Here is a 115,343-nt window from a genome sequence, read left to right as displayed (position 1 = left end):
TGACATCTGCATCCTGTATGTTCTTGATGCTTTTAAGGATGCGTTGCATCTTATCGCTAAGTTGCTTGTATTCTTTGGTGATGTGTCTTTCTTTTCCCTTATTGAAGCGTAGGGCGTATTCTTCCATATACTTGTCAAAATTATCAAGATAAATGTTTGCCAGTATAGGACTGATATTACCGCCTTGTGGAGTTCCCTTGTTTGTATTATGAAACTTCCAGTCTTCAATATATCCCGCATTCAACAACTTGCGGATAAGCCTTAGAAATCTATCATCGGCAATCCGTTTCCGCAAAGTTGCAATCAATACATTGTGGTCTATGTTGTCGAAGAATCCTTTAATGTCTCCTTCCACAAACCATTTTGTACCTGTAAATGTCTTTTGGATATGGGTCAATGCGGTATGGCAGCTTCTGTTTGGTCTGAATCCATGTGAGGTGTTTGCAAACACCTCTTCATAGACGGCTTCAAGAATCATGCGCACCACCTCCTGTACAAGTTTGTCCTCAAAGGAAGGAATTCCAAGCGGTCTTTTCTTACCGTTTTTCTTGGGTATGTATATCCTTTTTGCCGGATTAGGCTTGTAAGACTCATCTCTCAAAGATGCAATGACTTTGTTTATTCTTTGAAGACTCATCCGATTGATGGTTTTCCCATCCGTACCGGGTGTCATATTGCCTGGTTTGGCGTAAATACGCTGGTAAGCAACATGAAACATCTCCTCATTGAATAAGATACGGTACAGCCTTTCGAACTTGTAATCCGAAACTTTACCATGCTTGTTTAAAGCTTTTAATACTTGCTCAGGACTTCTCATAATGTCTCACACATTTTCCATTATTTGTATTAAGTTATCTAACTGCTTCCCTTCGCCATGTACAAGGCTTTCCCTTGCTCGGACTACTACGGAAGCTCCGTTCCCATGTCAGATATTCAGGGTCCTATGCCCATAGCCTTACGGCATTCTGATTTAGGGAATCCCCATTTGCTTTCACAATAACTGTTTGGCTCGGCAGACTGTCGGATGCGACTTACGTTCCTATTCCACTTATTGTGGTTGCTCTGAAGCCAGCTCCTGCTCCATTGTAATTTCGGTTTACATGGGGTGCTTCAGCCCGACGTGAATCAAATACCTTTCGTCGGGGCTGGTACGTGTGCAGCAGAACTATCGTTCAACCAATCAGGCTTCATCCTTGTGTCTGTCTTTTCCTCTCGCCATGCAGTCGCAGCTTGGTATTTAGCTGACTAATGACTTTACCGACATGCTTTTGTCACCTTTGGATTTCTCCTCCAGCTAAGTCGTTGAGGATAGGTCTGTTGAACTCTAACCTAATCTCTTGCCATAGAGATATTTATTGTGTAGCCTATATGGGCGCATCGAAGTCGTACCACTGGTTGCGTTCGGTGTTCACTTTGAAGGAAGCCTCCGTTTCTTCCCTCAAGGGAGATTTGTACCAGAGGTTGATACCCTGCTGTTTGACGGGTGAATAACCCAGGCTGTGCAGGTAGTCAGCCAGATTGATTTGTTTTGCAGTCTCGATGTTCATAAGGAAATCGTTTTTAGTGAGTACGTTGATTATTTCTCTTTTTGCCCGCAACTCTTAAATGTATGCGGTCTGTATCATCGCTTAGCTTTATTCCTATTATATACACCCCCGGAATAAAGTGAAGCGGTTGTTTCTCTTTTTGCCCGTAACTTCTTCCGTGAAGTTCGGTCTGTATATAATCACTTCACGATATTCTCGTATATATAGGATACGGAAATAAAGTGAAGTGATTAGACGGTTCAGTTTAATAGTGGAAGTCTGGCTTGAAGGAATACTTCCTGCCGTTTTCCTGCACTACCATCCGCTTGTTGCGCAGCATGGTGATAAGGGTAACAGCTTTCTGGTGGTTCAGTTTGATACCTACCGTGGGATAGACTTTGATTAAAGCCTCTTCCAGTTCCTTGTAGCCGTATTCCTCTTTCAACCCGAATACCGCTTCCAGTGCAATGCGGTGTTGCTGCTCGCTAATATCCTTGTGGGGGTCAAACTTTTCCTCCACAGGTCTTCCCGGCTTCCTTGCTTCCAGCTTGTAACCTTCCGCAAGTTCGGGCAGGGCTCGGTCGTTGATGCGGAATGCAAAAGGCTCGAAGTCCATCGCCCGGATGTGCATGGCGGAAACATGGCTGATGTCGCTGTTCCCCTTGTCCTTTTCCACCAGCAGGACTGTTTCCGCCTTGTTGTTCAGTTCCGTACCGATATGCCCTCTTGCGTTCTCATCCCCCTTGTTCTGATGCAGTATCGTATGGATATGGATCTGCCTGTCGTCCGTCCACTGCATCAGCTTGGATATGATGCGGGTGGATTCACCGGGGCTGTTGATGTCGTACACCATATCCCGGATGCCGTCTATGATGACCAGCCCAATATCCGGTGAGTGGTAGATAGCCTGTTCTACAATGCTGATGCGCTGTTCCGGGGTGTATTTTCTCAAAGCGAGAAACTCCAGATAACCGCTGTCCCTGTCGTCGGGCAATCCTGCCATCCGCAGGATCCGCTTCATCACTTTCAGGCAGTGGTAGGGGCTTTGCTCCGTATCTATATAAAGCACTTTCCGCTTTTCCTCGGGCAGTTCAGCTGCATATCGTAACACAGTACCGTTCTTCAATGCAGCAGCTACGATAGCCGATACATTGAAGGTCTTCTTGCTCTTGGCTTTGCCGATGGATGTACTGAAATTGCCCAGCGTCCCGATGACAGAGCCGTGTACTTTCAGAATTTCGGGGGCTTTTTCGTAACATCTTGACAGACTTAGCCGGGATTCCTGCCAGAGGATAACGGCTTGTTCGGGTGATATTTCTTTTATATAGTCCATAATCACCTCCTTTATCTGCGTCCTCCGGTTTTCTTGCCAGCCAGTTCCAGCGCCAGTTCCGCATCCACGATAATCTTGCGTCCAATCTGGGTAATGGCTTTGTCTATCTTTCCGCTTTTCTTGATGCGGTTGGCTGTGGGCAGGCTGCACCCGAAAAGCTTGGCTATGCCGAGTATGCCGTACACGTACTTTCTTTCCGTGTCGGTGGTCGGCTGTGTTTGCGCTTCTGCCTGTACCGAAGCGTGTCTGCTTAGAAAAAGGAACTCTTCGCCTGTCATCTGCCAGACGGGTTTCACTAACAGTTCTTTGAGGTTGTTCATCGTCCGTATGATTAGTTGTTTGACAATAGCCCTGCGCACAGGCTGTTTTTTCTGTTCTCGAACGATGCAAAATTAGGTAGGGTTTTGAGTGGTAAGTATGTGGATGATAGATACGGATTGTTCTGTTATATCGCTGAATATCAAGAAATAAAAATACCACTCAAAAATTATTTTGAGTGGTATAAGTGGTCATGTCGTAAAATATATTGGAATATCACGGGTTATCGGAATATTCCGCCCATTTCTTTGACGAACTTTTGATTGGGAATGCTGGGTAAATCGGAGACGGGTTCCCTGTACTTGGACTTGTAATAGTTTTCATCAATATTTAGGTGTTTCAGGATGGCTTCCTTCCATTTGTCCTTATCCTGCCCCGGCAACTGCTCCCTCATCAGGGAAATCAGATAGCATACCCGTATCTTTTCCCTTGGCTTTATTTTCAATACGCATTGGCAGGGATGCAGATTCATGCAGGCATAGAAATCCGGTGCGGTAATGTCTTCAAACTGTTCCCCTGCACAAACTTCATGAATGAGGGAAATCAGTTTCATGCTGAAATATTCAGGCAATCCGGCTGTTGTAGCCGTAGCCGATGCGGTTGCCGTTTCAGTTTCCGGCTGGCTGTCTGTACGGCTCTGCCTGTTTGCTTCGTTCGGTTGGCTTTCTTCGTCCGGTACATATTTGGTCAGGATGCCCATGAAGTGTACGCTAAGCAGGTAGATGTCATCGCAACGGTTTTTCATGTATTGCCGGGCCTCTTTCCAGAGAAGGGTTTGCTGCTCATAAAGATGGTCCAGCTGGGCTTTCCCCTTTTCATATTCAGCCTTGCAACGCTCATATTCTCTTTCCGCCAGCTTTTCTTCTTCGGGTGTATGCTCTCGGTAGCCGATGGAATCATAGCGGTTGTTGGCTTCGTTCATCGGTTTGCGCAGCCTGTTCACCACTTCCATCTCTTCCTTGATGGCTTCTTTGTAGCTGTCTGCGTATTGGTTGCATACACGCATAATCACCTCATCATGGGGAAGGCGGTAAGCTTCATAAAGCCGTGTGTATTCTCTGACTTCCTTTTTCAGGCTTTTCAGCAGCAGGGCACATGGTTCTGGCGGTGTATGAAGCACCAGTTCAAGGATAGCTCGCTCAAAAGCCTTTATATCGCTCCATTCCGAGTAGAAATCAACGATGAATTTCTGCTTTTCAAAAGAGAAAGTATGGCTTACAATCCAGTCTTTGCAGATTCTGTTCAGTTCTCCGTATTGAGGAATGAGGGTTATTATCGTTTTCTGCATGGCATACTCTTATTATTGGGGGTCTTTGTCAAGGAAAGAAGCCAGTTCTTCTTCCACTTCTTCTACGCTGGGCAACGCTGATTTCAATTTCTCGGGAATTGCCTTGCTCAATTGGTAATCGCTGATGCCGATGGGCTGGTCATAGCCGGAAAGGGCATACTGGGCAACCACTTCGTCCTTCCCTCTGCACAACAAAAGACCGATGGTCTTGTTGTCGTGTTCCCCTCTCAACTTATCATCCACCACGTTGATGTAAAAGTTGAGTTGTCCGGCATATTCCGGCTTGAAAGGAGTGGCTTTCAATTCTATGACAATATATGCGTGCAACGGAATGGAATATAAAATCAGGTCGGCAAAGAAATCGCTGTTTCCTACTTGGAAGTGCTTCTGCCGGGCAACGAAGGCAAAACCGTTGCCCATTTCCAACAGGTAGCGGGTAACGTGTTTCACCAGCTGTTCTTCAATATCCCTTTCGTCTGCTTTTTCTTTGGCTCCTGCCAAATCAAAGATGTACGGGTCTTTGAGCAGGTAATTGGCAAGGTCGCTTTGTGGAGCCGGAAGTGTGGTCGTGAAATTGTTAACCTTGTTGTTGCTGATTTGTCGGCTATACAAATCACTGTCAATCTGTAATTTCAATACATTACTGCTCCATCCCATTTCCACAGACTGCTTCATGTACCAGTAGCTTAGACCCAATGGAAGTGAACTGTTAAGCATAATCACATGGCTTGCCCAATTAGTTCTTGCAACAGGTGATGTCATGAATACGCTTTCTATATCCTTAATTTCCATTTGGTAAATATCAGATACAGTTTTGGTAACATTGTGGATTTGTGCAAGAGGTTCTTGCGTGATTATCATTTCTTTGTTATCAGCAGATTGAATTTGCGCAAGAGGCTCTTGCGTAAATTGAAAATCGTTTAAGAAGTGTACTTCATCCTCAATTTTCTTCACGTTTGGTGCTATCAGTCTTGCATCTGTTTCTATGAAACTTTGCAACGCTCTTAAAGGATATGCTTTTGCAAACTGACACATATAGGTAAGGTTACGTTCCGAATAGCCTTTCTTCTCAGGGTAATGCAGTCGGATAGCCTTTGCCAACTGCTTGATGATTTTGCTTCCCCATCCGTGTAGCTGCTGGTGATAAAGGATGTAATTGCCTACCTTCCAGTAATGGAACAGCATTTGTGCATTGGCTGCAACAATCAGCCTTACTTGTGCCTGTTCTATTTCCGAACCGACCGCTTGAATGAATGCATCAAAATTCGTTTTTTCTATGTTGGATTCCTTGTTGCTCATAATGTGATGATAATTTCTACAAATATAGTCATTGGTAACTATCTATGAAACTGTTTGATACTTTTATAGTTGATTAAACTTGTTCATGGCGTTCGCCTTAATATCATCCGCTATGTCAATGTAGGGTTTCATAGCCTTGTAGTCGCTGTGCCCCGTCCATTTCATGACCACCTGTGCCGGGATTCCGAGAGCCAGCGCATTGCAGATGAATGTCCTTCTTCCTGCATGGGTACTGAGCAAAGCGTATTTGGGTGTGACTTCATCAATACGTTCATTTCCCTTGTAGTAGGTTTCGCGTACAGGCTCGTTGATTTCTGCCAGTTCGCCCAGCTCTTTCAGGTAATCGTTCATCTTCTGGTTGCTGATGACGGGTAGAGCCATGTAATTCTCGAAATGGATGTCCTTGTATTTGTCCAGTATGGCTTTACTGTATTTGTTCAGTTCAATCGTCAGGCTGTCGGCAGTCTTGACTGTGGTTATTTCGATGTGGTCGGATTTCACATCGCTTCTTTTCAGATTGCGAACATCCGAATACCGCAAACTCGTAAAGCAGCAGAACAGGAAAACGTCACGCACACGTTCCAGGTATTGCTTATCCTTGGGTATCTGGTAGTCTTTCAGCTTGTTCAGTTCATCCCAAGTCAGGAAGATTACTTTTTTCGAGGTGGTTTTCAGTTTCGGTTTGAATGTATCGTATGCAATGTTCTGATGATGTCCTTTCTTGAAACTCCAGCGCAGGAACCATTTGAGGAATCCCATTTGCTTGCCGATGGTGCTGTTTCTCATATCCTTAGTGTCACGCAGGAAGTTGACGTATTCGTTCAATCCAAACTCGTTGAAATAGTTAAACGTTGCATCCTCCTTGAACTCTTTGAGGTGGTTCCTCACTGCTGCAAATTTTTCATAGGTGGATGCCGTCCAGTTATTCTGGTTACCGCACTCTTTTACAAACTCATCGAACACCTCCCAAAAGCTGACAGGGGCTTCTTCCGGCTGTTCTTCGCTGGTGTCTTTCATTCTCATGTTGAAAGCTTCCTTCAACTGTTGGGTCGTTGGCATAACCTCCTGCACCTCAAATTCCTTGAAAATATTCTGGATTTCGGCATAGTATTTCAGCAAGTCCGTATTGATTTCGGCTGCACTCTGCTTTAGCTTGTTGGTACATCCGTTCTTTACCCGCTGCTTGTCTGCATCCCATTTGGCTACGTCAATCCGGTAGCCCGTTGTAAACTCGATGTGTTGGCTGGCAAAGATGACACGCATACGGATGGGTACGTTCTCTACGATTGGCACACCGTTCTTTTTCCGGCTCTCCAATGCAAAAATGATGTTACGCTTGATATTCATAATTGGGTGCGTTTGAAATTCTACACCCAAATATACACCCAATTATTGAGATAGCAAAAGACATTTAGAAACATTTAGTTTTACTCTATATTGTAATTTGCACTTGATTATCAGTTGTTTGCGGTTTTATGAGATTCTGTGAAAGTATAAGTTCGAGAGCCTGTCTCTCCGCTGAATTAACCGGAAAAAACGGACAGTAAACACACAAGTCCCACAAATCCAATGATTTGTGGGACTTTTTTTATCCCCTTGTGCCTGCCTTAAAGTATTTATCTATTAAAAACTTAATCCTACGAAGCAGGTCAGAAAACAACATAAAAAAGGCCATCTATCCCAGACAGCCAATCTTTTGTTAACCTTAAATCTAATACTATGAAAAACACATTACAAATGTACATGTTTTCCGCTAACCTCCAAACCGGCAGCGGTTAATATTATATTATATAACAACCCTTAATGCTCATTAAGGCTTTATCAGCGAAAACGCAACGTGCATTTGCTCCCAACGCATCATCCGTTTGCCCGGTGTGCATTATGCATCCGGCACAGATGGATGATGCGTTTTGCAAATCCGTCACATCAACAGTCAATTCTAAAATAACCATTACAATGAAAGCAACCCCAAACAAAGGAATGAAACTCTCCGCTGAAGATGTCAGAGCCTGCCTTCAGCACCGCTTGCACCGTAGCTTGAACTATATACCTCATGCTGCGCTCCCGCTACATCTTTCAGAGCCGCTTGAAAAGCGTGGAACGCTGCCGTCTCACGCCAGCCAAGGTGCTGGGCTACTTCAAGGAGGAAGGGGAGGAGTTGGGGGTAGGAAGTAAATTGGTTAGTTCGGATGGAAAAATTCGTATATAATGCATAAGCCGCATCCGTCGAATATAATGAAAGGAGATGTGATGAACAATTACTAACTTATATTCGTGAGAATAGACTGATTGAGAAATATTAATAAAGTAAAGAACAAAAGATAACAAAATAGTATAGGACAGTTAAAGTACAAAGGACATTTCGGTAGCGTGGAATACGGTGAAGAAGACAATTGCTTGTTTGGCAAAGTTCTTGGTCTTAAAAAGGATTGTATTACCTATAAAGGTGAAATCATTAGTGAATTGAAAAGTAACTTTGAGGGTGCTATCCTTCATGGCATGGCAGCCGCCAACGTCTCTCCCATTCTAACTTTGCAACATGTTTTATTAATAAAAATATGCAAAATAGAGAATGTATTTCTAATACATTCTGATTATTTTAGTATATTATTATATAGGGTGGTGGAGGATGAGGTGAGTCCCTCTTCCGCCATCTTATTTATTTCATTAATTTTTAGCCGATTCTAACTGTTTATTTGTATCCCCTTGGCTGGTCCCTTACCTTTGTCATGTTATCGAATTAAGAATAGACAAAGATGGAAAAAGAAATGAGCCCCATGACAACGGAGATACTGAAGAAAGGTTATCTCCTCTTCCCCATTCCCCGCCGGTATACACGGTTTGGTGTTTCTTTGTGGGATATGCCAGACCCGGATAATGGGAATGTAGACACGCATTGGACGTATGGCGGTTATGAGTATGTGAGTAATCAAAACTTCCATCCAACCGCCTGCGATGCTCCATTCGCTGGAAAAGGAAATGTGCCCGGTTGTGCGGCCAATCGTGCGTCATCGTTGCAGGTAGCGGATTTTTTGTTCTTTATTTGCAGAAAGGTTATGCGGAAGTATTCCTGCAGGGCTCGGATAGTAGTGAATCCCGTTGTGTTTTAAAGTGTTATTATTTGTAGACAGTTAATGTCTTTTGTTGTCAGATTCATTGATTTTTATTCTCTTTTCGTATATTTGCGCCCATTAATTAAAGATTGTCACACGACTATTCTGAAAAAAGTGTGATATTCTGATAGCATATTTATAATAGGGTTATTCCTGATTTTACACTAAACTGGATAGGATTAATGGAGAATTTGAATGCAGTGATTACGGGAGTTGGAGGATATGTTCCGGACTATGTCTTGACTAATGATGAAATATCTAAAATGGTGGATACCAATGATGAATGGATTATGGGGCGCATTGGTATAAAGGAAAGACGCATTTTGCATGAGGAGGGGCTTGGAACTTCATATATGGCTCGTAAGGCTGTGAAACAACTGATGCAGCGCACAAAGACCAGCCCGAATGACATTGACTTGGTTATCGTAGCTACTACCACTCCCGATTATCACTTTCCTTCTACCGCGTCCATCTTATGTGACAAATTGGGCCTGAACAATGCTTTTGCTTTTGACATGCAGGCTGTTTGCAGTGGATTTCTGTATGCAATGGAGGCGGGGGCGAATTTCATACGTTCCGGAAAATATAAGAAGGTTGTCATAGTAGGAGCTGATAAGATGTCATCGGTGATTGATTATACAGACCGCGCTACCTGTCCTATTTTTGGTGACGGTGCTGCTGCTTTCATGCTGGAACCCACCCGGGAGGATATGGGAGTAATGGATGCCGTATTGAGAACAGACGGGAAAGGTCTGCCTTTTTTACATATCAAAGCGGGAGGCTCCGTATGTGCTCCATCTTACTATACACTGGACAATCGGATGCATTATATTTATCAGGAAGGACGTACAGTCTTTAAATATGCTGTGGCCAATATGGCGGATGCTTGTGAGGCGGTCATGGAGAGGAATCACTTGACGAAGGAGGACATTGACTGGGTGATTCCCCATCAGGCAAACATGCGTATAATTACTGCTGTTTCGCAACGCTTGGGAGTATCTCCCGAAAAGGTAATGGTCAATATAGAACGGTATGGAAATACAAGTGCCGGCACGCTTCCATTGTGCGTATGGGATTTCGAGGATAAGCTGAAAAAGGGGGATAAACTGGTTTTTACAGCATTCGGAGCAGGATTTGCTTGGGGGGCTATTTACGTGAAGTGGGGATACGACGGAAAAGGTTGAGGCTCTCTGATAAGATTTAGGTTGTTTGTTTTTTTTCTGATACAACTTTTAGTATCTTTGCGAAACAGCAGTTTTTTATTGTGACAGAAAATTGCATGTGTTTTGTTAACCATATAGAAAACTAAAAACAATCAGCGTATTATGAACCAGGAATTATCCATGAGCCCCAATCTATTGGTGGCTGCCCTTCAAAAACCGGCTTCCGAGTTTACGAAAGCAGACATTGTTTCCTATATAAAGGAGAACGACATTCGTATGGTGAACTTCATGTATCCTGCGGCAGACGGGAGACTGAAGACACTGAACTTTGTCATCAATAATGAAGCATACCTTGATGCCATACTTACATGTGGTGAACGCGTAGACGGTTCCAGCTTGTTTCCGTTTATAGAGGCCGGTAGCAGTGATTTGTATGTAGTGCCGCGTTTTCGGACTGCTTTTATAGACCCTTTTTCTGAATTGCCCACACTGTCAATGCTCTGTTCTTATTTCAATAAGGATGGTGAACCGCTGGAAAGTTCTCCGGAATATACCCTGCGTAAGGCATGTCAGGCATTCACTACGGTTACGGGGATGGAATTTCAGGCTATGGGAGAATTGGAATATTATGTCATTTCTGAAAATGACGGATTGTTCCCGGCTACCGACCAGCGTGGTTATCACGAATCGGCCCCTTATGCCAAGTTCAATGATTTCCGTACGGAATGTATGTCATATATTGCGCAGGCAGGCGGACAGATAAAGTATGGGCATTCTGAAGTCGGTAATTTTACGCTGGACGATAAGATTTATGAGCAGAATGAAATAGAATTCCTGCCGGTGCGTGCCGAGGAGGCTGCTGACCAACTGGTGATAGCAAAATGGGTTATTCGTAATCTGGCTAGCCAGTATGGATATAACATTACTTTTGCACCGAAAATCACGGCAGGAAAAGCCGGTTCCGGATTGCATATACATATGCGTGTCATGAAGGACGGGCAGAACCAGATGCTGAAAGATGGGGCACTCTCTGAAACAGCCCGTAAGGCCATTGCGGGCATGATGAAGCTGGCTTCTTCCATTACGGCTTTCGGTAATACAAATCCTACTTCCTATTTTCGTCTGGTTCCTCATCAGGAAGCACCGACCAACATTTGCTGGGGCGACCGCAACCGTTCGGTATTGGTACGCGTTCCGTTGGGCTGGTCGGCAAAAACGGATATGTGCATGTTGGCAAATCCGTTGGAGACCCCAAGTCATTATGATACTACACAGAAACAGACGGTGGAAATGCGTTCGCCTGACGGTTCGGCCGATTTGTATCAATTGATTGCCGGACTTGCTGTAGCTTGCCGTTATGGATTTGAGATAGACGATGCTTTAGGAATTGCAGAAAAAACATATGTCAATGTAAATATCCACAAGAAAGAAAATGAAGATAAGTTGAAACAACTGGAACAGCTTCCTGATAGTTGTGCCGCTTCTGCCGATTGCTTGGAAAGACAGCGTGCTGTCTTTGAACAATACCATGTGTTCAGTCCTGCAATGGTTGATGGGGTTATCTCTAAACTGCGTTCTTACGAGGATAGAACCTTGCGTGCAGAGATACAAGACAGTCCGGAGGAGATGCTGAAACTGGTCGAGAAGTATTTCCACTGCGGATAGGAGAAGAAATGAGGGCATAACTCACCGCAGGTTACACAGATTGCTATAGAATTTCTGATAATCAGGAACTTTTATCTGTGTTAATCTGCGGTGATTGTGTATTTTGACACCTCTCCATTATTCCTTTGGCTTTGAATACTGGTTCTGCTTTTTGTATTTCCGATTCGAAGCCGAACCAATAACCATTTTGGGTATTGTCGTCAATGGGTAGAAAACATAAGCGGAGGCTTTCTTTGTAGTTTCCATAGATGACTTCCCAATATTCCGGTGGCATCTGGCGCTTGGTCTTGACTTTCTCTGCTGGTTTTTTCTTTAATGACATGCCAGCCTCTATCCAGGCAATGGTGACCATGATTTTATAGGCCGGATAATGCATACTGCAGAATTCATAGAGTACGAGACCTCGCTTTTCCAGGCTCATGGGCTGGTCTATAAGATTTTTATCGATTAAAAATTCCAGAAAGCGACGTAGGAAGTCGTTGTCATCCAGAATCAGCTTGCGGGTGATGGCTTGCCAAGCAGTTGTGTTATAGAATCCATCCAGAAGACGTGACAGTTGCCGGGCTGTTTGAAGCTCGTTGACGCTGATTTCATTTGTTTGAAGCACTTCATAAGGAGGGAGAGGAGAATATCGGATGCCCAGTTCTTCCGCTCTTCTTCTCATTTCTGTGCCGGGAAGTAACTTCAGGGATTCAAGCTGTATCTCGCCGGCATTGTATCCGGCAAGTGTACGCACATCTTCAAATATTTCGGATAGGCGGTATAGAGGCAAGCCGGCAATGAGGTCGGCGTGTGTTTCCATATTGGGTAGGGAACATAGGAAACGAAGTCCTTGCAGTGAATCCTCCAGACTTCCCATCCGACGGCTTTTCTGGAGGACCGGTTCGCGCAGGCTTTGAATACCGGCCTCGAGATGGAGCAATCCTTGAGGTAGCTTTTTCAATTCATTTTTCAGCTCTTCGGATAATAGTGCAGGGTGTATTTCTAAGTGAAAGCATATGTCCGGGTTGAATTCCAGGAAAAGTTGCAGTAATTCTTTAGCACGGCGCGGATTATAATTAAAGGTCCGGTCGAGGACGCGTACGTTTTTTATTCCATGGCTGTGGATAATTTGAAGGCGTTCACGGATACTTTCAATGGACAGTGTGCGCACCGGTTTTTCTTCACCGCTGACGCAGAATGCGCATGTGTTGAAACAGCCTCGGGTAGTCTCCAGTTGTACGAATGGTTTGCTCCAGTTGAAAAAACAGCTGTTTTCCGGTGGTACGAGCCGTGAAAAGTTAAGTACACGGGCTATGCCGTTGTCTATATATTGCTTTTGAGGATTCATATAGCAGAGTCCCGGAATACTGTTCCATTTTTCCGGCTGGTTCCAGCAAGACAGCCATTGGGGGAATGCTTCTTCTCCCTCTCCCCTGAATACGCAGTCGATGAAAGGGTTTTTATGCAGAAAGTCTTCATTGTTTCCTAAGAATTCAGGTCCGCCCAAGATGAAGCAGCTATTGGGAAGCAATGCTTTTAATCTCGCCGTGATGTGCAACAGTTGTTCGTGGTTGAACAACCATGTTGTTGCGGCAATGATGTCGGGTTGGTGCCGGTATATTTCGTCGACAATCATTCCTACGTTTTCATTGATGGTGGCAGATACGATTTCCCATTTTACGGAATTGTTTTTTGCTATTTGTGCGTGCAGTGCAGGGAGTGCCAACGAAGAGTGTGCATACGAGCTATTGAGGTCTATCCAAAGAATTTTCATGTTTAATTGAGTTTCATCTTTGCAAAGATAACTGATTTTGCTTTTCGTATAAACAAAAAGGGTTATATTTGCATGACGGAAATCGAAAATAGTAGAGTGTTGGTATAGAATGTTTTTTGAAAGATGAAATATTTCTTTTGTATTCTTATTTCTATAAGGTGATAACGGATTATCTTATCACTGGCTTGATAAAGTAAGGAAGGAAGTGCTATTAAGTGTGATTGATACAGAATGCAAAATATCGGAATAAGTTTCCAGCTATTTTGAACATTTTGAGAAAGTAAACTCTTTTGTACAAGAACTGGTTTAGGTAATTGATTCCTTCCTATGATGTAGGGATACTCTGTGAGGAGTATCCCTACAATTTTTTACATTGATTCCACGTTGCCTCCCTTTGAGGGGAATTGTTTGGACAATAACAAAAAAGAGGAATATTCTTTCGAATTTCCTCTTCTTTGCGGGTGGCAGATGGGACTCGAACCCACGACATTCAGAACCACAATCTGACGCTCTAACCAACTGAACTACAGCCACCATGTTAGTGCATTTCTTAAATGCGGTGCAAAGATAGGGATAATCTTTAATATTGCAAAGAATGAGACGAAATTTTTTGAGATTTCTGCATTATTTTTTCTTCTCGTAGATATCTATATTGTGCTGCTGGAGCAGCTTTCGAGAGCTTTTGACGAAGATTTCCAGGTGTTTACGAGCTTCCGGAGTTAAATGTTCTGTAGGAAAACTGGCAGGATAAAGAATGTAATTTTTTTCTTTAGTAAGTCCCGGCCGGCCGGTCCAGACCAGATTATATCCACAATAGGAAACACGACAGTATGGAAAAGGCAGAGGATTGGAGTCTGGTAGGGGCGTCTGATTCTGACCGCTGTAAGAGGGACGGATGGGTTGGGGGAGAGGATGTTTCTCCAACTGCAAAGTGAAGATAAGGCCGCCGTCAGTGTTGGCCTTGCTCATATTGGAAATGAAGTTTCCCAAGGAATAGACTATGATGTGCTGTTCGGTACCGTTGGTACGTAGTTCCATCGGTTGAATGACGTGAGGGTGTGAACCGATAATATGTGTTACACCTTGTTGGAGCAACCAGTTGGCCAGCTCGCGTTGCTCACGATTGGGAAGGGACTGATATTCCTTTCCCCAATGCATGCAGGCAATAATGGCATCCGGTTGGCGTGCCTTGGCACTTTGGATATCTTGCAGGATGGTATTCTTATCAATATAGTTTACGATATTGGGAGAGGTAGCCTTGATACCATTGGTGCCGTAAGTATAGTTGAGCAGAGCAATGCGAAAGCCGTTTCTGTTGATGAACAGGGGATAGCGTTGCCTGCGCTCCGACAGATTCTTGTAGGTGCCTGCGTAACGAATACCGGAGGAGTCGAGCAATTGTATGGTACGCTCCATCCCCTTTTTCCCACGGTCCAGACAGTGGTTGTTGGCTGTCAGTAAAATATCGAATCCGGCGTCCTTTATGGCTTGAAGATATTCATCGGGGGCGCTGAACATAGGATAGCCCCGATAGGGCTTGCCCCCCAATGTGACTTCCAGATTTCCTATGGCGAGGTCTGCCTGGGATATTTGCTCTTTTATGAGGGAGAAGCAGGAGGAGTAGTCATATTTTCCTTCAGATACATGTGCTGCGTCTATTTGTGCCTGGTGCTGCATCAGGTCACCGACAAATAATAGCGTAATCCTTTCCTGAGAGGAAAGGGTTACGCTATACAGTAAGACAGTCATGAAGACGACGAGCGTTTTCATTACGTTGTTATTGGTAGATTGCTTTCTTGCCGGCAAGCAATGTATTCTTCATAAGGGAAACGATGGTCATCGGACCTACGCCTCCCGGTACGGGGGTAATGAATGAACATTTAGGAGCTACTTCATCGAATTTCACATCACCGGTCAACTTGAACCCGGATTTCTTGGAGGCATCGGGCACACGGGTAGTACCTACATCAATAACGACAGCACCTTCCTTGACCATTTCCGCCTTAACAAAGTTCGGTTGTCCCAACGCAGCAATGATGATGTCCGCTTCCTGGCATTCCTTTACCAGGTCTTTGCTGCGGCTGTGGCATACGGTTACTGTGGCGTCGCCGGGATAAGCTTTCTGCATCATCAGGGCAGCCATGGGTTTGCCGACAATGTTACTGCGTCCCAATACCACGCATTTCTTGCCTGAAGTTTCTATCTGATAGCGCTTCAGCAGTTCAAGGATACCGTTGGGGGTAGCGGATACATAGCAGGGAAGACCAATGGACATCCGTCCCACATTGATGGGATGGAAACCGTCCACATCCTTACGGTAGTCGATGGTTTCAATCACCTTTTGCTCAGAGATATGTTTGGGCAAGGGAAGCTGTACAATGAAACCGTCCACATCTGCATCCTCGTTCAATTCGCGTACTTTGGCAAGCAGTTCCTCTTCGGTAACGTCTGCCTCGTAACGGATAAGGGAGGACTTGAATCCGCAAACTTCGCATGCTTTTACTTTGGCGGCAACGTAGGTTTCGCTACCTCCATCGTGTCCTACAAGAATGGCGACCAGATGCGGGCGTTTACCCCCACGAGCCACTATCTCGGCTACTTCTGCTGCAATCTCTTGCTTTACTTGCTCTGAAATTGCTTTTCCATCAATCAGTGTCATAGGCTATTATCTTATCTTTTTAATTTCGGCATCATCTTGCCCATCTTGCTGCCAGTGACCATCTTCATCATCTTGCGGGTCTGGTCAAACTGTTTCAGCAGGCGGTTTACTTCCTGAATATTCGTACCGCTACCTTTGGCAATGCGCTGGCGGCGTGAACCGTTCAGAATGGCCGGATTACTGCGTTCTTCCGGAGTCATGGAGTAAATAATGGCTTCAATGCTCTTGAAGGCATTGTCGTCAATGTCTATATCCTTGATGGCTTTGCCTACGCCCGGTATCATGGAGGCAAGTTCCTTCAAGTTACCCATTTTCTTGATTTGTGCAATCTGGCTCAGGAAGTCGTTGAAGTCGAACTGGTTCTTGGCAATCTTCTTTTGCAGGCGTTTGGCTTCTTCCTCGTCATATTGTTCCTGTGCACGTTCCACCAAAGATACGATGTCACCCATACCGAGGATACGGTCGGCCATACGTGAGGGATGGAATTGGTCTATGGCATCCAGCTTTTCACCGGTACCTACAAACTTGATGGGCTTGTTTACCACCGAACGGATAGAAAGGGCGGCACCACCGCGGGTATCACCATCCAGTTTGGTCAATACTACACCATTGAAGTCGAGCCGTTCGTTGAATTCTTTAGCGGTGTTCACTGCATCCTGACCGGTCATTGAATCCACTACGAACAGAATTTCGTCCGGATTGATGGCCTTCTTGATGGCGGCAATCTCGTTCATCATCTCCTCATCCACTGCCAAACGACCGGCTGTATCGACAATTACAAGGTCGTAGCCTTTGGCTTTGGCTTCTTGGATGGCATTTTGGGCAATGGCTACCGGATTCTTGCTGTCCGGTTCCGAGTACATAGGTACGCCAATCTGTTCAGCCAGTACGCGTAACTGCTCGATGGCAGCAGGACGGTATACGTCACAAGCCACCAATAACGGCTTTTTGTTCTTCTTGCTCTTCAGCATGCGGGCCAGCTTTCCGGAGAAAGTTGTCTTACCGGAGCCTTGCAAACCGGACATTAGGATAATGGCAGGCTTGGAGTCGAGGTTTATTTCAGAAGTCTCGCCGCCCATGAGCTGGGTCAGTTCATCGTGCACGATTTTTACCATCAGCTGGCTGGGCTTAACGGCTGTCAGCACGTTTTGTCCCAAGGCTTTTTCCTTAACGGTATCGGTGAAGTTTTTGGCTACCTTATAGTTCACATCGGCATCCAAAAGTGCCTTACGTACGTCTTTCAGGGTTTCCGCAACATTGATTTCGGTGATTTTGCCCTCACCTTTCAAAATTTTAAACGACCTTTCAAGTCTCTCGCTTAAATTATCGAACATAGTATCTAATTACAATTACTAAATTACAAATTACTCTTATTGAGGCGCAAAAGTACAAAAAATCCCTTTAACTGCCTTCTTTTGAAGCAGAATATTATTGAAGACTTGCAGTGGATGGGCGAAAAGAATGGAAGTGCCGGTCAGGGCACTGATAATTATCTATATTATTCTGTTTTTTGAGGGCTTTTTACTTATTTTCTATGTATGAAAAAACGGATATACAAAAGCTTCCACCTACGTTTATGGACGTAAATGGAAGCTTTTGTACAATATCTGTATGCAGTTATTGTTAACTGTTCATGCTCATCAGGAATTCGTCGTTGTCTTTGGTCTTCTCCAGACGGTCTTTTACGAAGTCCATGGCTTCTATCGGATTCATGTCGGCAAGGTACTTGCGGAGAATCCACATGCGGTCCAGTGTCTGCTTGTCTTGCAGCAGGTCGTCGCGGCGGGTGCTGGAGGCAACGATGTTGACAGCCGGGAAGATACGCTTGTTGGACAAGTTGCGGTCGAGCTGCAACTCCATATTACCCGTACCCTTGAATTCTTCGAAGATAACCTCGTCCATCTTCGAGCCGGTGTCAATCAAGGCAGTGGCAAGGATGGTCAGTGAACCACCGCCCTCGATGTTACGTGCTGCACCGAAGAAGCGTTTGGGCTTATGCAATGCGTTGGCATCCACACCACCGGAAAGCACTTTGCCGGAAGCCGGGGATACGGTGTTGTAGGCACGTGCCAGGCGGGTGATGGAGTCGAGGAAGATGACAACATCGTGTCCGCATTCCACCATGCGTTTTGCTTTTTCAAGGACGATGCCGGCAATCTTCACGTGGCGTTCTGCCGGTTCGTCGAAGGTAGAGGCGATTACTTCCGCATTGACGGTGCGAGCCATGTCGGTAACTTCCTCCGGGCGTTCGTCGATGAGCAGCATAATCATGTAGACTTCCGGATGATTGGCGGCAATGGCGTTGGCTATGTCTTTCATCAAGATGGTCTTACCGGTTTTGGGCTGTGCCACAATCAAGGCACGCTGGCCTTTACCGATGGGGGCAAACAAGTCTACGACACGGGCAGACATGGAGTCGGAGTATCCGCCTTTGCAAAGTTTGAACTTCTCGTCCGGGAAGAGGGGGGTGAGGTGCTCGAACGGTACGCGGTCGCGTACGAAAGCCGGGTCACGTCCGTTTATTTTGGATACTTTTACCAGCGGGAAGTACTTTTCGCCTTCTTTCGGGGGACGGATTACGCCTTCTACCACATCACCGGTTTTCAGGCCGAACAATTTGATTTGTGATTGTGATACGTAAATATCGTCCGGTGAGGACAAATAGTTGTAATCGGAGGAACGGAGGAAGCCGTAGCCATCCTGCATGATTTCCAGTACACCGGTTCCGGTGAGGATGTCGTCGAATTCGTACGCCTTCTCGCGTTCTATTACAGGTTTGCGTTCCGGAGCGGCGGGATAGTTCTCTCCGTTGTTATACGGTTGTGCAGGGCGCTGCTGTACGGGGCGCTGCTGGTTATAGCCACCGGTACGGTTATTATTGTTGTTATTATTATATGGGTTGTTGTTGTCACGGGGACGGAGGCGTGGGCGTTGTGGCTGTTGCGGTTGCAGTTCGGCAGGGGCAACGGCAGGAGTGGGAGTTGCGGGAGTTTCTGCTTTGGTCGCTTCGAATTTACCGATAAGTTCGGAAGGCAACTCTATCTTTTCTGTGGGGAGGTCTTCAATGGGGATGAAGTCATCTGCCGCCTCGGCCAGAATAGGGCTTTCGTCCGGTACGATATTCTTCACGGCTTTTTTAGCTTCCACTTTTTTAGCTTCCGCTTGAGGTTCTGTTTTCGGAGCTTTAGCCTCGAAGTTCAGTTCCGGTTCGGCAACCTTCGGGGTTTCTGTTGCTTGGGGTGCGGCAGCCTCTTCCTTTACCTTGCGGGGACGTCCCGGTTTGCGTTTTTGGGGGGCGGCTTCTTTGGCTGGCGCCAGCGTTGCAGCTTCTATGGTCGGTTCTTGGGGTGCTTCCACAGTTTTGGGTTGTTCTTTCGCAGCCGGTATTTCCTCAGTTTTGGCTTTGGTGAGGTCTCCGTTTTTATTGGCTGAGAACACTTTGTCGGCACCTTCCTTTTTTACGGTCTTTACAGTGACGCGCGAGCGTTTTTGTTTTTCCCCTTTGCGCTCTTCCTTCAGCTTGTCGGCGGCAACTTTCTTGGTAGCGCCTGCGATAGCTTGTTCGTCAAGTATCTTGTAAACAAGTTCTTCTTTTTTGAGTGAGTCTGTTTTTTTTATACCCAGTTCTTGGGCAATAGTTTGTAGTTCCGACAAATTTTTGTCGTTCAGTTGAATGATGTTATACATACAGTATATATGTGAATGGTTTAAAATTTACTTTTATTGAAAGGCATAAGTGCACAATTGCAGTTGTTGTAGGAAGCAACTTGGGCAAGTTTACCTTGTGATATATGATTTATATGGGATATTTATTATTGAACCGGAAATCTGATAAACAATTCTCGCCACAGCAAGAAGTCGCAGAATGTTTCAACGGTGCAAAGGTAATAAATATTTTTGGTTTCATAAACAAATCATCTTTTTTTTAAATTTAAAACTTTATCTTTGCTGTATTAACAACAACATGAAGGATTGGTTTATGAATATAGATGAAGTGCAGTTGATAACTTTTTCACCTACTTGTACCTCTAAACAAGTGGGAGAGGCAATTGTTCACGGAACGGGAATTTCGTCTGTCTCCAAAGTGGACCTCACCTTGGAAGCGGCGGGTAAAAGGGAGGTGCCTTCCCATGCTTTGGCGGTCATCACGGTGCCCGTATATGGCGGTCATGTGGCTCCTTTGGCATTGGAGCGAATGAAGGAGCTTCGTGCTGACGGTGCACCTGCCGTGGTTGTGGTGGTTTACGGCAACCGGGCCTATGAGAAGGCTTTGGTGGAATTGGATGCTTTTGTCACGAAGTTGGGTTTCAAGGTAATTGCAGGCGCTACGTTTGTAGGCGAGCACTCTTATAGCAGTGAGAAATACCCGGTAGCGGCCGGACGTCCGGATGCGGACGATTTGGAGTATGCAAAGCTTTTTGGTGAAAAGATACGTGCTAAAATTGCGGCAGCCGAAGATATGGAGAAACTGTATGGAGTGGATGTGGCCCGTATCCAGCGCCCGCGCCAGCCTTTCTTCCCGTTGCTACGCTTTTTGCGCAGAGTCGTCAAGTTGCGTAAGAGTGGGGTGCCTATGCCCCGCACTCCGGAAGTGGATGCGGAACGTTGTACGCATTGCGGATATTGCGTGAAGCATTGTCCTGCAGGAGCCATTATAAAAGGAGACGAGTGTAACACGGTTGCAGAGAAATGCATCAAGTGTTGTGCTTGTGTGAAAGGCTGTCCGCAGAAGGCGCGCACGTATGACACGCCGTTTGCCGTATTGCTTTCCGATTGCTTCAAGAAACAGAAGGAGGACAGAATCATTCTGTGATGGCTACTGGCCGGTGGTTGATACAACCAGCACTTTCCGGGTTTTTTCGTCTATTCTGAAACGGTTGTCCGCCCGTTCTCCCACCAGCCAGATGATGTCATCTCCGCAGCAAAGTACCCATTGCCGTTCTTTGCGCAGAAGGGAGAACTTGCGGTCGGTCAGGTAGTCGCTTACCTTCTTCCGTCCTTTCATGCCGAAGGGCACGAAACTGTCTCCCTGCTTGCAAAGGCGCAGCGAGAGGGGATGCTTGAGTTTGTCGGCATCAAAGCAGGCGGTGGCTTTGTCGCGTGGAATAATGAAATCCGGTGTATAGGGATGCTCTTTTATTTCCAGTAGCGGCTTTACGGCTTCTTGTACGGGTTCTATCAACAACGAGCCGCGGTCTTTGATAACACGCCAGCCGGGGGTAGTAAAGACTTTGCCGGGCTGTCCGTCCAATGTCCGGCAGATGTCCCTTACTTGTGCGGCGTTGAATCCAAGCGGATGCAAGATCTCAAATAAGACCGTTTCCGATGCCGCTTCTTGCTTCAGGGCGTTGATACTTATGCCTTCCGATGTCTTGACCCGCAGTTTGGCTTCTTCTATACCTATATTATATATAGAGGCCGCATCGTCCAGATGCTCTGCCGTTTTGAGGATGCTTTCCTTGACGGAGGGGTTTATCTCCTGCATCATGGGAAGCAGGTTCAAGCGTATTTTGTTGCGGGTATATTCGTCCTGCAGATTGGTGCTGTCTGTCACGTAGGCTTGCCCGATACTTTCCAGATAATCGGTGATTTCCTTTCTGTCCAGGCAGAGCAAGGGACGGACTATATGTCCGTTTCGGGGGCGTATGCCCCGCAATCCGTTGATGCCGGTACCGCGAATCAGATTGAGCAGCAATGTCTCCACACTGTCATCCTGATGGTGGGCGACGGCAATGACGGTTGCACTGCATGCTTCCCTTGTTTTTTCAAACCACGCGTAGCGCAATTCCCTTGCAGCCATTTCGATGGAGATATGCCGTTCCTTTGCTTCCCGCTCTGTGTTGAAATGGACGGTGTGCAGCGTCACCCGGTGCTCCAGGCAGAGCTGGCGTACAAAGTGCTCGTCGCGGTCGGATTCCGCTCCGCGCAGGTGGAAGTTGCAATGGGCGGCTTCGCATGTGTATCCCAGGCTGAGGAGCAGGCGCAGTAACGCCACGGAGTCCGCCCCGCCACTCAGTGCCACAAGTATCTTGTCGTCCGGCGAGAAGAGTTTGTGGCGCTCGATGTATTGTACTACCTTCTGCATATTCAACTTATTCGACTATAGAGTAGTGCAAAGATAGTGCAAACGATTTTTATTGCCACATCTGCAAGTATCTATTTTCAGAATCTTTATCGGCTAAGGTCGTATTTGCTAAAAGCTAATCTTACCACAGCTGTGTTTTATGCATACCACATCTTTGTTCTTTTCTTACCACAACTGTGGTAAGAAAAGAACAAAGATGTGGTGAAGTTACGATTTAGTATCTCTGGAAATAGTGTTCTGCCTTTTGGGCATTATTGTTCAGTATCTTTTGGGGGAATTAAATGATGGTTCAATCTTTTCTCTTTCGCTTATCACGGCTCTTTCATTTATAGGAGTTAAGGGGGGGAACACCTTTAAAGGAAAGAACCGTGTCTGCTTATTTAAAAACATTCTAAATTATTTGTGCCTTGCGGACATAAGTATTATCTTTGCCCCCAAAATAGAAAAGAAAGGCAGAAAGACTATGCGTTTGTCCGAATTGAATACCGGTGAAAAAGGTGTAATCGTAAAAGTGCTGGGACACGGTGGTTTCCGCAAACGGATTGTGGAAATGGGATTTATTAAAGGTAAAACAGTGGAGGTCTTGCTGAATGCTCCGTTACGTGACCCTATCAAATACAAAGTAATGGGATATGAGATTTCTCTTCGTCGGCAGGAGGCTGAGATGATAGAGATTATCAGTGAGCAGGAAGCCAAGGAGCAGGCTGTGCAGCCCGATTTCCACGAGGGGCTGGGCGAAAACATGCATCTGGGCGAAGATGAGCTGAAGCAACTGGCCCTCGGCAAACGCCGCACTATAAATGTGGCTTTGGTGGGAAATCCCAACTGTGGTAAAACTTCTCTTTTCAACATCGCTTCCGGCTCGCACGAGCATGTGGGCAATTACAGTGGCGTTACGGTAGATGCCAAGGAGGGGTATTTTGACTTCCAGGGCTATCACTTCCGTATTGTCGACCTTCCCGGAACCTATTCCCTCTCGGCCTACTCCCCTGAAGAAATCTATGTTCGTCGGCACATCATCAATGAAACGCCGGATATCATTATCAATGTTGTGGACTCTTCCAATCTGGAACGCAATCTTTATCTCACCACCCAGCTGATTGACATGAACGTGCGCATGGTGATTGCACTGAACATGTACGATGAGCTGGAAGCCAGTGGAAATACGCTGGATTATGTAAAGCTCAGCCAGTTGTTCGGAGTCCCGATGTTGCCTACGGTCAGCCGTAGCGGGAAGGGCATCGAACAGCTGTTTCATGTGATTATCAATATTTACGAAGGGTGCGATTTCCTCGACCATAAAGGAAGGATACGCAGCGAGATATTGAATGACCTTCGCAGCTGGCATCAGGAGTATGTTCCCGACCATGATTTCGGCAGCCATAAAGAAGAGGTGGAACAGCCGCGCGGCTTTTTCCGCCATATCCACATCAATCACGGTCCAGAGTTGGAGCGTAGCATTGAGGAGGTGAAGCGCGTCATCAGCGTCAATGAGAACATCCGTCACAAATATTCCACGCGTTTCCTTGCCATCAAGCTGCTGGAGAACGACGGAGACTTGAAAAAGATTGTGGAGGAGCTGCCCAACGGAAAGGAAATTCTTGCCGTCTGCGACCGGGAAGAGGCACGGATTGCCGAGGTGATGAACGAGGAGAGCGAGCAGGCCATCACCGACGCCAAGTATGGTTTTATAGCCGGTGCCCTGCGCGAGACCTATGTGGACAATCATCAGGATACGTCGCGGACCACTCAAATCATAGACTCAATCGTTACCCACCGCGTATGGGGCTATCCCATTTTCTTCCTTTTCCTTTATCTGATGTTCGAAGGCACCTTTGTGCTGGGCGACTATCCTATGCAGGGGATTGAGTGGCTGGTAGGCGAATTGGGCGACCTGATACGCAACAACATGTCCGAAGGACCGTTGAAGGACCTTCTGGTGGATGGCATTGTCGGTGGTGTGGGAGGTGTCATTGTATTCCTGCCGAATATTCTGTTGCTCTATTTCTTCATCTCCTTGATGGAGGACTCGGGCTATATGGCGCGTGCCGCTTTCATTATGGATAAGATTATGCATAAAATGGGGCTGCATGGAAAGTCCTTCATTCCGCTGATTATGGGCTTTGGCTGCAATGTTCCCGCTATCATGGCTTCGCGCACCATCGAGAACCGCAAGAGTCGTCTGGTGACGATGCTCATCAACCCGCTGATGTCGTGCAGCGCCCGTCTGCCCATCTATTTATTGCTGGTAGGCGCCTTCTTCCCGAACAATGCGAGCTTTGTGCTGTTGGTAATCTATGCCATCGGTATTCTGTTGGCAGTGCTCATGGCACGCATTTTCTGCCGCTTCCTGGTGAAAGGGGACGATACACCGTTCGTCATGGAGCTGCCGCCTTATCGTATGCCGACGTCCAAGGCCATCTTCCGCCATACGTGGGAGAAGGGAGCGCAGTATCTCCGCAAGATGGGAGGTATCATTATGGTGGCATCCATCGTTATCTGGGCATTGGGATATTATCCCAACCACGATGAATATGAAAGTGTGACGGAACAGCAGGAAAATTCCTACATCGGTCGGATTGGTAAAGCCATGGAACCGGTCATCGAACCGTTAGGATTCGACTGGAAACTGGGTATTGGCATCCTTTCCGGCGTGGGCGCCAAGGAACTGGTGGTAAGCACGCTCGGAGTGCTTTATGCCGACGATGCCGAGGTAGATGCCGTAAGCTTGAGCGAACGCATTCCAATAACGCCCCTGGTGGCTTTCGGCTACATGGTGTTTGTGCTGATTTATTTTCCGTGCATCGCCACGTTGGCAGCCATTAAAGGGGAGTCGGGCAGTTGGAAGTGGGCCGTGTTTGCGGGGCTTTATACTACTGCGCTGGCCTGGCTGATGTCTTTTGCAATTTATCAGATAGGAGGTCTGTTTTTATGATGAATAGTTGGCAGGAGTGGGTAGTAGCCTTATTGTTGTTGCTCTGCGCTGTGCGGATTGGCATGAGTATTTATTCTTTTTTTCATCGGGTCAAAGAAAATGGTAATCCGTGTGATAGCTGTGCAAGTGGCTGTGAACTAAAGAATTTGTATGATAAGAAGCGTGCGGAGTGCAGTGGAGTGACGAAAAAAAAGAAGAAAAGTTGTTGCGGATAGTTGGTAGTTTCAAAAAAAGTGCTACCTTTGCATCCGCAAACAAGAAATAAAGAGTTCTTGTAAGAACCGGTACCTTGGATGAGTGGCTTAGTCAGCGGTCTGCAAAACCGTGTACGGCAGTTCGAATCTGCCAGGTACCTCGAAGAATAAAACTCCGAAACTGCTTTTTAAAAGTGTTTCGGAGTTTTTTGTTATAGGGAATTGTTTGCCCATTCTATAAAATATCATTCGCTGAATAGTTACAGCTTACTTATTAAAGATTGAATAAAATGAAAAAAGTAGGATTTCTGATTTTCTGTCTGTTTGCTATGTGCAGCATGGCAGGCAAGGCACAGGATGTAGTGGCGGACAGTACCGGCTACATCGTTAAGGTAGGGGAGATGGCTCCTGATTTTACAGTGAAGCTGACGGATGGGAAAAGCATTACCCTTTCGGAACTTCGTGGGAAGGTGGTCATGTTGCAGTTTACCGCAAGCTGGTGTGGAGTGTGCCGTAAGGAGATGCCTTTCATTGAGAAGGATATTTGGCTGAAGCATAAGTCGAATCCGGATTTTATGCTGATTGGCATTGACCGTGACGAGCCGTTGGAGAAAGTGATTGCTTTTGGTAAGTCAACCGGAGTGACCTATCCTTTGGGTCTGGACCCGGGAGCGGATATATTTGCGAAGTATGCGCTCCGCAAGGCAGGCATCACACGCAATGTCCTAATTGATAAGGAAGGGCGTATTGTGAAGCTGACACGTTTGTATAACCCTGAAGAATTTGCTTCTCTGGTGAAGGAGATTGACGGGATGCTTTCTGAATAGCAGGCATAGGCAAGATATAAAAAAACGAAGTGCCCCCTAAAAGTTTTTGTCTAACCTTTAGGGGGCACTTCATTTTATGCTTGTCGGGATAGTTTGGCAAGATAGTCATAATGTGTACCCTCTTTCACCAGTTCTGCAGTAAAGCCGTTTTCGGCAGCATAAAGGCTCAGGGTTTGGAAGTCGATGTAGAGCCAGTCAAAGGAGTCTCCTTTGACATTCTTGTATTGCATCTGGAAGTCTACCTCTCCGTAGTAATCACCGGCAAGGTCGATAACAATACTGCCATCTTCCTCTTCGAACAGATAGCTCAGGTTGCTGGAATCCATTAAAACGCAGCCTCCAGGCCGGAGCAGCAGCTTCATCTTCCGGAAAAAATCAGGCAGATTCTCCAACTTTCCGATAATGCCGGAACCATTCATCAGCATCAGGATAGTGTCGTATTCATCGGCAAAGTGTTCATTGAACAGATTGGTTTGTGACACGCTACGCACACCTCGCTGCTTCATCACTTCCACGGAAAGCGGGGAAATGTCGATGGCATGGACCTCTTTTCCGGCTTCTTGCAGGGCAAGGCTATGGCAACCGCTGCCGGCACCCACATCCAGAATCCTTCCGGTTGCCATTTGCAGAGCAGTACGCTCCAGCAAGGGCATTTGCTTTTCTGTGCGGAATAGCTCTTCGACGGGAATTTCGTCCTCATCGAATTGTGAAGAGAACACGCGTAGGCGGTCGGCTTTATGCCGTTTGAAGTAATCGGCTATGGCTGCGCCCATCGGGTCTTTGTCGGCAGGCAATAAGGCTGTATTTATCATTTCTTATGTCTGTTAGCGCGTTTGCGGCGGATTTCTGCTTTCATTTTGGCTGAGGCGGAACCGTGTTGCCCGGTAATGTAGGTTTTCTTCTTGGCTTTGGTCTTTATCTTGTTTTCTTCTTTAGGTTTGTCCTTTTTGCCTTTGAAGACAATACCACCCATCATCGCTTCTTCTATACTCATATATTTCGTTGTTTTAATAAAGTAGAATATCATTTCTCCGGCAATACCTCAATCCAATAGTCATCCGGGTCATTGATAAAGTACAGTCCCATTGCTGTGTTTTCGAAACATACCCATCCGTTTTCCTTATGGTATTGGCGTATGGCGTCGTAATCGCCGGATACGCGGAAGCAGAGGTGACTCTCGTTCTCTCCTAATTCGTAGGCTTGTGGGTGATCCTTCAAGCAGGTCAGTTCCAGCAGAAAGCCGGTACTGCCGTCGGTCAGATAGACCAGAGTGAAAGAGCCGTCGGACGACTCTTTCCTATGATGTTCTTTCAGCCCCAGTGCCTTTTCGTAGAATGCGATGCTACGTTCCAGGTTGGTGACATTGATATTAAAATGGTCGAATTTACTTTTTATTTCCATTTGTTTATTTCTGATTTGATTATTTACAATTTATAGTCTGCGTGTGCGGTCATTTGACCATTGCTTTCAGAATTTCGCCTACATACGTGCGTGGCATACCTTCCATCGTTGCCGGTGAGGGCAGCTTCTTACATTCCAGAATGACCGTAGGCTCTGTCTGTCCCGTAGGATAGAAACGGATGGTATAGCTTTCTGCTTTTTCCATTTGTTCATACGGCTGGTCGGGCGATAGTATGCTGAATACAACTGGTTTGCCGTTGACTTTGCCCAAAGAACCTCCGGAGTTTGCTGTCATCATGGTCATGTTGAAAGGCTCTTGGCCGATGACGATAACCAATTTGCCTGCTCCGGTCTGGATGGCATCGGCTGACAATTGCTCGGGGGCTATGGTCTTGTATTCTTGCTGCTGGCTCTTTTGGGCAGGAACCAGTGCGGCAGGTTTCTTGACTTGGGGCACTTCGATGACTTGGGCATCTTTCACGATGCCTTCGGATGCCTTTTCAGCAGCCTGGGCAGGTTCCACGGTAACTTGTTTCTTCGGGGTGATTACCGTCGGACCGGAATTGACGACAGCTTTCACCTCTTTCTTTTCTTCTACCGGAGCTTTGGCAGTGGTGGCGCTCAATGCTTCTGCTGCTCCCAGGCAAAGGTCATCAACGAAGTCTACGGTTTTTCTGCGCCACTTGGCAAGTCCGCGTACCAGTTTGGTCTTCGCCTTGTTCAAGGCATACTTGTCTACAATCCACTCCTCGGCGGTATATTTTTCTTTTCCTTCGCGGTAGTTAAACCGTATCTTTTCTACTTCGAGCACGCTCTTTTCGGGTTGGCAGGTCACAGTCAGCTGGTAAAGGATTTTGGTACGGTCTAATGACAGAGCCGTAGAACTGAATACAATCCATTCATCCCCGATACCTACAATCTGTCCTTTCTCTTTGTCTGAGAATACTACACGGCTGTTATTTTCATTCTCTTTCAGACGGGCATCCATCCAGCCGAGCAGACGTTCGTAGATTTCATCCTGAGACATGCCGGGGATGCTGAATTCTTTGGTGAATACCACTTTACCGTCCACCTCGGGAACGGCACCGGCCAGATATTTACTGTCGTCCCTATCCTGCGCCTGCAGCATGGCCGGCAGACACAGGCAAAACAGTGTAAAAAGAAGTTGTGTCAAATTTTTCATAATAGTATGTGTTTTAATTATTAATTTACGAGTTACGGGCTACAAGTTGGGGAGTTCGAAACTTTCACCACGGTGTGCGATGCTTAGGAAATGGCATCCCTTGCTCTCGGCAAACTGCCGGAAGGCGTTGCCTCCCTGATAATCTTCGCTGAAGTGCATCGGTACAAATATAGTGATTTTTATTCGTTCCACGAATTGTTCTGCTCCACGCATATAATCTTTTCCGATACGGCTGTCCACCGGAAACATGGCTACATCTATGGCAGGTGCAGTTTGCTGCAGCTCTCTCACTTCGGCCAGAAAGTCACCTTCGGCTTTGCGTATTTCCTGCGGAGTAGATTCCTCGCTCCAGTGCCAGTTGTTCAGGTCACCGGCATGGAACAGCCGCTTGCCTTGCAGGTCTATCAGGAAGGAGATACCCACATCGGTGGAACCGAAGGCTTGGATACGGATATGTTCGTCTTCGTAGGTGTCGCCCTTATTGATATAGATGGCATCTTCCGCTGAGGCGCGGCGGTGCTTTAGGATGTCTTTGGAGAATATGTAGCGGATGTCGGGCCGCAGTTTTTTCCATGAAAGAACTTCGCGATTGAAGTGGTCGGGATGGAAATGCGAGCATAGTACGTAGAGTACGCCCGGCTTTTCCAAGAGATAGTCGTGCACGATACCTTTATTGAAAACCTCTTCCGAGGAATCTTTATAGTAATCGATAACGACCGTCACTCCGTCCGCTTCAATCGCGAAGCCGCTATGGTAGATGTAATCAAGTTTCATTTACGGATTGAATTATAGCGCAATATTACAAAAAACGCTACACAAACTTCCGGTTTAAGCTGTTATTTTATGCAAAAGTACGCTACATCGGTACTTCTATGAAGAGAATGTGAGAGTCTTTCAGTGTTTCCAGCTCAAAACTGCCGGTTTCGTACACTCCCATTCCGTCACGACGTGAGAGCACTGTGCCGTCCACTTTGACTTCACCCTCCATTACGAAGATGTAGACACCGGAATGCGATTGGTGCATGTGGTAGTCAATCTTCTTTCCAGCTTCTATTTCACCGATAGAGAACCAGGTCTGTTGTAGCAATCTGGCAGGAGCATCGCCGTCAGGGGATACTATTAGCGCCATTTCATTTTTGCGCAGAAGTGGACGTACGTCGAAGTCCTGGTATGCGGGTGGTGTGTTCAGCTTTTCGGGCATCACCCAGATTTGCAGGAATTCTACCGCTTCAGTGTCACTGCCGTTCATTTCGCTGTGGTAGATGCCGGTGCCGGCACTCATGGTTTGTATATCTCCCGGAGTGATGACGCGGCTGTTCTGATGACTGTCCCCATGTTTCAGTTTCCCTTTCAAGGGAATGGAGATGATTTCCATATTTTTATGAGGATGTGTGCCGAAGCCCTTTCCCGGAGCCACACGGTCGTCGTTCAGTACACGCAAGGCGCCGAAATTCATCCGGCGGGGATTGTAATACTCGTCAAAACTGAAGGTGTGGTGGCTGTCAAGCCAATCATATAGGGAATGACCTCTGCTATCTGATTTGTCTATAACTTTTTTCATAATTTATTCCTTTTCCTAAAATGGTTTATATACTAGTAACGCTTTGGAAAGTTATAAAGTTTTAAAACCGATGTCTAATAATTTGTAAATGAGTGGGAACTATGCTTTGACCTCATTTTCCAGTGGCTTATGGTTCATAAAATCTTTGATGTTCTGTAACGTTGTCGAAGCAATGTTTTCCAGTGCCTCGCGTGTGAAAAAGGCCTGGTGCGAAGTGACGATGACATTATTGAAGGACAGTAGCCGCGCCAGGGTATCGTCATCGATGATTTTGTCCGATTGGTCTTCATAGAAATATTCGCTTTCCTCTTCGTACACATCCAGGCCGGCAGAGCCGATTTTCTTGTTTTTCAGTCCTTCAATCAGGGCGTTGGTATGGATGAGTTGTCCACGTCCGGTATTGATAATCATTACTCCGTCCTTCATTTTACTGATGGAATAGTCGTTGATGAGATATTTGGTCTGCTCAGTCAGCGGGCAGTGCAGGGAGATGATATCCGAATTGTGATAAAGCTCATCCAGGCTGGTATATACCACTTGGTGTTCACGGGCAAAATTATAGTCGGGATAGAGGTCGTAGGCAAGGATATTCATGCCGAATCCGCGCAGGATACATATCAGTTTTTTGGCAATTTTTCCCGTACCGATGATGCCTGCTGTCTTTCCGTACATGTCGAAGCCCAGAAGTCCGTGCAGCGAGAAGTTTCCGTCCCGTGTCCGCCAGGTGGCGCGTGGGATTTTACGGTTGAGGGATAACATTAGGGCAACGGTATACTCTGCCACGGCATAAGGGGAATAGGCGGGGACGCGCACTACGTTAATGCCACAGTCGGCAGCCGCTTTCAAATCTACATTGTTGTAGCCGGCGCAGCGCAACGCCAATAATTTCACACCATTGTCCGCCATCAGACGGATAACTTCGGCATCGGCCGTGTCGTTCACGAAGATACAGACTGCATCTACGCCTTGGGTTAAAATAACGTTGTGCTTGTTGAGATGCCCTTTATAGTAGCGGAGCTCAAAACTATATTCCTTGTTCTTTTCATTGAAAGACGCTTCATCATAAGGTTTGCTGCCAAAAAATGCAATAGTGTATGCCATGGGATTTGTTGTTTTTTAAATGTTACATAATAATAGAGAGATAACAAGTGGAAAGTTGATATGGTTCAGTGGCCGGAAGGATTCATAAAATGATAATTATTTCCATTTGTTTCATCAGAAACTATTTGGTATTTCAATTAAAGTATTATATTAGGATAACTTTATGCACAAAATTCTTTTTCATGTGCAATATTATTGTACCTTTGCGCCCGAAAACAATTAAAAAAGATTTAGATGAGAAAATTTTCGTTGATTAGCATTGCGATGCTAATCGTTTCAATTCCAACTTTTGCGGGTGGTATCCTGACAAATACAAATCAGCATGTATCTTTTCTTAGAATGTTAGCGCGTGGTGCTTCCATTGATATTGACGGTGTCTATTCTAATCCGGCCGGTTTGGCCTTCTTGCCGGAAGATGGTCTCTATTTGTCTTTGAATGGACAAAGTGCTTATCAGACCCGTAACATAAAGGCGACATTTCCCTTGTTTATTGAAGATGGGAATACACGTTATTATAAAGGAAAAGCTTCTGCTCCTTTCATTCCTAGTTTTCAAGGTGCATATAAAAAAGGAGACTGGACTATTTCCGGTAGCTTTGCTGTTGTAGGTGGTGGTGGTAAGGCATCGTTTGATGATGGTTTGGGTATGTTCGATTCAATGGTGATGGGACAAGTCCATACTATTTCGGGTGGTCAAATCACTCCCAATATGTATTCTATCAATAGTGCAATGGATGGAAGCCAGTTTATTTATGGTGTGCAATTGGGGTTGTCGTATCAAGTTAATGATTGGTTAGGTGTGTTTGCCGGTGGACGTATGAATTATTTTACCGGTGGGTATGAAGGATTTCTGACTGCAACCGCACACAGTAATATTCCTACTTATGGTGGCATGGAATTGGTTGGTATCGATTTAGACTGCGACCAGACCGGCTGGGGATTGACCCCTATCTTGGGAGCTGATGTGAAGTTGGGCAAATGGAATATTGGGTTGAAGTACGAGTTTATGACAAGTCTTAATCTCGAAAATAAAACCAAAAAAGCTGAAGTACGTGCGATGGGAACTGCTATGGGAGATGAAGGGAATCCTTTGGCTGACTATAAGGATGGTGTGAATACTCCGAGTGATATCCCTGCATTATTGACTGCAGCTGTTGGTTATGAATTCCTTCCTACGCTTCGTGCAACGCTGGAATATCACCATTTTTTTGATAAAGCGGCAGGGATGGCCAATGATAAGCAGAAAGCGTTGAAGCATGGCACACATGAAATTTTGATTGGTGCAGAATGGGATATAGCTAAACAGCTGACCATCAGTGGTGGTTATCAGCGTACAGATTATGGCTTGGCTGATGATTTTCAGAGTGATATAAGTTTTTCATGTGATTCTTATTCACTGGGGTTTGGTGCTGCCATCAAAATGACAAAGCATTTGACTATGAATATAGCCTATTTTTGGACAAACTATGATGATTATACAAAGAAGATAAGTGAAACCACCAAGAATGTTTATAGCCGTACTAATAAAGTGTTTGGTCTTGGTGTTGACTATAAGTTCTGATTTCACAATCCTACCTTTATATATTAAGAAGCCGTCTCAAATATCGATTTGAGGCGGCTTCTTTCTTATTTTATATTGGATTAGAAAGAATACTGTACAAGCAGGTTCATACGGTTGGCATGGTTGGTGGAATTGTCGAAGTTGGTGCGCCAGCCACGCAGATATTCAGCGCCTACCTGCATGTTCGGGGTTACGTTCCAGAATACGTTGGCTACGAAATATTGCCCGTAGCGGTAGGTACTTGGCAGGTCGTTGGGATAACCGTCTTCAGAATAAAGGCGGGACATGCTGTAAGTACTTGAGAGGAATATCTTCGGAGATATGTTATATTGCAGACCTGCATACCAGCCCAGCATGGGCAATGCCTGCATTTTGCCTTCCTTTTCGGGATTGGGGACAATATCGACGTTCAGATTACTGATATCGTTCAGGTATTGCCCGATACCTTTTCCATAGTTGACTTGCCCGAATGCCTGCCATTTTTTACCGAGGTTGAAGGTCGTTGAGGCTTGTACACCGTATCCGGTGACGCTGGAAGCCTTGTCCCTTTCCGTGCTGGTATATGTCATGCTGCGGATGATACCTCCTACACGCAGATGACTGCTGCTGTTCCAGCTGTATTGTGCCGAAGCCGTGAAGTCCGGCATGCGTTGCTGGGCAATCTCGAATTGGCTGCTTGTTGTGCCGTCAACGGCAGGCGCCTCGATGGAAGCTTGGAAACGAAAGTCTTTCAGCCCTTTATAAGTATATGACAATTGTGTGGCGCGGTAGAATGTGGCACCGTTGGGACCTTGAAAGTCAATGGTGGAAGGGAGGGCGCCTAAGTCCATGAAACCGCCATAATTGTATCCTATTGTTATATTGCGGAATGAAAGATAGGCATTGCGCAGTTGGAATGTCTTGTCTCCACCACGGAAATTTCCAGCAGTATAGACTGTGAAGTCACCCAATAGCCGGGTGTGTCCGACCAATTTCAGAAAGATAGTAGCCGTACTGGCATCCATCTGAAATTGATTTTTGATTTTACTACTGCTTGGAATGTTGGCAGGAACAAAGTCGATGTCATCCACGATACCTCCAAAATCATACTCGCCGGTGGCACGGACATACCCTCCGATACCCAGGGCGAATTTGCCTTGTTTGTCCATCAATAAGAAGCGGGGAGCTTTCGGGTCATGGATGTAAGGCAATTGTGACTCATTCATGATGCGGATAATCTCGTCGCCCGCTTTGTCGATGGTAACTATGACAATGCCGTTTGGAGCTTCGTCATCGATAATCTCTTTTTTTTGTGCATGGATAGTGGACAAGGGAAGTCCGGTTACGCACAACAGAAACATTGCTTTTAAGATTGTTTTCATTTAAGTTAGGTTTTGATGAATGTGCTTTCAACAACTTAAATGAAAAAAGGTTTTGTAGTCTTGGAGGAAGAAAGGAGGTTATTCCGTCAGTATTCTTGCCTTGAATGAAGATCGTATGCAAAATTACCCTTACCCTAATTTCCGGAATAACCTCCTGAGGATGTGTGTTAAGTTACTTATTTTTTCATGACGGCATTCCATAGCGCTTTGCGTAGGGTTCCCATGGTGTCGTCACCTTCATAATCCCAGAACATCATGCCTTTCATGCCGTTTTTTAATATCCATTCACCTTTGGTGGCAATACTGCGGGGATTGTCGTAACCACAGTAGAAACTGCCGTTTTTGGTGACATAGGGGACATTGCCTTCTGCATCCCAATTTTCGATAACATAGCCGTCATCCTTACTCAGGTTGAGAATATCCCGATAATTGATGCTGCCGCCGGCATTGAAATCGGCTCTTCCGTAGAACGGAATTCCCAACACTAATTTGTCGGCAGATACACCTGCATTCAGGTATTCGTCTACGGAACGCTGGCAGTCCCAGTAATTACTAGGCTTGTTCAATGCTGATTGATGCTGGGGGGCACCAACCAGATCATAGGCCATGATATTGACGAAATCTACATACGGGTCTACAGCCTTTACATCAATATATTTATAGCCTTCGCCTTGGGGACGCTTGTCCATGCAATAACCTGCATAGGTCAATAGGGTGGACTGCCCCAACTCTGCACGCAAGTCTTTCATCAATAGGGTGAAGTTCTCCACATCTACCAACTCGTCATAGGCATTGCTGCCGAAGGTCATACCGGGAAATTCCCAGTCAATGTCAATACCGTCTATGCCCTCACTCGAAACAAAGGCTTTGCAGTCTTGTGCGAATTGCTTGCGCATTTCCGGACTCTTCGCCAGGGCGGAGAAGCCTCCGTCCTGGGAATTGTCAGAATTGGAAACGCTATTGGTAAAAGAGAGTAATATCTTCACATGTGGATACTGGCTCTTTATTTTCTTTACCTTATCAAAACGGGATTTATCACCTTGCAGGCCAAACTTTTCATAAATTCCGTTTTTAACATATAATTCTGCAAAAGCGTAGTTTATGTGGGTCAGGTATTTGGCATCGGGTATGGATGTGCCATAATAAGTGACGTAGCCCAATGCAACCCGGCCTGCAACCTGCTCGGCCATTTCGGTCTCGTTGTCTTCATTTCCCGGAGCTGGCAGTCCGGGAATGTAGTCGTCATTGTGACATGCAGCTACTAGAAAGACAGTAGCTATTATAAATAGCAGTTTCCTTTTCATAGAGAGTGCATATTATTCAGAATCGGTTTCTGCTTCAGTCTTGAAATAAGCATACCAGCCGCTGTCGTCCCAATCCACACCACCGCTATACTTGCCGGGATGATAGATTGTGATATAGTTCTCATCCAGTGTCAGCAGCCAGAATTTGTTGCTGCCTACGCTTTGTCCGTTGTCGTCATAATTTCCTCCGATGGTGGGGATACTTGTTATCAGTTCACCCAGTACTCCGTCTTCCGGTTTTTCGTGTGTGAAGGAGAAAGTACCTTCTGCCTTCAGGTTTCCGCTGGCATCATAGGTTTTCATCTTGTTTCCGTCGAATTCGAATACCATGGACTGGTCTCCCGCTTCGGCGGCAGTGACATTGGCCCACCAGGCAAAATTTGATTCGGGAGTATAGCCTGCACTGGTATATTTCCAGCCTCCATGAGCCCCCATATTGCAGACGGAACCCCAGCTGACTTCACGGAATTTCCAGGTCTTCTTGGCAGATTTGTCACTCTTGTCGGTTGCACCGGTGAAGTAAGTGGACCAATCGTCGAATACATTGGTCACAGTCACTACAACCGGATCTGTCTTGATAATCTGATTGGCGGAAATGCCCATATAGTAGATGGAATAGTCCGCATTGGACTCCATGATGACCGTAGCGTTGTCCGTGACCAGAGTCTTACTTTGTTTACTTCCTTCGCCCCCCCATTCTATGTATTGTCTTCGGTAGCATCGTTGGTATAGGCCCAAATGTTGCGTTGGTCGGACACCAGTTTATGACCGGAGTTGTTAACACAGTCATCTATCCAAGAGATGACCTCCTCTTTGGTAGTTCCGTTGGGAAGCTCGTTTTTTTCGTAGCGTCCGGTATAGAAAAGGAATACACGTGCCATCATGGCTTCGGCGGCATATTTTGTAGCGTGTCCGGTCATGTCTGAGCCTTTCGGATAAATCTTTGCGGGCATCATTTCGATAGCGTTTTTCAAGTCTGCTGCAATCTGGGCGTAGATTTCGTCTACGGATGCACGCGGCAGGTTGGTACTTTCCAGTGTGGTGCGTAAGGGAACTCCGCCGAAAACTTGTGCCAGCTCATAGTATGCCATGGCACGCAGGAAATAGGATTCACCGAAAAGTCGGTTGCGTTCGCTCTCGCTGGACCATGATTTCACGTTGTCCATTGTGTTGATGGCATTGTTGGCACGGTTGATGAGGGTGTAACAACGGTCCCAAATACCGGCAAATGTATTCAGATTGCCACTGTACATAAGGAAGTTGGTGGCACAGTTGTTGGAGTAGGAGAGGTTACCTCCCAGACAGTCGTCACCTGCCAACTGGGCAATGTAATACTGGGAAGAGGTTTCAGGACTTTCAAACAACAAATGGGCGTATATGGCCGTCACCATCTCTTGGGCATCCTTTTCTGTCTCCGGGAAGTTGGCGGTTGTCTTTTCGGTCAAAAGTTCCGAATCGAGGAAGTTTTCGCATCCTGAAAGAAGAATCAGTATTGCTGATGCTATGAATAATATCTTTTTCATAATTTCTTCGGTTAATTAGAATTTTACATTTAAGCCTATCATATAGGTACGTGCACTGGGGTAGTAGCCCAGGTCGATGCCTGATGCCCAACCATAATCGTCGCCACCGTAACCGATTTCCGGGTCCATACCGGAATAGCCGGTGAAGGTAAAGAGGTTCTGTGCGGTCAGATACAGGCGCAGCTGTTGTACCGGTAACTTTTTGAATGCTTTCTTGAAGTCGAATCCCACAGTGATGTTCTTTATCTTGAGATAGTCTCCATCTTCAATATAAATGTCTGATACTCTGTTCCAGTTGGAGCTGGAAGCGCTGGACAGTCTCGGGAACTTGTCGGACGTACCTTCGCCGTGCCAGCGTTGGAATATCTCTGCTGTATAGTTATTCAAGGGTGAGGAGGAGAAGTCACGATAACACTTCAGAATCTGCTGGCCGAATGCGCCGTAAGTAGTGATTGAGAAGTCAATGGCCTTCCAGCTGGCATTCAGGGAAAGTCCCATTGTCAGGTCGGGATTCGGGTTACCTATCATAGTACGGTCATTGGCATCGAGCGTACCGCTATTGTCGGTGTCTGCCCAGATTACGTCACCCGGCTGTGTCTTGTCGCCATTTAGTTTCGGACCTTTGTAGTTGTCTATCTGTTCCTGGTTCTGGAATATGCTGTTACTCTTGTAGCCGTAGAAGTAGCCGATGGGTTTGCCTACTTCAGCACGGAAGCACTCTTCGGCTCCTTCCCACAGAACGCTGCCGCTACCGTGGATGATTCCGTCTTTGTTGGCAATCTTAGTCACTTCATTCTTGTTGTGAGCCAGGGTCAGGTTGGCTCCATATTGGAAATCCTTTCCGATGTTGTCGTTCCAGTGGAGTCCTACTTCAATACCCGTGTTCTTTACATTGCCGCCATTGACGGACACTGCATTGGCACCGAAGGAAGAGAGTACCGGAGCCGTAACCAGCCAGTCTCTGGTATTTTTGTTATACCAGTCGAATTCAAAGCCCAGGCGGTTGTTCAAGAAGCGTGCATCGATACCGAAATTCAACTGCTCCTGTGTTTCCCAGGTAAGGTCCGGGTTGGTCAGTCGGTAGGCGTATGAACCGGTACTGATGAGGTCCATGGAGTCACCGAAAGGATAACCGCCATATCCATTGTTGGAAGTTATCAGTGAAAGATATTGGAAAGTGGATACATTACAGTTACCGTTTTGCCCCCAGGAAGCGCGCAGCTTTAAGAAGTCCAGCCATTTGATTCCTGACATGAAGGACTCGTTGCTGATAACCCATCCGGCAGATACTGAAGGGAAGTATCCCCAGCGGTGTCCGCGGGCAAAAGTGGAGGAACCGTCCGCACGCATGATGACAGAAGCCATGTATTTCTCCTGGTAGTTGTAGTTGACGCGTCCGAAGAAGGAAGCGATGGAACCTTCCCCGTTAGGCTTGCCAGTCAAGGAGGACACACTGTTGGCGGTCAATGGAACATTGGACAAATAAGCGTGCTTGAAGTCATAGAAGTTTGAGCCTATGGCTGAACCGCTCATTTCTTCTCCCATACCCCATTTTTCCATACTCTGACCTACCAGGATGTCGATGTTGTGGTCATCGATATTGAAGATGTAGTTGGCTGTATTGTCCCATGACCAACGGTTATACATGGACATGGATTGGGTTACCTTGTCTTCTGCGTTGTTGAGTGACGCACTCAGATAATCGAATCTCGGCAAATAGGAACGATAACTGGAGGCTCCCATGATGTAGCCGAACTGGCTCTTGATACGCAGGTTCTTGATGGGTTGCAGTTCTGCATAGAAGCTGCTCTGCATGTAATGGGACTTGCTTAGGTTCTGGTTCATATAGTAGTCCAGATAAGCTATCGGGTTTTTATTGGCTCCGTTGGAGATATCCCATTTGTAGTTGTCCTTTTCCTGGTCTGCGTAGAGGTAGTAGTCTCCATCTGAATTGTAAGGGTGCATCAACGGGCTCATGATGAGCATATTGTGCACTCCGTTCCAATAAATGCCGCCGGTTCCGAATGAACCTTGCGTTTGCGAATATTTGTAGTTGATGGTTTCGCCCACTTTCAGGAAGTCAAGATTGCCTTTTTTCATGACTACGTGGTCCGAGTTGACGCGGAAGTTGTAGCGGTTCATTTCTGGAAATTCGCCGGGAACTCCCATGGTGGCTTCTTGGTTGGTGTATGAAATACCTATGGCATATCTGGAACGGTCTGTTCCTCCGGTGATGTTGACTGCGTGGTTCTGTACCAATGCATCTTCATTCAGTACTTCCTTCAGCCAGTTTGTCCCTTTCCATGTTCCGTTTTGTATGGCCTGCAAATCCCTTTCCGGAATATAGGTCGCCCAGTTGTACGGACTCAATCCGTCCATTACACGGCCTTCATCCTGCATCATCATGTACTCTTGGGCATTGAGGATAGTAGGGATTTTGTAGAGGTTCTGCACGCCGACATAGCCGTCGTAACTGACTTCGGCAACGCCGGTTTTACCTCGTTTGGTGGTAATCAGGATAACGCCGTTGGCAGCACGCGCACCATAGATGGCGGCGGAAGCGGCATCCTTCAAGACGTCCAAAGATTCAATGTCACTCGGGTTCAGCCCGTCGATGCTACCGTTGGCAACTCCATCTACCACATAAAGCGGGGAGAAGGTTCCGGTAGTACCGATACCGCGGATATTCACCTTAAAGCCCGAACCCAGGAAGCCGTTGTTTTGCGTGATGTTGACACCCGGTGACTGGCTCTGCAAAGCGCCCAGGGCATCCACAGTGTTCAGCTTGGCTATGTCTTCTCCTTTCACTTGTACAGTGGCGCCGGTGACAAGTTTCTTTTTCTGTACACCGTAACCGACAACAACTACTTCATCCAGTAGTTCGGAATCTTCTGTAAGGGTGATTTTCATGTTGGCATCTGCTTTGGCTTCCTGCGTCTTATAGCCGATGTAGGAAATGACCAGGGTGGCACCTCTTTTTACGTTTAGCGAGAATTTACCGTATAAGTCGGTGGTAACTCCATTGGTAGTACCTTTTTCCAAGATACTTGCTCCGATGATAGGCTCTCCATTCTGGTCGACAATGATACCGCGGGCTGTTTGTGCCTGCATCTGTTCTGTCACTCCGAATGAATTTTCCGAATAGGTCTCTATTGCCATGATTTTGCTGCTTCCTATAAATAGGGAGGCGATGGCAATTGCTGTGAGGATTTTGTTGTTCGATGTTCCTCGTTTACGATTTTCATTCATAATAGATGTTTTTTGTTTAAGCTAATGGATCTCAAAATAAATAGGTTGAATAGAAGATGACACTAATAGTGTCTTGGGGCTTTCGGGTAAATCATAGGCATTCATTGTTTTTCTAAGGTTACTATATATAATATGGTATATTCTTGGTTAATATCAATGTGTTTTCCAGAGCTTCCGGATTGTTGTTATCAAATATAACCCTAATTTTAATTATTTAAAATATAGAATCTTAAGCATTAAAATATGTTGTCTATTATTTTATATGCTTAAGGAATTTGCGTGAATGAAATCTTGTTTGAGGATGAATTCGGTTGCATGCTTTTGAATTTGTACTATAATTTATTAATATGTTGATTTATATGCTTTTAGTTTTTATATTTTAAATTTGCAAAACTTGTTGTATCTTTGCAACCGGATTTAAAATGTATGATGCCGTGAATAACGGTCGTGTATTCTAGAACACCACGTAAAAAACAGGAGTATGAAACAAAAAGTATCTGTACCTTTTATGTTGCTGGGCATTCTGTTCAATGTATGCTTGATTGCAGCCAATCTTCTTGAGACTAAAGTTATCCAGTTTTTGGGTATTACCGTAACAGCCGGATTGCTGGTCTTTCCTGTTTCTTATATTATCAACGATTGCATTGCCGAGGTTTGGGGCTTTCGTAAAGCTCGTCTGATAATCTGGAGCGGTTTTGCCATGAACTTTTTTGTGGTAATGCTGGGACTGATAGCCGTGGCATTGCCTGCCGCCCCTTTCTGGGATGGTGCCGCGCATTTCAATTTTGTCTTTGGAATGGCTCCCCGTATTGTCATAGCTAGTCTGACGGCATTCTTGGTGGGCTCTTTTCTGAATGCCTACGTAATGAGCCGCATGAAACTGGCAAGCAACGGGCGTAATTTCTCCGCACGTGCCATTTGGTCGACGGTGGTTGGTGAGACGGCAGACTCGTTGATTTTCTTTCCGGTGGCGTTCGGAGGAATCATTGCATGGCGGGAGTTGCTGGTGATGATGTGTATCCAGATTCTGCTGAAGTCCATGTACGAGGTATTGATACTGCCTGTGACTATCCGTGTGGTAAAAGCTATTAAGCGGATAGACGGTAGTGATGTCTATGATGAAGGCATCTCCTATAAAGTATGGAAAATAGGCGATATTTAAAGCCCCTTACCCGTAGTGAGGGGAAATCAGTTATTATGTCAAACAAATAATAAGCAATGCCCTCTCTGTTTCCCTCCCTACGGGGGAGGGAAACAGAGAGGCTTTTAACAAGATGAATAGGGACACTGCTTTGGTGGTATTCAGTGGCGGGCAGGACTCGACCACTTGCCTCTTTTGGGCAAAACGTGAATTTAAGAAAGTGTATGCGCTGAGTTTTCTGTATGGACAGAAGCATCAGAAGGAAGTGGACTTGGCGAGGGCCATTGCCCGTAAGGCAGGTGTGGAGTTCGAAGTAATGGATGTTTCCTTTATCGGCCGGCTTGGACATAACTCATTGACAGATGCCGGCATGGAGATGGACCAGGAGAAGCCGGCAGACAGCTTTCCGAATACTTTTGTGCCGGGACGCAATCTGTTTTTCCTGAGTATAGCCGCCGTCTACGCCCGCGAGCGGGGAATTAATCATATTGTGACGGGGGTGTCGCAGACCGATTTCAGCGGTTATCCCGATTGCCGGGATGCTTTCATCAAGTCGCTTAACGTGACGCTGAACCTGGCTATGGACGAGCAATTCGTACTGCACACACCACTGATGTGGATTGACAAAGCGGAGACCTGGGCGCTGGCAGACGAGCTTGGAGTGCTCGAACTTATACGCCACGAAACGCTGACTTGTTATAACGGTATCCCGGGAGATGGTTGTGGACACTGCCCGGCATGCACGTTGCGCAGAGAAGGATTGGAAAAGTTTTTGGCTTCTACTAAATGAGGCACACTTGTATCACTAAAAATATATGGCTATGACAGAATTGAAAGACCAACTTTCCCTTTTGGGGAGAAAGACAGCATACCGTCAGGACTATGCTCCCGAAGTATTAGAGGCATTTGATAACAAGCATCCCGGCAATGACTACTGGGTGCGTTTCAACTGCCCCGAATTCACCAGTCTTTGTCCCATCACGGGACAACCGGACTTTGCGGAAATCCGTATTTGCTATATCCCCGATGTCAAGATGGTGGAGAGCAAGAGCCTGAAGCTCTATCTGTTCAGTTTCCGCAATCACGGAGCTTTCCACGAAGATTGCGTGAACATCATAATGAAAGACCTCATTCATTTGATGAATCCTAAGTATATCGAGGTGACGGGTATCTTTACCCCGCGTGGCGGCATCTCTATCTACCCGTATGCCAATTACGGACGTCCCGGCACGAAGTTCGAGCAGATGGCGGAGCATCGTTTGATGAACCGTGAATAAGATGCTGTATCTGATGGCTCCTATAAATAGAAGGGGGGCTGTTAGGACAGGTAATTTTTGCATCACTATATTCTATATCCTTGTCTACTGACCTTTAGTTTCTTGTTTGCTAATTTTTATTCGTCCGACAGTTGTTGCATTATCGTCCAACAGCTGTCGGACGATAATTAAACAGCCGTCGGACGATAATGTAACGGTTGTCGGACGAATAGTTTTTAGTAAATGAGAAGTTAGTCTGTCTTTATTCATCGGCTAATATAAGGCTTCTCTATCATTAGTTTTGCTACATCTTTATTTTCTCTTTTACGATTATCCGCATAAATGCCGCTGACGAATAAGAAACTGTTTTGATTTTATTATTTAAGAGATTTCCTCAGCACCTTCCGAGCTCGTTTTCATTTTTTTTATCTGTTTTATTATTGATAATACCTATCAATGGTGATTGCATGGTATGATATATACGATAAATCCACTCCATATAATTACCTACAATAAGCGATTGCACAGCTGGATGTTAATAATGACCTTTGCACCGGTTTACTAACAACATTATAATTATTATAAAATTGAAAGCATATACATTTAAATTCTCGCTGCTGTTTCTCCTTCTGTTGGCTTCTCTGTCTGTACATGCGCAGAGGAGAGGAGGGATGATTTCTGGTAGAATCATTTCTACGGAAAAAGAAACGGTGGATTTTGCGACTGTTTATCTGAAAGGGACGAGTTATGGAGGAACCACGAATCAGGAAGGCCTCTATCACATCAAGGCGCCTGCCGGCGACTATACGCTGGTGGTGTCTGCCGTAGGTTATACAAAGGTGGAGAAAAAGGTGAAACTGGTCAATGATGAGCGGATGAAGCTGAACATAACCATCGCTCCCGAAACGCAACAGCTGGACGAGGTGACTATCGTTTCTACCGGAGTAAGCCGGGTGAAGAGGTCGGCATTCAATGCTGTGGCAGTCGATACAAAGGAACTCCAGAACACCACGAAGAATCTGAGCGATGCCTTGACCAAGGCTCCGGGCATGAAACTCCGTGAGTCGGGTGGGGTAGGTTCGGATATGCAGTTGATGCTGGACGGTTTTAGCGGAAAGCACGTCAAGGTGTTCATTGACGGTGTGCCGCAGGAAGGTGTGGGAAGCTCCTTCAGCCTGAACAATATTCCGGTGAGCTTTGCCGACCGTATAGAGGTATATAAGGGTGTAGTTCCCGTGGGCTTCGGTACGGATGCCATTGGCGGTGTCATCAATATTGTTACCAACAAGAAACGCCGGAACTGGTTCCTGGATGCTTCTTATTCTTACGGCTCGTTCAATACCCACCGCTCATACGTTAACTTCGGACAGACTTTCAAGAACGGTTTCAGCTATGAAATCAATGCCTTTCAAAACTACTCGGACAACGATTATCATGTAGATGCGCCGGTAAAGGATTTTGAGACGGGCAGTTTCAACGAAAGTGAGAAGGTGCGCGTGAAGCGTTTCAATGATACTTACCACAACGAAGCCATTGTGGCCAAAGCGGGTATTGTGGACAAAAGTTGGGCAGACCGGCTGATGTTCGGTTTCACCTATTCGCACATGTACAAGGACATACAGACCGGTGTACGCCAGAAGACAGTCTTCGGGGAAAAGCACCGCTTTGGCCATTCACTGATGCCTTCGATGGAATACAGCAAACGCAACCTGATAATCAAGGGGCTGGATATGGTGCTGACAGCCAACTACAATCGCAATGCCACTACGAATGTGGATACTGCCCGCTACGAATACAACTGGCTTGGTGAGAAACATCCGCTGAACAGCCCCGGCGAACAGTCCCGCCAGTATTCCCGTGCCGATAATGACAATTGGAACGGTACATTGACCTTGAATTACCGCATTGCGAGGGTCCACATGCTGACTTTCAATCATGTGTTGAGTGCATTCCAGCGTGATAATACTTCACTGTTGGCGGTGGAAGAACAGACGGATGCCATTGCCAAGCAGACCCGCAAGAATATCTCCGGTTTGTCATACCGCCTGATGCCTTCCGAAAAGTGGAACTTCTCGGCATTCGGCAAATACTACCGCCAGTATGTGGCAGGACCTATGGCCGAGGATGATACCGGTAGTAATTATGTACGCACCAGCCGTACGGTAGACTCTTGGGGATATGGTGCTGCCGGAACCTACTTCATCCTGCCCGGTTTGCAGGCGAAGCTCTCTTATGAAAAAGCTTACCGTCTGCCCACTATCGAAGAGATGTTTGGTGACGAAGATCTGGAGAGTGGAGACATCGGCATCCGTCCCGAGAAAAGTGACAACATCAACTTGAACCTGAGTTATTCCCGGAGTTTTGGAAAACATTCCGTCTACGTGGAAGGCGGTGTGGTATACCGCAATACGAAGGATTATATCCAGCGCAATATCCAGGACTTGAGCGGAGGAAAAGAAGGGGCCACTTATACCAACTACGGCAAGGTGCTGACGAAGGGATACAATGTATCGGCACGCTATGGCTTCGGACGCTGGCTGAGTGTGGGCGGCAACTTCACGCAGATGAATGTGCGTGACAATGAGAAGATGCAAATCGGCAGTACCGGCAACTCTGTGGAAAATCTCGGTTACAAGGCACGCATTCCCAATGTGCCCTATCAGTTTGCTGATTTTGACGTAAACTTCTATTGGCGCGACCTCTGGAAGAAAGGGAATATGCTGTCCGTGACTTACGACAACCAGTACATGCACAGCTTCTCCTACTATTCGCAGGTCATCGGTAGCAAGAACAAGGATTTCATGGTACCCGACCAGTTCTCCCATAACCTGACATTGAGCTATAGTCTGAAGAATGGCCGCTATAATATCTCGTTTGAATGCCGCAACTTCACGAACGAGGATTTGTACGACAATTTCAGTCTTCAGAAAGCCGGGCGTGCGTTCTATGGCAAGGTACGTGTACATTTTGGTGATTAATAAATATAATGGTTTTAATAGGTGTAATTAATAAGAAGAACAAATGAAGAAGAATTATCTTTTGTCCGGCCTCTTGGCAATGGCAATGACCGGAATGGCTTTAATTTCTTGTACAGACACAGACGAACCGGGTTCCGGCTCCGGTTCCGGTTCAAAGGGTAACTATGTGATAGCTGCCACGGCTACAGTTTCAGGTAGCTCCGTTCCTGTCCTGCTGACAGCCGAGTCACTGGAAAGCGGTGAAATTACTGCTGCCGGCAATGGCCTTGTGAACGATGGGGCTACTTACTGGGTGTTCTACGGAAACAAATATCTGTATGCCTTGAATTATCACCAGGGAAATGCAGGCACTACCCAGTCGTTCATTATGAATACAAACGGTGAACTGGAAAAACGTAGCCAGGAGTATAACGTCAATCGTTTCACTACCTACGGCTATTATGACCAATTTATAATGACGACTTCTACCGGCGACGGCCCTACGGAACTGAATGATGCAAATGGATATACTCCCCAATCTTTTTTGATTTCCTATCTGGATGTCGAGAAACAGACTTATACAAAGAACTCGGTAACAAAGGATACTCCATTTCTTGCCGAAAATTTCCTTGAAAATGGTGAATACGTAACACTGGCCGGTATAGAACAAGTGGGCAGTAAGGTTTATGCAGCAGCCATTCCCATGGGGCTTAGCCAGTATGGTTGCATGCAGAAGAATGAAGACGGTAGTTACAAGTGGGTGCTTTCCGGTAATGAGGATTTAATAAAGACAGAATCCGGCGGGCAGGGTAGCGGTGCCTATGAGAAGGACGAATTGCAATGGACCCAGTATCCTAATGAATGCCATATCGCTATCTTTGGTGATCAGACACTGAATTCTCATAAGGTCATCACTACAGACAAAATCAGTTATGCTGCCGGACGCATGAAGTCACAGTACTACCAGATGAACTGGCTTGCCGACGACGGCTATGTATATGTATTTTCTCCGAGCTATGCCAAGACCATGAGTGATTCGCGTCAGCAGACTACATTGCCTGCTGGAGTTGTACGCATCGATACCAAAGCAGAGGAATTTGATGCCGCCTATTACTATAATCTTGAAGAGAAAGCCAATGGCGCCTCTTTCTTGCGCACTTGGTATATTTCAGGTAATTATTTCCTGTTGCTGATGTATGATAAGGCAATTACGGCATCAGACAAGGTTGCCAACCAACTTGCCGTCTTCAATGCCTCCACCGGAGCTTTGACTTATGTGAACGGCCTTCCAAGCGATGTCTCCGGCTTTGGTAATACCCCGTACATGGAAAATGGCAACGCATATGTGGCAGTCACTACCTCTTCCGGCTATCCTGCCATCTATAAGGTAGACCCTGCCAATGCAACAGCTACCAAGGGTCTGGTTGTCAATGCAACCCAACTGAACGGTGTAGGTAAACTGGAATAAAGCTCCTATGAAGAAAGTTTTTCGTAAAATACATTTATGGCTTTCAGTCCCCTTCGGGCTACTGATTACCCTTATCTGTTTTTCCGGAGCCATGCTGGTATTCGAGACGGAGGTGATGGAGCTCTGCCGCCGCGACCTCTACTATGTGGAGAAAGTCGGGCCGGCATCGCTTCCCATGGGCAAGGTGGCCGAAAAAGTGGCCGCTACTCTGCCGGATAGTGTTTTTGTGACGGGTGTCACAGCCTCGTCTGCTCCGGAGCGTGCCTGGCAGGTGAACCTTTCCAAACCTCGTCGTGCTTCCGTCTATGTAGACCAGTATACGGGTGAGATAAAGGGCAAGTATGAACGTGCGCCGTTTTTCACGACCATGTTCCGCCTGCATCGCTGGTTGCTGGACAGCATGAAGCCCGATGGAGGCATCTTCTGGGGAAAAATGATTGTGGGCACTGCCACGCTGATGTTTGTCTTTGTCCTGATATCGGGCATTGTCATCTGGTGGCCCCGTACAAAAAAGGCTTTGAAGAACAGTTTGAAGATTGTTTCCGGTAAGGGTTGGTGTCGGTTCTGCTATGACCTGCATGTGGCAGGCGGTATGTACACGCTGGTTCTTCTGTTGGTAATGGCGCTTACGGGACTGTCATGGTCTTTCTCCTGGTACCGCACCGGCTTCTACAAAGTTTTCGGAGTGGAAACCACGCAAGGGGGTGGAGGACATGGTGCTTCGGCACAAACTGCTGCCCAGGGAGGAGAACGGGCTCAAGGCCGGTCTGGTGGCAGACCAGGAGGTGAGCATCGTGAAAGAAATTCTTTCTCTCCTTTTACAAGCTGGCAGAAGGTTTACGAAGAACTGAAGGAACTCAATCCTGATTATAAACAGATTACCGTGTCCAAAGGCTCTGCTACGGTTTCTTTCAATCGGTTGGGCAACCAGCGTGCTGCCGACCGCTATACGTTCAATCCCCGTAGCGGTGAAATCACCGGGGCTACCTTATATAAGGATGCCGACGCTTCAGGAAAAATCCGTGGCTGGATATTCTCCGTTCATGTAGGCAGTTGGGGAGGGCTGACCACCCGTATATTGAGTTTTCTTGCCGCTTTGGTAGGGGCCAGCTTGCCGCTGACGGGCTATTATCTTTGGATTCGCAGATTGGTTCGGAAAGGCAGTAGGAAAGCGAACATGCAATTAAAGAAAGTTGCTTAGAAAAAGCAGGCAATTTTATAAAAGGATGAAGATGTCCGCAAGATGCGCAGGCGTGCGTGTTTTGTGGGCGTTTTTTTATAAATACTTTTGGGCGGAGATTTCATTTATCCGCATTTCCTTCTCTTCTATCCGGATGCATCCTTCGCTTGCCAGCTCCGATAAGGCACGTGCTAGCGAGGGACGAGCCACTCCCAGTATTTGTGCCACTTCCTGCTGGTTGAGTATCGTGCCATGCATGCGTAGATAGTTCAGTATGCGCGATTTTAGGCTTTGCAGGGCAAAGGCATTCAGCTTTTTGGAGAGAAACAGAGTTCTGTCCGATACCAGTTGCAGAAAGTTGCGCATCACAGTGGGGTGTCGATGCAGGAATTCCAGGAAGACATTCTTGTTTATGATGAGTATCTCACATTTCTCTTTTGCTTCGATATTTACCGGGAAGCGGTTTTCGGAGGCAAAGACAAAAGCCGGGGCAAGTAGTTGCGGGGCTTTCAGCGTTTCTATGGTGAGTTGCTTTCCCTCTGCACTGACCATTTGGGTACGCACACTGCCGCAGCACAATATGAATAGAGAACGGTATGCTTCTCCCTGCATGGCAATAAAGTCAGCAGGTTTGTATTGCCTGCGTGCATGTTCGGGTGCCAGGATGAGGGATAATAATTCTTCTTCTGTTATGCCTTGAAAAGGAGGCATTTTCAATAATGTATGGATTTCCATTCTCTTTTTTACTTTTTTTGTGATTCGATGTAACATTCGTGACAGTTTTCGCGTTGTAGAACTCTCATCTTTGCACAAAGATAATGCAAACCGAAAGTAATAGAAAATAAGCTTGCTTATTTTTATTGCTGAGGTGCCGCTTATCTTATGGAAAGATGATGTAAACTTTTAAATGAATAAGAATATGGAACCGAACATGTTTTGTTATCAATGTCAGGAGACAGCCAAAGGAACCGGCTGTATACTGAAAGGTGTATGTGGAAAAGAAAGTCATACGGCTCAAGCTATGGACTTGTTGCTGTTTGTGGTTAGAGGTGTCTCTGTCGTTGCCGATGTTTTGCGCAAGGCAGATTGTCCGGTCTCCGAAGAAGTGAATATCTTTGTGACGGATGCTCTGTTCTGCACTATTACGAATGCAAATTTCGATGATGAAAGCATTTTGAAGCGGGTAGATAAAGGAATCACCATGCGTAATGGATTGATTCAAGAGGCCAAGCATAACAAAGTGCTCTTACCCAAAGTAGATGAACTGACTTGGCAGGGAACGCGTGATGACTATGCCGGAAAAGCGAAGACAGTAGGTGTTCTGCGTGAACAGAATGAAGACCTCCGCTCGTTGAAAGAATTGCTTGTCTATGGCTTGAAAGGTATGGCTGCCTATCTGGAGCATGCCATGCGTCTGGGATTCAATGATGATACGGTTCATGTTTTCATGCAACGCGCACTGGCTACCATTGCAGTTGAGTCTCTATCGGCAGAGGAGTGGGTGAAGCTGGTTCTCGAAGCTGGTGAGTTTGGAGTAAAGACAATGGCTCTATTGGATGCAGCCAATACTGGTACTTACGGTAATCCTGAAATTACAAAGGTGAATATCGGTGTGAAGAACCGTCCGGGAATTTTGATTAGCGGCCATGACTTGAAGGATATGGAAGAATTATTGAAACAGACTGAAGGCACAGGAATAGATGTCTATACACATGGTGAAATGTTACCTGCTCACTATTACCCGGCTTTCAAGAAATATTCCCATTTTGTAGGCAATTATGGCAATGCCTGGTGGAAACAGCGCGAAGAATTCACTTCCTTCAACGGACCGATTCTGTTTACCACCAATTGCATCGTTCCTCCTCTGGCAAATGCTGTGTATAAAGAACGTATGTTTACCACCAACTCTACCGGCTATCCGGGTTGCAAGTACATTGATAAGGATGCTGAAGGTAGGAAAGACTTTTCTGAAATCATAGAGATTGCCAAACAATGCCAGCCTCCGGTGGAGATAGAGCATGGAGAAATTATCGGCGGTTTTGCCCATAACCAGGTGCTGCAACTGGCAGACAAGGTGGTAGATGCCGTGAAGACCGGGGCCATACGCCGCTTTATCGTAATGGCAGGTTGTGACGGACGTATGAAGAGCCGTGACTACTACACGGAATTTGCTAAAGCCTTGCCGCAAGATACCGTTATCCTGACCGCAGGTTGTGCCAAATACCGCTATAATAAACTTGGTTTGGGAGACATCAACGGCATTCCCCGTGTATTGGATGCCGGGCAGTGCAATGACAGCTATTCACTGGCGGTAATAGCCATGAAGCTGAAAGAAGTATTCCAGCTGAACGACATTAATGAACTTCCCATAGTCTACAACATAGCGTGGTACGAACAGAAAGCAGTTATTGTATTATTGGCATTATTGAGCCTCGGTGTGAAGGATATTCACTTAGGACCTACATTGCCCGCTTTCCTTTCTCCAAATGTCGTCAAGGTACTGGTTGATATGTTCCATATTGCAGGTATTGGTAGTGTGGAAGATGATTTGAAGAAATTCGGATTGTAAATAAGATGATGGGGTGATATCCTGCTATCACCCCATCATCTTATCCTCTTATCACATTATTTATCGCTTCCTCCGTTCCGCAGAACGGCCCGTGCGATTGTAGCTTTATGGTACACATGGCGGCGGCAAAGCATCCGGCTTCTCGATAAGACGCGCCTTTGTCGCGCATATACAGATATCCTACCATATAGGTGTCTCCGCATCCCGTTGCATCTGTAATCTGCAGGGCAGGGTAGGCGGGTATTTCGTGGAATTCTCCTTGGGCATAAATCAGCGAACCTTTATCTCCCAGGGTCAGCAGCACTTCCTTCACGCCCCAGTCTGCAATCAGCAATGCAGCTTCGTGCGGTTCACTGCATCCGGTCAGCACTTCCATTTCAGCTTCGTTGGCTTTCAGGATATGGATATACTTCAATGCTTCTTTCTTTTCCGGCCAGTCTACGGCCAGCACCTTTTCATTCTCCACCTTGCGGAGAAATCCTTGCACGTCTACCGAGAGGAGTCCCTTGCCGGACAAGAACTTGATGACCTCCAAAGAGAAGTCGTCGGCAAGCAGACTGCCCAAGTGGATAATCCGTGCATCGGTATCTTTCAAACCTTCCACGGTGAAAGGGTCTGCTTTTGCCGTGACACGTTGTGTACGTTCGTTTTGATTTTCTCCATAAATATTCTCGAAACAGACGGAATGTGTGCTGTGCAAGGCTTTGACGGAAATACCTTCTTTCCGAATGTCTTCCACAATGCCCATGTCAGTATCAGCCAAAGCTGTTACCAATAGAAAATCGTTAGCATTCAAGTGCTTGATGGCATGTGCGAAGTAGAAGGAGGTGCCTCCCGGCATATATATGGTATTTTTAGGGGTTACGACTTTATCTTGGGTAATATAACCGATGCAACATAGACTGTGTGTGTTCATTTCTTTGTTGGCTTTTTATTTCTTTATTGTATTGATTCCGTAAATTGGGCGCGAAGATAGTGATTTAATAACAATTCGACTATATTTGCAGCTGTAAATGTAGCTTCATTGAATATGAATTCATTAAAAACGAAAAGAGTACGTATGATAGTTGGCATTATAGTGGGTATTTGGCTGTTGCGGTCATAGCGGGATTCGTTTTTGTCAATCAGCCGAGTTTCGGGAGGGCTCCTCAAGGAGAACGGTTGGAGAGGATAAAGAAGTCGCCTCATTACAAAGACGGAGAATTCCGGAATCTGCACAGTACGGTGATGATGACTTCCCAAAAGGGACGTTTGGGAGCTTTCTGGGGATTCTTATTTAAGAAAGAAACCGATTTGCGTCCTGAAACGGAGATTCCGGTTATAAAGACGGACCTCAGCAAGATAAGCAAGGACGAGAATGTATTGGTATGGTTCGGACATTCATCCTATTTTATCCAGGTAGACGGAAAGTGTATACTGGTAGACCCCGTATTTTGTGTGGCTTCTCTGGTTTCGTTTGTAAACAAGCCGTTCAAAGGGGCGGATGCCTACAAGCCTGCCGATATGCCGGAGATTGACTATCTGGTGATATCACATGACCATTGGGACCATCTGGATTATGAGACGGTGATGCAGCTGAAAAACCGGGTAGGCAAGGTGGTCTGTCCTTTGGGGGTAGGCGAACATTTCGAGTATTGGGGATTTGACAAATCATCCCTGGTTGAGCTAGATTGGTTTGAAGATACTGTACTGGATAAGGGATTTCTGCTTCATTGCTTGCCCGCCCGGCATTTTTCGGGCCGCTCGTTGAAGGCAAATCAGGCATTATGGGCTTCTTTCCTTATCGAAACCCCTTCGCAGAAGATTTATATGGGTGGTGATAGCGGATATGACACGCATTTTGCCGAAATAGGCAAGCAATATCCTGGCATTGACCTTGCCATATTGGAGAATGGGCAGTATAACGAAGATTGGAAATATATCCATACCATGCCCCAATATTTGGGGCAAGCGGCCAGGGACTTGAATGCGGAAAAGATTCTGACTGTTCATCATTCCAAATATGCTTTGGCTAGACACCGCTGGGACGAACCGCTGAAGAATGCCATGAATCTGAAAGAGAAAGACTCATTGAACGTGTTGATGCCTATTATAGGGGAAGTGGTCCGGTTAAAATAATGAGTGATATTGATTATAATACACCTGGCAACACGGCTATTGACGAGTTATTAACGGAAATATATATCCCTATCGAAAATAAAAGTAAGATAATATGTTAGAATTACCCGAAGTTATCACCTTGAGCAAACAAGTGAACAACGCCTTGAGCGGTAAAACAATCACGCAGGTATTTAATGCCACCAAACCGCATAAGTTTACGTTCTATAACGGTGAACCGTCGGAGTATGGTAAACTGCTCGTAGGTAAAACCATCCTTTCATCCGAAGGATATGGCATGTTTGTCAATTTCAATCTTTCGGATAATGTGATCATGAACATAGGCGACGGAGTCAGTGTCCGTTATTATAGTGCGGGAGATGAGATTCCTGCCAATTACCAGTTGTTGCTGACGTTTAATGATGATTCATTCCTTGTCTTCACGGTTGCAATGTATGGTTTTATCAATGTTTATCCTGATAGCTATATCGACAATAAGTACTATAAATTGAGTCGGGAAAGCATTTCGCCGTTGAGCGATAAATACACCGAAGCGGAATTTGAGAAACTCGTTGCCGAAGCAAAGAAGACCCTCTCTGCTAAAGCTCTATTGGCAACCAATCAGCATATTCCCGGTGTCGGTAATGGCGTAACGCAGGATATTCTGTTCAATGCACGGATAAATCCCAAACAGAAAGTGCTACTTCTGTCGGATAATCAGAAAGAAGTTCTTTTTAATGCTCTAAAAAAAACATTGGTGGATATGACTTCCGAGGGCGGACGCGATACGCAAACAGATCTTTATGGCAACGCCGGAGGTTACAAAACCATTCTTTCTGCCAAAACATGGAAGAATCCTTGTCTCCGTTGTGGCAGTACCATCATAAAAGAGGCTTATATGGGTGGTTCGGTATATTATTGCCCGACGTGTCAACAGATAAAAGAATAAATGTCCACATTCTGTTAGCTCCCTTTATGTACGATGCAAGGAATTAATATTCTGTATAACAGTTTATTAATTCCTTGTATCGCATTCTGTTAATATCGTGTCTACACGATATTCGTATCCTGCGAACACGATATGAATATCTTCTTTTCTTTATACTTTGTACGGACAAAAGGGGTATTTTATAAAGCCCGCCCTTTGTAAACGTTTGACTGGGACAATGGAACCAGGACTCCGTTCAGCGTCAGGGTATTCGAATTGAAGTTCGGGCTGATTCTTGCCGATGCATTATTGCCGCCGTTGGTCAGTGTGATATACACTTGTGCGGATATTCCGATGCCTTGTACGCTGAAGCTGCAATTCACGTTTCCCTTTTTGTCGGTCGTGATTTTCATTTCCTTTCTGCTGCCGTCCACTGTGATGCTGCCTATTCCGTTGGGGCCTGCAAGGGCATTGTTGGCAGCTATTTGTACGGATGCGTGTTCACCGTCCATCAGAACGAAGTTTGTTGTCGATGAAACAAATGCGCTCCGTCCTCTCTTGAACACCAGCTGGTCTGCTTCCAATACAAACTTGCCCTCTTTCAATGCCTGGACGGCAATGGCATAGTTCCTTTCATTTTCCGCTTTTTCGCGTGCTTTCTGGGCTTCGCGTTGGGCTTTACGCTCTGCTTGGCGTGTTTCGCTGCTACTCTGTGCATACATCAGGGTCGATGCACTTACCAACACCAGTGTGATTAATGTAATGATTCGTTTCATAATTGTTCTTTGTTATTTAGTTAAGACCTTCTGGTTAATTAACAAATGAAAAACCAAAAAGATGCAGCTTGAATCTTAAATAAGCGTAAGACTTAACACTTCTTGGGTTTTGTTGGAAGTTTGTATTAAATTTCTTCCAAGGCATAATACTGGTAGTCCCGGAGAATGGTTTGAAGAAAGTTTTCCGGGTTACCGTCATGAGGAGTGATGGAGAGAAGTACCTGCACTTTTTTCGCAAGGGAGGCAATGTGTCGTGTACGGTCTTTCTTACCCGATTGCAGGGTCCGAGTAATGACGTTGATTTGCTCCAATGACAAGTCGGAAGCTTGTGGATAGGTAGGCCGGTAGTCTTTGGTCAGGTAGTCGAACTCATCGAGGCTGACGTGTATCTTGCGGTAATTCTTTTCCTTGATTACCATGGTGCCGGCAGCAAGGTCGCCCATTCGCTGGCTGTTTTTGGTCAAAAGGACGACCAGAAGTCCCAGGCCACCGGTCACCGGTCCGTCGATAGGAAAGAGAAGCCATCGGAGCAGGTACGAGCCTATACCGGGCGTGGAACCGTCTGCTTTTACGACACGGATGTTCATCAGCCGCTTGCCGAGACTTTGTCCCTGGTTGAACATTTCGCAGAGAAATGCGTAAAACAAGACCGGCAGGTAGACGATAGCGAGGAAGAAAAGCATCGTGAAATCAGAGGGCAGATGAATCCGTGAAAACAAGGCCAAAGTAGAAAATACATAGAATCCGAGCAGAATATAGTCTATGACCAGTGCAATGAGCCGTTCACCGATACTGGCAGGCGTTTGACTGATGCGGACAAACTGCCCGGTGATAATTGTAGATTCTGCCATTCCTGATAAAACATTTTTAGTATTTCATTGCAAATATATCATTATTCTCTTATTTTTGTTACCGATTTCAGACAAAACTTCTCTGAAATATTCATGGGGTATGAAAGAAGTGACGTTTATCCGGCGGAACATCGAAAAATGGAAACAAGCAGAAAAAATAGTGGAGCAGGCGGACAGTCTGTCTCCCGATGAGCTTGCCGACGCATATACGGAGCTTACGGCAGACCTGGCTTTTGCCCAAACGCATTTCCCCGCTTCCCGCATCACTATCTATCTGAACAATCTTGCCTCGGCATTGCACAACCGCATTTATAGAAACAAGCGCGAGAAATGGTCAAGAATTATCACCTACTGGACCCGTGAAGTGCCTTCGGCCATGCACGATGCACGCCGTGAGTTAGTGGCTTCCTTCATTATATTTGTGGTCAGCGCATTGATAGGAGTGGTATCTGCTGCCGGAGACCCCGATTTTGTGCGTTTGATTTTAGGAAACTCTTATGTGGATATGACTTTGAACAATATCGCTAATGGTGAATCCATGGCTGTATATAACGGTTCCTCCGAGTTCCCCATGTTTCTGAGTATCACGCTGAACAATATCATGGTCTCCTTCAACTGCTTTGCCATGGGGCTGCTGACCAGTTTTGGCACCGGATACATGCTCCTTAACAATGGCATCATGATAGGGGCTTTCCAAACCTTCTTTTATCAGCACGACTTGCTTTGGGAGTCCTCCCTTGCCATTTGGCTGCACGGGACACTCGAAATCTGGGCGATTATTGTAGCCGGTGCCGCCGGTCTTGCCCTGGGCAACGGATGGCTCTTTCCCGGAACCTATTCAAGGCTGGAATCTTTCAAACGGGGAGCCAAAAAAGGACTGAAAATAGTGGTGGGTACGGTACCCGTATTCATCATGGCAGGATTTATAGAAGGATTTGTTACCCGTCATACTGAACTTTCGGATGCTTTGAGGTTCGGCTTTATTCTACTTTCTTTGTCGTTTATCTTTTTTTATTATATTTATTTACCTAACAGAAAGAAGCATGGAAGCACAGAAACCTAAAATCGCACTGTATGTACAACGTTCTTTTGGAGAGAAACTAACTGCTACCTTTGATTTTATCAAAGAGAACTGGAAGCCGTTGATGAAATTCACTACATATCTGATGTTGCCGCTTTGCCTGCTTCAGGGGCTGAGCCTGAACGGGCTGATGAGCGGTACAATGGTTTTGGGTGATATGACCGGAGGCTCGTTCGACTCTTCTGTTGTCGGAGCGTCCATCATGGCGCTGGTGACTTATTACAGTCTGTATGCCGTTCTATATCTGCTGGGAACTGTCATGCTGACCTCTTTGGTCTACGCATTGGTCCGTACTTACAATGAACGGGAAGAACGCTTGGAGGGAGTGACGTTAGGGATGCTGAAGCCCTTGTTGTTCCGTAATGTCAGAAGGGTATTTCTGATAATGATTGTCAGTGTGCTTTTGGTGCTGTTTGTAGGGCTTATTGTTGGTTTTATAGCCACCATCATTCCGTTTATAGCGCTTGCGTTCTTGTTCGTTCTGCTCGTTGTGGTGGTGTCTGTGCCACTGGCTATTTGGGCTCCAGTCTATCTGTTCGAAGATATCTATATCATAGATGCCTTGAAGAAGGCCTACCGACTGGGTTTCGCTACCTGGGGAGGTATCGTACTGATTTCCATTGTTATGGGATTCATCGCCGCCATCTTGCAGGGAGTGACGATGATTCCATGGTATATCGGGACCATTGTGAAATATATCTTTGCAATGACTGATGCAGGTGGCGGTGCCACTGTATCGGCAGCCTATAGCTTTGTGCTTTATCTGCTGGCGGTGGTCCAGGCATTCGGCGTTTATATGTCCATGATTTTCTCATTGCTGGGACTGGCTTATCAATACGGTCATGCTTCGGAAAAGATAGATTATGTGATGGTGGAGAGTGATATTGACAATTTTGATAAACTCTGATAACGGACTATGAATATGGTTCCGGCTGATACACTGGTTTGTGATACTGCACAGATTGCCGTTTGGCAGTCCGACCCGGCGTTTGCTTACAGCCGTGAGCTGATAGCTCCCGAAATTAATGTACTTGAGTGGTTCAGCAGATGGTTCGGCAAGCTGCTGGACAAGATATTCGGGAATACGTTGGTGGCAGAATATTCGGAGGTCGTGTTGATATGCATTGCCATTCTTATCCTTGTATTGGTCATCTGGTTTTTGTACAAGAAGCGTCCGGAACTGTTCATGCATTCGCGCAAGAGTACCCTGCCCTATACAGTGGGGGAGGATACCATCTATGGAGTGGATTTTGCGGAGGGAATTGCCGATGCGCTTGTCCGGACGGATTATCGGGAGGCGGTGCGTTTGCTCTATCTGCAGACGCTGAAACAGCTCAGCGATGGAAAACGTATAGACTGGCAGTTATATAAAACGCCTACACAATATATCTATGAAGTCCGTCTGCCAGCTTTCCGCCAAATGACCAGCCATTTTCTACGGGTACGTTACGGAAATTTTGAAGCGACCGAAACATTGTTCCATGCGATGCGGGATTTGCAGAAAGAAGTGGAGAAAGGAGGGATGGCATGAAGGGGAACCATTGGTTTATAGCCGGTATCATTGCTTTTCTGGTGTTGATGTTTGCGATAGAGTGCCGTCTGCCGAAGAAGTTTGTCTGGAACCCTACGTTCAGCCATTATGACAAGCAACCGTTCGGCTGTGCCGTGTTCGATAGCCTGGTGTCTTCATCGTTGCCGAAGGGATATTCGTTGTCGAGAAAGACTTTTTATGAGCTGGAGCAGGAAGATACGACGCTTCGCCGCGGAATACTGGTTGTTACCGATAACCTGCATCTGACGGATGTAGATGTGGAGGCGATGTTGAAGATGGCGGGACGGGGAGACCGGATTATGCTGGCGGGGAGCTCTTTCAGCCGTATTTTGAAAGATACGCTGGGATTTGAGTGCAGCTATTCTTATTTCAGTCCGTCGGCTTTGAAAAAATATGCCACTGCATTGCTCTCGAAAGACAGTTTGTGCTGGGTGGGGGATTCGGCGGTTTATCCGCAGCAGACTTTCTGTTTCTATCCCCAACTTTGCCAGTCTTATTTCTTTGCAGATTCCATTTCTTGTAAAGTGTTGGCGGAAAAAACTGTTACCGGAGAAGCTGCTCATCCAGTTGCCATGTCAGTTTCTTGGGGAAAGGGGGAGGTTATACTGGCTTCCACTCCCCTGCTTTTTACGAACTATGGTGTGCTGGATGGGAAGAATGCGGCTTATCTTTTTCGTATATTGTCCCAAATGGGTGGATTTCCCATTGTCCGTACCGAAGGCTATATGAAAGAAACAGCCCAGGCACAGATGTCTCCTTTTCGCTATTTCCTTTCGCAGCCTCCGCTTCGCTGGGCATTGTACTTGAGTATGGTTTCCATCCTGCTCTTTATGATATTTACAGCCCGTAGGAAGCAGCGTGCCATTCCCGTTATCCGCGAACCGGAGAATAAGTCTTTGGAGTTTGCAGAGTTGATAGGTACCCTTTATTATCAGAAGAAGGACCATGCTGACTTAGTCCGCAAGAAATATCTCTATTTTGCGGAGGAACTGAGGAGGGAAATGCAAGTGGATGTGGAGGAAGTGGCAGAGGATGAGCGCTCTTTCGGCAGGATTGCCCGGAAGACGGGTATGGAAGCGGGGGAAATTGCCGCATTCATCCGCGAGGTGAGGCCGGTGATGTACGGAGGGCGCAGCATCTCTGAGGAGGAGATGAAACGGCTTGTCGATAAAATGAATGAAATAATCAATCATATATAAAGAAGATATTTATGGAAGAGAACACAGAAAAACGGGTGGACTTGACTCTCTTTTCCGAGAAGATACAAGCGTTGAAGGACCGGATTGCTACGGTCATAGTGGGGCAGGAGCAGATAGTGGACCTGGTACTGACGGCTGTCCTGGCAAACGGCCATGTGTTGCTGGAGGGAGTGCCGGGGGTGGCAAAGACGCTGCTTGCCCGTCTGGTTGCCCGTTTGATTAAGGCGGATTTCAGCCGCATTCAGTTTACTCCGGACTTGATGCCGAGTGACGTGTTGGGGACTACGGTCTTCAACATGAAAACCAATGACTTTGACTTCCATCAAGGACCGGTATTTGCCGACATCGTGCTGGTGGACGAGATAAACCGTGCTCCTGCCAAGACGCAAGCCGCCTTGTTTGAGGTTATGGAAGAACGGCAGGTCAGCATTGACGGCACCACGCATCAGATGGGAGAACTCTATACGATTCTGGCAACCCAGAATCCGGTGGAGCAGGAGGGTACTTATAAATTGCCCGAAGCGCAATTGGACCGTTTTTTGATGAAGATAACCATGGGATACCCTTCGTTGGAGGAGGAGGTGGATATTCTGGAGCTTCACCACACGAATGCTTCGCTGGTGAAGCTGGATAGTCTGACGCCTGTCCTTACAAAGGAAGAACTGCTGTCATTGCGCAGGCTGATGGAGCAGGTGTTTGTGGATCGTACACTGCTTCAATACATCGCGCTGATAGTGCAACAGACGCGTACCAGCAAAGCTGTGTATTTAGGAGCCTCTCCACGTGCATCTGTGGCAATGATGCAGGCTTCGAAGGCGTATGCACTGTTGCAAGGACGTGATTTCGTGACACCGGAGGACATAAAGTTCGTTGCTCCGTATGTACTTCAGCACCGCCTGATATTGACGGCAGAAGCCGAGATGGAAGGTTATTCACCGGTAAAAGTGACGCAACGTCTGATTGATAAAGTGGAAGTTCCGAAATGAGACTGGGCCGCCGCTTCTATATGACTCTTGTGCTGATTATCCTGCTGATGGGTATCGGGTATGCTTTTGCTCCGTTCTTTACAATCGGGCAGTGGGCGCTGTTTGTCCTGGCCTTGTCGGTGCTGGTGGATGGGGTTATGCTCTATCGCGTTCGTGGCATCCGGGCTTTCCGTCAGTGTGCTACTCGTTTCTCCAACGGAGATGAGAACGCCGTGAACATACGTGTGGAGAGCAGTTATCCGTATCCGGTAGCTGTGGAAGTAGTGGATGAGATTCCTTTTGTATTTCAGTTGCGGAATGTTGATTTCAGGATGAAGCTCCGGGCGAGTGAGGGCAGGACGATTACCTATCATCTGCGTCCCACGCGGCGGGGGATTTACTCTTTCGGACGGATTCGGGTGTTTGTGGCAGGCAGGATGGGACTGCTTTCCCGCAGATATACTTGCGGTGCTCCTCAGGATGTCAAGGTATATCCGTCCTATCTGATGCTTCATCGGTATGAGTTGCTGGCCATCAGTGACAACCTGACCGAGTTGGGTATAAAGCGCATCCGCAGGGTGGGGCATCATACGGAGTTTGAACAGATAAAGGAGTATGTGAAAGGGGATGATTACCGCACGATAAACTGGAAGGCGAGTGCCCGACGGCACGAACTCATGGTCAATGTCTATCAGGACGAACGTTCCCAGCAAATATATAATGTAATAGACAAGGGACGGGTTATGCAGCAGGCATTTCGCGGAATGACTTTGCTCGACTATGCAATCAACGCCTCCCTTGTCCTTTCATACGTTGCCATGCGGAAGGAGGATAAAGCCGGACTGGTGACGTTCAACGAGCATTTTGATACGTTTGTCCACGCCTCCCGGCAACCCGGGCAAATGAAGACATTGCTTGAGAACCTTTACAGCCAGCAGACTACTTTTGGGGAGACCGACTTTTCCTCATTGTGCGTACACTTGAACAAGCATGTCAACAAACGGAGCCTTTTGGTGCTGTACACCAACTTTTCCGGTATAAGCAGCCTGAACCGCCAACTGGCTTATCTACAGCAGTTGAACCGTCAGCACCGGTTGCTTGTCATCTTCTTTGAAGATACCGATTTGGAAGAGTACATCGCCACGCCTGCAAAAGATACGGAAGGTTATTACCGTCATGTCATTGCCGAGAAATTTGTATTTGAGAATCGGTTGACTGTTTCCACCTTGAAGCAGCACGGCATCTGTTCTTTACTGACTACACCGGAGAATCTTTCTGTCGATGTGATAAACAAGTATCTGGAGATGAAGTCACGTAACCAGATATAAAGACAGTAACTAAGGTTATATAATCCGTAATAAGGGTAGTGAAAGTATCCGGATTTTCCTCTAATTTTGTAATTGGGATATTGTGAACGTTTGGAAAACATATCCTTAACGATTTTAGATATCTGAAGTTGCAATAATTGAGAATGGCTTTATAGGTGATGAAAGACAATACATTGGACATAAAGACTGTATGTGAGTGTAACCGGTGTTTGGGATGCAAAACGCTGCATCCCCAGGTAAGCATTATTAATCTGGAAAATCCTAATGTGTATCAGGATGCCGTGAAGTTTGAGTTCTATGCTATCCTGCTGATAGAGAATTGTGAAGGGGGATGCGACTGTTGCGGGCGGAAATATTATGATTATTCCAATGCTACGATGGTATTTCTTACTCCCGGCGAGATATTCCGGATGAACAAGAATAATACGCTTCCGGACAAAGGCTGGCTGCTGGCATTTCATCCCGATTTATTGCTTTGTACCACGTTAAAGAATCATATCGACAACTATACTTTCTTTTTCTACCGCAAGGAGGAGGCGTTGCATCTGTCACAGCGCGAAATGGCCAAAGTGACGTGTTGCCTTGAGAATATCGAGGATGAACTTCATCATTCCATTGATACGCATAGCAATACCATTCTGTCCCGTCACATCGAATTGCTGCTGGATTATTGCTCACGTTACTATGAGCGGCAATTTATCACCCGTGAGAATAAGAACAGGATGATTCTGGGGAAAATGGAAGGGATATTGGACGAATATATCACTTCCGGAAAGTTGCAGGAGGGGAAGCTGCCCACTTCCGGGTGCTGTGCCGAAAGACTGAATCTTTCGACGGCTTACTTTGATGATTTGCTGAGGTTTGAAACCGGCAAGACATTGGCTGAACATTTCCAGCTCAAATGCTTGTATACGGCCAGGAAGATGTTGTCGGAAGGCGGTAATACACCTGCTGCCGTAGCGCGTCGGCTGGGCTATCCGAGTGTGCAATATTTCAGTCTGGTGTTTAAGAAAGCAACGGGAGTTACACCGAATGAATATAGATATTCATAAAATTGAGATGAGGGAAATATATATAATTTATTAGACCAAAATATTTTATAATGGAGACCAAAGCTATATTTTTAGATGTAGACGGAACATTGGTGAGTTTCGACACTCACCGCGTTCCGCAGTCGGCTATCGAAGCGTTGCAGCAAGTTCATGAATCCGATATAAAAATCATAATAGCAACTGGGAGGGCGTTTACCGATCTTCACGAACTTGAAGAGATTCCATACGATGCAGTGATAGCTTTGAATGGGTCCGATTGTGTACTGAGAGATGGCACTCCTATATCTCGTAAACAGATTCCCGAAAAGGATTTTCAGAGGGTACTGGTATTGGCTCAACATTATGGGTTTGCTCTGGCTATCGAAACGAATAAAGGTATTTTTGTCAACGAACTCAATCCGACCGTCGTCGAATTGGCCAGGCTGGTCAACCACCCTACACCGCCGGTGGCAGACATTGAAAAGGAATTTATGGGAGGCGGATGCTGTCAGTTATGCATATATTGTGATGAAGAAATGGAAAAAGAAGTTATGGCACAACTTCCCGGACTTTCTGTTTCCAGATGGAACCCTTTCTTTGCGGATGTCAATGTGGCGGGAGTAAGCAAGGCTATGGGTATCAATGAGTTTGCTTCCTATTATGGATTTGATGTTTCAGGAACCATCGCTTTTGGTGATGGCGGGAATGATATTTCCATGATTCGTGCAGCCGGGATGGGAATAGCTATGGGAGGAGCTTCCGAGGCTGTGAAAAGCGTTGCCGATTATATAACGGAGACGGTGGATGAGCATGGTATCCGGAACGCTCTGGTTCATTTTGGTATTGTGGAATAAAAATCGGCTGTCAAAACTTATAAAAACTATAGTCAGTGAATATTATGCTTTTAGAAAAACTGCTTAAAGAATTTAATTTTAGCATCAATACTTTTAATTTGGAGGAATCTAAGTTATTTGACCGATATTTTGAGCGGATATTGATTAGTAAAGATACATTTTTGATTAAGGAAGGAGAAATAGAAAGATATAGTTATTTCGTTTATGATGGGATGTTACGTTGTTGGCTTTTGAATCATAAAGGGGAAGAGCAGATTTTTTGGTTTTGTAAAGAAGGTACGTTTTCAATGTCGAACATATCTTTTACCTTACAAACAAAATCTGCATTTAATGTGCAGACAATTGTAGATAGCGTTATTTACCGAATAGACAAGAAGCGAGTAGATGAACTGTATACTGCTATTCCTAAGGTGAAAACCGTATTTGAAGATTTGAATGCTATACTACTGAATAAACTCTTGAAAAGAAATATCGACCTGATTAAATATTCTCCTGAACAGTATTATCTACAGATGATTGAAGAATATGGCATTACATTAAACTATATACCACTCAAAGATATAGCTTCTTATTTGGGTATCACGCCGCAAGCACTAAGCAGAATCCGTAAACGTATTTTTTAACCTGGGTTCAGTGCATTGAATGTATAAGTTCCGAACTTTGCGGCTTTAAATAGCAATTACAATTATGATTAGAAAAATTAAAGTTACGGATTATCCACGTTTGATAGAAATTTGGGAAAGTGCAGTATTGAGTACACATGATTTTCTTAAAGAGGAAGATTTTCTATACTATAAGGAACAGCTTCCGGTATATTTTCAGTATGTCACTCTATTCGGATTTGAACAGGAGGGAATCTTAATCGGATTTATGGGAATTGCAGAAGGAAATCTTGAAATGTTGTTTATTGACAATAATTATCGAAGCATAGGAATTGGGAAAAAACTGGTTACTTATGCCATAAATCATTTGCAGGTAACGAAAGTCGATGTGAACGAGCAGAATATTCAAGCTGTCGGTTTTTATAAATATATAGGCTTTAACGTATACAAAAGGTCCGATTTGGACGGAGAAGGTAAAGAGTATCCTATTTTACACATGCAGTTGTAGCCCGCATCCAATTTTAAATAAAGATGTAATTGACAGCACTACTTTTTCTTTTCATTTACAGATTTAATTTCTGATAGTAAGAACTTAACGATGCTTTTTTACCCTAATATCTATTAACACCGATTTAGGGCTTATTCTTCACTTTCTTCGTACAAATACTGCATTTAAGGGGGCAATCCCGTTGCATGCAGTGTCGGAAGTGTGGCTTTTACTCTCCGGATGTGGGTACTTTTTCCCTTGATGTTCTATGTGTAATGTGGAGAAGCTTGATGTATAATTCCCAAATCCTTATCATAAAACCTCCGTGATAAAAAGTATGGGATATTATGGATTCTGCCTATATCTTCTTCAGGTCTTACCCTTATCCAGGGGGCGATCTATCCATTCATTGCTGCTCAGTTTCTTATTCTTGCGATGTAAATCTGAGAAGGCTGAAACCCGAAAGTTGCTTGTGCACCGGATATTTCGACTTCCCATTTTTGTCGGAAGAATAATAAAGTAAACCTCTGAAATTATTAAATTTCAGAGGTTTACTTTATTATTCGCGGTGCGTACGGGACTCGAACCCGTGACCCCATGCGTGACAGGCATGTATTCTAACCAACTGAACTAACGCACCATTATTTCATTTTTTTGTAGCTATCTCTCTCGATTGCGGTTGCAAAGGTAGGCATTTCTTTGATATCTGCAATAGCTATGACGAATTTTTTTTCAAGCGTTTTGTGCTGTATTTGCTTTATATCCTCATATTGAGAAGATTGTAAAAATGAGAGAAAAGTAAATTTAACAACTGTTTAGAAATTTGTTTATGCACTGTTTTGTTCTTGATATGAAAATCTCTCCTGGAGAAAACGAAACATTTCGGAGCTTGTTTTAAACTTCTTGCTCGAAAAGTTCTTTGTTTTGCAATAAATCGTTATTTTTGCGAACTCAAAACGAGAATGTTGTAATTTGAAAAATGATAAAAAACATTTTAGGATGATGAAAACAGCCAAACTGTTGCTGCACTGCCCTGACAAACCTGGCATATTGGCAGAAGTAACAGACTTTATAACGGTGAACAAAGGTAATATTATCTATCTAGATCAGTATGTAGACCATGTAGAGAATATCTTTTTCATGCGTATAGAATGGGAATTGAAGGATTTTCTGGTACCTCAAGAAAAGATTGAAGATTATTTTGCCACCTTGTATGCACAGAAGTATGAGATGAATTTCCGTCTCTATTTCTCCGATACAAAACCGCGCATGGCTATTTTTGTCTCGAAGATGTCCCATTGCTTGTTCGACTTGCTGGCGCGTTATACTGCCGGTGAGTGGAACGTAGAGATACCTCTTATCATAAGCAATCATCCTGATTTGCAGCATGTGGCAGAGCGTTTCGGTATTCCTTTCCATCTTTTCCCCATCACCAAAGAGACAAAGGAGGAACAAGAGAAGAAGGAAATGGAGCTACTGGCAGAACATAAGATAACTTTCATAGTGCTGGCACGCTACATGCAGGTCATTTCCGAGCAAATGATAAATGCTTATCCTAATAGGATAATCAATATCCATCATTCTTTCCTTCCGGCATTTGTAGGAGCGAAGCCCTATCATGCTGCGTTTGAACGTGGAGTGAAGATTATTGGAGCCACCAGCCACTATGTTACCACAGAGTTGGATGCCGGTCCTATCATAGAGCAGGATGTGGTGCGTATTACACACAAGGACACTGTGCAAGATTTGGTGAACAAGGGCAAGGACTTGGAAAAGATTGTACTTTCCCGTGCTGTTCAGAAGCATATTGAACGCAAGGTGTTGGCATATAGGAATAAAACAGTAATATTTAATTAGTTGATAATTGATGGTGTGGAACCAGTCATTACCTTTCAATTATCACCTTTCAATTGTCAATTCTCAATAAAAAAATGAAGGTTGCAGTTATCAAATATAATGCAGGCAATATCCGTTCGGTGGATTATGCTTTGAAACGCCTGGGAGTAGAGGCAGTGATTACAGCGGATGAGGCTGTGCTACGTGCTGCCGATAAGGTTATCTTTCCCGGTGTGGGAGAGGCGGAAACCACTATGGACTTTTTGCGTGCCAGTGGTATGGATAGGTTGATAAAGGAATTACGCCAGCCGGTATTGGGCATTTGTCTGGGCATGCAGTTGATGTGCCGTCATTCTGAAGAGGGGGATGTGGATTGCCTGGGGATTTTTGATACTGATGTGAAACGTTTCATTTCTCAGAGGCACGAGGATAAAGTGCCTCATATGGGATGGAATACCATTGCTCGGATAAATAGTGGCCTTTTTAAAGGCTTTACTAAAGAAGAGTTTGTCTATTTCGTACATAGTTTCTATGTGCCTGTCAGTGATTGTACGGCAGCCGTGACGGATTATATTCATCCGTTCAGTGCCGCTTTGCATAAAGACAATTACTACGCCACACAGTTCCATCCGGAAAAGAGTGGAAGTGTGGGAGAGCGTATTTTGCGGAATTTCCTGGAACTGTAAATCGCCAAATCGTAAATGAAATGATAGAACTGATTCCCGCTATTGACATTATTGACGGAAAATGTGTACGCCTTTCCCAAGGCAATTATGACAGCAAGAAGGTGTACAATGAAAATCCCGTGGAAGTGGCCTTGGAACTGGAGGCTCATGGTATCCGCAGACTTCATGTGGTCGATTTGGACGGTGCGGTTTCCCATCATGTGGTAAACTACCGCACGTTGGAACAGATAGCTGTGCGTACGTCTCTTATTATAGATTTTGGAGGTGGGGTAAAGAGTGATGAAGATTTGGTGATAGCTTTTGAGAACGGTGCGCAGATGGTGACTGGCGGCAGCATTGCTGTGAAGAATCCCGAATTGTTCTGCAAATGGCTTCAAATGTATGGCTCTGAGAAAATTATTCTTGGCGCTGATGTGAAAGAGCATAAAATAGCCGTCAATGGTTGGAAGGATGAGAGTGGTTGCGAATTGTTTCCGTTCTTGAAAGACTATGTGGAGAAGGGGGTTCATAAGGTTATCTGTACTGATATCAGTTGTGATGGAATGCTGCAAGGACCATCGATAGCGCTGTATAAGGAGATATTGGAGCACCGCCCTGAACTCTATTTGATAGCCAGTGGAGGAGTAAGTTGTGCTGATGATATCCGCCAGCTGGAAACTGCCGGTATACCTGCCGTTATTTTCGGTAAGGCTCTGTACGAAGGTCGCATTACCTTCAAAGAACTGGAAAACTTTGTTGGTTGAAAGGTGAAAATTGAAAATTAAAAATTAATCACTTATAACTTATAACTCATAACTCAAACCGCCGTGTTAGCAAAAAGAATCATTCCTTGCCTCGACATAAAAGATGGGCAGACCGTGAAAGGTGTCAATTTTGTGAACCTCCGCCAGGCAGGTGACCCGGTAGAACTGGCGCGTGCTTATAGTGAGCAGGGTGCCGACGAACTGGTTTTTCTCGACATCACAGCCAGTTTTGAAGGTCGTAAGACTTTCACAGAATTGGTGAAACGCATAGCTGCGAATATCAGTATTCCTTTTACTGTAGGTGGAGGCATTCATGAACTGGGTGACGTGGATAGGCTACTGAATGCAGGTGCCGATAAAATCTCCATCAATTCCTCTGCTATCCGCCGTCCCGGATTGATAGACGAGATTGCGAAGAACTTCGGTTCGCAGGTTTGTGTACTGGCAGTTGATGCCAAACAGACTGAGAAGGGATGGTGGTGTTACTTGAACGGTGGCCGTGTGGAAACGGATAAGGAACTGTTTGCGTGGACAAAAGAAGCCCAGGAACGTGGTGCGGGCGAGATATTGTTCACTAGCATGAATCACGACGGTGTCAAGACTGGTTATGCCAATGAAGCGCTTTCCAGCCTTGCCGACAATTTGTCCATCCCTATCATTGCATCGGGGGGAGCAGGTGTCAAAGAGCATTTTCGTGATGTCTTTTTGCAGGGAAAAGCAGATGCTGCTCTGGCAGCCAGTGTTTTTCATTTCGGAGAAATCAAAATTCCCGAATTAAAATCGTACCTTTGTGCCCAAGGAATTGCGATGAGAGGATGAAGGTGAGTTTACGATTGGACGATTTACGATTTACGATTGGGATTACTCAAGCAAATCATAAGTCTCCAGTCACTTAAAATAATTCAATCGTAAATAGTAAATAGCTAAATCGTAAATAAAATGGATTTTGACAAGATGAACGGACTTGTTCCGGCGATTATACAAGATGCAGATACCGCTAAGGTGCTGATGCTTGGCTTCATGAATAAGGAGGCTTATGACAAGACGGTGGAAACCGGAAAGGTGACTTTCTTCAGTCGTACCAAGAACCGTCTTTGGACGAAAGGCGAGGAGAGTGGTAACTTCCTGAATGTGGTTTCCATGAAGGAAGACTGTGACCGGGATACGTTACTGGTGCAGGTACATCCCGTAGGCTCGGTTTGCCATACCGGTGCAGATACTTGCTGGGGTGAGAAGAACGAACAACCTGTTATGTTCTTGAAGCTTCTTCAGGATTTTATCTGTAAGCGTTATGATGAGATGCCCGAAGGTTCCTATACGACTAGTCTTTTCCAGTCCGGTGTCAACAAAATGGCACAGAAGGTAGGCGAAGAGGCTGTGGAAACTGTCATTGAGGCTTGCAACGGTACGGACGAACGCCTGATTTATGAAGGAGCTGATTTGTTGTATCACCTCATCGTGCTACTCACATCCAAAGGATACCGCATTGAAGACCTTGCGCGTGAATTGGAGGAACGTCACAGTGCGACGTGGAAGAAACACTAAACAATTAAAAATTAACAATTAAAAATTAAAATAGGGGTGGGCGAGGCGCTGATAAGATATACGGACGTAGAGATACACCAGCAGGAGTTGTGCGTACTGAACGGTGTGAATTTGGAACTTCACAAAGGGGAGTTCGTGTACTTGGTAGGTAAAGTGGGTTCTGGCAAGACGAGCCTGCTCAAGACTTTCTATGGTGAACTGGATATTGCATCGGGCAAGGCTGAGGTATTGGGGTATGACATGCTCCATATTAAGCGTAAGCACATCCCACAGTTGCGCCGCAAACTGGGAATCGTATTCCAGGACTTCCAGTTGCTGACAGACCGTACGGTGTACGACAATCTTGAATTTGTTCTCCGTGCTACCGGTTGGAAGAGCAAAGGGGAGATTAAGGACAAAATAGAAGAGGTGCTGAACCTGGTGGGGATGAGCAACAAAGGGTATAAGTTGCCCAATGAACTGTCGGGTGGTGAGCAACAGCGCATTGTGATTGCGCGTGCAGTGCTCAACTCTCCGGAGATAATCCTTGCGGATGAGCCTACCGGAAACCTGGATTCGGAAACCGGACATGCCATTGCAGAACTTCTGCACGGCATCAGTGAAGCCGGCGCACTGGTGGTGATGACCACGCACAACCTGCAGCTGCTGCGAGAGTTTCCCGGCAAGGTGTACCGGTGCGCAGACCATCTGATGACTGATGTTACAGCAGAATACGCCCCTGCAATAACCAATGATTAGTAGTTAAGTAGTTATCTCTAACTACTGATTCTTATAAAGAACAGAAATTAACGATAAAGCTCCGCAGCTGCCTACTTGTAGCTCGTAGCTTGTAACTATAAACTAATTAATACAGGAACGAAAATGAAAGTTTTAAAGTTTGGAGGTACTTCAGTAGGTTCGGCTCAGCGAATGAAGGAAGTGGCCAAATTGATTACCGATGGTGAACGTAAGATTGTGGTTCTCTCTGCCATGTCGGGTACCACAAACACATTGGTTGAGATTTCGGACTATCTGTACAAGAAGAATCCGGAAGGTGCCAACGAGATTATCAACAAGCTGGAAAGTAAATATCGCCAGCACATTGATGAACTCTTTGCTACTCCGGAGTATAAACAGAAAGGCCTGGAACTCATCAAATCACATTTTGACTATATCCGTTCTTATACCAAAGACCTCTTCACTCTGTTTGAGGAGAAAGTGGTGTTGGCTCAGGGCGAGTTGATTTCCACCGCCATGATGAACTACTATCTGCAGGAATGCGGCGTGAAGTCTGTGTTGCTTCCGGCTTTAGAATACATGCGTACGGACAAGAATGCCGAGCCCGATCCGGTCTATATCAAGGACAAGCTCCAGGTTCAGCTGGAACTGCATCCGGATGCTGAGATTTATATCACTCAGGGGTACATCTGCCGCAACGCCTACGGCGAGATAGACAATCTGCAGCGTGGCGGAAGCGACTATACGGCTTCGCTGATTGGTGCTGCCATCAACGCTTCCGAAATCCAGATTTGGACGGATATCGACGGCATGCACAACAACGACCCCCGTATTGTGGACAAGACTGCGCCGGTGCGTCATCTGCATTTCGAAGAGGCCGCCGAGCTGGCATACTTCGGTGCCAAGATTCTGCACCCTACCTGCATCCAGCCTGCCAAGTATGCCAATATCCCCGTCCGTCTGCTCAATACGATGGACCCCACTGCTCCGGGTACGCTGATTTCCAATGATACGGAGAAGGGTAAGATTAAGGCGGTGGCTGCCAAGGACAACATTACGGCCATCAAGATAAAATCCAGCCGCATGTTGCTTGCTCACGGATTCTTGCGTAAGGTTTTCGAGATATTCGAGAGCTACCAGACTTCCATCGATATGATTTGTACTTCAGAAGTGGGTGTGTCCGTATCTATCGATAATGTGAAGCATCTCAATGAAATTCTGGATGACTTGAAGAAGTATGGCACAGTGACGGTGGACAAGGACATGTGCATCATCTGCGTGGTGGGCGACCTCGAATGGGAAAACGTCGGTTTCGAAGCCAAGGCATTGGATGCCATGCGCGACATACCGGTACGTATGATTTCTTTCGGTGGTAGCAACTATAATATTTCTTTCCTCATCCGCGAGTGCGACAAGAAGGCAGCGTTGCAGTCACTCAGTGATGCGCTGTTCAATGAGGAATAACTCTTGATATTTTTCAGACGCAGATTACACAGATGACGCAGATTCTTTTTGCTTCCTATTTGTGTAATCTGCGTCATCTGCGTCTGAAAAATTATTTGTAGACACCTCTTTCATCTTCCTTTTTTTAAACTAAACAAAGATTACGATTATTATATGAAAGGAACATTCCCTATCCATAAATTCCGCGAATTGCGTACTCCCTTCTATTACTACGACACAAAGGTCTTGCGCGACACACTTTCGTGCATCCGTACGGAAGCTGCCCGATATGGCAACTATTCGGTGCATTATGCTGTGAAGGCCAATGCCAATCCCAAGGTGCTTGCCATTATCCGCGAGAACGGCTTGGGTGCCGACTGTGTAAGTGGCGGTGAAATCCGTGCAGCCATCAAGGCAGGTTTTCCCACTGGCAAGATTGTTTTTGCAGGGGTGGGCAAGGCTGATTGGGAAATCAATCTGGGGCTGGATTATGACATTTTCTGCTTTAATGTGGAGTCTGTCCCCGAGCTGGAGATTATCAACGAGCTGGCTGCCGCTAAAGGTAAGGTGGCCAATGTGGCTTTCCGTATCAATCCCAATGTAGGTGCCCATACCCATGCCAATATTACCACTGGGCTGGCCGAAAACAAGTTTGGTATCAGCATGCAGGATATGGACCATGTGATAGACATTGCGCAGAATATGAAGAACCTGAGATTCATCGGACTGCATTTCCACATCGGTTCCCAAATATTGGATATGGGCGATTTCGTGGCTTTGTGTAACCGCGTCAACGAATTGCAGGATAAGCTGGAAGCTCGCCATATCCGCATCGAGCACGTCAATGTGGGGGGCGGACTCGGCATTGACTACGGTCACCCCAACCGTCAGCCGATACCCGACTTCAAAAGCTACTTCGAGACTTACAACAGCCATCTGAAACTCCGTCCCCACCAGACGCTCCACTTCGAGCTGGGACGTGCGGTAGTGGGACAATGCGGTTCATTGATTTCGCAGGTGCTTTATGTGAAGCAGGGCACCAACAAGCAGTTTGCCATTCTGGATGCCGGCATGACGGATTTGATTCGTCCGGCACTCTACCAAGCGTTCCATAAGATAGAGAATATCACTTCGGATGCGCCGGTTCAGGCTTATGATGTCGTAGGGCCCATCTGCGAGTCTTCTGATGTATTCGGTAAGGCTATTGATTTGAATGGGGTGAAGCGTGGCGACCTTATCGCCCTCCGTTCGGCAGGGGCTTATGGCGAAATTATGGCTTCGGGCTATAACTGCCGTGAGCTGCCTCAAGGATATACGTCGGACGAGCTGGTATAGAGAGGCTGGAGATGCGTTGCATGAATGGCGAAGCATTTATTATACCAAGGCTTCTGTTTTTATATAAAAAATGTTATTGCGTGAACAACTTTTAAGGTTTCTTGTTACTTTTGTAATGATTTCAATTTAAATAAATACGATTATGATTACAGAAAAATTACAGAATGCAATTAATGAGCAGATTACGGCTGAGATGTGGTCTTCCAACCTTTATCTGGCAATGTCTTTCTATATGGAGAAAGAAGGTTATAACGGCATGGCTTCCTGGTTGAAGAAGCAGGCTTCTGAAGAAAAAGCTCATGCTTGTGAAATGGCTTCTTATATCATCAAGCGTGGCGGTAAGGCCAAACTGGACAAGATTGATGTTGTTCCCAATGACTTCGGTACTCCACTGGAAGTGTTCGAGCAGGTAGCCCAGCACGAACGCCGTGTTTCCAAAATGATTGATGAATTGGTAGATGTTGCCTCTGCCGAAAAAGATAAGGCTACACAAGACTTCCTTTGGGGATTCGTGCGCGAGCAGGTAGAAGAAGAAGCTACTGCCGACGGCATTGTAGATATGATAAAGAAAGCCGGTGATGCCGGAATCTTCTTCGTTGACTCAAAACTGGGAGAACGTAGATAAGAGAGAAACTAAAAAAAATCCCGCGGCTAATTTTAGTCGCGGGATTTTTTTTAGTTATGAGTTATAAGTTGTGAGTTATTTGTTGATGAAGGGCTTATATCCGCAAGGGAAAGCACAAGCAAATAACTTATAACTTATCACTCATTTCAGCACTCCCAGCTCTTTCCCCACCTTAATAAATGCAGCGATACATTTGTCCAGATGCTCCTTTTCGTGTCCGGCAGAGATTTGTACGCGGATGCGTGCCTGGTCTTTGGGCACTACGGGGTAGTAGAAGCCGGTGACGTAGATGCCTTCTTCCTGCATGCGGGTGGCATAAATCTGGGAGAGTTTGGCATCATACAGCATGACGGCGCAGATGGCGCTTTGTGTCGGCTTGATGTCGAAACCGGCGGCGGTCATCTTGTCGCGGAAGTAGTTCACGTTTTCCAGCAGTTTGTCATGCAGGGCATTGCTCTCTTTGAGCATCTTGAATACCTCGAGGCTGGCGCCGATGATGCCCGGAGCCAATGAGTTGGAGAAGAGGTACGGACGGCTGCGTTGGCGCAGCAGGTCGATGATTTCCTTGCGTCCGGTAGTGAATCCTCCCAAAGCGCCGCCAAAGGCTTTGCCCAAGGTTCCGGTATAGATGTCCACGCGTCCGTAGGTGCCGTATTGTTCGCTTACGCCGTGTCCCGTAGGGCCTACCACGCCGGCGGAGTGTGATTCGTCCACCATGACCAGCGCGTCGTATTTCTCGGCAAGGTCGCAAATCCGGTCCATCGGGGCAACGTTGCCGTCCATGGAAAATACCCCGTCTGTAACCACGATACGGAAACGCTGTGCCTGGGCTTCCTGCAGGCATCTTTCCAGGTCGGCCATGTCGGCATTGGCGTAGCGATAGCGTTTGGCTTTGCAGAGGCGTACGCCGTCAATGATGGAAGCATGGTTCAGGGAGTCCGAGATGATGGCGTCTTCCTCGGTGAAGAGGGGCTCGAACACACCGCCATTGGCGTCGAAACAAGCGGCGTAGAGAATGGTGTCTTCAGTCTTGAAGTAGTCGGAGATGGCTGCTTCCAGCTCCTTGTGGATGTCCTGTGTTCCGCAGATGAAGCGTACGGACGACATGCCGTATCCGCGGCGTTCCATAATCTGCTGGGCGGCGGCAATCAGCCGCGGGTGGTTGGACAGTCCCAGGTAATTGTTGGCACAGAAGTTCAGCACCTCTTTGCCTTTTACGCTGATGGCAGCTTGTTGTGCACTCTCAATCAGTCGCTCTTCCTTGTAGAGTCCGGCTTCTTTTATTTCAGCAAGTGTCTTGCTGAGATGGTCTTTCATTTTACCGTACATAGCATTTTATTTTTTAGGTAATACGTTGTCATTACATTTCCCACAAAGAACATCATTTTTCTTGGAATAAACAATATCAATATGGCAGAAATATGAAAAAAAAGTATGTATATTTGCACCATATATAATAACGAAACCTTATAAATAACTCGTATGAAGAATATTTTGGTAATTGGAGCTACCGGACAGATTGGGTCGGAACTCACGCTGGAGTTGCGCAAACGTTATGGCGATGACCATGTTGTGGCAGGATACATTCCGAGTGCTATGCCCAAGGGAGAATTGAAAGCATCCGGCCCTTCGGCCATTGCCGACGTGACAGACCGTCAGTCCATCGAGGTGGTGGCACGTCAGTTCAAGATTGATACTATCTACAACCTGGCTGCCTTGCTCTCGGTAGTTGCCGAAAGCCGTCCGGCCATGGCTTGGAAAATCGGTATCGACGGGTTGTGGAATGTACTGGAAGTGGCACGTGAGTACAATTGTGCCGTGTTTACTCCGAGTTCCATCGGTTCGTTCGGCGAAGCTACGCCTCATGTGAAGACACCGCAGGACACTATCCAGCGTCCGCGTACCATGTATGGGGTGACAAAAGTGACGACTGAATTGTTGAGTGACTATTACTATACAAAATATGGTGTGGATACACGCTCGGTACGTTTTCCGGGAATCATTTCGAACGTGACCCCTCCGGGTGGCGGCACTACGGACTATGCGGTGGATATTTTCTACTCTGCCGTGAAGGGAGAAAAATTCGTATGTCCGGTGAAGGCCGGCACGTATATGGATATGATGTATATGCCCGACGCACTGAACGCGGCCATCTCGCTGATGGAAGCGGCACCGGCAAGGCTGAAGCACCGCAACGCTTTCAACATCGCCTCCATGAGTTTTGACCCGGAACAGATTTATCAGGAAATTAAGAAGCATATGCCTGATTTTGAGATGGCATACGAGATTGATCCGCTGAAGCAGGCCATTGCCGACAGCTGGCCCGACTCTCTGGATGACTCTTGTGCACGCGAGGAATGGGACTGGATGCCGCAGTACGACCTGGAGTCCATGACCGTAGACATGCTTGAGAAATTAAGAGCTAAATTAAACAAGTGACCGTAAGCGGTCCGTAAAGAATGAAAAAACTTTTATTGGGATTTTTGTTGTTCACCTTTTTGATTTCGTGCGGAAACAAAAAGGCGAAAATGGATCCCTTTGCTACCATTACGGAAATGGTGGATTCGGCCGGTCACAAGGCCGATACGCTGCTGGAAGCAGAAGTGAAGGAAGAACCGAAGCCGATGGAGGCAGACGAGCTGTTTGATGATTTTATCTTCAATTATGCTTCGGATGATGCCCTGCAAAGGCAGAGGACGGTATTCCCTTTGCCCTATTACAATCGTGACACGCCGTCAAAGATAGAGGAAGAGTTTTGGAAGCATGATTATCTGTTTACCAAGCAGAACTATTACACCTTGCTTTTTGATAAGGAAGAGGATATGGACATGGTGGGCGATACTACGCTGACATCGGTGCAAGTGGAGTGGATTTTCTTGAAAACGCGTATGGTGAAGCGTTATTATTTTGAACGGAAGCGGGGAATGTGGATGCTCGAGGCCATTAACCTGCGCGAGATGGAGAAAGGTGAAAATGAGGACTTCGTGGAATTCTATACCCGTTTTGTGACGGACAGTGTCTATCAGAGCAAGCATATCAGGCATCCGCTACAATTCATCACCATAGACCCTGATGACGAGTTTTCTATTCTGGAAACTACTTTGGATGTGGACCAGTGGTATGCCTTTCGTCCGGTAATGCCTACCGACAGATTGTCTAATATCAATTACGGACAGAAGAATGAGGACTTGTCGGATACCAAAATACTGAAGGTAAATGGTATAGGCAACGGATACTCCAATATCTTCTATTTCCGCAAACGCAGTAAAGGATGGGAGCTGTACAAATATGAAGACACGAGCATTTAAATAAAGGAGGAAAGGTTTGAAGAAGATACCCAATACATTTGGAATTGATGTTACTGCTGCAAGATTTCTGGAATACGGTTCGGAGGATGAACTGCGGGAGCTGATTGCAGCAGGACAGGTCGTTGCGCCCTGGCTGCATATCGGTGGAGGGAGCAACCTGCTCTTTATTAAGGATTATGAAGGCACGGTGCTGCATTCACGTATCGGTGGCCTGGAGGTGACGTCAGAGGATGAGGAGCACGTGTCGGTGCGTGTGGGCGCCGGTGTGGTATGGGACGATTTTGTGGCCTACTGTGTGGAGCGGCATTGGTATGGTGCCGAGAACCTTTCGCTGATACCGGGTGAGGTGGGGGCGAGCGCAGTACAGAATATCGGTGCCTATGGTGTGGAAGTAAAGGACCTGATAACATCCGTGGAAACCATAAACATGGCAAGGGAGAAGCGTATCTACGGGGTGGACGAATGCGGCTACTCCTACAGAAAGAGCTTGTTTAAGCAACCGGAGATGAAGACCGTGTTTGTGACTTACGTGAACTTCTGCCTGGGTAAACGGGAACATTATACATTGGATTACGGTACTATCCGGCAGGAGCTGGAGAAATATCCGGTGCTGAATCTGGAAATTTTGCGCCGCGTGATTATAGACATCCGTCAAAGCAAGTTGCCCGACCCGAAGGTGCTGGGCAATGCGGGTAGTTTTTTTATGAACCCCATCGTGCCGCGTCGGCAGTTCGAGTCTTTGCAACGGGAATATCCGGACATGCCCCACTATGATGTGGATGCCGGTCGGGTAAAGATACCGGCTGCCTGGATGATAGACCGGTGTGGCTGGAAAGGCAAGGCGCTGGGGCCTGCTGCGGTGCACGGCCGGCAGGCGTTGGTGCTGGTGAACTCGGGTGGTGCCACGGGAGCGGATATTGTCGCTCTTTCGGATGCCGTGCGGGCTTCTGTCCGCGAGAAATTCGGCATTGATATTCACCCGGAAGTTTGTTTGATAAAATAGTAAGAGAGTTTTGACACACCCAAACATTGTTGTATATAACCTGATTTTAGAAATTTATTTGATTTAGTCAATGGGAAAACTCAGAATATTAGGAAGTGGAACTTCGACCGGTGTGCCTGAGATAGGCTGTACTTGTCCGGTCTGCACTTCCACTGACCCGCGGGACAACCGCTTGCGTGCGTCATCCCTGCTGCATACGGATGATGCGGTGATATTGATAGATTGTGGTCCTGACTTCAGGGAACAGATGCTGCGTGCTTCTTCTTTTGAGAAGATAGACGGCGTACTGGTGACACACGAACACTATGACCATGTGGGTGGTCTGGATGATTTGCGCCCGTTCGGTCGTTTTGCCGATATTCCTATCTATTCCGATGCCTACACTGCTGCCCATCTGCGGGCAAGGATGCCTTACTGCTTTGTCGATAAGGTATATCCGGGAGTTCCGCGTATCTATCTGCAGGAAGTGGAGGCGGGGCAGGTGTTCCACATCAACCGGACGGAAGTGCTGCCTTTACGGGTGATGCACGGCAGGCTTCCCATCCTGGGCTACCGCATTGGCGGCCGGCTGGGATATATCACGGATATGCACATGATGCCTGAGGAATCTTATGAACAATTGAAGGGCTTGGACGTTTTGGTAATGAATGCTTTACGGCCAAAGCCGCATCCTACGCACCAGAGTATTTCGGAGGCGTTGGAGGCTGCCGGACGTATTGGTGCCAAAGAGACCTATTTCATCCATATGAGCCATCATGCAGGGCTTCATGCCGATATCGAAAAGCAGCTGCCACCCCATGTACACTTTGCCTACGATGGACTTGAAATAGATTTCTAAACTTTTTGAAACATTTGTTTTGTTTTATTAGTAGAAAATGCTATTTTTGCCAAAAGTTGATGAATAAATGCCATGAAACTCCGACTCCTCATACAGATAGCTGTCGTTGTGTCCATAGTGCTGCTATGTACCGGTTTTGGTGTGTATTCTTTCCTGCGGTTGAATTCGGTGGAGAACCGGCAGGATTTCAATCTTTATACTTTGGTGCCGCAAGATGCCACAGCCATACTCGAAACCGACCGTATGGCAGACCTCGTGGAGGATATCAATGAACTGAATTGCAGCAAAGACAATCATTTTCTATACGTATCGGAGCTTTTTGTTTACTTGAAGAAGTATTTGTATACTTTGGTGGAGGATACTCCGCATGGACTGAGTAAACAGATGAACAAGATGCTGATTAGCTTTCACGAGCCGGATACACCGATGAACCAAGTATTGTATTGCAGTTTGGGTTCGGGTGATTATGAGTTGGTGGAATCTTTTGTGGAGAAGTACTGCTCCAGTTCGTTTCCTTCCAAGTATTTCGATTACAAGGGAGAGGAGATACGTATCTATCCCATGGCAGACGGTCGTTTCCTGGCTGCCTACTTCACTCCCGATTTTCTGGTTGTAAGTTTCCAGAAGCGTTTGATAGAACATGTGATTGATGCGCGGCGCAGCAAAAAGTCCCTGATGAACCTCCCTTCTTTCCGCACTATGTACGCGGGCAAGCAGAGTAACGTGGCTGCCACGGTCTATGTGCGTATGAAAGGAGTGGATATGGGGAAGCCTACGGACGGTATCCGTTCGCAGACGCAGCTGGGCAGTTGGGCGGAGTTTGACATGAAGTTCAATGAAGATGCCATTTATTGCTCCGGCATCAGCCATGGGTCGGATTCCACACAGACGTTTATCAATGCCTTGCGGGTGCAGCAGCCGGTAGAGGACGGATTTTCCGGGGCTCTGCTTCCGTCTTCCACTTTCTTTTACGATCGCTGGGCAATGTCTGACAGAAATTCCTGGTTTGGCTTTACTGCCAGTCAGGAGTATGCCAAGGCCACCTATTCAGACTATATCAAGCAGCGCGACGAGGAGTGGATTGCTTACTTGAATGAGCATGCGGGCGAGAGCGTGATGTCTTGCTTGTTCCAGTCTAAAGACACGTTGGACAAGCTGCCTTGCGCCGTGATGTGTATCCCTCTCAAGGATGAACTGGCAGCGGAACGCCGCTTGCAGTCTCTGCTTTACAGTACCCCCAAGGAAGAGGATGCTCCGCTTATGCCGAAGGTGGTTTCAAATAATTCGTTGTATCCCAAAGCAAGGAAGTTCCCTAAATATGTGTTGCCCCGTAACACGCTGCTCACTCAGCTGACGGGCATCACGGAGTCTGCCCTTTATACCTTTGCCTGTTTCTATCGGGGTAGTCTGTTGCTGGCTCCCGATGCACTGAGCCTTTCGGCCTATATTGAGGCGGTGGAGAGTGGAGATGTGTTAGACGGAACACCGGTGTACGAAGAGGGTATAGGCAGTCTTTCACCCATATATAATTTTGTGATGATGGTGGATATGGAGATGATGCTGAGCCAGCCTGAAACGTATGTGCGTCTGATACCGAACTTCTTCTTCCGTCAATCCAACTTCTTCCGTCATTTCATGCTTGCAGTACAATTCACTTGTACAGAAGGGGTGGTTTATCCGAATATCGTATTGCTTTATAAAGGGTGATTAATCGGTCATTCTGTAGAGTGCTGAGGGAAAATAAGCACGAGGAAAGTCAAAATACACACTCACCACAGATTGCACAGATTAAAACAGCTAAAAATTCTTGATTATCAAAATTCTAGAATAAACTGTGTTAATCTGTGCAATCTGTGGTGAATTATAACATATTCTTAGAACGGCAGGTCATCCTTTGCATCCCCTGCGAGGAATTCCGGTGCGGCAGTGGGAGCCGGCGGCGGAACGGGAGCGCCCGGAGCGGGTGCGGCAGTGCTTACGCGTTCTACCTTCCATGCGCGAATACTGTTGAACCAACGGTCTTGCCATTGGCGTGCGTCTACATCAAAAGATACTGTCAGCTCTTCGCCCATCTGAATATTGAACTGTTCGATTTTGTCCGCTCCAAATACGTCAAAACACATTTTGCGCGGATATTGGCCATGGTCTTCAATCACATATTCTTGTGATTTCCATTCGTTACCTGACTTGGAAACTCCGCCTCTGGGCTGGAGTATAGCGATGATTTTTCCTGTAAATTCCATTGTTTTCTTTTTAAATGATGCGGCGAAGTTACAATTTTTTAGGAATATGAGACGAATATTCGGCTGTTTTTTCTTGCTATTTCTTTGTCGTAGGGAATTCTTTTTTTAACTTTGTCCGTCAGTTTGAAAAAGATAAAAACGGTTTCTAAGACGTTAGCAAAATAAAAAACTTAAATATACAGAAGATATGAAATTTATCGTTTCGAGTACTGCGCTCTCCAGTCATTTGCAGGCTATCAGCCGTGTGATTAATTCGAAGAATGCGTTGCCTATTTTGGATTGTTTCCTCTTTGAACTGCAAGACGGAACCTTGTCTGCAACTGTTTCCGACAGTGAAACGACGATGGTCACTACAGTCGAAGTGAATGAAAGTGATATGGACGGCCGTTTTGCCGTCACAGCCAAAACCCTTTTGGACGCTTTGAAGGAAATTCCCGAACAACCGTTGACTTTTGAAATCAATACGGATTCCCTTGAAATCACGGTACAGTATCAGAACGGTAAATACAGTCTGATGGGGCAGAATGCAGACGAGTTCCCGCAGTCCGCCATGTTGGGTGACAATGCCGTACGTGTGGAAATGGATGCACAAGTGTTGCTGGGTGGCATCAACCGTGCCGTGTTTGCCACAGCTGATGACGAACTTCGTCCTGTGATGAACGGTATCTATTTCGATATCACAACGGAGGATATCACGATGGTGGCATCGGACGGTCATAAACTGGTGCGCTGCAAGACACTGGCCGCCAAGGGCAACGAGCGTGCTGCCTTTATCCTGCCCAAGAAGCCGGCTTCCCTGATGAAGAACCTGCTACCGAAGGAACAAGGTATGGTGACTATCGAGTTCGACGAACGCAACGCTGTGTTCACATTGGAAAGCTACCGCATGGTATGCCGCCTTATTGAAGGGCGCTATCCCAACTACAACTCTGTGATTCCGCAGAACAACCCTTATAAAGTGACGGTAGACCGTCTGCAACTGCTCGGTGCTTTGCGCCGCGTGTCTATCTTCTCTTCGCAGGCAAGCAGCCTTATCAAGCTGCGCATGCAGGAGAATCTAATTGTCATCTCCGCACAGGACATCGATTTCTCTACATCGGCCGAAGAAACACTGGTTTGCCAGTATGCGGGCAATCCGATGAGCATCGGTTTCAAGTCCACTTTCCTGATTGACATTCTGAATAACATTTCTGCCGATGAAATCGTTATCGAACTGGCAGATCCTTCACGTGCAGGTGTCATTATTCCGGTAGAGCAGGAAGAGAACGAAGACCTGCTGATGCTGCTGATGCCGATGATGTTGAATGACTGATGAATATTAGCAATCGGGTTATGAGCTACGAGCTACAAGTGGCTGCGCAATTATGCCGCACGGTACTTGTAGCTCGTGGCTTGTAAGTTAAACTTATAATTTATAGCTCATAGCCAGAGCTTATAAAACGAAAAAACAATGAAATTGAATCTGAAAAATCCGATAGTCTTTTTTGATTTGGAGACTACGGGTACCAATATCAACTCAGACCGAATTGTCGAAATCTGTTATCTCAAGGTATATCCCAACGGGAATGAGGAGTCCAAAACCATGCGTATCAATCCCGAAATGCCCATTCCTGCCGAAGCATCTGCCGTTCATGGCATCTACGATGCCGATATAGCCGACTGCCCCACATTCAAGGAAGTGGCGCGCAACATTGCCAATGACATTGAAGGATGCGACTTGGCGGGCTTCAACTCCAACCGTTTTGATATCCCCGTCCTGGCGGAAGAGTTCCTTCGTGCCGGTGTGGACATTGACATGAGCCGCCGCAAGTTTGTGGACGTGCAGGTCATTTTCCACAAGATGGAGCAACGCACGCTGTCTGCTGCCTATAAATTCTATTGCGGCAAGAATCTGGAAGACGCCCATACGGCAGAGGCTGATACACGTGCCACCTACGAAGTGCTGATGTCGCAGTTGGACCGCTATCCGGAGTTGCAGAATGACGTGGCTTTCCTTGCCGACTATTCCAGCTTCAACAAGAATGTGGACTTTGCCGGTCGTATGGTCTACGATGACAAAGGTGTGGAAGTATTCAACTTCGGCAAGTACAAGGGCATGTCGGTATCCGATGTCCTGAAGCGCGATCCCGGCTATTACAGCTGGATTCTGAACAGTGATTTTACCCTGAATACCAAAGCCACGCTGACCAAGATACGTCTGCGTGAAATGACTCAGAAATAAATGGCAAATATACTGAAAGGGAAGAAAATAGTATTGGGCATTACGGGCAGCATTGCCGCCTATAAAGCATGCTATATTATTCGCGGACTGATTAAGCGTGGTGCAGAGGTGCAGGTGGTCATTACGCCTGCCGGAAAAGAATTTATTACCCCTATCACGCTCTCTGCCCTGACCAGCAAACCGGTTATCAGTGAGTTCTTTGCCCAACGCGATGGCACCTGGAACAGCCATGTGGACCTCGGTCTGTGGGCAGATGCCATGCTGATAGCCCCGGCTACGGCTTCCACCATCGGCAAGATGGCGAATGGCGTGGCAGACAATATGCTGATTACCACCTATCTTTCCGCCAAAGCTCCGGTGTTTGTGGCGCCTGCCATGGACCTGGACATGTATGCCCATCCTTCCACCCAAAAGAATCTGGATACACTCCGCTCTTATGGAAACCACATCATAGAACCTGCTACGGGAGAACTCGCCAGCCATCTGGTGGGGAAAGGCCGTATGGAGGAGCCGGAGAATATCATCCGCCACCTGGAAATGTACTTTGCTGCCAAAGAGGGCGACCTGGTGGGCAAGACAGTGATGATAACCGCAGGACCTACTTATGAGAAGATAGACCCGGTGCGCTTCATCGGCAACTATTCTTCCGGTAAGATGGGACTTGCCCTGGCAGATGAATGTACCGCCAGAGGGGCCAAGGTGATACTGATTGCCGGTCCGGTGCAGCAAGGCACTTACTTCCCGATGCACCAGTACCATGCGGTAGAGTCGGCGCAGGAGATGTTCGATGCTGCATCCGCAGCCTTTGTCCATGCCGATGCCGCCATCTTGACGGCTGCTGTGGCAGACTATACTCCCGAACAAGTTGCCGATGAGAAAATCAAACGTGAAAAGACCGGGGAGATGAGTTTGAACTTGAAACCTACCCGCGACATAGCCGCTTTCTTAGGCAATCTGAAGAACGATACAGAGCACCAACGGCGCCTCCTCGTAGGCTTTGCCCTTGAGACTCATAACGAGCAGATGAATGCGGAAGACAAGCTCAACCGCAAGAATCTGGACTTCATCGTGCTGAACTCCCTGAACGACAAGGGAGCCGGTTTTCGTTGCGATACCAATAAAATCAGTATCATAGACCACCAGGGAAAGACGGACTACCCCTTGAAGTCCAAAGCCGAAGTGGCTGCCGACATCGTAGACCGTCTGGTGAAAGATTTAAATAGTAAATAGTAAATCGTCAAATCGTCAATATCCTTATGTTGCGTTCGCTTTACATACAGAATTATGCGCTTATTGAAAAGCTCGATATCAGCTTCAGCAGCGGTTTCTCGGTGATAACGGGTGAGACCGGTGCTGGAAAATCCATTATTCTGGGTGCCATCGGTCTGCTGCTGGGACAGCGTGCCGATGTGAAAGCCATTCGTGTAGGAGCTTCGAAGTGCATTATCGAGGCCCGTTTTGATATTTCCGCTTACGGTATGCAGCCTTTCTTTGGGGAGAATGAGTTGGAGTACGAGGAAGAATGCATCCTGCGCCGCGAGGTGTCCGCTTCGGGCAAGAGCCGGGCATTCATCAATGACACGCCTGCTTCATTGGCTCAGATGAAGGAGTTGGGAGAACAGCTGATTGACGTGCATTCCCAGCATCAGAACCTTTTGCTGAACAAGGAGGGATTTCAGTTGAATGTACTGGACATCTTGTCGCATAACGAAGAGGCCTTGTCTGCTTACCAGCATATCTTCGGAGCATGGAAGCAGGCACAGCAGGATTTGGAGGCCCTTGTTGCCCGTGCCAATCAGGATAAGTCGGACGAAGACTATATCCGTTTCCAACTGGAACAGTTGGAAGAGGCACACTTGTCTGCCGGTGAGCAGGAGGAGCTGGAGCAAGAGGCAGATACGCTGAGCCATGCGGAAGAGATAAAGGCCGGACTCTATCGGGTAGGGCAGACGCTCTACTCGGACGAAGGAGGCTTGTTGTCCGGGCTGAAGGAATGCCTGAACACGATGCTTGGCCTGCAGAGGGTTTATCCGGTTGCCGGGGAACTTGCCGAACGCATGGAAAGCACTTATATCGAGTTGAAGGATATTTCGCAGGAAGTGTCGGGTAAGGAGGATGAAATAGAGTTCAACCCCGAACGTCTGGATGAAGTGAACGAACGTCTGAACTTGATTTATACGCTCCAACAGAAGCACCGCGTTTCCACTGTCGGTGAACTTCTGGCGTTGACGGATGAATACGCCGCCAAACTCTCCGCTATCACTTCGTCCGACGAGCACATCGAGGAACTGAAAGCGCGTTGCGACGCTTTATATAATAAGGTGAAAAAGCAGGCTGCCGTCCTCACCAAGGCGCGTACTGCCGCTGCCCGTGAAGTGGAGAAGCAGATGGCTGCGCGGCTGGTTCCGTTGGGCATGCCCAATGTCCGTTTCCAGGTAGAGATAGGTGCCCGCAAAGAGCCGGGCATACACGGGGCGGATACTGTGAACTTCTTGTTTTCCGCGAATAAGAACGGGGCATTGCAAAGCGTCTCCTCCGTTGCTTCGGGTGGTGAAATAGCCCGCGTCATGCTCTCCATCAAAGCAATGATAGCCGGTGCCGTCAAGCTTCCTACCATTGTATTCGACGAAATAGATACCGGAGTCTCCGGCGAGATAGCCGACCGCATGGCGGATATCATGCAGGAGATGGGCGAGCAGGACCGCCAGGTAATCAGTATCACCCATCTGCCCCAGATTGCTGCCCGCGGATGCGCCCATTATAAGGTGTACAAGCAGGACAACGAGACGGAAACAAACAGTCACATCCGTCGTCTGACCGACGATGAACGTGTGGAAGAAATAGCCCATATGCTGAGTGGTGCTAAGCTGACCGAAGCCGCACTGAACAATGCCAGAGCATTGCTGGAAGTATCAAATAGTAAATAGTAAATCGTCAAATAGTAAATACCCATATATGGTTGATAACAGTGAAATGATTTTCGGCGTTCGTGCCGTGATAGAAGCCATTCAGGCAGGAAAAGAGATAGACAAGATATTGGTAAAGAAGGACATTCAGAGTGATTTGTCAAAAGAGCTGTTCGCTGTCTTGAAAGGGACTTTGATACCGGTACAGCGCGTTCCGGTGGAACGCATCAACCGCGTGACGCGGAAGAATCACCAGGGAGTAATTGCCTTCATCTCTTCAGTCACTTACCAGAAGACGGAGGACTTGGTACCTTTCCTTTTCGAGCAGGGCAAGAATCCTCTGTTTGTGATGCTCGACGGCATCACGGATGTCCGCAATTTCGGTGCCATTGCCCGTACTTGCGAGTGTGCGGCGGTAGATGCCGTGATTATCCCTGCACGGAACAGTGTATCAGTCAACGCAGACGCCATGAAAACCTCGGCAGGAGCCTTGCACACTTTGCCCGTTTGCCGCGAACACAGCTTGAAAGAGACCCTGCAATTCCTCAAGAATAGTGGTTTCCATATTGTGGCAGCCACGGAGAAAGGCGATTACGACTATACCAAAGCCGACTATACCGGTCCGATGTGCATCATTATGGGTGCCGAAGACAAGGGGGTGTCCTATGACAACCTGGCGTTGTGTGACGAGTGGGTGAAGATTCCCATGTTGGGAACCATCGAGTCCCTCAATGTTTCCGTTGCAGCCGGCATTTTGATTTATGAAGCGGTAAAACAAAGAACCAACTAAGATATGAAAAAGAAATTGCTGTTGATGCTCACTCTCTGTTTATTGGCTCAGTGGAGTGTGGCACAAGCCCCGAAGTGGGTAGACAAAGCCAAACGTGCCGTTTTTTCGGTGGTGACCTACGACCAGAACGATAAGATACTGAATACTGGAAACGGCTTTTTTGTCACTGAAGATGGCGTTGCGCTTTCTGACTACACCTTGTTCAAAGGTGCCCGGCGCGCCGTTGTGATGAGCTCGGACGGGACACAGATGCCGGTGGAGGCCATTATGGGGGCCGATGACATGTACGATGTTGTCAAGTTCCGTGTCGGTATCCCCGGAAAGAAAGTCACGGCACTCACTTTGGCTGCTGTGGCTCCGGCTGCCGGTGCGGATGTATATCTGCTGCCTTATTCCACCCAGAAAGACCGTTCCTACACTGCCGGGAAAGTAAAGGAAGCTGATAAGATTTCCGGCAACTATTCCTATTATACGCTCGATATGCGTCTGAAGGACAAGATGGTGAGTTGTCCGCTGATGACTGTGGACGGGCAGGTCTTCGGCCTTGCGCAGAAGTCCTCCGGACAAGACACGGCTACCATCTGCTATGCTATTGATGCCAATTTCGCCATGTCGCAGAATATCTCCGCATTGTCTTATGGAGATATGTCATTGAAGGGCATCGGTATCAAGAAGGCATTGCCCGATACCGAAGAGCAGGCTTTGGTATTCCTCTACATGGCTTCTTCCCAACTGTCTCCGGAGAAGTATATGGAGACTCTGAATGATTTCATTGCACAATATCCTGCCAGTGCCGACGGTTATCTGCGCCGTGCTTCCCAGCATCTGTTCATGTCCCGTGAAGATGTTTCCATGGATAAGGTTGCCGCAGATATGGATAAGGCTTTGGAGGTTGCTGCAAAGAAAGATGATGTGTATTACAACCGGGCCAAGATAATCTATAATTATGCATTGGGCAAGCCCGAGAAAGTTTATAAGGATTGGTCGCTCGACAAAGCTCTGGGCGAGGTACGGAAAGCGATAGCCATTGACGAGCTTCCGGTTTATGTCCAATTGGAGGGTGACATCCAGTTTGCCAAGCAGGACTATCCGTCGGCATTTACCAGCTATGATAAAGTGAACAAGACCATTCTGGCCTCTCCGGCTACCTTCTTCAGTGCCGCCAAGACCAAGGAATTGATGCAGGCGCCTGCCGAAGAGGTACTGGCTCTGATGGACAGCTGTGTGGCCCGCTTTACCCAGCCCTATACGGAGGAAGCTGCCCCTTACTTGCTGGAGCGTGCCCAAGCCCGCATGAATGCAGACCAGGCGCGTAATGCCATGTTGGATTATGACGCCTATTACAATGCCGTGAACGGTAAAGTGAACGACATGTTCTACTATTACCGTGAGCAGGCTGCCTTGAAGGCCAAGCAGTACCAGCGTGCGCTGGACGATATGGCGAAGGCCATCGAACTGAATCCGGAGGATTTGACCTACCGTGCCGAACTGGCAGTGGTGAATCTTCGCGTGGGACGTTACGAGGAGGCGTTGAATGTGCTGAAGACTGCCTTGGAGAAAGACCCTAACTATGCCGAGGCCTATCGTCTGATGGGTATCGCCCAGCTGCAGATGAAGAAGGATAAGGAAGCTTGTGCCAGCTTTGCCAAGGCAAAGGAATTGGGTGACCCCAATGTGGATGCTTTGATTGAGAAGCATTGCAAGTAAAGGGATGGGATAGAATAAAGGCTCTGCTTTCGCAAGCAGAGCCTCTGTTTTGGGGAACTCCCCCGTGTTAAATGAGTTAAGTCTAGGTATAACAGGTTATGAGTGAAATTACGTTGTTTTATTTATAAAATGCGTGGATTTCCGGAATACTGCATATACTTCGGATTTTTTTATTTCAAAAAAGGAAAATAGACTCGATTATTAATAAAAACAAACTTTGACAATCATGAAGAAAGTGATTTGCAGCCAGAAGGCACCGGGCGCCATAGGCCCTTATAGCCAGGCTATCGAAGCCGGCGGAATGGTATTTGTATCAGGTCAGTTGCCTATTGACGCAGCTACCGGAGTGATGGCTGAAGGTGCGGAAGCGCAAGCCCGCCAGTCCTTGGAGAATATAAAGCATATCCTGGAAGAGGCAGGTCTGAGCATGGCGAATATTGTGAAGACAACCGTTTTCCTGGCAGACATGTCCTTGTTCGCTGATATGAACAAGGTATATGCCACTTATTTTGACGGTGCTTTCCCGGCACGTTCGGCTGTGGCAGTGAAGGCGCTGCCCAAAGATGCCTTAGTAGAGATTGAGTGCATCGCGGTTCGCTAACAAGTCGGCCACAATGAAACTGCTGCCTCCCACGAAGATGAAATCTTCCGGGAGGCTTTTTTCTTGTGCAGCCCGCACGGCGGCAGGTACATCAGGATAGCAATGTCCTTCCAGACCTGCTGCTTCGGCAAGCTCCTGTAGTTCGCTTTCGGGCAATGCTCGCTTCACGCTGGCTTTGGTGAAGTAGTAGGTCGCTTCCCGGGGCAGCAGGGCCAGTACCCCCCGTATATCCTTGTCATTCACCATGCCTATGATGATGTGTAGCTGGCGGTAAGCCTGCTGTTTCAGTTGTTCTGTAATGTAGGTGATGCCTCCCACATTGTGGCCGGTGTCACAAATCAGGGTGGGCGAGTCCTGCAGTTTTTGCCAGCGTCCCATCAAGCCCGTCAGTTCCACCACACGGGCAAAGCCACTGCGCACTGCTTGTCCGTCCAGCCGGTAGCCGGCTTCTTTCAGTAGCGGGAGGGCGGTGAGGATGGTCCGGGCATTTTTCTGCTGGTAGAGTCCTTTCAGTTCGTATTCTATTCCGGGATAGTCTTCACGGTCATTCTCCTCGGCAAAGTAGATGGGAGCACCCGTTGTCTGTGCTTTTTCCAGAAATACCGGTTTCGTTTCGGGAGTGGTCTCGCCGATTACAACGGGGATACCGCTTTTGATGATTCCTGCCTTCTCTCCTGCGATTTTTGCTAAGGTGTCCCCCAGGAATTGGGTATGGTCAAAACTGATGTTGGTGATGATGCATACATCCGGACGGATGATATTGGTACAGTCCAGGCGTCCGCCTAGTCCCACCTCGATTACGGCTACATCCACCTTCTCATCGGCAAAGTAGCGGAAGGCCATGGCAGTGGTCAGCTCAAAGAAAGAGGGATGGAGGGGTTCGAAGAAGCCACGTTCCTGCTCTACAAAACGGATGACGTATTCCTCGGGTATAGGCTGTCCATTAATCCGGATGCGCTCCCGGAAATCCACCAGATGGGGCGAGGTATAGAGCCCGACCCTGTATCCTGCCTCTTGCAGTATGGCGGCAAGCGTATGCGAGCAGGAGCCCTTTCCATTGGTACCGGCCACATGAATGCTGCGGAAACTGCGGTGGGGATGTTCGAAGTGTGCGTCCAGGGTCAGAGTGTTTTCCAATCCTTCCTTGTATGCTGAGCCGCCCACTTGCTGAAACATGGGCACACTGTTATATAAGTAAGTTAAAGTGTCCTGATAATCCATCTTTTATAATATTTAACGGAGAAGCAATCCTTTCTCCCTATTAATTTGTTATCTTTAAAAGCGACAAAGATAATGCAGACCGAACGCAATCAAGCTTGCTTGAAATTGCTTGCAGTGTAGCTTATCTTAAGCTTATGCAAAGGTATTAACAATTTAAATCTAACGTGTATGGGAGCTAAGAAAAATTTTGTGATTGATACGAATGTGATTCTTCACGATTATAATTGTTTGAAGAATTTTCAAGAGAATGACATTTATCTTCCCATCGTAGTCCTTGAAGAACTGGACAAATTCAAGAAAGGTAATGAGCAGATTAATTTCAATGCGCGTGAGTTCGTCCGTGAGCTAGATTTGATTACCGATGACAATCTGTTCACCAAAGGGGCGCCATTGGGAGAGGGCTTGGGCCGTCTGTTTGTGGTGGCAGGCATGGTGGACTCTCCCCGAGTACGTGATTCCTTTCCCGAACGCATCCCCGACCATCAGATTCTGTCGGTAGTGGACTGGCTTTCCACCAAAAAGCCTAAAATGAAAACCATCCTTGTCACGAAAGACGTGAATCTGCGCATGAAGGCGCGTTCCATCGGTCTGCTGTGCGAAGACTATATCAATGATAAGGTAATCAATGTGGATATATTCGAAAAGTCGAATGAAGTGTTCGAGGGTATTGACCCTGTGCTGATAGACCGCATTTATTCTTCCAAAGAAGGACTGGACATCAACGAGTTCGATTTTAAGGACATCATTCGCCCCAACGAATGCTTTGTGCTGAAGAGTGACCGCAGCAGTGTGCTTGCACGTTATAATCCCTTTACCCATTCGATTTGTCGGGTCAACAAGACAAGGAATTATGGCATTGAACCGCGTAATGCCGAGCAGAGCTTTGCTTTTGAGGTGCTGAACGACCCGAACATCAAGCTGGTTGCCTTGACCGGTAAGGCGGGAACCGGCAAGACTTTGTTGGCGCTGGCTGCCGCATTGGGAAAACTTACCGACTACAAGCAGATTCTTCTGGCACGTCCCATCGTGGCCTTATCCAATAAAGACCTTGGATTCCTTCCTGGTGATGCCAATGAGAAAGTGGCTCCTTACATGCAGCCTTTGTTCGATAATTTGAATGTAATCAAGCATCAGTTCGCTGCCAATTCCTCTGAAGTGAAACGCTTGGAGGATATGCAAAAAAGTGAACAATTGGTCATCGAGGCATTAGCCTTTATCCGTGGGCGCAGCTTGAGCGAAACCTACTGTATTATCGATGAAGCCCAGAACCTGACCCCACATGAGATTAAGACCATCATCACCCGTGCCGGCGAAGGTACAAAAATGGTGTTTACCGGTGATATTCAGCAGATAGACCAACCCTATCTGGACAGTCAGTCCAACGGGCTTGTCTATATGATAGACCGCATGAGAGACCAGAATTTGTTTGCCCATGTCAATCTGGTGAAAGGGGAGCGCAGCCAGTTGAGCGAGTTGGCAAGTAATCTGATGTAGCGGATACCGCATTTTCCGGGGCAAAACTATTTCTATCCCGCTTTCTGACTGTTAAAACGGGGGAGGTGGGATGGTTTCTTTATAGACGATAAATAATTGTTATAACATTTTTTTATCGATTTATTGTCTGTTTTGACTAAAATAGTGTATCTTTGCCTCGCCTAAAACAAAACTGTCAAGCGAAATGAAGCGAAATTTTTTTCATCGGTATCTTTCCGCGAAAGTGCTTCCGATATGGACTATTCTGTTAATTGATGTATTTATCATCGTCATATCCAGTCTGTTGGCCTATGCTCTCCGATATGATTTCAGAAGCATTTTTCTGGAATCATCTACCATTGACAAGACCATTTTATGGACGGTTGCTGTCAACCTGATTTTCTTCCGTGTTTTCCGTACGTATTCCAATGTACTGCGCTTTTCCTCCTTTGTGGATATCATGCGCATTTTTGTGTCATTGACGGTGTCGTATGCACTGCTGATGATAACGAGCGTCCTGACGGAAAGCTATTTGGAGTTTAACCTGGCTCCGGTCAGCGTGCTGTTCATGTCCTATATCATCAGCTTTGCCATGATGGCATGCTCCCGTGTGATTGTCAAGACTTTCTTCGAGGCGCTGAACTTCGACGGCACCCATAGTGCCAATGTGTTCATTTACGGTGCCAAGGAAGCCGGGGTCAACATTGCCAAGGCATTGCGTGTCAATCTGCGCAACCACTACCGTCTGCGCGGATTCATTGCGGACGAACCTGAACTTATCAATAAGGTGATGATGGGTGTCAAGGTGTTCCCTAACGACGATACGCTGATTGATGTGCTGAACGACCGGGATGTGCAGACCATCATCATTTCTCCCGCCAAGATGGAGGAACTGAAGAAGTCCGACATGGCTGACCGCCTGCTGGTGCACAACATCAAACTGATGACCGCACCCCCCTTGAGTGAGTGGAACGGTCAGGCGCTGAGCCGTACGCAGCTGAAGGAAATTCAGATTGAGGACTTGCTTCAGCGCAATCCCATCGAGATAGATATCCATAAGGTTGCCTCTCATCTGGAAGGCAAGCGTGTGATGATTACGGGCGCCGCCGGTTCTATCGGCAGCGAAATCATGCGCCAGGTGGCTTCGTTCAATCCCTACAAGCTTATTTTAGTGGACCAAGCCGAGACTCCTCTGCATGACATCCGTCTGGAACTTCAGGACCGTTGGCGCGACATCGATGCCGAGACCATCATAGCCGACATCTCCAATGCCACGCGCATGGAGGATATCTTCAGGGAGTTCAAGCCCCAGTATATTTTCCATGCGGCCGCCTACAAGCATGTGCCGATGATGGAGGACAACGTTTCCGAGTCCATCCAGGTGAACGTATTCGGTACGCGCACCGTTGCCGATCTTGCCGTGAAATACGGTGCCGAGAAGTTTGTGATGATTTCTACGGACAAGGCTGTTAACCCTACAAACGTGATGGGCTGTTCCAAGCGTATTTGCGAGATTTATGTGCAGTCTCTTGCGAAGAAGTTGCAGAAGGAGGGAGGCCATGCCACTCAGTTCATCACTACGCGTTTCGGCAATGTGCTGGGTTCCAACGGTTCTGTCATTCCCCGTTTCCGCGACCAGATTCAGCGTGGCGGCCCGGTGACAGTGACCCATCCTGAGATAATCCGTTACTTCATGACCATTCCCGAAGCTTGCCGCCTTGTTCTTGAGGCCGGCAGTATGGGCAACGGCGGTGAAATCTATATCTTCGACATGGGTAAGCCGGTGAAGATTGTGGACCTTGCCAAGCGTATGATCAGCCTTTCCGGACGTACGGATGTGAAGATTGAATTTACCGGTCTCCGTCATGGCGAGAAGCTCTACGAGGAACTCTTGAATGTGAAGGAGCTTACAAAGCCCACCTATCATGAGAAGATTATGATTGCCACGGTGCGTGAGTATGACTATGACGAGGTGAAGGAGCGTATCCAGAAGCTGATTGATGTAAGTTACACCTATGACCAGATGAAAATTGTTGCTGCCATGAAGGATATTGTTCCGGAATTCGTGAGCAAGAATTCCTGCTTTGAGGCGCTGGATAAGAAGAAATAAAAAGATAGCGGTATAGTATAAAATGAAAGGGTGATAACGTCATTGTAGTGTTATCACCCTTTCAATTTTATTGTCTTCTTGTCAGCCTTTTGTCTCATTCATGTGAAGAGAAGTATTTCAAGAACTGTGTACGTTCGAAAGTATTGACTCCCTTCGGGTCGTTTACGTTCAGAATACCTTTGAACTGGCTGATGGTTTCCATACCTTTGCGGTCCATCCACAAGTTGAGGAAGCGGATGTATTCTTCAATGATGGTAGCTGAATTCTGATAAAGCACACTGCATATCTCTACGGCCGAAGCACCTGCCAATATTGCCTTGACAACGCCTTCGGGCGAGTGGATACCACCGGAAGCAGCATAATCGAGTTTGTTTACGGCTGCCGAAGCGATGCCTATCCAGCGCAGGGCTTTGGACAAATCGGCTTCATTGCTGAATACGTTACCGGATACTTGTATCATTTTCTCAATGTTGATGTCCGGCTGGTAGAAGCGGTTGAACAGCACTACTGCGGCGGCACCGTTGGCGTACAGCTGGTCTATCAGCGCTATCGGGTTGGTCAGGTTGTCACCCAGCTTCATGATGACGGGTATCTTGACCGTCTTCTTGATGTGGCTCAGAATGTCGATGTGGCGTTGCTCGAAACTGCCGTAAACATATTGTACATCCGTCTGCAGTGCAAGGATATTGATTTCCAGTGCGTCTGCACCGGCTTCTTCTATTTTGGCGGCAAATTCCACCCAGTCGGCATTCTGATAGCAGTTGATGCTGGCTATGATGGGGATATTGCAAACCTTTTTGCTTTCCTTAATCAGGTTCAGATATTCACCCAGCTTATGTTCGCGGATATATCCTACAAGGTAGTCACTGCCTTCGGGGTACATGTTCGGGTCTCCCATCCAGTCAGCCTCCATCATGATTTGCTCTTCAAAGAGTGATTTTAGCACAATGGCACCTGCGCCGGCCTCAGATAGTTTCTGGTTCTTGGCGGCGCTGTCTGTCAGTCCGGAGCTGCTGACGATAATGGGGTTTCTGAGTTTCAGCCCTGCAAAAGTAGTTTCTAATGTTGCCATGATAATGATTTTTTATGGTTAATAGTTTCTTTCTCCAAAAATCTTGCTTCCTACACGTATTAAGGTGCTCCCGGCTGCAATGGCCTCGTGGTAATCGTGAGACATTCCCATGGACAATTCCCGGAATGACTCTGCATCGGCAAACCACTTGGTTTTCACTTCATTGAAGAAGCTACTTAAAGAACAAAACTCAGTTTTGATTTGTTCGTCATTGTCCGTATTTGTGGCCATGCCCATCAATCCGCATATCCGGATATGATTGAGCTTTCTCCATTCACCGGCTGCCAGCATTTCCCGGCATTCGTCAAAGCTGAATCCAAACTTGGTCTCTTCCCGGGCAATGTGCAGCTGCAGCAGGCAGTTGACGGTTTTTCCGGCTTTGGCAGCCTGCTTGTTCACTTCGGCCAACAGCTTGTAGGAGTCTATGCCATGAATCAGCGCTACGTAAGGAACGATATATTTTATTTTGTTTGTTTGCAGATGCCCGATGAAATGCCATTCTATGTCTTTGGGCAGACTTTCGTATTTGGCAGTCATTTCCTGCACCTTACTTTCTCCGAACACACGCTGGCCGGCACGATACGCTTCTTCTATCGCCTCGTTGGGGTGAAATTTGGAAACAGCCACCAGCCGTACCTTTTCAGGCAGTTCGCTCAGTACTTGTTTTAAATTCTCTGCAATCATCGTTTTTTTGAGTTATGAGTTATGAGTTATAAGTTATGGGTCACAATAATAATTCATAACTTATAACTCATAACTTAAATTAAACTTCCGGTTTGTCGTCGGGCTCTGCACTGTACGGATATACATCCATAATGGCGGTTTCCGCTACAGATGCTATCTGATAGTCGGCCATTGTGCCTTTCATGCCCTCATCCAGTTTCTTCACTGCATCACGCAAGTCGGCAGCCTGCACCAATACCTGGGTAGAGGTTTTCTTTTCCGCACCGCTTTTCTCGTCCAGTGTGATGAAAACCAGTTTACATTTAAACCAGCGGTCGGCAGCTTCCTCTTCGCTGGGGAACAATTCGCTATAGTTGGCACGTTTGATGTCCGATACGGTGAACTCTCCCGAAATGAACGGCGTCATCTCTTCGATGATGCGTGCTTCCGCTTCTGTAAAACTGAGGGCATCTACCAGGTACGGTTCGGTCACCTTCTTGTTCATTCCATTTTCCATTGTTTTCTCGTAACGGATCTTACATTCAAACCATGTATGCATTGCCATAATTTTCTGTTTTTAATTATTGATTTATTGTTAGTTAAGCTGCTTTATGCGTGCCTATGCCCGCCGAAAGCAGTGCAAAGATAGCCAAAAACTAAATGGATATAAAAAGTTGCCTTGCATTTTACGTGAAAATTTTATTGGAGAACCGGGACGGTACGTATGGGCATAAAAAAAGGAGTACCGCTGTACTCCAACCTTTGTTAACCTTAAATCTAATACTATGAAAAACACATTGCAAAGGTACGGACTTTTTCGACATTTGCAAGAGTGTCGGGGCATAAAGTGTGTATTTGTAACACTTATTATATTTTATGCCTTTGTACTACATCTTTTTTAAAACTTGAGGTGTGTTGCTGAAACATAAATTTGCATCTGTTTTGCTTCCACACTTCCACCCACCTCCTGTATCTCCCTATCCATCGGCATTTACCCTGCGGTGGAAGCAACCTGAAAAGGTGGAAGCAAAATTTGCTTCCACCTGCCAAAAACGTCTGAGTTTTGCCGTAACTTATTATCCTCTACCATAATACCGCGCGTGGGTTACATAAATCGGTCGGTGTAGTTTTCCTGCATTTTCGAGTTTGCCTGACTATGAATAGTGGAGTCTAATGCCTTTTAAGTTGCTGTACAATACGTTTGCACCTTGTGCGCAATAGGCGCGGGCTACGTACTTCATCTGTAAAAGCCTTGGAGTTAGTGACGTCTAACGGCCATGAACAACCCTGCTTATGGTCGTTAAACGATTGCTTCATGGCCATTAGCAGAGCTGTTCATGGCCGTTAGGCGTTATTAATTCCCTATGCAACAGTGGACAAACAAAGGGCGAAAAGTAAAGTAATGCTTGTGTTTTAGATAGAAATCCATGGGCTTTCACTCTCTCCATAGGTTATGGAAGTGGGCTTTTATTTCACTTGCGTTCTGTGCGATAAATTCCCATTTATCAGTAGGTATATTTACGAAACTTCAATAATGCATTTATAAGGGTAAGATATTGGAATGTAGAATGATATATTGGAAATGATGAGGTGTTTTTTAAACGTTCGTTTAATAAACGTCTATTTTTAAGAAAATAAGTAGAGGTATAAAAGTTAAAAAGGAACAGAACTTTAATATGTTAAATATTAGACGTACACTGCTGAAATTCAATAGATTAATATGAAACAGAAATCACTTTGGGAATATTTTTATTAAACATTTTGTTAGTTCAAAAAATACAGCTTATCTTTGCGTTCATTAAACGAACGTTTATTGGACACTTCTATGAGTCTAATATCTTCTTTAATAGCTTATTATCATTGCAAAAGTGTACAATACGGTTTGGGTGGGAAAATGTCTCGTTCAAACCGCGAAGCGCACCCGGAACTGAGCTAATTCATTCGAAAGAAAATTTCTAAGTGACTGAACAACAGAAATATTGGTTTGCGGCTCGCACCCGTGACAAGCAGGAATTCACAGTCCGGAAATCTTTGGACCGACTTAAATCGGAAGAGCATTTGGAGCTTGACTATTATCTTCCCACGCGTTTTGTCATTTCTCAATTGAAGTATCGTCGTAAGCGTAGCGAAGTTCCAGTAATCCGCAATCTGGTATTTGTTCATTCCACCAAGCAGACAGCCTGCGATATTTCCAACATCTATAATGTCCCCCTTTTTTATATGAAGGACCTTTCCACGCATTCCATGCTAGTGGTACCGGATAAGCAAATGGAGGACTTTATGTTCGTAATGGATTTGAATCCTGACGGTGTCAGCCTTGATAGCGAAATTCTGACTGTTGGGCATAAAGTAAAAGTTATCAAAGGCGAACTCAGCGGTATTGAAGGTGAGGTTGCCATCGAAGCCAATAAAACATACGTTGTTATCCGCATTAAAGACCTTTTGACTGCAAGTGTCAAAGTCCCCAAATCCTATCTGAAAATAATCGGGTGACTTCTAAATAAGTATAATCTTATATTTTAATCATATATCATAATAATGAATGATTTAACTTCCCGTGCTCTTGAGCTTCAGCATGCAGCTCATGAGCTGATGTATCTTGGTATGGACGGTGAGCCGGTCTATTCCGACACTTTTTGCCGGTTGAATAAGGAAGTGCTTGTTAAGTCCGATTCTCTTTTTTCTGCTCAGAGTTCCGATGTTGAAGAGGAGGCGAATTTGTGTCTGGCTCTTTTGATGGGGTATAATGCTACCATTTATGATGATGGGGATAAGGAGCAAAAGAAACAAATGGTATTGAATCGGATTTGTCTTGTTTTGGAGCAGTTGCCTGCTTCTTTACTTAAAGTCCGACTACTGACTTATACATATGGGGAGGTTTATGAAGAGGTTTTGTTTCAAGAAGCCTATGCGATTATTGAAGGTTGGAACAAAGATAATTTGAGTTCGGAACAAACTGAAATCATCGAAGAATTGAAGAATATCGAAGAGAATCCATATCCGTTTGAGGAAGTGGAATAGGATTTGGGTGTAATAAGAAAATCATAAAAAATAGATAACTTTTATTGATATGAAAGCATGTTTTATGGGGTTGGGTTATATTGGCCTGCCCACTGCAATTATTGCCGCTAAACACGGAATTCAGATTATCGGGGTCGATATTAATCCCAAAGTTGTAGAAATGACTAATCAAGGTAAGTTGCATATCATTGAACCGGGTATGCAGGAGCTTCTTCAAGAAGTCGTTACTACCGGTCAGTTGAAGGCTTCTATTACTCCAGAAGTGAGTGATGCCTATTTTATGGTTGTACCTACTCCTTTTAAGGGGAATCATGAACCCGATATCTCTTATGTGGAGGCTGCTACACGTGCTGTGATACCTTTGTTGAAAGAAGGCGATTTGTATGTCATAGAATCTACATCACCAGTTGGCACTACCGATAAGATGGCTGAGTTGATTTTTGATTTACGTCCTGAATTAAAAGATAAAATTTATATAGCCTATTGTCCTGAACGTGTCCTTCCCGGTAATGTAATTTATGAACTGGTTCATAATGATCGTGTCATTGGCGGTATGAATGAAGCTTCTACAGATAAAGCTATCGAATTTTATAGCCGGTTTGTGCAGGGAATGCTTCATCGCACCAACTGCAAAACGGCAGAAATGTGTAAATTGACAGAAAATTCCTCCCGTGATGTACAGATAGCTTTTGCTAATGAGCTTTCTTTGATTTGTGATAAAGCAGGAATCAATGTTTGGGAATTGATAAAATTGGCGAACAAGCATCCTCGTGTTAATATCCTTCAACCTGGTTGTGGTGTTGGAGGACACTGTATCGCGGTTGACCCTTATTTCATTACGGCAGAATTTCCCATGGAATCTAAGATTATATCTACCGCCCGTGAAATCAACAACTATAAAGCATTCTGGTGTACAGAGAAGGTGCAGAATGCCATGTTGAAGTTTGAGTTGGAACATCATCGTAAGCCCACTATCGCCATGATGGGGCTGGCTTTTAAACCCGATATTGATGATTTGCGTGAAGCTCCTGCCAAGTATATTACTACTAAAGTGATGCAAAGCTGTAATAATGCAGATATTTTAGTAGTGGAACCTAATGTGCAGGAACACAACGTATTTAAACTTACAGATTATAAAGAAGCCTATGAGAAGGCTGATATCGTCGTTTTTCTGGTTGCTCATTCTGTATTTAAATCCCTGCCATATAATGATCGGAAAGTAATTTTTGACTTTTGCGGAATTTACAAGAAATAATAAATACCTTATAGCATGAAGAAGATTATGTTGGTTTTCGGGACTCGTCCCGAAGCCATAAAGATGGCTCCTCTGGTGAAAGAATTTCAGAAATATCCGGAGGAGTTCAAGACAATCGTATGTGTTACCGGTCAGCATCGCGAAATGCTTGATCAAGTGTTACATATATTTGATATTACTCCTGACTATGATTTGAATATTATGAAACAAGGGCAGGATTTATATGATGTGACAGCCCGTGTTTTGACGGGGATGCGGGATGTCTTGAAAGAGGCACAGCCGGATGTTGTTTTGGTTCATGGTGATACAACCACCTCTACGGCTTCGGCATTGGCTGCTTTTTATCAGCAGATTCCGGTGGGGCATGTAGAGGCGGGACTTCGTACTCATAATATTTATAGTCCTTGGCCAGAGGAGATGAATCGGCTGATAACAGGACGCATTGCTACTTATCATTTTTCTCCCACACCGTTAAGCCGACAGAATCTGTTGGATGAAGGGGTAAAGGAATCTTCTATTATTGTGACCGGAAATACGGTAATAGATGCACTCTACATGGTTGTGGATAAGATAAAGAGCGATAAAAAACTTGATGAAGAATTGGAAGGTGTTTTGAGAACTTCCGGTTATGACATTAACCGTTTGCAGGATGGAAAGAGATTAGTTTTGATAACAGGTCATCGTCGTGAGAATTTCGGTGACGGATTCATGTCTATGTGTAAGGCTATTCAGGCTCTTACAAAACAATATCCGGATGTCGACTTTGTCTATCCGATGCATTTGAATCCTAATGTTCGCAAACCCATTCATGAAGTATTTGGTGAGGATTTGTCTAATTTGGGGAATATGTTCTTCATAGAGCCTTTAGAGTATCTTTCTTTTGTTTATCTGATGGAGAAGTCTGCTATTGTATTGACTGATAGTGGTGGTATTCAGGAGGAAGCTCCGGGACTGGGTAAACCAGTACTTGTGATGCGTGATACGACAGAACGTCCAGAAGCTTTGGAAGCCGGAACTGTGAAATTGGTAGGAACAGATTGTGACAAGATTGTAAATGAGGTTTCTGCATTGTTGGACGATCGAGTTTATTATAACCAGATGAGTAAAGCTGTGAATCCTTATGGGGATGGATTGGCTTGTGAAAGAATAATAGCATTTATCTAAATTTTTTACAAAATGATACCTTTTAATATCCCATATTGTACAGGTAAGGAATTACACAATATAAAATTGGCAATAGAGTCAAAAAAAATATGTGGTAATGGATATTATACACATTTATGTCAACAATTTTTTGAAAATAAGTTTGGATTTAAAAAATGTTTATTGACATCGTCTTGCACAGATGCATTAGAAATGTGTGCAATATTAGCTAATATTAAAGAAGGAGATGAAGTTATTGTTCCTTCTTATACTTTTGTATCATCGGCTTTAGCTTTTGTTAGGCAGGGAGCTAAAATAGTATATGCTGATAGTGAATCAGATAATCCCAATATTGATACATCTACTATAGAAAAATTGATAACAAAGAAAACAAAAGTTATAGTACCTGTACATTATGCAGGAGTTTCTTGTGATATGGATGCTATTATGGGAATAGCTTGTAGATATAATTTATTGGTGGTTGAAGATGCAGCTCAGGGTATTGATTCATATTTTACATCACCCAAAACTGGCTTAAAAACTAGTTTGGGAGGAATAGCTCATATGGCAGCTTTTTCTTTTCATGAAACAAAGAATATACAATGTGGTGAGGGAGGATTGTTAATTATTAATGATGAAAGGCTTGTCCGCCGTTCTGAAATAATATGGGAAAAAGGAACTAATCGAGCCGAATTTTACAGAGGGGAAGTAAATAAGTATGGATGGGTGGATTTAGGTTCATCTTTTTTACCATCTGAATATACTGCTGCTTTTTTATATTCCCAATTGTGTGAATTAGAAAAAATCCAGAGAAGAAGAATTGATATATGGAATCAATATTATGAGGGTTTGCGCAATGTGTATCAGTTAAAGCTACCTGTTGTACCACAATATGCAACTAATAATGCACATATGTTTTATGTGATCTGTCCTTCTTTTGAGATAAGAAGTCAACTAATAGAGTTTTTAAAAGAAAACAATGTTCAGGCGGTATTTCATTATTTAAGTCTTCATAAGAGTGAGTTTAATAAGAAACATGCAAAAGAAATTCCTGATCTTCCAATGGCAGATAAGTATACAGATTGTTTGTTGAGACTGCCTCTGTACTATTCTTTAACAGATAATGATATTGTTAAAATAATAACTCTTATACATGATTTTTTTTCTTAATTTATGCGGCTACACATTGTTCCAGATGAAAAAGTAATAAATAGGTGTATAGATGCATTTAATTCAGTATTTCCTGATGAGAATGTTTTTATCGTTTTTCTTAATGACGAGAAATCCTTACCTCAATATGTGCAAAAAAAAAATCAAGTGTTTTATGTGAAATTTGGTAGTAGTATTTTTTGGAATATTATTGGTGATGTAAATAAATATGCAGCTATAATAATCCATTTTTTCACTACAGATAGTATTCGATTTGTTAATTCAATAAATCATTCGAAAATATACTGGATTGAATGGGGGGCAGATTTGTATAGTGGCTTATTAGAGAATAGAGGTTATCAATTGTATGCAGACAGAAAAATATTATGGAGGATAAGTACGAAAAAGATTCCATATAGATTGTATCAATTGTTGTATAAAATGAAGTTATGCAAAAAAACACACGAACTATTGCATGCTGTCAAGAAAGTACATTATTTTGTTCCAGATAGTATGTATGATGAATATCCACTATTGTTATCGTATTATCCGGAATTATCACATCTAGAATATAAAGATTTCTTTTATTATCCAATTGATGAGATTTTATCTGATGAATTGTATTGTTCTATAACGAAAGGAAATAATATTATTATTGGAAATTCTTCATCACCGACGGGAAATCACTTATCAATTTTTGAAAGGTTGAAAATGTTAGGTGTGAATGATAAAAAAATATTTGTTCCGTTGAGTTATGGTAATATGAATTATGCTAATTATATATCCAAAGTTGGAGAACAATATTTTGGGCGAAAATTCAATGCAATTCGTGATTTCATGCCATTGGAAGAATATAATAAATTTTTACTATCTGCAGATGTCTTTATATATGGAAATTGGAGACAAGAAGCCGTTGGTAATATTCTTATAGCATTGTTTATAGGCGGAAAAGTCTTTTTGGATGAAAAGAATCCATTGTTGAAATTTTATAAGGATAAAGGGTTGGTTATATTTGGATTGAATGAATTAACCGTAGGTAGTATAATTAATCAATTATCATCAAATGAAATTGCAAATAATCGTAAAATATTAAATAATATTTATTCTAAGGAACGTTTATATTATTTGATAAAATCAAATTTCTGATTGTCTCTGTCAATATGGGTAGTGCAATAAATGGAGTTAAATGGACTTCGCTTAGTGCTGTAGTAAATGCATGTGCTAAATTGGGACAAATATCTATTCTTACAAGATTTTTGAGGAAAGAAGATTTTGGACTTATTGCCATAGCTGTTTTAGTAATTTCATTTACAGAGATATTTATGGATATGGGTATTTCATCTGCAGTACTCCATAAACAGGATATATCAAAAAATGAATATAGTTCATTGTATTGGTTTAATATTATATCTGGATTTGTAATATCTGTAATTATTTGCATATTGGCACCATGGGTAGCTATATATTATAACCAACCGGAATTGGTTAATATTATATCATTGTTATCGTTGAATGTTATTTTTTCATCGATATCTCGACTTCAACGTACTTTTCAACAAAAACAAATGCAGTTCAGTGTTATTGCAAAAATTGATATGACTGCATCTGTTTTAATGGTCATATTTTCTATTGTTTTAGTGTATATTGGTTTGGGCGTATATGCACTTGTTTTTTCCACTTTATTTTATGGTTTTTTTATAGCTATTATTTATCTGTCGTATTCTGTTTTTAAGGACAGAATAATAAGATTGCATTTTAATTTCTATGAAACAAAGCCTTATTTAAAGATAGGGATATATCAAGTTGGCTCTTCAACATTGGATTATCTATCAAGAGAGATGGATATATTCCTTATAGGAACAGCATATTCATTAGAAATATTGGGAGTATATTCTGTATGTAAGCAACTCGCATTTAAAGTTTATTCATTCATAAATCCAATAGTTACTAAAGTGCTAACACCTAGTTTGGCATTATGCCAAGATAATCAGTTTTTACTTAGAGAAAAATATATTAACGTAATTAGGGTGCTATCTTTTATTGATATGCCTATTTATTTTTTTCTTTGTTATTGCTCGTCTTATGTATTGGGTGTAATATATGGTAGTTCATATGTTGAGTATTCATTAGTATTCAGTATCTTATGCCTTTACTATTCAATATGTAGTATTGGAAATCCACTAGGGGCTTTACTTGTTGCAACAGGCAGAACTGATATAGGATTTTATTGGACAATTTATAGAATTATTGTAACTATGATAGTTTTGTATTTTGCTTCTTTGAGTCCTTTTGTAATTTTTGTATTTGTCATTTTTATCTTAAATTTTATAAATCTTTTTCCTGAAATTCTATTGATTTACAAACCTCTATTGAATATTTCTTGTTCGCAGTATATAAAGAGTTTTAGTACTCCTCTATTTATTTCATTGATATTATCCCCATTAGTTTTTATACATTATATGCGATTAAACTCATATATAGGGCTTGTTATTATTGGTATTTTATTCTTATTGCTATATGTACTATTAAGTTTAGTTTACAATAAAAAGGACATCATTTTGATAAATAGATTTATTAGTTTGGATAGACTCTCAATAGTTAATTTTTTATTTGTAAGATTGGGCATAAAATGAAAAATGTATTATTTTTATTAATTGGCAATATTCGTTATGATGGTCGAGTATTGAAAGAAATATCTACGTTATGTAAGGCTGGATATAAGGTTTCCTTGATCTTATCAGATTTTGATGTAGATGATAATGTATCAAATTATGACTTTAATATAATATTATTGCGTAGGAATTATAGTAGTAATCCTATAATGAAATTATTTTCTACATTAATATATTTTTTCAAAATGAGGAAAGAAATTGTAAGGCTTTCTCCGGATATTTTGCATTGTAATGATTTAAATACTTTAATGTTTGCGTATGCTTTACCACAAAATATAGAGATTGTATACGATGCTCACGAATTGTATTTAGAAAGTCGCTCTGGAATAATCAAATCCTTTTGGAGCGTTGTAGAAAAGACATTGTTGCGTAAAGTAAAATTTGTAATAGTTCCTCAAATTGATAGATTGTATTATTTTTATTTTCGATATAAATTACCATTGTCAAAATATATGTTGATTGAAAACTTCCCAAATAGAGTGATGGATCTATCAAAAGATTTTTTTAAAAATAAATATAATATTGATGTGAATCATAAACAAGTTGTTACATATCTTGGTGCAATTACGCCAGAAAGAGAGATAGAACTTGTTCTTAAGGCTGTTAGGGAAATAGATAATATTCTTTTTTTTATTATAGGAAACGGAACAGAGAATTATAAAAAACACTTAAATAATTTGATAATGGATTTGAAAATTCAGAAAAAAGTTTTTATGTATCCAGCTATTCCTAACAAGGAAGTATTACATGCAGTAAATTCTTCTGATATTGGTGTGTGTTTTTATAATGAAAGACATTTTAATAGTTATTTTTGTGCAAGTAATAAATTGTATGAATACTTGAATTTAGGGGTAAAAGTACTGACGAATAATACTGCAGGTGTTGCAAGGGTTGTTAAACATGGAGAAAATGGTTTTTGTTGTGATTGTATTACTGTGGATGAAGTCAGAAAAGGACTAATTACCTTACTTAACATGAAAAATTTTGTTCCGACAGATTATTATTGGAGTAATCAAGAAGAACATTTTTTGTCAATCTATAAATAAATGGTTTATATCATAATATTTGCCATTATTTTATGTGGCATATATAGATATGATTTCTTGAGTAGAACTGACGCCAAATTAGGTGTCTTTTCATATATTTTTATATTACTGACTTGTGTTTCGGTTCTGAAGTATAGAGTTGGTTCTGATATATTAGTATATATGTCGGAGTATGGTGATTATTTGCCTTTAAATAAATTGACAGTAAGCTATGTATTTGATAATGCCAATAGACAACCTGGGTGGATATTCTTAATTTCTATTTTAAAATCATTTTCAAATGATTTTTTTGTATTTCAATTTGTTCAGGCTATATTCATAAATTATGCAATAAGTAGAACAATCGTTTTTAACACTAAATATATTTTTACTGCCACTTTGTTTTATTTTGTATACTTGTATACAGAATTAAATTTTGAAGTAATGAGAGAGTCGTTTGCTGTTGGTTTTTTCTTATTTAGTTTAGAAGCGTATAAAAGAAATTTGTGGTTTAAATATTATATATTAGTAAGTATCTCTTTTTTGTTTCATTTATCTGCTTTTTTTTTATTGGTCTTACCTGTTTTAAAATTACTTCCGATTCATAAAAAAGCAATATGGGGATATTTAATCATATTATCTCTTTTCTCTTTTCTTTTTTTACCCGATTTGCATGATACTTTTAAAGATATGGATATATCATTATGGGCGGCTTTAGATGAAAAGGCAACTTCGTACTTAGCGAGTGAGAAATACAAAGTAGAATGGGAAAAATCTTTTTTGTTTAAAAGTTCTTTTGTCTTGGCTGTTAGTTATTGGATTTCAGTTATTAAAGGTTATTATAATGGTTGTAGAAAATGGGAAATACAATTGGGGATTTTGTATTTCATATTTGAAACTTTAAATACTGGCATTCCATTTTTTTATCGTTTTAATAACTATATTCTTTTAGTTTATTTATTGATGCTTACAAATTCAATTTATGCAATAATATCGCATTGCTATTTTGTAAAATTTCGTGGAGTGCTATTATTGTTTTTAATATGTATCTTTATATATCTACCAATCAATTCTTATTTTACACCAACATCTTTTCGAGGTGTACCAGAATATAGAAAATATTATCCATATTATACTATTTTTACTAAAGAAAAAGATTTATTGCGTGAAAGGGCATTTAGATGAGTTATATGAAGATTGAAATTTGGGGAACATATCCTCCTCCTATAGGAGGAGTCTCTATTCATATATATAGATTAATTCATAGTTTGCATACAATAGATTCTTCTGTTGTATTGCGTAATTTTGGAAAGCAGGTGTCTAATATTTCTTATGTAAAACACGTATCTTATCCTTGGATGGAGTTTCTTCTTTTACCTTTTAGAAAGAAAAGGATTATTCATCTTCATTCAAATAATATTTTTGCATTTGCTTTATTTTTATTGTTTGGGGGAAGACATAAAGTCGGTGTTACATTACATAATCAAAATTTGATAAAAAAAACTTCTTTCATAAAAAAGAAAATTATTCAAGTCTTTCTTCGGCATGCAGCTTTTGTTGTTTTGAATGATGATAATTATTTGTTGAAATTGTGCTCACATTTTCATTGTTCGAGGAATAATTTTCATATATTGCCCGCTTTTTTACCTCCAACTCAAGCCGAATATATAGGATTGAGTGAGGATATATTGTTTTTTAGGAAACAACATTCTTTTTTACTTTCAGCAAATGCTTATAAACTACGTTATGAAAATGGCATTGATATATATGGTTTTGATTTATTGATACAGTTAGTGAAATCTTTGAAAGAGAAAGGAATTAATGTAGGGCTTGTTTTTTGTTTACCAATGATTGGAGATATGGAATATTATCAGAAATGCCTCTCTTCGATAAAAGAAATGAATATTGACGATAATATTTTAGTTGTCCAAAGAGAAATACCTAATGGATTTGAGATTTGGAAATTATCTGATTTGTTTATTAGGCCTACATATACTGATATAGAAGGTATTTCTGTTAAGGAGGCTTTGTTTTGTGGTACTCCGGCTGTAGCAAGTGACGTTTGCAAAAGGCCTAGTGAAGCTGTTTTATTTAAAAATAGGAGTTACGAAGATTTGGAGGAAAAAGTTTTAGGATTTTATAATGGTTCTAATTATTCCTCCGAAGGAGGAATCAGTATTGATAATCGAGTTCCTGAACAATTATTGGAAATTTATGAAAAGTGTAAATAGTCATAGTGAAATTGGATGGAAATTAATTAATGGGAATGAAATTTCTCGTGAAAATAATTTTGATTTAATCAGGCTCTTTGCTGCATTACAAGTCTTGTTGGGTCATGGGATAAATCATTTACAGATATTAGGATATGACGAAATCTTGGATGTTATATCGTTTTTCCCAGGAGTGATGGTGTTTTTTGTAATAAGCGGTTTTTTAATAACCCGTTCATATATTAATTGTAGTATTAAAAAGTCTATGGGGGGGTAAATATATTTTACAATATATCAAAAATAGGTGCCTTCGGATTTTTCCGGCATTATGGTTTGCATTTATTTTAGCAATGGCTTTATTATTGCTTTTCAAAGTTATCAGTTTTACTTCTTTTCTAAATTTAGACTTGTGGGCATGGTTTTTTGGACAGATAACCATATTTCAATATTACACACCTAATTTATTAAGAAATTTTGGAGTTGGTACTCCTAATGGTAGTTTATGGACGATTCCTGTGGAATTAGAATTTTATATTTTATTACCTGTCTTTTTTCTTTTTCTTAAGCACATATCAATAAAAGTGAAGTTTATCGCGTTATTTTTGTTTTCTGCAATGTTCAATTTCTTGTGGACAAGTGCTTGTGAAAGTGGAGAAAGTATATTGGATAAACTTATCGAAGTTTCGATTTTTCCTTATTTATATGCTTTCCTTTTTGGTGGATTGATGTTTTTGAATTGGAGTAAGATTAAATGGTTTATAGAAGGGAAAATATGCTATTGGTTTTTAATTTATGGTTTATATTGCTATTTTGCTGATGCTTTGCCTGGGTATCATTTGGATGATTGGACTACGTTATTGGCTAATCTGTTATTAGGTATATTGACGATTAGTGCAGCCTTTTCAAAAATATCATTAGGAAAAGTTTTACATGGGAATGATATTTCATATGGTATATACATATACCATATGTTGGTGATAAATGTATTTGTTCAGATGAAATTTGTAGGTAACATTTCTTACTTGTTGATGGCGTTGATTATAACAGTTTGTATCGCAATTATTTCTTGGGTCTTTATAGAGAAAAAAGCATTATCATTAAAATATAAGTTATGAAGCAAATCATTCAAGATATGAAATCAGGGAGGACTGTACTTGAAGAAGTACCGGTTCCTCAGGTAAAATCGGGTTATGTTTTAGTCAAAACATCTTGTTCTTTAGTCTCTTTAGGGACAGAACGTATGCTTGTCGAGTTTGGAAAGGCAAATTTGATAGACAAGGCCCGTCAACAGCCTGATAAAGTAAAGCAAGTACTTGATAAGATAAAGACAGATGGTTTGCAACCTACATTGGAGGCGGTTTTTAATAAACTGGGACAACCGTTGCCTTTAGGGTACTGTAATTCCGGTGTAGTGGTTGCTGTAGGAAATGGAGTTACAGAAGTTAAGGTGGGCGATCGTGTGGCATCTAATGGACAACATGCCGAATATGTTTGTGTACCTAAAAACTTGGTAGCTAAAATACCGGAAAATGTTTCGGATGAAGAAGCTGCTTTTACTGTAATTGGGTCTATAGGTTTGCAAGGTATTCGTTTGCTGAATCCGCAATTGGGAGAAACTGTTGTTATAATCGGGTTAGGTTTGATTGGATTGATAACAGCGCAATTATTGAAAGCGAATGGGTGTAGAGTCATAGGAATTGATTTTGATGAAGAAAAGGTGGAATTGGCCCGTACTAAAGGAGTGATAGGGGTAAATCCTGCTAAAGGAACAGATTCTGTAAAATATGTGCTTGAAGAAACATATTCACATGGGGCTGATGCTGTATTGATTACTGCTTCTGCTAAAACAGATGAAGTGATTCACCAGGCGGCTGAGATGTCAAGGAAAAGAGGCCGTATTGTGCTTGTAGGTGTAATAGGATTGGATATTCGTAGGGATGATTTTTATAAAAAGGAGTTATCATTCCAAGTTTCTTGTTCCTATGGTCCGGGACGTTATGATGAAGATTACGAAAATAAAGGAATAGATTATCCGTTACCTTTTGTACGCTGGACAGAAAAAAGAAACTTCGAGACTGTTTTGCAGGCAATATCCATGGGGAATATTGATGTGAAATCATTGATTACTGAAGAAGTGGATTTGAAAGATTATGAAAAGATATATGGGGACATGCGTAAACATGGTTCTATCGCTTCTATCTTGAAATATCCCGTTGATGCAAAACGAAATACGATAGTTGAGGTTGCTTCTGCTGACTTTTCAGTAACAAAAGGACAAATAGGTATTATCGGTGCTGGAAACTTTACATCGGCAACGATGCTACCTGCTTTGACGAAAGCAGGAGCGCATATTCGGTACATTGCGAGTGCACAAGGTTTGTCTGCTAAAGTTTTGGCTCAAAAGGCTGGTGCCATGAAAGCAACTTCTGATTACAAGGAAATCCTGAAAGATGAGGCTGTAGATTTGGTAATGATTACAACCCGGCATAATCTTCATGCTTCAATGGTGCTGGATGCATTACGAGCAAAGAAACATGTATTTGTAGAGAAGCCGTTGTGCTTGAATCAAGCGGAATTGAATGAGATTACTGAAACTTATCAGGAAGCACAAAAGAATGGAGTAACATTGACTGTGGGGTATAACCGACGTTTTTCTCCTTTCGCGGTGAAAATGAAACAGCTTTCCGGAAGCGGAGTGAAAAATATTGTGGCAACTATGAATGCCGGATTTATACCGTCTGAAGTATGGGTGCATGATTTGAAAGTGGGAGGAGGACGTATTATTGGTGAGGCTTGCCATTTTATTGATTTATGCTCATTTTTCGCAGACAGTAAGGTTGTTGCCGTATGTATGAATGCAATGGGGGAAAATCCTGAAGAGAATACGGATAATGCGAGTATTTTGCTAAGATATGAGAATGGGGCGAATGCCGTGATAAACTATTTTGCTAATGGTAGCAAGTCTTATTCGAAAGAGAGAATAGAAATCTATACACAAGAAAAGACGCTGGTTCTTGACAATTGGAGAGAACTGAAAGGGTATGGTTGCAAAGGATTCTCTAAAATGAAAAAAGGCATGGATAAAGGACATACTACCCAATTTGCTTTATTGAATGATAGAATACAAAACGGAGGAGAAGCTTTAATTCCATTTGACTCTATTGTAAATACAGCCAAGGCATCGTTTGCTTGTATCGATAGCTTGAAGCAGAACAAGTGGATTGAGATTGAATAATTCTGTGTTCCTTATGAATAAACTTCTTCTTTATTTTCAGTTATTTCATAACATGGGAATAAAGTACTTTTTGTTTCGTATCCAGTATGAAATACGCCGTAAAGGGGGAATGTTGAAAAGAGCATACCCTATTTCTTGGGAGGATAAAGAATATTTGTCATTGGCGGATTGGAGAAAGCACGCAAAACCCTTTTTCTTTTCAAGTAGAAAGAGCGTGAAATTGACCCATACTGATAGTAGGGTACTTTCAGAGAGAGTCAATAGAATGAAGCGCGGTGAATATTGCTTCTTTTCTGCCGTTTGGTACAACCTTGGAACGGATTATGACTGGCTGACAAACCCTGATACGAACTATAAATATAATGCGAATGTACACTGGACGACAGTAGAGGATATTGTGCCTGAAGCAGGGGATATAAAGTATGTATGGGAAAAGTCCCGTTTTTCTTTTCTCTATGACATTATCCTCTATGATCAAAAGTCTGGTGAAAATCATGCGTCTTTTGTATTTTCTCAAATAGAGGACTGGATTCATAAAAACCCACTTAATTGTGGACCTAATTATAAATGTAGTCAGGAAATATCTTTGCGTGTATTGAATTGGTTATTCGCACTTTATTATTATAAAGATTCGGTTGAATTGACGGAAGATGTTTTTAGGTTAATCATCCAGTCTGTTTATTGGCAAATAAAGCATGTACGTGCAAATATAAATTTTTCCCGGATTGCAGTGCGTAATAATCATGCAATAACAGAAACGTTGGCGTTGTATCTGGTAGGTCTGTTATTTCCTCAGTTTCCAGAATCTGGAGAGTGGAAAAAGAAAGGAAAGAAATGGTTTGAGGAAGAGATAAAATACCAAGTGGCAGAAGATGGTACTTATTTGCAATTCAGCATGAATTATCATCGGGTAGTGGTTCAGCTTTTGACATGGGCCATTACTCTGGCAGACAGAAATGGGGAGCGGTTTTGTGATGAAGTATATAAACGTGCTTATCAGTCTGTGAATTTTTTGTATCAATGCCAGGATGATTCGACCGGTTGGTTATCCAATTATGGTTCGAATGATGGAGCTTTGTTTTTTAAACTTAATGATTGCGATTATCGTGATTATCGTCCTCAACTCGATGCATTATATTATTTGCTTACTTCCGAACATTTGTATGATCGGCAATATGAGGATAGAGAATGGTATTTGTGCGAGTGGAAAGCAAACCGACAGATGTATCCACCAATAAAAAAACAGTTTGGTTGCATTTCTTTTGATAAGGGAGGATATTATTGTATTCGTGAAAAGGATACTTTTTCTTTTATCAGATGTGGAAGACATAAGGACCGACCTGCGCATGCGGATAATCTGCATTTGGATATTTGGTATCAAGGAGAGAATTGTTTGTTTGATGGGGGTAGTTATAAATACAATACAACAGAGAAGTTACTTCGATATTTTATGGGTACGGAATCTCATAATACAATAATGCTTGAAGGACATGACCAAATGTTGAAAGGAGATCGATTTATTTGGTATAATTGGTCGCAAGCAGAGTGGAGTTCGTTGAAAGAAACAGAGGATACTTACATATTTGAAGGAAAAGTTTCTTGTTTTACTTATCTGAATAAGAAAATAAAACATTATAGAAAGATTGTAAAATGGAAAAACACATGTAAGTGGGAGATAGAAGATTGTATAGATGGTAACCCCAAAAATATGAATATGCGTCAATTATGGCATACAAATAAGGATAATCTTAGTTTGGAATCAAACGGTGAAACTATTGATACAGAACAATTATGTTCTAATTATTATGGTCAAACGACTAAATGTAGGCAAATCGAATTTCAGACTAAAAATAGCTCGATAAAAACAATCCTTCAATTTATATAAAATGAAAGTGCTTTATTTCCATCAACATTTTACCATTCCCACCCAAGCGGGGGGACACGTTCTTATGAATTGGCAAAACATCTGATTGCCAGAGGTCATTCTGTTTGCGTGGTTTGTGGTGAAACGGTCAAGCTAGATTTGCCGAACACAACGATGAAAAATGTTCATAGAGGAATGGTCGATGGTATAGATGTGATTCAGATAGCTTTACCTTACTCAAATAAGGATGGTATCGCCAAAAGAGCATGGACTTTCGTGAAGTTTGGATGGAAAGGTATTCAAATAGCATTGAAAGAAGATTATGATTTGTTGTTTGCAACTTCTACTCCTTTGACAGCCGGTATTCCAGGCATAGTAATGAAGTTGTTCCGGAAGAAAAAATTTATATTTGAAGTTCGTGATTTGTGGCCTGAATTACCTAAGGCCTTAGGTATGAAGAATCCTTTTTTATTGTGGGGGATGAATATTTTGGAGTGGTTGAGTTATCATTGCGCGGATGCTTGTGTTGGTCTTTCTCCTGGAATTTGTGAAGGAATTAAAAGAAGGAGCCAGCCAGGCAAGCGTATTTCGATGATTCCGAACGGGTGTGATTTGGAGATATTCAAGCCATCTTCACGTGATAATCTTTCGTTGGAGGGCATTTCCGAAACAGATAAAGTGGCGGTTTTTACTGGTGCACATGGAATTGCCAATGGTTTGGACGCAGTGTTGGATGCTGCTGCAGTGCTGAAGGCAAAGCAACGGACGGATATTGTGTTGGCATTTATAGGAGACGGTAAAATGAAACCGCATTTGATGGAACGAGCTCGAAAAGAGCAATTGGATAATTGTCGTTTTTATAATCCGATGCCTAAGAAGGAACTAAATAAAGTTGTTGCATCAGCAGATTTGGGTTTGATGGTATTAGCTGATGTTCCGGCTTTCTACTATGGAACTTCACCTAATAAGTTTTTTGATTATATATCTTCAGGATTGGCTGTCTTAAACAATTATCCAGGTTGGCTTGCTGATATGATTCAAGAAAATAAGTTAGGGATTGTTGTTCCTCCTAAGGATGCAAATGCTTTTGCCGAAGGCTTGATTTCTTTATTGGACGATGATACATACAGAACAGAATGCGGGCAGAAGGCTAGGGCATTTGCAGAAGCTAATTTCTCAAGAAAATCATTAGCGGATAAGTTCGTTTCATTCTTGGAGGAAGTAATTTCTTTAAAATGAAGATTTTTATCGTCTTGTTATCGAAGAATAGTTTTTTTAAGGATATTAGATACGACTTCATATTGGTACATAATTATTAGAGCATGTATTCTCATTTTCTTAAGAGAGTGATTGACTTCCTTCTCGTGTTTTGCATATTGGCTTTGATTTGGCCGATACTGTTTCTTGTCGCTTTTTGGTTGCATTTTGCCAATAAGGGCTCCGGGGTCTTTTTCACTCAGGAGCGTCCAGGGAAGGATGGAAAGATTTTTAAAGTTATCAAGTTTAAGACCATGACCGATGAACGGGATGCAGAGGGGAATTTATTGCCTGATGCTGTACGTTTGACAAAAGTTGGAAGTTTTGTACGTTCTACTTCGATTGATGAGCTTCCACAACTGATTAATGTATTGAAAGGGGATATGGCTTTGATAGGTCCCCGTCCTTTATTGCCTCAATACTTACCGCTTTATAGTAAAGAACAAGCTCGTCGTCATGAAGTCCGTCCGGGGATTACGGGTTGGGCGCAAGTTAACGGGCGCAATGCTATCAGTTGGTCAAAGAAATTTAAACTGGATGTGTGGTATGTAGATCATTGTTCTTTTCTACTTGATTTGAAAATTGTTTTTATGACAATAAGAAAGGTATTTATAAGGGAAGGTATCAGCTCTGATACTTCGGCTACGATGGAAGTCTTTACTGGAAATAACTAATATCAAAACATGTATTTATATGGTGC

101 protein-coding genes, 3 tRNA genes and 3 pseudogenes (2 of these 107 running past the window's edge) are annotated in these 115,343 nt (G+C 44.6%); 70 read left to right on the top strand and 37 right to left on the bottom strand.

What is annotated here, in order from left to right:
• The 7 genes and pseudogenes from EYA81_RS02275 to EYA81_RS02240 all read right to left on the bottom strand — a co-directional run.
• Positions 1-817, bottom strand: partial view of a reverse transcriptase/maturase family protein gene (locus EYA81_RS02275; protein ID WP_004308094.1) — the 5' portion only. 992 nt of this gene lie to the left of the window's left edge; only the first 817 of its 1,809 coding nucleotides appear in the window; its start codon is at positions 815-817; its stop codon lies beyond the left edge, outside the window.
• Between the two features lie 562 nt (positions 818-1,379).
• Positions 1,380-1,547 (bottom strand): annotated as a pseudogene (locus EYA81_RS02265) (DNA primase); the annotation flags it as partial.
• Positions 1,548-1,791: 244 nt separating this feature from the next.
• The gene (locus EYA81_RS02260; RefSeq protein ID WP_131225327.1) at positions 1,792-2,859 is read right to left on the bottom strand and encodes an AAA family ATPase; all 1,068 of its coding nucleotides are present in this window, start codon (positions 2,857-2,859) and stop codon (positions 1,792-1,794) included.
• 11 nt (positions 2,860-2,870) lie between these two features.
• The gene (locus tag EYA81_RS02255) at positions 2,871-3,179 is read right to left on the bottom strand and encodes a DUF3853 family protein (protein ID WP_117701267.1); all 309 of its coding nucleotides are present in this window, start codon (positions 3,177-3,179) and stop codon (positions 2,871-2,873) included.
• A gap of 221 nt (positions 3,180-3,400) precedes the next feature.
• Positions 3,401-4,465 carry a hypothetical protein gene (locus tag EYA81_RS02250; protein ID WP_131225326.1) on the bottom strand — a complete coding sequence of 355 codons (1,065 nt, stop codon included), beginning with the start codon at positions 4,463-4,465 and terminating at the stop codon, positions 3,401-3,403.
• Between the two features lie 12 nt (positions 4,466-4,477).
• Positions 4,478-5,764, bottom strand: a complete 1,287-nt coding sequence (locus tag EYA81_RS02245) for a YhcG family protein (RefSeq protein WP_131225325.1) — start codon at positions 5,762-5,764, stop codon at positions 4,478-4,480.
• A gap of 63 nt (positions 5,765-5,827) precedes the next feature.
• The gene (locus EYA81_RS02240) at positions 5,828-7,111 is read right to left on the bottom strand and encodes a site-specific integrase (protein ID WP_131225324.1); all 1,284 of its coding nucleotides are present in this window, start codon (positions 7,109-7,111) and stop codon (positions 5,828-5,830) included.
• A gap of 706 nt (positions 7,112-7,817) precedes the next feature.
• On the opposite strand from EYA81_RS02240, the gene EYA81_RS02235 reads away from it, so the two are divergent.
• The 5 genes from EYA81_RS02235 (at position 7,818) to EYA81_RS02215 (ending at position 11,705) form a co-directional block, all read left to right on the top strand.
• Positions 7,818-7,973, top strand: coding sequence for a hypothetical protein (locus EYA81_RS02235; protein ID WP_226791197.1), 156 nt, complete (start codon positions 7,818-7,820; stop codon positions 7,971-7,973).
• Positions 7,974-8,134: 161 nt separating this feature from the next.
• The gene (locus EYA81_RS19315; RefSeq protein WP_174647008.1) at positions 8,135-8,452 is read left to right on the top strand and encodes a hypothetical protein; all 318 of its coding nucleotides are present in this window, start codon (positions 8,135-8,137) and stop codon (positions 8,450-8,452) included.
• Between the two features lie 68 nt (positions 8,453-8,520).
• Positions 8,521-8,874: a hypothetical protein gene (locus EYA81_RS02225; protein WP_117965358.1), complete on the top strand. Its 354-nt coding sequence runs from the start codon at positions 8,521-8,523 to the stop codon at positions 8,872-8,874.
• Between the two features lie 185 nt (positions 8,875-9,059).
• A complete protein-coding gene (locus EYA81_RS02220; protein ID WP_117600361.1) occupies positions 9,060-10,061 on the top strand; it encodes a beta-ketoacyl-ACP synthase III in 1,002 nt (333 codons plus the stop codon).
• Positions 10,062-10,202: 141 nt separating this feature from the next.
• Positions 10,203-11,705, top strand: a complete 1,503-nt coding sequence (locus EYA81_RS02215) for a glutamine synthetase family protein (protein WP_131225323.1) — start codon at positions 10,203-10,205, stop codon at positions 11,703-11,705.
• 61 nt (positions 11,706-11,766) lie between these two features.
• On the opposite strand, the gene EYA81_RS02210 is transcribed toward EYA81_RS02215, so the two are convergent.
• From EYA81_RS02210 to rho, 6 genes are all read right to left on the bottom strand, one after another.
• Positions 11,767-13,461, bottom strand: a complete 1,695-nt coding sequence (locus tag EYA81_RS02210; protein ID WP_131225322.1) for a B12-binding domain-containing radical SAM protein — start codon at positions 13,459-13,461, stop codon at positions 11,767-11,769.
• Between the two features lie 460 nt (positions 13,462-13,921).
• Positions 13,922-13,995: transfer RNA gene (locus tag EYA81_RS02205), tRNA-His, on the bottom strand.
• Between the two features lie 90 nt (positions 13,996-14,085).
• Positions 14,086-15,231 (bottom strand): CapA family protein, encoded by a 1,146-nt coding sequence (locus EYA81_RS02200; protein WP_131225321.1) that lies wholly within the window; start codon positions 15,229-15,231, stop codon positions 14,086-14,088.
• 7 nt (positions 15,232-15,238) lie between these two features.
• Positions 15,239-16,120, bottom strand: coding sequence for a bifunctional methylenetetrahydrofolate dehydrogenase/methenyltetrahydrofolate cyclohydrolase FolD (gene folD, locus EYA81_RS02195; RefSeq protein ID WP_131225320.1), 882 nt, complete (start codon positions 16,118-16,120; stop codon positions 15,239-15,241).
• A gap of 11 nt (positions 16,121-16,131) precedes the next feature.
• Positions 16,132-17,454, bottom strand: coding sequence for a signal recognition particle protein (ffh, locus tag EYA81_RS02190; RefSeq protein WP_117965352.1), 1,323 nt, complete (start codon positions 17,452-17,454; stop codon positions 16,132-16,134).
• 289 nt (positions 17,455-17,743) lie between these two features.
• Positions 17,744-19,807, bottom strand: coding sequence for a transcription termination factor Rho (gene rho / locus EYA81_RS02185; RefSeq protein WP_131225319.1), 2,064 nt, complete (start codon positions 19,805-19,807; stop codon positions 17,744-17,746).
• A gap of 292 nt (positions 19,808-20,099) precedes the next feature.
• On the opposite strand from rho, the gene EYA81_RS02180 reads away from it, so the two are divergent.
• Entirely contained in the window at positions 20,100-20,933 is an 834-nt protein-coding gene (locus tag EYA81_RS02180; RefSeq protein WP_165491348.1) for a 4Fe-4S binding protein, read from the top strand.
• Between the two features lie 3 nt (positions 20,934-20,936).
• On the opposite strand, the gene tilS is transcribed toward EYA81_RS02180, so the two are convergent.
• A complete protein-coding gene (gene tilS / locus EYA81_RS02175) occupies positions 20,937-22,205 on the bottom strand; it encodes a tRNA lysidine(34) synthetase TilS (protein WP_117600354.1) in 1,269 nt (422 codons plus the stop codon).
• 463 nt (positions 22,206-22,668) lie between these two features.
• Here tilS and feoB point away from each other — a divergent pair, with 463 nt between their 5' ends.
• From feoB to EYA81_RS02155, 4 genes are all read left to right on the top strand, one after another.
• Positions 22,669-25,140 (top strand): ferrous iron transport protein B, encoded by a 2,472-nt coding sequence (gene feoB, locus EYA81_RS02170; protein WP_117600353.1) that lies wholly within the window; start codon positions 22,669-22,671, stop codon positions 25,138-25,140.
• Positions 25,140-25,355 carry a hypothetical protein gene (locus EYA81_RS19390; protein WP_370293441.1) on the top strand — a complete coding sequence of 72 codons (216 nt, stop codon included), beginning with the start codon at positions 25,140-25,142 and terminating at the stop codon, positions 25,353-25,355. Before feoB ends, EYA81_RS19390 begins: the two co-directional genes overlap by 1 nt.
• Before the next feature lie 68 nt (positions 25,356-25,423).
• Positions 25,424-25,495, top strand: a tRNA-Cys gene (locus tag EYA81_RS02160).
• Between the two features lie 129 nt (positions 25,496-25,624).
• Positions 25,625-26,161 (top strand): TlpA disulfide reductase family protein, encoded by a 537-nt coding sequence (locus tag EYA81_RS02155; RefSeq protein ID WP_016274283.1) that lies wholly within the window; start codon positions 25,625-25,627, stop codon positions 26,159-26,161.
• A 74-nt stretch (positions 26,162-26,235) separates the two neighbouring features.
• Here the strand turns inward: EYA81_RS02155 and EYA81_RS02150 are convergent, their stop codons facing one another.
• The 7 genes from EYA81_RS02150 to EYA81_RS02120 form a co-directional block, all read right to left on the bottom strand.
• Complete coding sequence (locus EYA81_RS02150; protein ID WP_131225318.1) at positions 26,236-26,973, bottom strand: bifunctional 2-polyprenyl-6-hydroxyphenol methylase/3-demethylubiquinol 3-O-methyltransferase UbiG; 738 nt, start codon at positions 26,971-26,973, stop codon at positions 26,236-26,238.
• Positions 26,970-27,155, bottom strand: coding sequence for a hypothetical protein (locus EYA81_RS02145; protein WP_008664928.1), 186 nt, complete (start codon positions 27,153-27,155; stop codon positions 26,970-26,972). The genes EYA81_RS02150 and EYA81_RS02145 overlap by 4 nt, the downstream gene beginning before the upstream one ends.
• A gap of 29 nt (positions 27,156-27,184) precedes the next feature.
• Entirely contained in the window at positions 27,185-27,562 is a 378-nt protein-coding gene (locus EYA81_RS02140) for a VOC family protein (protein ID WP_117600350.1), read from the bottom strand.
• Positions 27,563-27,611: 49 nt separating this feature from the next.
• Entirely contained in the window at positions 27,612-28,745 is a 1,134-nt protein-coding gene (locus tag EYA81_RS02135; protein WP_131225317.1) for a DUF4468 domain-containing protein, read from the bottom strand.
• Positions 28,746-28,784: 39 nt separating this feature from the next.
• Positions 28,785-29,519 (bottom strand): MBL fold metallo-hydrolase, encoded by a 735-nt coding sequence (locus EYA81_RS02130; RefSeq protein ID WP_131225316.1) that lies wholly within the window; start codon positions 29,517-29,519, stop codon positions 28,785-28,787.
• An 82-nt stretch (positions 29,520-29,601) separates the two neighbouring features.
• Positions 29,602-30,306: a pirin family protein gene (locus EYA81_RS02125; protein ID WP_057089062.1), complete on the bottom strand. Its 705-nt coding sequence runs from the start codon at positions 30,304-30,306 to the stop codon at positions 29,602-29,604.
• 99 nt (positions 30,307-30,405) lie between these two features.
• Positions 30,406-31,407 (bottom strand): 2-hydroxyacid dehydrogenase, encoded by a 1,002-nt coding sequence (locus tag EYA81_RS02120; protein WP_131225315.1) that lies wholly within the window; start codon positions 31,405-31,407, stop codon positions 30,406-30,408.
• A gap of 234 nt (positions 31,408-31,641) precedes the next feature.
• On the opposite strand from EYA81_RS02120, the gene EYA81_RS02115 reads away from it, so the two are divergent.
• Positions 31,642-32,967 carry an OmpP1/FadL family transporter gene (locus tag EYA81_RS02115; protein ID WP_016274288.1) on the top strand — a complete coding sequence of 442 codons (1,326 nt, stop codon included), beginning with the start codon at positions 31,642-31,644 and terminating at the stop codon, positions 32,965-32,967.
• Positions 32,968-33,047: 80 nt separating this feature from the next.
• Here EYA81_RS02115 and EYA81_RS02110 read toward each other — a convergent pair whose 3' ends face one another.
• From EYA81_RS02110 to EYA81_RS02090, 5 genes are all read right to left on the bottom strand, one after another.
• Positions 33,048-34,328, bottom strand: coding sequence for a hypothetical protein (locus EYA81_RS02110; protein ID WP_131225314.1), 1,281 nt, complete (start codon positions 34,326-34,328; stop codon positions 33,048-33,050).
• A 176-nt stretch (positions 34,329-34,504) separates the two neighbouring features.
• Positions 34,505-35,632: a glycosyl hydrolase family 18 protein gene (locus tag EYA81_RS02105; protein ID WP_131225313.1), complete on the bottom strand. Its 1,128-nt coding sequence runs from the start codon at positions 35,630-35,632 to the stop codon at positions 34,505-34,507.
• Positions 35,633-35,644: 12 nt separating this feature from the next.
• Positions 35,645-36,268 (bottom strand): hypothetical protein, encoded by a 624-nt coding sequence (locus tag EYA81_RS02100; protein ID WP_022402012.1) that lies wholly within the window; start codon positions 36,266-36,268, stop codon positions 35,645-35,647.
• 62 nt (positions 36,269-36,330) lie between these two features.
• The gene (locus EYA81_RS02095; RefSeq protein WP_242672407.1) at positions 36,331-37,155 is read right to left on the bottom strand and encodes a RagB/SusD family nutrient uptake outer membrane protein; all 825 of its coding nucleotides are present in this window, start codon (positions 37,153-37,155) and stop codon (positions 36,331-36,333) included.
• A 15-nt stretch (positions 37,156-37,170) separates the two neighbouring features.
• Positions 37,171-40,404, bottom strand: a complete 3,234-nt coding sequence (locus EYA81_RS02090; RefSeq protein WP_131225311.1) for a TonB-dependent receptor — start codon at positions 40,402-40,404, stop codon at positions 37,171-37,173.
• A gap of 481 nt (positions 40,405-40,885) precedes the next feature.
• On the opposite strand from EYA81_RS02090, the gene EYA81_RS02085 reads away from it, so the two are divergent.
• From EYA81_RS02085 to EYA81_RS02060, 6 genes are all read left to right on the top strand, one after another.
• Positions 40,886-41,566, top strand: coding sequence for a queuosine precursor transporter (locus EYA81_RS02085; protein WP_117965328.1), 681 nt, complete (start codon positions 40,886-40,888; stop codon positions 41,564-41,566).
• Positions 41,567-41,678: 112 nt separating this feature from the next.
• Entirely contained in the window at positions 41,679-42,335 is a 657-nt protein-coding gene (queC, locus tag EYA81_RS02080) for a 7-cyano-7-deazaguanine synthase QueC (RefSeq protein WP_005831503.1), read from the top strand.
• 31 nt (positions 42,336-42,366) lie between these two features.
• Positions 42,367-42,822, top strand: a complete 456-nt coding sequence (gene queF, locus EYA81_RS02075) for a preQ(1) synthase (RefSeq protein ID WP_117965416.1) — start codon at positions 42,367-42,369, stop codon at positions 42,820-42,822.
• Between the two features lie 650 nt (positions 42,823-43,472).
• Positions 43,473-45,779 (top strand): TonB-dependent receptor, encoded by a 2,307-nt coding sequence (locus tag EYA81_RS02070; protein ID WP_242672421.1) that lies wholly within the window; start codon positions 43,473-43,475, stop codon positions 45,777-45,779.
• A 43-nt stretch (positions 45,780-45,822) separates the two neighbouring features.
• A complete protein-coding gene (locus EYA81_RS02065; protein WP_119962075.1) occupies positions 45,823-47,226 on the top strand; it encodes a DUF4374 domain-containing protein in 1,404 nt (467 codons plus the stop codon).
• 7 nt (positions 47,227-47,233) lie between these two features.
• Positions 47,234-48,427 (top strand): PepSY domain-containing protein, encoded by a 1,194-nt coding sequence (locus EYA81_RS02060; protein WP_117600343.1) that lies wholly within the window; start codon positions 47,234-47,236, stop codon positions 48,425-48,427.
• 75 nt (positions 48,428-48,502) lie between these two features.
• On the opposite strand, the gene EYA81_RS02055 is transcribed toward EYA81_RS02060, so the two are convergent.
• Entirely contained in the window at positions 48,503-49,141 is a 639-nt protein-coding gene (locus EYA81_RS02055) for a Crp/Fnr family transcriptional regulator (protein ID WP_117600342.1), read from the bottom strand.
• A 184-nt stretch (positions 49,142-49,325) separates the two neighbouring features.
• Here EYA81_RS02055 and hcp point away from each other — a divergent pair, with 184 nt between their 5' ends.
• Positions 49,326-50,975 (top strand): hydroxylamine reductase, encoded by a 1,650-nt coding sequence (hcp, locus tag EYA81_RS02050; RefSeq protein ID WP_117600414.1) that lies wholly within the window; start codon positions 49,326-49,328, stop codon positions 50,973-50,975.
• 40 nt (positions 50,976-51,015) lie between these two features.
• On the opposite strand, the gene EYA81_RS02045 is transcribed toward hcp, so the two are convergent.
• Positions 51,016-51,891, bottom strand: a complete 876-nt coding sequence (locus tag EYA81_RS02045; protein WP_061412187.1) for a PfkB family carbohydrate kinase — start codon at positions 51,889-51,891, stop codon at positions 51,016-51,018.
• A 114-nt stretch (positions 51,892-52,005) separates the two neighbouring features.
• On the opposite strand from EYA81_RS02045, the pseudogene EYA81_RS02040 reads away from it, so the two are divergent.
• Positions 52,006-53,093: pseudogene (locus EYA81_RS02040) on the top strand (MBL fold metallo-hydrolase).
• 94 nt (positions 53,094-53,187) lie between these two features.
• Positions 53,188-54,021: a DNA-formamidopyrimidine glycosylase family protein gene (locus EYA81_RS02035; protein WP_131225308.1), complete on the top strand. Its 834-nt coding sequence runs from the start codon at positions 53,188-53,190 to the stop codon at positions 54,019-54,021.
• Positions 54,022-54,200: 179 nt separating this feature from the next.
• Here EYA81_RS02035 and EYA81_RS02030 read toward each other — a convergent pair whose 3' ends face one another.
• Positions 54,201-54,776, bottom strand: coding sequence for a DUF4251 domain-containing protein (locus EYA81_RS02030; protein ID WP_131225307.1), 576 nt, complete (start codon positions 54,774-54,776; stop codon positions 54,201-54,203).
• Between the two features lie 125 nt (positions 54,777-54,901).
• A complete protein-coding gene (locus EYA81_RS02025; RefSeq protein WP_117600340.1) occupies positions 54,902-55,627 on the bottom strand; it encodes an RDD family protein in 726 nt (241 codons plus the stop codon).
• A gap of 100 nt (positions 55,628-55,727) precedes the next feature.
• Here EYA81_RS02025 and EYA81_RS02020 point away from each other — a divergent pair, with 100 nt between their 5' ends.
• From EYA81_RS02020 to EYA81_RS01975, 10 genes are all read left to right on the top strand, one after another.
• On the top strand, positions 55,728-56,690 hold the full coding sequence (locus tag EYA81_RS02020) for a stage II sporulation protein M (RefSeq protein WP_131225306.1): 963 nt from the start codon (positions 55,728-55,730) through the stop codon (positions 56,688-56,690).
• Positions 56,671-57,615 carry a hypothetical protein gene (locus EYA81_RS02015; RefSeq protein ID WP_117600338.1) on the top strand — a complete coding sequence of 315 codons (945 nt, stop codon included), beginning with the start codon at positions 56,671-56,673 and terminating at the stop codon, positions 57,613-57,615. Before EYA81_RS02020 ends, EYA81_RS02015 begins: the two co-directional genes overlap by 20 nt.
• Positions 57,616-57,624: 9 nt before the next feature.
• Positions 57,625-58,239 carry a DUF4129 domain-containing protein gene (locus EYA81_RS02010; protein ID WP_117600337.1) on the top strand — a complete coding sequence of 205 codons (615 nt, stop codon included), beginning with the start codon at positions 57,625-57,627 and terminating at the stop codon, positions 58,237-58,239.
• A complete protein-coding gene (locus tag EYA81_RS02005) occupies positions 58,236-59,459 on the top strand; it encodes a DUF4350 domain-containing protein (RefSeq protein ID WP_117600336.1) in 1,224 nt (407 codons plus the stop codon). Before EYA81_RS02010 ends, EYA81_RS02005 begins: the two co-directional genes overlap by 4 nt.
• An 11-nt stretch (positions 59,460-59,470) precedes the next feature.
• Entirely contained in the window at positions 59,471-60,445 is a 975-nt protein-coding gene (locus tag EYA81_RS02000; protein WP_117600335.1) for a MoxR family ATPase, read from the top strand.
• Positions 60,442-61,752, top strand: coding sequence for a DUF58 domain-containing protein (locus EYA81_RS01995; RefSeq protein WP_117600334.1), 1,311 nt, complete (start codon positions 60,442-60,444; stop codon positions 61,750-61,752). Before EYA81_RS02000 ends, EYA81_RS01995 begins: the two co-directional genes overlap by 4 nt.
• Positions 61,753-61,910: 158 nt before the next feature.
• Positions 61,911-62,804 (top strand): AraC family transcriptional regulator, encoded by an 894-nt coding sequence (locus tag EYA81_RS01990; protein ID WP_117600333.1) that lies wholly within the window; start codon positions 61,911-61,913, stop codon positions 62,802-62,804.
• A gap of 50 nt (positions 62,805-62,854) precedes the next feature.
• Positions 62,855-63,637, top strand: coding sequence for a Cof-type HAD-IIB family hydrolase (locus EYA81_RS01985; RefSeq protein WP_117600332.1), 783 nt, complete (start codon positions 62,855-62,857; stop codon positions 63,635-63,637).
• Positions 63,638-63,681: 44 nt separating this feature from the next.
• Complete coding sequence (locus tag EYA81_RS01980) at positions 63,682-64,260, top strand: Crp/Fnr family transcriptional regulator (protein WP_117600331.1); 579 nt, start codon at positions 63,682-63,684, stop codon at positions 64,258-64,260.
• Positions 64,261-64,324: 64 nt separating this feature from the next.
• Positions 64,325-64,747 carry a GNAT family N-acetyltransferase gene (locus EYA81_RS01975; protein ID WP_117600330.1) on the top strand — a complete coding sequence of 141 codons (423 nt, stop codon included), beginning with the start codon at positions 64,325-64,327 and terminating at the stop codon, positions 64,745-64,747.
• A gap of 545 nt (positions 64,748-65,292) precedes the next feature.
• Here the strand turns inward: EYA81_RS01975 and EYA81_RS01970 are convergent.
• A tRNA-Asp gene (locus tag EYA81_RS01970) sits at positions 65,293-65,366 on the bottom strand.
• Between the two features lie 359 nt (positions 65,367-65,725).
• On the opposite strand from EYA81_RS01970, the gene purU reads away from it, so the two are divergent.
• The 9 genes from purU to EYA81_RS01925 all read left to right on the top strand — a co-directional run bounded on the left by purU (position 65,726) and on the right by EYA81_RS01925 (position 73,656).
• Positions 65,726-66,583, top strand: a complete 858-nt coding sequence (gene purU, locus EYA81_RS01965; protein ID WP_117600329.1) for a formyltetrahydrofolate deformylase — start codon at positions 65,726-65,728, stop codon at positions 66,581-66,583.
• 74 nt (positions 66,584-66,657) lie between these two features.
• Positions 66,658-67,248: an imidazole glycerol phosphate synthase subunit HisH gene (gene hisH / locus EYA81_RS01960; protein ID WP_117965314.1), complete on the top strand. Its 591-nt coding sequence runs from the start codon at positions 66,658-66,660 to the stop codon at positions 67,246-67,248.
• Positions 67,249-67,268: 20 nt separating this feature from the next.
• On the top strand, positions 67,269-67,991 hold the full coding sequence (hisA, locus tag EYA81_RS01955) for a 1-(5-phosphoribosyl)-5-[(5-phosphoribosylamino)methylideneamino]imidazole-4-carboxamide isomerase (RefSeq protein ID WP_117600327.1): 723 nt from the start codon (positions 67,269-67,271) through the stop codon (positions 67,989-67,991).
• 63 nt (positions 67,992-68,054) lie between these two features.
• Entirely contained in the window at positions 68,055-68,810 is a 756-nt protein-coding gene (gene hisF / locus EYA81_RS01950; RefSeq protein ID WP_117600326.1) for an imidazole glycerol phosphate synthase subunit HisF, read from the top strand.
• 120 nt (positions 68,811-68,930) lie between these two features.
• Complete coding sequence (gene hisIE / locus EYA81_RS01945; protein ID WP_117600325.1) at positions 68,931-69,536, top strand: bifunctional phosphoribosyl-AMP cyclohydrolase/phosphoribosyl-ATP diphosphatase HisIE; 606 nt, start codon at positions 68,931-68,933, stop codon at positions 69,534-69,536.
• Between the two features lie 36 nt (positions 69,537-69,572).
• Positions 69,573-70,274 (top strand): cell division ATP-binding protein FtsE, encoded by a 702-nt coding sequence (locus EYA81_RS01940; protein ID WP_131225305.1) that lies wholly within the window; start codon positions 69,573-69,575, stop codon positions 70,272-70,274.
• Positions 70,275-70,397: 123 nt separating this feature from the next.
• Positions 70,398-71,717, top strand: coding sequence for an aspartate kinase (locus EYA81_RS01935; RefSeq protein ID WP_005831418.1), 1,320 nt, complete (start codon positions 70,398-70,400; stop codon positions 71,715-71,717).
• Positions 71,718-71,870: 153 nt separating this feature from the next.
• Positions 71,871-73,031 (top strand): diaminopimelate decarboxylase, encoded by a 1,161-nt coding sequence (gene lysA / locus EYA81_RS01930; protein ID WP_005831416.1) that lies wholly within the window; start codon positions 71,871-71,873, stop codon positions 73,029-73,031.
• Between the two features lie 142 nt (positions 73,032-73,173).
• Complete coding sequence (locus EYA81_RS01925; RefSeq protein ID WP_005831414.1) at positions 73,174-73,656, top strand: ferritin; 483 nt, start codon at positions 73,174-73,176, stop codon at positions 73,654-73,656.
• Between the two features lie 141 nt (positions 73,657-73,797).
• Here EYA81_RS01925 and kbl read toward each other — a convergent pair whose 3' ends face one another.
• Complete coding sequence (kbl, locus tag EYA81_RS01920) at positions 73,798-74,985, bottom strand: glycine C-acetyltransferase (RefSeq protein ID WP_005831412.1); 1,188 nt, start codon at positions 74,983-74,985, stop codon at positions 73,798-73,800.
• Between the two features lie 153 nt (positions 74,986-75,138).
• On the opposite strand from kbl, the gene EYA81_RS01915 reads away from it, so the two are divergent.
• The 5 genes from EYA81_RS01915 (at position 75,139) to EYA81_RS01895 (ending at position 80,512) form a co-directional block, all read left to right on the top strand.
• On the top strand, positions 75,139-76,095 hold the full coding sequence (locus EYA81_RS01915) for an NAD-dependent epimerase/dehydratase family protein (RefSeq protein ID WP_005831407.1): 957 nt from the start codon (positions 75,139-75,141) through the stop codon (positions 76,093-76,095).
• A gap of 20 nt (positions 76,096-76,115) precedes the next feature.
• Positions 76,116-76,964 carry a DUF4348 domain-containing protein gene (locus EYA81_RS01910; protein WP_005831399.1) on the top strand — a complete coding sequence of 283 codons (849 nt, stop codon included), beginning with the start codon at positions 76,116-76,118 and terminating at the stop codon, positions 76,962-76,964.
• 16 nt (positions 76,965-76,980) lie between these two features.
• Positions 76,981-77,967 (top strand): UDP-N-acetylmuramate dehydrogenase, encoded by a 987-nt coding sequence (gene murB / locus EYA81_RS01905; RefSeq protein ID WP_005831398.1) that lies wholly within the window; start codon positions 76,981-76,983, stop codon positions 77,965-77,967.
• A gap of 70 nt (positions 77,968-78,037) precedes the next feature.
• Positions 78,038-78,805: an MBL fold metallo-hydrolase gene (locus EYA81_RS01900; protein ID WP_005832365.1), complete on the top strand. Its 768-nt coding sequence runs from the start codon at positions 78,038-78,040 to the stop codon at positions 78,803-78,805.
• Between the two features lie 72 nt (positions 78,806-78,877).
• Complete coding sequence (locus EYA81_RS01895) at positions 78,878-80,512, top strand: DUF3352 domain-containing protein (RefSeq protein ID WP_005831393.1); 1,635 nt, start codon at positions 78,878-78,880, stop codon at positions 80,510-80,512.
• A gap of 167 nt (positions 80,513-80,679) precedes the next feature.
• Here the strand turns inward: EYA81_RS01895 and EYA81_RS01890 are convergent, their stop codons facing one another.
• The gene (locus tag EYA81_RS01890; protein ID WP_005831391.1) at positions 80,680-81,048 is read right to left on the bottom strand and encodes a DUF3127 domain-containing protein; all 369 of its coding nucleotides are present in this window, start codon (positions 81,046-81,048) and stop codon (positions 80,680-80,682) included.
• A gap of 187 nt (positions 81,049-81,235) precedes the next feature.
• On the opposite strand from EYA81_RS01890, the gene dnaN reads away from it, so the two are divergent.
• The 7 genes from dnaN (at position 81,236) to EYA81_RS01855 (ending at position 89,273) form a co-directional block, all read left to right on the top strand.
• Positions 81,236-82,360: a DNA polymerase III subunit beta gene (gene dnaN, locus EYA81_RS01885; RefSeq protein ID WP_005831387.1), complete on the top strand. Its 1,125-nt coding sequence runs from the start codon at positions 81,236-81,238 to the stop codon at positions 82,358-82,360.
• A 138-nt stretch (positions 82,361-82,498) separates the two neighbouring features.
• Positions 82,499-83,269, top strand: a complete 771-nt coding sequence (locus tag EYA81_RS01880) for a 3'-5' exonuclease (RefSeq protein WP_005831385.1) — start codon at positions 82,499-82,501, stop codon at positions 83,267-83,269.
• On the top strand, positions 83,270-84,499 hold the full coding sequence (gene coaBC / locus EYA81_RS01875) for a bifunctional phosphopantothenoylcysteine decarboxylase/phosphopantothenate--cysteine ligase CoaBC (protein ID WP_035448834.1): 1,230 nt from the start codon (positions 83,270-83,272) through the stop codon (positions 84,497-84,499).
• A gap of 26 nt (positions 84,500-84,525) precedes the next feature.
• Positions 84,526-86,196, top strand: a complete 1,671-nt coding sequence (recN, locus tag EYA81_RS01870) for a DNA repair protein RecN (protein ID WP_035448833.1) — start codon at positions 84,526-84,528, stop codon at positions 86,194-86,196.
• 28 nt (positions 86,197-86,224) lie between these two features.
• Entirely contained in the window at positions 86,225-86,965 is a 741-nt protein-coding gene (gene rlmB / locus EYA81_RS01865) for a 23S rRNA (guanosine(2251)-2'-O)-methyltransferase RlmB (protein ID WP_005831382.1), read from the top strand.
• Between the two features lie 3 nt (positions 86,966-86,968).
• Entirely contained in the window at positions 86,969-88,672 is a 1,704-nt protein-coding gene (locus tag EYA81_RS01860; protein ID WP_035448831.1) for a tetratricopeptide repeat protein, read from the top strand.
• Between the two features lie 226 nt (positions 88,673-88,898).
• Positions 88,899-89,273, top strand: a complete 375-nt coding sequence (locus EYA81_RS01855) for a RidA family protein (RefSeq protein WP_035448830.1) — start codon at positions 88,899-88,901, stop codon at positions 89,271-89,273.
• Here EYA81_RS01855 and EYA81_RS01850 read toward each other — a convergent pair.
• The gene (locus EYA81_RS01850; RefSeq protein WP_035448828.1) at positions 89,241-90,494 is read right to left on the bottom strand and encodes a folylpolyglutamate synthase/dihydrofolate synthase family protein; all 1,254 of its coding nucleotides are present in this window, start codon (positions 90,492-90,494) and stop codon (positions 89,241-89,243) included. The two genes, EYA81_RS01855 and EYA81_RS01850, sit on opposite strands and share 33 nt — an antisense overlap.
• Positions 90,495-90,662: 168 nt before the next feature.
• On the opposite strand from EYA81_RS01850, the gene EYA81_RS01845 reads away from it, so the two are divergent.
• Both EYA81_RS01845 and EYA81_RS01840 read left to right on the top strand, forming a co-directional pair.
• The gene (locus EYA81_RS01845; RefSeq protein ID WP_035448826.1) at positions 90,663-91,988 is read left to right on the top strand and encodes a PhoH family protein; all 1,326 of its coding nucleotides are present in this window, start codon (positions 90,663-90,665) and stop codon (positions 91,986-91,988) included.
• A 184-nt stretch (positions 91,989-92,172) separates the two neighbouring features.
• Positions 92,173-94,077 carry a nucleoside-diphosphate sugar epimerase/dehydratase gene (locus EYA81_RS01840; RefSeq protein WP_035448824.1) on the top strand — a complete coding sequence of 635 codons (1,905 nt, stop codon included), beginning with the start codon at positions 92,173-92,175 and terminating at the stop codon, positions 94,075-94,077.
• Between the two features lie 94 nt (positions 94,078-94,171).
• Here the strand turns inward: EYA81_RS01840 and EYA81_RS01835 are convergent, their stop codons facing one another.
• The 3 genes from EYA81_RS01835 to EYA81_RS01825 form a co-directional block, all read right to left on the bottom strand.
• Positions 94,172-95,149, bottom strand: coding sequence for a dihydroorotate dehydrogenase-like protein (locus EYA81_RS01835; RefSeq protein ID WP_035448822.1), 978 nt, complete (start codon positions 95,147-95,149; stop codon positions 94,172-94,174).
• Positions 95,150-95,167: 18 nt separating this feature from the next.
• A complete protein-coding gene (locus tag EYA81_RS01830) occupies positions 95,168-95,833 on the bottom strand; it encodes a YggS family pyridoxal phosphate-dependent enzyme (RefSeq protein ID WP_039162784.1) in 666 nt (221 codons plus the stop codon).
• A gap of 79 nt (positions 95,834-95,912) precedes the next feature.
• On the bottom strand, positions 95,913-96,377 hold the full coding sequence (locus EYA81_RS01825; RefSeq protein ID WP_005831367.1) for a DUF4494 domain-containing protein: 465 nt from the start codon (positions 96,375-96,377) through the stop codon (positions 95,913-95,915).
• Between the two features lie 1,394 nt (positions 96,378-97,771).
• On the opposite strand from EYA81_RS01825, the gene EYA81_RS01815 reads away from it, so the two are divergent.
• From EYA81_RS01815 to EYA81_RS01735, 17 genes and pseudogenes are all read left to right on the top strand, one after another.
• Positions 97,772-98,305 (top strand): UpxY family transcription antiterminator, encoded by a 534-nt coding sequence (locus tag EYA81_RS01815; RefSeq protein ID WP_035448818.1) that lies wholly within the window; start codon positions 97,772-97,774, stop codon positions 98,303-98,305.
• A gap of 45 nt (positions 98,306-98,350) precedes the next feature.
• The gene (locus tag EYA81_RS01810) at positions 98,351-98,833 is read left to right on the top strand and encodes a UpxZ family transcription anti-terminator antagonist (protein WP_008664854.1); all 483 of its coding nucleotides are present in this window, start codon (positions 98,351-98,353) and stop codon (positions 98,831-98,833) included.
• A 49-nt stretch (positions 98,834-98,882) separates the two neighbouring features.
• Positions 98,883-100,088: a UDP-N-acetyl-D-mannosamine dehydrogenase gene (wecC, locus tag EYA81_RS01805; protein WP_008664852.1), complete on the top strand. Its 1,206-nt coding sequence runs from the start codon at positions 98,883-98,885 to the stop codon at positions 100,086-100,088.
• Between the two features lie 15 nt (positions 100,089-100,103).
• On the top strand, positions 100,104-101,252 hold the full coding sequence (wecB, locus tag EYA81_RS01800) for a non-hydrolyzing UDP-N-acetylglucosamine 2-epimerase (RefSeq protein ID WP_035448816.1): 1,149 nt from the start codon (positions 100,104-100,106) through the stop codon (positions 101,250-101,252).
• Between the two features lie 12 nt (positions 101,253-101,264).
• A complete protein-coding gene (rffA, locus tag EYA81_RS01795) occupies positions 101,265-102,401 on the top strand; it encodes a dTDP-4-amino-4,6-dideoxygalactose transaminase (protein ID WP_008664848.1) in 1,137 nt (378 codons plus the stop codon).
• A gap of 3 nt (positions 102,402-102,404) precedes the next feature.
• A complete protein-coding gene (locus EYA81_RS01790) occupies positions 102,405-103,526 on the top strand; it encodes a TDP-N-acetylfucosamine:lipid II N-acetylfucosaminyltransferase (protein ID WP_008664846.1) in 1,122 nt (373 codons plus the stop codon).
• Positions 103,527-103,540: 14 nt separating this feature from the next.
• Positions 103,541-105,013: an MOP flippase family protein gene (locus EYA81_RS01785; protein ID WP_008664844.1), complete on the top strand. Its 1,473-nt coding sequence runs from the start codon at positions 103,541-103,543 to the stop codon at positions 105,011-105,013.
• Positions 105,010-106,098, top strand: coding sequence for a glycosyltransferase (locus EYA81_RS01780; RefSeq protein WP_008664842.1), 1,089 nt, complete (start codon positions 105,010-105,012; stop codon positions 106,096-106,098). Before EYA81_RS01785 ends, EYA81_RS01780 begins: the two co-directional genes overlap by 4 nt.
• Positions 106,099-107,262: an EpsG family protein gene (locus EYA81_RS01775; RefSeq protein ID WP_008664840.1), complete on the top strand. Its 1,164-nt coding sequence runs from the start codon at positions 106,099-106,101 to the stop codon at positions 107,260-107,262.
• Between the two features lie 5 nt (positions 107,263-107,267).
• Positions 107,268-108,308 (top strand): glycosyltransferase, encoded by a 1,041-nt coding sequence (locus tag EYA81_RS01770; protein ID WP_157132535.1) that lies wholly within the window; start codon positions 107,268-107,270, stop codon positions 108,306-108,308.
• Complete coding sequence (locus EYA81_RS01765) at positions 108,292-108,564, top strand: acyltransferase (protein ID WP_035448813.1); 273 nt, start codon at positions 108,292-108,294, stop codon at positions 108,562-108,564. The genes EYA81_RS01770 and EYA81_RS01765 overlap by 17 nt, the downstream gene beginning before the upstream one ends.
• Positions 108,527-109,402 carry an acyltransferase gene (locus EYA81_RS01760; protein WP_081030260.1) on the top strand — a complete coding sequence of 292 codons (876 nt, stop codon included), beginning with the start codon at positions 108,527-108,529 and terminating at the stop codon, positions 109,400-109,402. The genes EYA81_RS01765 and EYA81_RS01760 overlap by 38 nt, the downstream gene beginning before the upstream one ends.
• Positions 109,399-111,522, top strand: coding sequence for a bi-domain-containing oxidoreductase (locus EYA81_RS01755; RefSeq protein WP_008664834.1), 2,124 nt, complete (start codon positions 109,399-109,401; stop codon positions 111,520-111,522). Before EYA81_RS01760 ends, EYA81_RS01755 begins: the two co-directional genes overlap by 4 nt.
• A gap of 13 nt (positions 111,523-111,535) precedes the next feature.
• Positions 111,536-113,407, top strand: coding sequence for an alginate lyase family protein (locus EYA81_RS01750; protein ID WP_034532945.1), 1,872 nt, complete (start codon positions 111,536-111,538; stop codon positions 113,405-113,407).
• Between the two features lies 1 nt (position 113,408).
• Positions 113,409-114,625, top strand: a pseudogene (locus EYA81_RS01745) (glycosyltransferase family 4 protein).
• An 83-nt stretch (positions 114,626-114,708) separates the two neighbouring features.
• Entirely contained in the window at positions 114,709-115,317 is a 609-nt protein-coding gene (locus EYA81_RS01740) for a sugar transferase (RefSeq protein ID WP_008664828.1), read from the top strand.
• Between the two features lie 9 nt (positions 115,318-115,326).
• On the top strand, positions 115,327-115,343 hold the start of the coding sequence (locus tag EYA81_RS01735) for an acetyltransferase (RefSeq protein WP_008664826.1). 574 nt of this gene lie beyond the right edge of the window; the window shows 17 of its 591 coding nt (coding positions 1-17); its start codon is at positions 115,327-115,329; its stop codon lies beyond the right edge, outside the window.

The organism is Bacteroides sp. A1C1, from assembly GCF_004328515.1.
Lineage (GTDB): Bacteria > Bacteroidota > Bacteroidia > Bacteroidales > Bacteroidaceae > Bacteroides > Bacteroides uniformis.
Note: the sequence above shows the minus strand (reverse complement) of the source record. Positions and strands in the feature narration are given on the sequence as shown.

Excerpts from the sequence above, each read along its gene's own strand:
- queF (WP_117965416.1), top strand. The coding sequence starts at position 42,367 with ATGACAGAATTGAAAGACCAACTTTCCCTTTTGGGGAGAAAGACAGCA.
- EYA81_RS02260 (WP_131225327.1), bottom strand. The coding sequence starts at position 2,859 with ATGGACTATATAAAAGAAATATCACCCGAACAAGCCGTTATCCTCTGG.
- EYA81_RS02015 (WP_117600338.1), top strand. The coding sequence starts at position 56,671 with ATGGAAGCACAGAAACCTAAAATCGCACTGTATGTACAACGTTCTTTT.
- EYA81_RS01910 (WP_005831399.1), top strand. The coding sequence starts at position 76,116 with ATGAAAAAACTTTTATTGGGATTTTTGTTGTTCACCTTTTTGATTTCG.
- EYA81_RS01740 (WP_008664828.1), top strand. The coding sequence starts at position 114,709 with ATGTATTCTCATTTTCTTAAGAGAGTGATTGACTTCCTTCTCGTGTTT.
- EYA81_RS02135 (WP_131225317.1), bottom strand. The coding sequence starts at position 28,745 with ATGAAAAATTTGACACAACTTCTTTTTACACTGTTTTGCCTGTGTCTG.
- recN (WP_035448833.1), top strand. The coding sequence starts at position 84,526 with ATGTTGCGTTCGCTTTACATACAGAATTATGCGCTTATTGAAAAGCTC.
- EYA81_RS02220 (WP_117600361.1), top strand. The coding sequence starts at position 9,060 with ATGGAGAATTTGAATGCAGTGATTACGGGAGTTGGAGGATATGTTCCG.
- EYA81_RS02025 (WP_117600340.1), bottom strand. The coding sequence starts at position 55,627 with ATGGCAGAATCTACAATTATCACCGGGCAGTTTGTCCGCATCAGTCAA.
- EYA81_RS01915 (WP_005831407.1), top strand. The coding sequence starts at position 75,139 with ATGAAGAATATTTTGGTAATTGGAGCTACCGGACAGATTGGGTCGGAA.
- EYA81_RS01975 (WP_117600330.1), top strand. The coding sequence starts at position 64,325 with ATGATTAGAAAAATTAAAGTTACGGATTATCCACGTTTGATAGAAATT.
- EYA81_RS02235 (WP_226791197.1), top strand. The coding sequence starts at position 7,818 with ATGCTGCGCTCCCGCTACATCTTTCAGAGCCGCTTGAAAAGCGTGGAA.
- EYA81_RS02095 (WP_242672407.1), bottom strand. The coding sequence starts at position 37,155 with ATGAAAAAGATATTATTCATAGCATCAGCAATACTGATTCTTCTTTCA.
- EYA81_RS01855 (WP_035448830.1), top strand. The coding sequence starts at position 88,899 with ATGAAGAAAGTGATTTGCAGCCAGAAGGCACCGGGCGCCATAGGCCCT.
- EYA81_RS02020 (WP_131225306.1), top strand. The coding sequence starts at position 55,728 with ATGAAAGAAGTGACGTTTATCCGGCGGAACATCGAAAAATGGAAACAA.
- EYA81_RS01935 (WP_005831418.1), top strand. The coding sequence starts at position 70,398 with ATGAAAGTTTTAAAGTTTGGAGGTACTTCAGTAGGTTCGGCTCAGCGA.
- EYA81_RS02035 (WP_131225308.1), top strand. The coding sequence starts at position 53,188 with ATGTTAGAATTACCCGAAGTTATCACCTTGAGCAAACAAGTGAACAAC.
- EYA81_RS01765 (WP_035448813.1), top strand. The coding sequence starts at position 108,292 with ATGAAAAGTGTAAATAGTCATAGTGAAATTGGATGGAAATTAATTAAT.
- EYA81_RS19390 (WP_370293441.1), top strand. The coding sequence starts at position 25,140 with ATGAATAGTTGGCAGGAGTGGGTAGTAGCCTTATTGTTGTTGCTCTGC.
- wecB (WP_035448816.1), top strand. The coding sequence starts at position 100,104 with ATGAAGAAGATTATGTTGGTTTTCGGGACTCGTCCCGAAGCCATAAAG.
- EYA81_RS01840 (WP_035448824.1), top strand. The coding sequence starts at position 92,173 with ATGAAGCGAAATTTTTTTCATCGGTATCTTTCCGCGAAAGTGCTTCCG.
- EYA81_RS01900 (WP_005832365.1), top strand. The coding sequence starts at position 78,038 with ATGGGAAAACTCAGAATATTAGGAAGTGGAACTTCGACCGGTGTGCCT.
- EYA81_RS01850 (WP_035448828.1), bottom strand. The coding sequence starts at position 90,494 with ATGGATTATCAGGACACTTTAACTTACTTATATAACAGTGTGCCCATG.
- rlmB (WP_005831382.1), top strand. The coding sequence starts at position 86,225 with ATGGTTGATAACAGTGAAATGATTTTCGGCGTTCGTGCCGTGATAGAA.
- wecC (WP_008664852.1), top strand. The coding sequence starts at position 98,883 with ATGAAAGCATGTTTTATGGGGTTGGGTTATATTGGCCTGCCCACTGCA.
- coaBC (WP_035448834.1), top strand. The coding sequence starts at position 83,270 with ATGGCAAATATACTGAAAGGGAAGAAAATAGTATTGGGCATTACGGGC.
- EYA81_RS01845 (WP_035448826.1), top strand. The coding sequence starts at position 90,663 with ATGGGAGCTAAGAAAAATTTTGTGATTGATACGAATGTGATTCTTCAC.
- EYA81_RS02250 (WP_131225326.1), bottom strand. The coding sequence starts at position 4,465 with ATGCAGAAAACGATAATAACCCTCATTCCTCAATACGGAGAACTGAAC.
- EYA81_RS02120 (WP_131225315.1), bottom strand. The coding sequence starts at position 31,407 with ATGGCATACACTATTGCATTTTTTGGCAGCAAACCTTATGATGAAGCG.
- EYA81_RS01785 (WP_008664844.1), top strand. The coding sequence starts at position 103,541 with ATGGGTAGTGCAATAAATGGAGTTAAATGGACTTCGCTTAGTGCTGTA.
- EYA81_RS01895 (WP_005831393.1), top strand. The coding sequence starts at position 78,878 with ATGAAACTCCGACTCCTCATACAGATAGCTGTCGTTGTGTCCATAGTG.
- queC (WP_005831503.1), top strand. The coding sequence starts at position 41,679 with ATGAATAGGGACACTGCTTTGGTGGTATTCAGTGGCGGGCAGGACTCG.
- EYA81_RS02155 (WP_016274283.1), top strand. The coding sequence starts at position 25,625 with ATGAAAAAAGTAGGATTTCTGATTTTCTGTCTGTTTGCTATGTGCAGC.
- EYA81_RS01750 (WP_034532945.1), top strand. The coding sequence starts at position 111,536 with ATGAATAAACTTCTTCTTTATTTTCAGTTATTTCATAACATGGGAATA.
- hisH (WP_117965314.1), top strand. The coding sequence starts at position 66,658 with ATGAAGGTTGCAGTTATCAAATATAATGCAGGCAATATCCGTTCGGTG.
- EYA81_RS02055 (WP_117600342.1), bottom strand. The coding sequence starts at position 49,141 with ATGGAAATCCATACATTATTGAAAATGCCTCCTTTTCAAGGCATAACA.
- EYA81_RS01780 (WP_008664842.1), top strand. The coding sequence starts at position 105,010 with ATGAAAAATGTATTATTTTTATTAATTGGCAATATTCGTTATGATGGT.
- EYA81_RS01825 (WP_005831367.1), bottom strand. The coding sequence starts at position 96,377 with ATGGCAATGCATACATGGTTTGAATGTAAGATCCGTTACGAGAAAACA.
- EYA81_RS01980 (WP_117600331.1), top strand. The coding sequence starts at position 63,682 with ATGCTTTTAGAAAAACTGCTTAAAGAATTTAATTTTAGCATCAATACT.
- EYA81_RS01830 (WP_039162784.1), bottom strand. The coding sequence starts at position 95,833 with ATGATTGCAGAGAATTTAAAACAAGTACTGAGCGAACTGCCTGAAAAG.
- EYA81_RS02210 (WP_131225322.1), bottom strand. The coding sequence starts at position 13,461 with ATGAAAATTCTTTGGATAGACCTCAATAGCTCGTATGCACACTCTTCG.
- EYA81_RS02200 (WP_131225321.1), bottom strand. The coding sequence starts at position 15,231 with ATGAAAACGCTCGTCGTCTTCATGACTGTCTTACTGTATAGCGTAACC.
- EYA81_RS02255 (WP_117701267.1), bottom strand. The coding sequence starts at position 3,179 with ATGAACAACCTCAAAGAACTGTTAGTGAAACCCGTCTGGCAGATGACA.
- EYA81_RS02225 (WP_117965358.1), top strand. The coding sequence starts at position 8,521 with ATGGAAAAAGAAATGAGCCCCATGACAACGGAGATACTGAAGAAAGGT.
- hisIE (WP_117600325.1), top strand. The coding sequence starts at position 68,931 with ATGGATTTTGACAAGATGAACGGACTTGTTCCGGCGATTATACAAGAT.
- EYA81_RS02005 (WP_117600336.1), top strand. The coding sequence starts at position 58,236 with ATGAAGGGGAACCATTGGTTTATAGCCGGTATCATTGCTTTTCTGGTG.
- EYA81_RS02180 (WP_165491348.1), top strand. The coding sequence starts at position 20,100 with ATGAATATAGATGAAGTGCAGTTGATAACTTTTTCACCTACTTGTACC.
- EYA81_RS02065 (WP_119962075.1), top strand. The coding sequence starts at position 45,823 with ATGAAGAAGAATTATCTTTTGTCCGGCCTCTTGGCAATGGCAATGACC.
- EYA81_RS02145 (WP_008664928.1), bottom strand. The coding sequence starts at position 27,155 with ATGAGTATAGAAGAAGCGATGATGGGTGGTATTGTCTTCAAAGGCAAA.
- ffh (WP_117965352.1), bottom strand. The coding sequence starts at position 17,454 with ATGTTCGATAATTTAAGCGAGAGACTTGAAAGGTCGTTTAAAATTTTG.
- EYA81_RS02085 (WP_117965328.1), top strand. The coding sequence starts at position 40,886 with ATGAAACAAAAAGTATCTGTACCTTTTATGTTGCTGGGCATTCTGTTC.
- EYA81_RS02140 (WP_117600350.1), bottom strand. The coding sequence starts at position 27,562 with ATGGAAATAAAAAGTAAATTCGACCATTTTAATATCAATGTCACCAAC.
- folD (WP_131225320.1), bottom strand. The coding sequence starts at position 16,120 with ATGACACTGATTGATGGAAAAGCAATTTCAGAGCAAGTAAAGCAAGAG.
- rffA (WP_008664848.1), top strand. The coding sequence starts at position 101,265 with ATGATACCTTTTAATATCCCATATTGTACAGGTAAGGAATTACACAAT.
- EYA81_RS02115 (WP_016274288.1), top strand. The coding sequence starts at position 31,642 with ATGAGAAAATTTTCGTTGATTAGCATTGCGATGCTAATCGTTTCAATT.
- EYA81_RS01985 (WP_117600332.1), top strand. The coding sequence starts at position 62,855 with ATGGAGACCAAAGCTATATTTTTAGATGTAGACGGAACATTGGTGAGT.
- EYA81_RS01890 (WP_005831391.1), bottom strand. The coding sequence starts at position 81,048 with ATGGAATTTACAGGAAAAATCATCGCTATACTCCAGCCCAGAGGCGGA.
- EYA81_RS02245 (WP_131225325.1), bottom strand. The coding sequence starts at position 5,764 with ATGAGCAACAAGGAATCCAACATAGAAAAAACGAATTTTGATGCATTC.
- EYA81_RS01835 (WP_035448822.1), bottom strand. The coding sequence starts at position 95,149 with ATGGCAACATTAGAAACTACTTTTGCAGGGCTGAAACTCAGAAACCCC.
- EYA81_RS02030 (WP_131225307.1), bottom strand. The coding sequence starts at position 54,776 with ATGAAACGAATCATTACATTAATCACACTGGTGTTGGTAAGTGCATCG.
- EYA81_RS02090 (WP_131225311.1), bottom strand. The coding sequence starts at position 40,404 with ATGAATGAAAATCGTAAACGAGGAACATCGAACAACAAAATCCTCACA.
- EYA81_RS01880 (WP_005831385.1), top strand. The coding sequence starts at position 82,499 with ATGAAATTGAATCTGAAAAATCCGATAGTCTTTTTTGATTTGGAGACT.
- EYA81_RS01775 (WP_008664840.1), top strand. The coding sequence starts at position 106,099 with ATGGTTTATATCATAATATTTGCCATTATTTTATGTGGCATATATAGA.
- EYA81_RS01790 (WP_008664846.1), top strand. The coding sequence starts at position 102,405 with ATGCGGCTACACATTGTTCCAGATGAAAAAGTAATAAATAGGTGTATA.
- EYA81_RS02070 (WP_242672421.1), top strand. The coding sequence starts at position 43,473 with ATGATTTCTGGTAGAATCATTTCTACGGAAAAAGAAACGGTGGATTTT.
- dnaN (WP_005831387.1), top strand. The coding sequence starts at position 81,236 with ATGAAATTTATCGTTTCGAGTACTGCGCTCTCCAGTCATTTGCAGGCT.
- EYA81_RS02240 (WP_131225324.1), bottom strand. The coding sequence starts at position 7,111 with ATGAATATCAAGCGTAACATCATTTTTGCATTGGAGAGCCGGAAAAAG.
- EYA81_RS02105 (WP_131225313.1), bottom strand. The coding sequence starts at position 35,632 with ATGAAAAGGAAACTGCTATTTATAATAGCTACTGTCTTTCTAGTAGCT.
- EYA81_RS01860 (WP_035448831.1), top strand. The coding sequence starts at position 86,969 with ATGAAAAAGAAATTGCTGTTGATGCTCACTCTCTGTTTATTGGCTCAG.
- tilS (WP_117600354.1), bottom strand. The coding sequence starts at position 22,205 with ATGCAGAAGGTAGTACAATACATCGAGCGCCACAAACTCTTCTCGCCG.
- lysA (WP_005831416.1), top strand. The coding sequence starts at position 71,871 with ATGAAAGGAACATTCCCTATCCATAAATTCCGCGAATTGCGTACTCCC.
- hisA (WP_117600327.1), top strand. The coding sequence starts at position 67,269 with ATGATAGAACTGATTCCCGCTATTGACATTATTGACGGAAAATGTGTA.
- EYA81_RS01990 (WP_117600333.1), top strand. The coding sequence starts at position 61,911 with ATGAAAGACAATACATTGGACATAAAGACTGTATGTGAGTGTAACCGG.
- feoB (WP_117600353.1), top strand. The coding sequence starts at position 22,669 with ATGCGTTTGTCCGAATTGAATACCGGTGAAAAAGGTGTAATCGTAAAA.
- EYA81_RS02150 (WP_131225318.1), bottom strand. The coding sequence starts at position 26,973 with ATGATAAATACAGCCTTATTGCCTGCCGACAAAGACCCGATGGGCGCA.
- kbl (WP_005831412.1), bottom strand. The coding sequence starts at position 74,985 with ATGTACGGTAAAATGAAAGACCATCTCAGCAAGACACTTGCTGAAATA.
- EYA81_RS02010 (WP_117600337.1), top strand. The coding sequence starts at position 57,625 with ATGAATATGGTTCCGGCTGATACACTGGTTTGTGATACTGCACAGATT.
- EYA81_RS02110 (WP_131225314.1), bottom strand. The coding sequence starts at position 34,328 with ATGAAAACAATCTTAAAAGCAATGTTTCTGTTGTGCGTAACCGGACTT.
- EYA81_RS02060 (WP_117600343.1), top strand. The coding sequence starts at position 47,234 with ATGAAGAAAGTTTTTCGTAAAATACATTTATGGCTTTCAGTCCCCTTC.
- EYA81_RS02125 (WP_057089062.1), bottom strand. The coding sequence starts at position 30,306 with ATGAAAAAAGTTATAGACAAATCAGATAGCAGAGGTCATTCCCTATAT.
- EYA81_RS01995 (WP_117600334.1), top strand. The coding sequence starts at position 60,442 with ATGAGACTGGGCCGCCGCTTCTATATGACTCTTGTGCTGATTATCCTG.
- EYA81_RS02130 (WP_131225316.1), bottom strand. The coding sequence starts at position 29,519 with ATGAAACTTGATTACATCTACCATAGCGGCTTCGCGATTGAAGCGGAC.
- EYA81_RS01810 (WP_008664854.1), top strand. The coding sequence starts at position 98,351 with ATGAATGATTTAACTTCCCGTGCTCTTGAGCTTCAGCATGCAGCTCAT.
- hcp (WP_117600414.1), top strand. The coding sequence starts at position 49,326 with ATGGAACCGAACATGTTTTGTTATCAATGTCAGGAGACAGCCAAAGGA.
- EYA81_RS01770 (WP_157132535.1), top strand. The coding sequence starts at position 107,268 with ATGAAGATTGAAATTTGGGGAACATATCCTCCTCCTATAGGAGGAGTC.
- EYA81_RS02045 (WP_061412187.1), bottom strand. The coding sequence starts at position 51,891 with ATGAACACACACAGTCTATGTTGCATCGGTTATATTACCCAAGATAAA.
- purU (WP_117600329.1), top strand. The coding sequence starts at position 65,726 with ATGATGAAAACAGCCAAACTGTTGCTGCACTGCCCTGACAAACCTGGC.
- rho (WP_131225319.1), bottom strand. The coding sequence starts at position 19,807 with ATGTATAACATCATTCAACTGAACGACAAAAATTTGTCGGAACTACAA.
- EYA81_RS01755 (WP_008664834.1), top strand. The coding sequence starts at position 109,399 with ATGAAGCAAATCATTCAAGATATGAAATCAGGGAGGACTGTACTTGAA.
- EYA81_RS02215 (WP_131225323.1), top strand. The coding sequence starts at position 10,203 with ATGAACCAGGAATTATCCATGAGCCCCAATCTATTGGTGGCTGCCCTT.
- EYA81_RS02000 (WP_117600335.1), top strand. The coding sequence starts at position 59,471 with ATGGAAGAGAACACAGAAAAACGGGTGGACTTGACTCTCTTTTCCGAG.
- EYA81_RS01925 (WP_005831414.1), top strand. The coding sequence starts at position 73,174 with ATGATTACAGAAAAATTACAGAATGCAATTAATGAGCAGATTACGGCT.
- EYA81_RS02100 (WP_022402012.1), bottom strand. The coding sequence starts at position 36,268 with ATGGAGTCCAATGCGGACTATTCCATCTACTATATGGGCATTTCCGCC.